The organism is Paraburkholderia tuberum STM678 (assembly GCF_902833905.1).
Lineage (GTDB): Bacteria > Pseudomonadota > Gammaproteobacteria > Burkholderiales > Burkholderiaceae > Paraburkholderia > Paraburkholderia tuberum.
This window is the reverse complement of record NZ_CADFGP010000001.1, coordinates 228,940-340,713: the sequence shown is the minus strand read 5'-3', so window position 1 is coordinate 340,713 and position 111,774 is coordinate 228,940. Positions and strand designations below refer to the sequence as shown.

Below are 111,774 nucleotides of genomic sequence, written 5' to 3'. Positions count from 1 at the left end.
GAACTGAGCGTGGAACGGGTCGAGGTTTGGGCAGCTACCATCGACGATAAACCGGGAGGCCTTGCGAAGGTCTTAAGCGTCTTGCGGGATGCTGGTGTCGACTTGCAGTTCGTCGTGGCACGTCGAACGCCAGAGGCAGCGGGTAAGGGAGTCGTGTTTGTCGCTCCGCTACAGGGAGAAAGTGCGATCCGTGCCGCCACACAGGCGGGGTTCAGCGTCACCCCGAGCCTTCACTCCGTCCGTGTAATGGGTCTGGACCAGTTGGGCATCATCGCGCAATTGACCCAGATGTTGGCGGAGGGGGGGATCAACCTTCGCGGCGTCTCGGCCGCTGTACTTGGCACGCAGTTCATTGCGTATCTCGCGGTCGACTCGTTGGACGATGCCGAAAAGGCGATTGACCTTCTACAAAGGGCCTGAAGTACCCGTACCGGACTGCAAACCGGCTTGGCTCTTGCTGACGAGGCAAGCGGGCCACTCTGTCTGACACGACTGCCGTCGACCATCTCAAATCCGTTGCGACAAAGCCGAGCGGCCATTTGAATGGCGAACGAAGCGCCGGGCATGGCGGCGAATCCCGATGCCGGTAGGAGGTCGACAGTGATGAAGACACCGACGACCCGAAGGCGGGTGCTTTGGGCGCTCTCGCTTTGCATTGTCGCGACTTGCATGGCAGTTGGCGGGGCATTGCTGTTCGAGCTGTTGGTGGTCGGCCGTGCCGTGAGCGATTTCCGCCGGGAAGCGGCCCTGGCGCAAGCGCGCATCGCACGTGGCGAGCCGGCTACGCCCGAGGAGCGCATCAACCCGCCCTATCTGAAGCGATACGGGTTGGACCGTAACCTGTACAAGGACATTCACGGAAACTTTTCGCCAACGGGTGCTGACTGGCGCCAATGGGGGCTGCGAACCAAGGTCGCAGCCACTGTGTTGTGGCTGGGTCACGATCCACCGGGAACGTGGTGGACCTACGTTCAGATCAAGTGCGTTGACCGGTTTCCTCAAGCTCACGCCGACAGCGAGCCGATCGTCGATGTTGCCGACGCTTGCCTCGGCGAGCCGCATTGATCGTCCCGTTGGTCACTTCCGGTCATCGGAACGGCCAGCGCCGAGTGCCTCGAGCAACGGCCGGAGGGCATCCAGTTCCGCGCCGAAGCCGCTCCAGTCTCCCGCCTTCAGTCGCTCGATGGCGCGGTCATAGTGGACAAGTGCCTCTCTCGCGCGAGCGTCCACGGTGCCTCGGGCTGGCGATGCCGCTTGCGCGGTCTCACTGAAAAGCGCCGCCAGCGCCTCATCCAGAGTGTTCTCCATCACCACACGGTCCCCATATGCGGCAATCACCCGCTTCAACTCCGGCAACTGACCGGACGCCGCGCGCAAATAGAGCGGCGAAACGTAGAGGATCGAGTTCTCGATCGGCACGACCACGAGATGACCGCGAATGACGCGTGAGCCCATCTGGTTCCACAACGAGATCTGCTGCGAGATCTCGGTATTCTGCTGAATCCGCGCTTCGATCTGAAACGGCCCATAGATCAGCTTGTCCTTGGGAAAGGTGTACACGACGAGCTTGCCGTACCCGGGCGCATCGCATCGCGCCGCCAGCCAGGCAATCATGTTCTCGCGCTTGCTCGGCACCATCGGCAGCATGAGGATGAACTCGGCGCGTGCGTCGCCGGGGAGTCGCATGATCGTGTAATACGGCGGCATCGTGCTGGCGGTGCTTCCGCCATCCATTCCGACCAGCTCCTGGGGAAACTGCCACAGATCCTCGCGGTTGTAGAAGATCTCCGGCGCATCCATATGATAGGCGCGGTAGAGCTGCGCCTGGATCAGGAACAGATCTTCGGGATAGCGGATATGCTTTCGCAGCTCCGGTGGCATCACGTCCAAAGGCTTGAACAAACCCGGGAAGATGCGCTCGTATGTGCGCAGGAGCGGATCGGCGGGATCGCTGACGTAGAAATCGACCGTGCCGTTATATGCATCGACCACGACCTTGACGGCGTTTCGGATGTAATTGGCGCCGTCGCCGAAACCCGGCCGGGAGTAAGGAAACCACCGGCTGACGGTGTAGGCGTCCTGGATCCAGAACAGGCGCCCATTGCTTGCGACGACATAGGGGTCATGATCGAGAGTCAGGAATGGCGCGATCGTACGCACGCGGTCCTGAATGTTGCGATGAAGCAGGATCCGGCTCTTGTCTGTGATATAGCCGCTCAGCAGGATGTTCGGATCGTCGAGCTGCCAGGCGAACAAACTGCGGCGTGCCACACTGCCGATGCTGACGCCATCGCGCCCGCTATACGTCGTGTAGGCATTAGTCGGCCGTTGGGGAAAGTCGAACTCCGCTACGTTGCCGTCCACGATGACGTAGTCCTGGCGGCCTTCGCCGAAATAAAGACGTGGTTCGCGAATGGCCGGGCCGCCGCTGGAGACTGGCGGAATATCGTGCAGATAGAAAAACGGTAAGCCTTCGGTGGATTTCTCGGTGACTGGCGACATCACGACGCCGATGCCGTGAGTAAAGATAAGGTGCAGGTTCACCCAGGTTTGGGCGTTGGTCGGAAGCATCGCCGGTTCCAGTTCACGCGCCGACAGCATTACCTGTCTGTATCCGGCGTCAAGCTGATAGCGGTCGATGTCCACTGAAATAAATTTGTAGTAAGTCCTGATCTCCTGCAACTGTGCATAGGTATCCATCAGCGGTTGCACATCCCATAGCCGGATGTTGTCGATGGTCGCCCGATTGGCCTGCAGCGAATCGAGAGTCAGTCCCCGCTCGGCCTCAAACGGTTTAACTTCGATCTTTGCCAGGCCGTAAGCCTGTCGCGTTAGCGCGATAGCGTGCTCGATATAGGGTGTTTCCAGTTTCAGCTCGCTCGGTTTGACATAGAAGCGCTGAAACAGCGATGGATAGATCACAGCGAATACAAACGAACTGCCGAATACGAGCAGCGCGAGAACGACGGGTTGCAGATGGCTCCGCCGGCGCATGTTGATCCAAAGGGCAACGGATGACGCCGCGGCAAGGCCGACAAGCATCCACAGGACCGGCAACTCGACGTGGACATCGGTATAGCTGGCGCCGACCACGACGCCGTTGTCGCCATAGAGCAGCAGAAAGCGGTCGAGCCACCACGACCAGGCCTTCACCGCAAAGAACAAACCGAGCAGTGCCGAACCATGAGTGAGGGGGGCGGCCGAAAGCGTGCGTGGTGGCCGCTCCAGCGCGATGTCACCGCGCACCCCGTAGACAGCACCTGCCACGATCGCGCTCCAGAAGATTAGCTGCAGCAGCCAGTTCTTGAGCGCGACATACGCGGGGAGCGAGAACAGATAAAAGCCGATATCCCTGTCAAAGATCGGATCGCGTTCGCCAACAGGGACCTGATAAATGAAGCGAAGCGCGAGGTCCCAGCTCGAGACTTCGCTAGCGGCAATAACCAACCCCAGGACGACCGCGGCGCAGGCAATACTGGAGCGCCAGGGAACGTGCGGCGCGATCAGTTCAGACAATTCAACGGCAACTTCCGTCGGACCCGATCGATCAACAGATTGCGCTCGCAAGACATCGACGCGCCTCGCGTAACGATGCGCCAAAATCCCAGACAGCCATATCGCGCAAGCCGAGACTGCGAACACCGCGGCAAACAGCAGCGCTCTCGCGCAGAGGATGGTCCAGAAAACGCCACCATAGCCGATCGAAGAGAACCAGAGCCAGTTGACCAGGATGCCCGTGATGCGTCCGACGACAAGCAGGCCAACGATGACGGCCGTCACCGTGATTGCATAACGTCTCAGGCGCACGCCGGACTTCACTTCCGACCGCATGGTCTCTCCTGTGCTGGCCGTCGCCCTGCCCTGCTGCGATTGCGATCCGGGTTCGGATGGCTACATTAATTCAAGCTATCTGAAGCCGCTCCGCGAACCATGACGAAAGACCCTTGTGGACGTGGCGCGAGTCAAAACGGACAGTGCCCGGCGCAGCGATGCGGCAATTATGCCAAAGTTCATCCATCGCAATCGACGCTCGACGTCGAACTCTCGTTGCAGGTGTCGACGGCGGCGGCACGCGCTTTGCTGCGTTGAAACGGTTCAGTTCATCTCACGAAAATGGACCCCTATCATGAAGCTCTACTATTCGCCTGGTGCCTGCAGCCTCGCCGACCATATCGCAATGCATGAGGCCGATCTCACTTTCGAAAGGATTCGCGTCGACTTGAAGTCCAAGGAGACCGAGACTGGGGAGCAGTTCAATCGGATCAATCCAAAGAGTTACGTCCCAACCCTCGAAATGGATGATGGTCAACGGCTTACCGAGAATATCGCGATTCTTTCGTGGGTCGCACAGCGCAAGCCTGCCCTTGCGCCGAATAGCGAACCCGGCAGCCTGCGCCTGCTCGAGATGCTCGCGTTCATTTCGACGGAAATCCACAAGCAGTTCAGCCGTGTTTTCAAGCCCACTTCGGATGCTGAAGCAACGGCAGCGCGCGAGAAGCTCGGTCAACGCTTCCAGTTGATCGCCACCATGTTCAAGGGCGAATACCTGTTCGGCAGCGAAGCGAGTGTGGCGGACGCCTATTTGTTCACGATGCTGCTCTGGGCCAAAAAGGTAGGCATCGAAGTGCCGGAGAAATTGCGAAACTTTGCCGAACTGATGCGCGCGCGTCCGGCCGTCCAGCTTGCCATGAAGCACGAGGGACTCGACTGATGAAACGCAGATCCTCGCCGCGCGCACCTTTAGCTGGATGATTCGTGTGCGTTCGGGCTCGCTCAATGCAGTGTGGCGAGTGCGGCCCGGATACGCATCCCCTGCTCTTCGGAGACGAGCCGATCGAGCACTTCCGCGAAATGGGGGTGATGCATACCGGAATGGAGGTACTGCCACCGGTAGGCATGATGGAAATTCGCTTCGATCGACATGGCTTCTGCCTCGACGACGGCACGCCCGCAGTTCGCGATGAAATACCGCGAGTCCGCTGTCGCCTGCCCGCCCAAAATGCCGTCGATCGCAATCATCAGGTCGATGAACTCGTTGACCGCGTTGTCGCGCGCCGCATCTGTCAGCGTGGCGTCGTGCCGCTTCCATTCCAGCTCATCGAGAATGGCGTGCTGACTTTCTTCCTTCCAGTGGTACAGAAATACATCCTTGAACAGCTCGGATAACTGATCGTCAGGATGAATGCTCTGGCGGTAGTGAATTTGCGAGAACAGTTCAATATGCAGCGTCATGGCCAGCACCGCCCAGGTGCTCTTGCCGAGGACCACGGCGGCAAGCGCATCGGGATCGACGTCGAAGCGGTAACCCGCGGGCAGCGTTTCGCCGATCATTTTTTCGATGCGGCGAAACAGCGCCTGGTGTTTAAGCTCTTCGTCGCTGAAACGCACGAGCGCTTCGAGTGCCACCTGATCGCCTAGCCAGTAGTCTCGGCTCACTTCCAGCACCTTGGCGTTAATGAAGCGCTCGACGAGCCCGAACACGTTCGCGTATGTGCGCCCCTGAATCTGGCTGACGAACCGCTTCTCAGCCTCCGAGAGCATGATGAAATCCGGCACCAGCGACAGCCCGTCCGGCAAATACTTCTGGGACATGTCGAAGGTACGGCCTCCAATCACGTCACGGTCGATGTCCCAACTGACCATCTTCGAAGCGCGAATGCATCGGGCGTAGCGATCGCGATCGGACAGCCGCAATATTGCGTTCATTGAAGTTCTCCCAATATGGACCGCGATGCGGTCTGGCGTTGAGTGTCGATTCACCGGGCAGAGCCAGTCGGATGATCTGGCTTTCCGGCACGCTCAATTTACGATTGGGAGTCTTGAAGTTCTATGATCGAGTCGCCGGACGATATGACTGAAACGCCGTTTCGTCACGTTGGTCGCACAGCTCGACAATTGAGTGGATAGAGACAGCGCGGCGCGTTACGGCAGGCATCACTGATCCCGCAGTGCGGCAACGCCACGCGTAGCTTGCGCGTGCTGCGCTGATGTGGCCACGCCGTTCGTGTTTCCTTTGCTCTTGCGCCAGCCGGCCGGCGGCATGCCGAATTCGCGTCTGAACGCGCGACTGAATGCGGCTTCCGACTCATAGCCAATCTGTTCCGCAACGGCGTTGAGCGGCTTGCTACCGATCAGAAGTTCGTGCGCTGCAATCTGCATGCGCCATCTCGCGAGGTATTGCATGGGCGGCTGCCCCAGAAGATCGGTAAAGCGTTGCGCCAACGCGGAACGCGACAGGCCCACTTTGCGCGCAAGTTCCTCGACGGTCCACGCATGCGCCGCCTGCGCATGAAGCAGCGAGAGCGCGCGTCCAACGTAGCGGTCACGCACGCCGGCGAGCCACCCGGTCTGGTTATCAGGTAGCGCTTCAATACAGCTACGGATTGCTTCGACAAACAGCAGTTCCGATAGCCTGGCAAGCACGATCGTGCCGCCCGCGCGCGAGTCGGCCGCTTCCGCGGCAGCAAGTTTGAGAGACGACTCGAGCCATGCCGCACGCGGATCCTGGCGCATGTCGATCTTGAACAGTCGCGGCAGCGATGAGAGCAGCGGATTGCTCAAAGTATCGTCGCAGGCCAGAAAGCCGCACACGATGCGCGTCACAGCGCCCCCGCCGCCATAGGACAGCGTCATCACTTCACCGGGTGCTGTCGCCATCTGCCCGGCCAGTAGCGAGTCCGACGGCACAGGGGAGATATCGATCGCGCTGCCGATGATGTGCGTTTCACCCTGAGGCACCACGATCAGTTCGCCGGCATGGACGTGAATCGCCGAACCGGGATCGTCGGCCAGCGTCGCCCAGCAACTCCCCTCTATGATCAGATGATAAGAAACGACGCGCTCCGAAGGCGGCAAGTAAGCGCCGCAGAGCGATGCATCGGTGCGACCGATCAGACACCACGGCGCGGTGAGTGTCCCGTTCAGAAACACGGCGCCGCTCAGACGAACAGCGCGCAGAACCTCAGAGACTGCATCCATGGATAGCTCGCGTGAAATGCGATTTCCCGGGCGAGAAACCTTGCCGCCGTTCATTCTTCAGGATGGCCAAGGGCTCCATGTTATACCCGCAACCTCACTTGATGACAATTCCCTTACTGACGTTTTTCGCGAGACTTATGAAGCGCTTTGCGGGTCCGTTGAAGACTCGTGCCTGGCAAAAAGCGCACCACGGAACGTGCGCTTCGCCAGGATGACAGGACGAACTTTGTGGACGCCCGCACTGCGCACGCGATGCATCGGCAAGAAGTGGACGATCGGACAAGAAAGATCGACGCACGGGCAGGACGGCAATGGCTTGCCGCGGGCAGAGTTCATGACAGGAAGGAACATCACGGATCGGCGTCATCCGTACTTCGCCAACAAGCCTTCCTCGGACTCTGGAAACCTGGCGCGTCACCCAACTTGCACGAATCGGTTCAAGCACAGCAACTGACCGCTTCGCGCAAACACAGTAGCGTGAGATACCGATGAAACGCCTGATAAGCCGTGCGATGTACCACCCGATCATTGCGCTATCCGTTTTCTATCTGGCCGACGTTATGCATCACGTCGATTACAGCATCGCTGGTGCATTGCTGGTTCTGACCGCGAAAACGATCTCGCGGGTTTCAAGTCTGTTCGACAAGGGATAGAGCTGCGATGCGAAGCGTTCGTCGATCAACGTCCGAGCGCGGCGCTGCAATTTAGCATTGGCATAAGAGACACTGGGTGCGATCGGCAAATCAACGAACAGAGGCCATAAAAAAGGCCTGTTCGTGATGCAGATGCACGAACATGATCGATAGAATTTCCTCTAGCACGTTACACACGGTCCCGCGTCCGATATCTGTCGGACCGCTTTCTCACATCGGATCTCCGGTTAATTCAGCATGGCACGGCTTGCACGGCACTACGTCCCCGATCAACCGCAGCACGTTATCTTGCAGGGACTCGCGGGGCCCGCTTTCATGGACGAAGGAGACTACCTGTACTTCCTCGCCTGCGTAGCAGACGCAGCGCGCGTCGCCGATCTGGCGGTCCATGCGTGGGTGCTCATGCCTCATTCGGTACAGTTCCTCGTCACGCCTTCGTACGAGTCGAGCGTCGCCATTGCAATGCAGGCGGTTGGCCGTCGCTATGCCGAGACCTTCAACCGCCGCCATGGACGCCGCGGTGCGGTATGGCGTGGCGAGTACCGGGCGACAGTGATTGAGCCCGACCGGTATTTCCTGCTCGCGAGCCAGGTCATCGATCAGGCGCCGGTGCGCAATGGCCTGGCGGCCGAGCCGGGAAACTACCCGTGGTCGAGCTGCGCACACCACATCGGGCTGCGTGTCGATAGGTTCATCAAGGACCATCCACTGTACCGGGCGCTCGGCAATACGCCGTTCGAGCGCCACCAGGCTTATCGCGATCTGGGCGCACAGCCCGTTGACGAACGCGAGATCAATAACCTGATGCAGTCGACGCTCAACGGCTGGGTGCTCGGCAGCCCCGCGTATTGCGAATGGGCGGCGCAGACAGCCAATCGGCGCTTGATGCCACTGCTGCTGCGCGACCGGCCGTCCACGGTTCGCACCACACGCTCGCTCGTACACGTGGGCTGAGCAAAGAACGATCGAGCTTCGCGAGATTACACGACCGCGCCGACACCGCTCGTCGCGCGAGGCCCTGCATTTCACGCACAACACATTGCCGCTCGCGTCTGCGCGAATCCCTCGCGATAGCGAGCGGCGAGGTGCGTGGCCGTGCGCCGCAGCAACGTGCGGTCGATCGTCAGGGCATGGAGCATTGCTTGCGAAAGTGCCTCGATCCCGACACTGCCCGGCACGCACGCTGGCTCCCACGTCGCGGCAAACGCGGACTGTTTGGTCGTGTCGTTCGCGCGCGCCGGATGGAAGAAGTTCACCCGCGGCAAGCCGAACGCCAGCGCGACGATCCGTCCGTGCAGGCTGCTTCCCGCGTAGGCCGTGGCGTCTGCGATCAGTGCGCAGATGTCCCATATCTCCAGCGAACGGAAGAGTTGCGTACGTGAGACCTTCATCCGTGCCGCAATCCGCTCGTAGCAGGCCATATCGTCATGCCAGGGCGCCGCACCCGCTCGAAAGAACACAATACCAAGCCCGCTCTCGTTCGACACGCGATCGAGCTCGCGCGCAAGCACATCGAGCGTTCCTTCGTCGCCGAAATCCGCACTGAACTGCACGGCGACATACCCCTCGGGAAACGCCCTTTGCAAATCCGCCACGCCGCTTCGTTCCTTGCACGCGCGAATGTTCGTGCCGAACAGCTCCGTCACCATCACCGCCGGATCCGGCACGAGCCGCGCGAGAATGCCTGCTGCGGCGAGCCCGTTCTGGGTGTGGATGTCACGCACGCTGACGTCGTCGGCTTGCGCGAGCTTCGACAGGACTTCTGCTCGCATCCCGGGATCGAGTCGCTCCACATCGACGCCGCCGGCCGCTTGATAAGTGACGCTCGACGCACAGGGAAACATCTCGCGAGACGTCATGTAGGGGGCAAGCGCATCGAGACCCGTCAGCGCACGTGCCCACGCGCGTCGCTCGTCGTTGTGCGTTTCCAGTCGCGCGATGACCTTCTGTGCCTGGTCCCACGGCAGCAGCATCACCGCCGCCTCCCAGTCGCCGCAAGTCAGGATCTCGCCGCCTGCGTGCACGATATGCACACGGTCCTTGCCGCGTTCGGAGGCCAGTTGCGCGAGCGCCTGAACAGCGTGGCCGCCGTGGACGCGCAGGTCGCGCTCCGCGAGCCCGGCGAAGATCACGTCGTCGCACGCAAGCAGTTTTGCGACGACGTGAGGGAACAGCAGGTCACCCAGGTTGTGGCGATCGAAGGCGCCGAACACCACGACCGCATCATGTTTTCCTGTGTCTCGCATCATGATTCGGGCCCCGACCTCCCTCGGTACGAAGTCGCCGCTTGTCGCGCCACTCCTCCACCTGCCAGGCGGTCAGTCCAGGCAGAAAGACGATGATGTCACGAATACGGCGCGCACCCGCGAGCGCGAGGCAAAGCTGCGGATGGAAACCAAGCACCGTGCCGATCAGCAGAAATCCACCTTCCTGAACGCCGAGTGCGCCAGGCACAAAGAACACGACGCTACTGAGCGCCTGGATGAGCGACTCGAGTACGACTGCCTGCAGGAAACCTGCTTTTGCCGACAGGAAATAGAGCGCGAGCCATAGCTCGAGCGCCGTTCCGATGCATTGGAGTGATTGCCAGATGAGCAGGTAACGGATGATGACGCCGGGCTGATGCCAGAGCTCACTGATCGATTGATCGATGCGCACCGACTCGCCGACGAGCGAGCGGAACTTGCCGCTCGTGATGCGATTGAAAAGTTTCGTGAGCCGCGCGAACGGACTCGCTCGCTGCACGAACGAAAACGCCAGGAGCAGAACCGCCAGAATGGCGATGCCGCCTCCGAGCCTGGCTGCGAGGTGCAACGCCCTGGAGCCGGCATGGGCGATCAGATAACCGATGGCCGCAATGGCGAACAGCATTTCGCTGATGAGCGTGAGCTGGAGGTCGACGACGAGGCTCGCCATGGCCGGGGCAGGCTCCATGCCCCGTTTGCGCATCATGCGAAACGTCACGACTTCACCGCCCACTCGGGCAACGGGCAACATGCCGTTCACGGACTCCCGAATCCAGACGAGACGCAGTACCGCGAACAGCTTCGGGCGTATCGCGCCGCGCATCAGCATTTGCCAATTCCTTGCGTTGGCGAGCATCGGCAGAACGTGGACCATCCCTGCAAGCGCGAGCCCGGCGCCGGCCGCGCGCATCAAACCAAGCACCTTCTGCGCGTCGGCGTGCCAGACGAGCCAGACCGCGATGGCCAGGCCAGCAAGTGCGGCAGCCCGGGCGAGATATTTCATAAGCTGGCGCGAGCGTAGTGTCAGTCGCTTTGAAGCGGCAACAATAGACTTTTGCGTCCACTTCGGACATCGAGGCGCAGCTGCGACTCTCCCGATAACTTTTCACCGAGAATCCGGCATATCGCACCTCGGGCCCCTATTCGAGCTGTCGCATAACTCGTTCCCCGCGCGGGGAGAATGGTGGTGTGATTAGCGACCGTGACGAAGTCCCCGCTGCGCGCTGCGGTGCTCAGCGACAGTCACTGGCGAAGCTGTTCGTGCACACGATTGCCGAGCGGCGGCGCAGGCGGCCCACCCAACGTATGTAGGTCGTCAGATACGTTGTCTGTGCACCGGTCAGCGGACCCGTGCGAACGCTCGCAGCACGGCGTCGCCGCGCGGCGTCACGCGAGGTAACCGGAAGCCCGGCCCAATTGGCTCATTCGCAATCAACTGCAGTTCGCGGAGCGCGCCAAGCTCTGCCCGATCCGAATCAATTCGTTCAGGCGCATCCTTCAACAGCAGCAACGTGGCCACTTCGTGCGGGCTCAACATGTCGTTTACCTCACGGCGGGAACGAAGGAACGGGCGACCAGATCCGGCCACGGCTGCATCGGCAGCACGCGAATACCGGACCCGGCAGGATTGGTGGAAGCTCGTCGCCTATCGGGTTGACGAGCGACGTGTGCGAGGCGGACCTCGTCGTTGCGCCGTGTCAGGCGTCGCCTTTTCGACGCGCTCGAGAAAGGCGCGGACCATTTCCCCGACCTGTGCCTCGGCGACGGACACGCGGTCCGGCTGCACTTCCGGCGGCACGGCCGCGCGCATCATCGCGTCGACGCCCGTTGCGCAGGCCGGCAGGCCAGCGGGCCTGGTGTCCTCGTGGAGCTCACGCTCGTCGTCGTGATCGCCGCCGGCGTGGCACGGTCTGATTGTTTCAGACGCGATATCCATCCAGCCGCGGGTGTATCCGGCGAACTGCAGGGTGAGCCAAGGCATCACATCCGCTTGACGTCTGAGGAACTGTTCAGGCGTCTGGGCGCGCAATACGCTTTCCCAGTGCAGCGCGGCACCCGTGACCGCGGACCTGTATGTATCCACGTTCAGCCGTATCAGCGCGCAATAACCGGCGAGGAACAGGTTGGGCAGTTGCGACACGTCAGTCGGAACGGATAGGGTAAATGGCATCTGTTTTGGGCTGCTCACGGAATATCTCTCAGGTTCTCGCGGACACGGCGATCGCTGCCACTGCGATTCGTGAAGGTCGTTCCCACACCTGGCCGTTGGCCAGGCAGACGGTCTGAAGCCGTCTTAGAGCCGTCATTCTAACTTTGTTAAGTCGCACTACGATTTTTACGAGCCAGGGAGTTTCCCCAATATGTGGGAAATTGACGCCTGTGATGAGTGGCGGCGACCATGGTCATTGATAGCAAACCCGTCGCGCGCCGCACGACGCGACGGGAATACCGCGCGGCGCGTTGCGAGCCTCGTCATGCAAACGCTACGACGCAGCAAACAGAACCTCAACCGCCGACGTGAAAGCTCCGCTGAAACGTCGCCCGAGGAGCCCACTACAATGGACGCTATCCAACATACGAATGCGACCTGCCGTGCATCTTCCCTCGCGCCGTCGAGCGCAAAAACGAACAGCCCCGTCAGCCTGGATCGCCGCATGCGTCGCGCTTCTTTTGTTGTCGCCGCCCATCCTTGCCCAGGACGAAAAGCCCGGTATCGCCTTTTCCTCGTTCGAGCCCGGCGCATCGCTGCCCGCGGGCTGGAAGAACCTGCCGGTCGTGCGCGGCAAGCCCATCACGCAATACACGCTCGTTCACGACGACCACACCACTGTGCTGCAGGCGGACGCGAACCGCTCTGCGTCCGCGCTGATGCACGACGGTGATATTGACCTCGCTCGCACTCCCGTCGTGGCATGGCGCTGGAAAGCGGATAGACCGATCGAAGGCGCCGATAACCGCGTGGCGTCGAAGGAAGACGCGCCAGCGCGGCTGGTGTTCATGTTTGCCGGAGACAAGAGCAAGCTGTCGCTTTTCGACCGGGCGAAGATGGGGCTGGCCAAGCAACTGAGTGGCGAAGATCTGCCCTATGCCACGTTGATGTACGTGTGGTCGACCACCGCCGCGCCGGGTACCGTCATTGCCAACCCTCACACGAACCGCGTACAGATGATCGTGGTCTCCGGTCTGCCTGGCGATGCGGGTCAGTGGCAAAGCCTGCGCCGCAATATCGTGCAAGACTATGAGCGGGTCTTTCACGAACCGCCAGGACGAATCACAGGCTACGGGCTGCTGACCGATACCGACAATACCGGTGCCACGACACGCGCCTGGTACGGAGACATCCAGTTCCTTCCCGGGCCTTGATCACCGGGTGCCATCGAGTTGATCGCGCCCGTCGGCGCGGCGTGGCCGGCTGTGTGTCCCGCGCGCTTTACCCGTGCCGATGCGCGTCCGCAGGCCAATGCCGTTCATGCGTACCCCATCGTGGTTCCGCCGGCTGCATGCCCTCTTCCACGAACGCGTCGACGGACCACGTATCGACGAACTCGTTTCGCGCCTTGCGGCGTTTGGCGACCTGGAAGTCCTGTTCCGCCACCTGAATCGCCTTGATGTTCAGCCGGTGCGCGAGCGCCGCGTCACGAAGATCGGGGGAATGGCCACGAGCGCAGCCGCGCTGCGGGCCGAGACGATGGTTGCCGCGCGGGAACGCGCGTTGCTCGATGTGCATCGTCAACACGGAATGCATAACGGAGACACCCATGGGCTGCGCGTTTTTCGCGGCCGAACGGCGCGTCCAGCGGGGCGAGCGTCTATGTCCCGGTCGCGGACGAGATCGACTATCCCGCCGATCTGGAGGCCGCGCGCAACCGCCGGCAAAGCAGACGTACGTGGCAAGCGTTCAGTTGTGGGAGAAAAGCGATGTCCATTCAGGAATATGCGCCGTATCGCGGCTGCAATATCGAGGTGAACGTTACGCTATCGAAGACGCATTGGCTCGGTGGCAAATATCGCCGTTATCGCGTGTCATGGACCGTGACGTTGCCCGGCAATCCGGAACAGGAACTGCTGAGTTTTCCGGAACAGTTCGATTTTCTGACCGAGCATGAAGCGTTCAAGTATGGAGAAAATCGGGCGCACACCTTTGTCGATTCGATGTTGTCGACGCCTTCTCAAAGGCGCAGGTTCCGAGACGCGGTCGCTCGGCCCGCAACGCGCCAGGACGTTTTTTAATGGCGCGTCGCCGCGTTTGCCTATGATCCCTTCGAGCTTCGTGCGGCAGACAGAAGCGACCGGAGACACCGGGTCTTCCTGGAAGTCTTGCGACAATCGCAACACCATCTCGCTATCTGGCCTGTTTGCCTTGCCGGTCAACTGCGTAGCGTCGGCAATGCTCCAGATATTCTGGCTTGGTTTGCGACGGTCAATTCAACCAGCGGGTTTCGAACCGCTTGATCGTGCCACCGGGTAGCGACCAGCGCGACGGGCAAGCAGCGTGCGCGCAAGCTCCGTAAAGCCCTCGCTCGCGCGACGTCGCCACCGACAGGCCGGTCCATCGATGTTTGAACACGATGCGCGCAGAGCGACGATGTTGTTCGGGGGACAGAAAGGTAAATACAATGCGACGCATGGCCGGTTTATCGTTGACGTTTTTTCGACGCAGGAGAAACATCGCACGAGATCGGAGCAGCCCCGTCCATTCCGCTGCCCCCAAGTGTCGCGTTGCGCGCGGTAATCAGGAAAACATCGTCGTGGCTGATCATGCGGCGGCATCTTCCATTACTGCCCTCCTGGCGGAGTCTGAATCAAGGCTGGCCGCGTCATCAACTCCTTTGCGGGTGACCCGCGGAAACGAGGTGCGAGTTGTGCCAATCCGAGCGAGCACGCATGCGGGACTCCCATGAGCCGGTAGCCGCCGGGCTTCGAAGCACGTCCTGGACGCCGACGCTCAGCGGCTCGCTGCTCGCGCTCGTGTTCTGGTGGCAGTCACTGACGCCGACACTGATTCCGCGGTCGTGGGGAACGCAAACCGTGGTCGGCGCGTTCTGTCTGGCCATCGGCTATGGGATAGGCACATTGGTCGGCCGCGGCGTGCATCGGCTGCTGGAGCGATGGGGGCGCGTGGCCGGCAGCGAGATCCGACGGCGCAGCTGGATCGTTCTGGCAGCGGCGTGGCTCATTGCACTATTCGTTGGCTCGAAGCTATGGCTCGGCTGGCAGAACGAGCAGCGTAGTTTCATGGGGATGGCGCCGATCGCCTGGTTCGACGCCGTGCTGGTGAGCGTCCTGTCGCCGTTGAGCGCGGTGTTGCTGGTAGTCATCGGGCGATTGACGGCGCGCGGTGTCGCCGCAGTCAAGCAGGTCGTCCAGGGTCACGTGCCCCCGATCGTTTCGGTGCCGGCAACAGCGCTGCTCGTCATCGTGATTGGCATGGCGCTCGCTCGCGCAGTGGCGCTTCCCGCCCTCAACACGGCCGCCAACTTCGTCCACGGGCGGGCGAACGAAGACACCGCTGAAGGAATCGTGGCCCCCACGTCGCCGGCGGTGTCGGGCAGCAGCACGTCGTTCGTCGCATGGGACACCTTGGGCCGCATGGGGCGCGGCTTCGTGGCGACAGCGACAAACAAGCAAGAGCTTGCGAAGTTCCACGGGACTGATGCGAGACTGGTCGATCCGGTGAGGGTCTACGTGGGAGTGCGTTCCGCGGACTCCCTCGAGCACAGTGCGCAGATTGCGGTCCGCGAGCTCGAGCGCGCGGGCGGGTTCGAGCGGAAAGTGCTGGTCGTGTGGATACCCACCGGCACGGGCTGGATAGTCCCCAAAGCCGCGGCTTCGCTGGAGCAACTGCACAGTGGCGACACGGCGATCGTGGCGATCCAATACTCTTTCCTGCCTAGCCGACTCGCCATTTTCATGGATGCTGGTCTCGCGAACGAGGCGGGTATCACGCTCTTCAACGCGGTTCGCGCCCGATGGTCGATGCTCCCGCCGAAACGACGGCCAAAGCTCGTTCTGTTCGGCAAGAGTCTCGGCGCCGCGGGGGTGGAAGCGCCTTTCGTCGGGAAAGACGCCTCTGCCTCGGTGGCCAACATGATGGCCCGAACGGATGGCGTGCTGATCGTCGGCGCCAAACAAAGCAACCCGATCCATTCGCAACTCACTCGCGAGCGCGATAGCGGGTCGCCCTTCTGGCAGCCGATCTTCAATGGGGGGCGTTCGGTACGGTTCTTGAACCGCGATCCGCATCAGGTGGCATTGGACGCCGACTGGCCGGCCCCGCGAATCGTGTACCTTCAGCATCCGGCCGATCCGGCCGTGTTCTGGAGTGCCAGTGCGTTCTGGTGGCCGCCAGAATGGCTGGCTCGGCCACGTGGCTTCGACGTGCCTGACGCCATGCATTGGTTTCCCATCGTTTCGGGCGTTCAGGCGGTGGGCGATCTGATTCACCAACTCGGCGTGCCGGCGGGTTTTGGTCACAACTACTCGTCGGAGGACTACGTCAACGGCTGGGCCAGCGTGGTGCCTCCCGAGGGCTGGACGCACGCCGATACCGAACGACTGGCCCGGTTCCTCGACCAGATTGCCGGCGATGAATCAGAGCCGTGACCGAACTGAAGGCGAACGGATTGGGGCAGTGCCGTTGCAGCTTGCGGCGCGCACCGCAGAACACGGTCTGGCTAACGCCAGGCTCGTGTGAACTCGCCGACCACGCGCGCCAGATGCGCCTGCATCGCCGTGCGCGCGGCGTACGCGACCGGCTCGTCCGAACCTGCGGCTTTTCTGTCCGGCATGCCGATCCGCCGCGCGAAGTTCGCCAGCTATACGCTGGCCGGCCTGCTCACTGCGATCGGCGGCCTATTCCTGACGTTCTTCACCGACACCGTCGAAGCGAGCCTCGGCAGCGCCAACTCGTACACGCTGTTTTCGATCGCCGCAGTGGTGATCGGCGGCGTGTCGCTGCTCGGCGGCAAGGGCAGCGCGATTGGCGCGATCTTCGGCGCATTCGCGTTTCGCTCGATCGGCGACCTGCTGTTCGTGTTCAACGTCGATGCGCTGTGGCAGCCGCTATTCCAGGGTGTGATTCTTCTGCTCGCTGTCGCGATCGGCGCATGCGGGCTGTTCAAGGTACGCAACCGTCTGGAGTGGTTTCAATGAGCCACGTTTCAGCGACCAGTCGGACCACGTTCGTGTCGAGGCTCACGCGCAGAATCGACAAACCGGTCGTGATCGCGTTCGCGTGCATCGTCGCGCTGCTGCTCGTCGGCGGGATGTATTCGCGCAACTTCACGTCGCCGGAGTACATCCTGCTGCAACTGAAGGTCGGCGCGTTCCTCGGCATCATCGCGACCGGCCTGATGATGGTGATCCTGCTCGGCCACATCGACCTGTCGCTGCCGTGGACCATCACCGTCGGCGCAATGCTGGCGTGCGCGGTAGCGGGGCACGGCGAACTCGGACGGATCCTCGCGATACCGGTCGGGATTGGTTGCGGCGTGCTGATCGGCGTCGTCAACGGCATCCTCGTTGCGCTGCTGCGCATTCCGTCGATGATCGCAACGCTCGCGACCAATGCGGTCGCACAGGGCATCATGATCGTCTATACCGGCGGATCGTCGCCGCAGGATTCCGCGCCACAGGTGATGCGATGGCTCGCGGCGGGCTGGCTCGTACCGGGCGTGCCGAATGCCGTCGCGCTATGGCTCGTGATCGGCGGCGCCACGGTGTTCCTGTTGTCGCGTACGACCTTCGGCCGCACGCTGTACGCGATCGGCAATACCGAACGCGCGGCGTATCTGTCCGGCATCAATACGCGGCTCGTGACCGTGGCCGCATTCGCCGTGTGCAGCGCCTTCGCGGCGTTCGGCGGCGTATTGCTCGCCGGTTATGCATCGAAGGCAGCGCAGTCGATGGGCGATGCCTACCTGTTGCCGGCGATCGCGGCAGTCGTGCTCGGCGGCACATCGATTCTGGGTGGACGAGGTTCATACCTCGGCACCGTGGCTGGCGCGATCCTCATCACGCTGCTGCAGTCGATCCTTTCAGTCGCGCAGATGCCCGAGGCGGGACGTCAGATCATCTATGGCGCGGTGATAGCGGCAATGTTGCTGCTGTATGGGCGCAGCAAGCGGGAAGCGTAGGTTTGAGTCGATCCGCTGGCGCGTCCTCCCGGCCCACCAACGGCAACGGCTCCGAGCCTCTCGACTACCCTGCCAAGCGCAAGCTCATCCATGAGCATCCACCCACGCGCGCGCCCAATCCAGGCCTGCATGGTGGGCTTCCTCCTCGCTATCGAATAGTCCCAGAATGCCTGATGCTTCGATCAGCTTTCCGCCTCGCGTAATGGTTCCGCTCGCCGCATAGCGCTCCGGTTGCAGGATGCCTTCGCCTTCCTGCTGAAGGATGGCATGCCCCCACAACGTGTACCCGTCGTAGTCGATCGTCTCCATTAGCGCACGACCCTGACGGATGCGGCGCGAGTCGTCACTCGAAGCATGTTCGCGCGTGCCTCTGGTGGATTCCAGAGCTCAGCGTAGTCCGATGCGTGCGCGCCCGTGCAAGGCGTCATGATCGGAACCGTGAATCCTGTCTTTTTCAAGATTTCTCCTTTCCAGTGATTTTCTTCAGCGGCTCGTCGCAACTGTCACTTTGTCCGGCACATCCAGCCTCCCTGCCGAAGCAGGTCGGGAATTCAGGCAAACAGAGCGAGTCAGCTGCGATGCAGTATGGCCGAGTGTGTCATTCACCGCCTTGAATCCGTTTCGATTGCCGCAGCGCGGAAAAGACGCCTGGGCATTGAGACCTCACTTGCGGGGAGCTATCGCGGAGACTGGTCGTTCGCTCGCCGCGGTCGACGAGCGTTTCGCGCTGGTCGGCGCGCGTTGAAGATGTGACATTGTATCGTCAGCCTGCGGGAGTCCTGATAGTCGCCCCCGATAGCGTCACATCCGCTGAATATGTGTGCCGCGAAACGAGTCGACGAAGGAACGTTTCGTGCGAGCGCTACAGCATCCCTGGTTTCCCGACGGTCAGGCGAATGCACTCTTCCCCCGACAGGGGCACCGCGCCCCGCGCCGCACAAGGTAATACGCACGCTGCCTCGTCGCAGCCCGCCCGCTCGTGGGCCGCCGATCTGCGGCCGGGGCTGGCAAGTCTCGGCTGCGATAACGATCCCAGCGGGATCGCCACATATTCACTCGCGGGCGCGTGGTACGGCTACGACCTGCTGTGGACCTGCGTGCTGTCGTATCCGTCGATGGTCGCGTTGCAGCTGGTCTCGACGCGTGTCGCCGCCGTCACTGGACATGGCCTGACCGCGAACATGCGCGCGCACTATTCGCCGGTGTTCTTCTATTTGGCGGTGGCGCGGTTCGTGATTGCCAATACGCTGAATATCGCCGTCAATGTGATGGCGATGGCCGCGGTCGTGCAACGCTTCACTCATGGGCCGCTTTGGTTGCTTGCCCTCGCATGCGGTTGCACCTCGATTACGTTGCAGTGGTTCATTCCCTATCCGCGCTATGCGCAGATGCTCAAATGGTTGATGCTGCCGATGCTCGCGTATGCCGGCGTGCTGCTGATCGTCGATGTGCCTTGGCACACGGTCGTGCTGCGCTCGCTCGTGCCGCACGTCGAGTGGAAAGAAGATTTCGTCACGATGCTGATGGCCGTGCTCGGTACGACGATGAGTCCCTATCTGCTTTTTTCGCAGGCCGAGCAGGAAGCACAGGAAGAACATCGACAGCACGAACAGCACGCGGCGCGAGGCGATCGACGTTCGTCAGAGCAGCTTCGCCGGGCGCGCATGCAGACCTTGACGCGCACCGCGCTATCGAGCGTGGCCGCATTGTGCATCATGATTGCGGCTGCGGCGACGCTGCATGGTGCACAGACGCGGCCCGGCGAGCCCATGGAGCTTTCCAGGGTGCTCGAACCGCTAGTGGATGGCTACGCCGGCACACTGCTTGGGCTTGCACTGATCGGCTCAGCGCTGCTCGCACTACCTTCGCTTGGGGGTTCCGCTGCGCAAGCGGTCGCGAGTTCGTTCGACTGGCCCCATGGCCAACGGCGTGATCGGCGCATTGCTGTTCTGCTCGTTGCGCTCGCGGGGCTCGGGACGCTGCTTGGCGTTGCGCTCGGCCTATGGCACGTCGACCCTGTCAAGGCGCTGTACTGGAGCGCCATCGTCAACGGTATGACGATTACGCCCGTGCTGGTGCTTCTGGTGCTGCTGAGTGCGAAACGAGAAGCGGTCGGCGAAATCGTCGCGCACTGGTCGTTACGCGCGCTCTGCTGGCTCGCGACCCTGATCACCGGTGTGGTCGTGGTCGCGCACTTCGTGCTCGAAGTGGCGGAGCGCGTGTCCTGATCCACACCTGGATCCGCGAGGTATTGCTGCACGAAGCCGATCAGTTCCAGATTGGAGTCGCGGCTGACAGTCGCAAAACCGATCAGCCGTTCGAGCAGCGCACGGCTCGACAACTCACTCATCGCCGGGCACTCCGTAGCTCGGCGCCGCAGTTGGATTCAACGCGCGTGCGATGTAGTCCCGCATCTGCGGCCGATACGCTTGCCAAAGCGCGGCAAGTTTGCCGATCGGATCGTCGTCGGCCCAATCGACACGCAGATCGACGCTCGGCCAGACGTGTGTATCGACGATCTTCAGAGCCGCCGAATGCACGGGCCCTGCTTCTCCGCCAGCTTCGACGGCCGCATGCATCGCGTGCAGCAGACGATCGGCGAGCACGCCTTGTGCGCTCTCGAACGCTTTCACCATCGCGTCGATCACCGGCTTGCCGGCGAGCAGATTGCCCGCTGCCACACACTGATTTCCCGCGACGGCGTGATGCACGCCGAGTGCTTCCTTGCCGGTGAACATCGCGGTTCGCCCCTCACTGTCGACCACCGTCACCTGCCGGTATTCGCTCCATTCGCTCGCGCCTAGCGCCCGTTCGAGTGCCGTATCCGCCGCGATACGCTCGCTTTCCAGCAGATCGAGAATCTGCGGCCCGAGCGCGGGCAGCGTCACGTTCTGCGTCGCCACCGCACCGACGCCCGCGCGCGCCCACGGACACCTCGCACCCACCGCAATGCTCGACGAACTGATCGCGATACCGAGCTGACCGGTCTTGCCACAACGTCCGACGATCGAGAATGTCATGGCTAGCTCCTCATGCCTGAGATGGCTTCCAGTTGTCCGGAATCACGGCGATCACGTCGATTTCCATCAGCCATTGCGGCTGGCCGAGCGCGCTGACGCACAGCCCCGTCGAAATCGGATACACGCCCTTCAGCCACTTGCCGACTTCCTGGTACACCGGCTCGCGATAACGAGGATCAGTGATGTAAGTCGTCGTCTTGACGATATGCGACAGGTCGCTGCCCGCTTCCTCGAGAAGTTGCTTGACGTTCTTCATCGCCTGCTCGGCCTGCGCGCTCGGATCGCCGAGACCGACGAGGTTGCCGTCGAAATCCGTACCGACCTGGCCGCGCACATAGACCGTATTGCCCGCGCGAACCGCCTGGCAAAGATCGTTATCGAGCGACTGGTTCGGGTACGTATCCTTCGTATTGAACATGCGGATGCGGGTATGCGTAGGCATCAGTTCACTCCCACTTCTTTGGTGTTCGGCGCGTGCGATTCGTCGCACGCGGTATCGGTTGGATTCGCGCCATGCACGCCGCGTGCGTCCTGCCGACGCTGCGACGTGTCGCGATACGCGAGGTATTTGCGCTGGGTGACGATGTGATCGGCGATGTGCTTTGCGTCGTGCCAGACGCCCCAGATAAACGACGACGCGCGCCGCGACAACCACGGCAAGCCGAGGAAATACACGCCCGGTTCCTTCGATACACCGCGCTGATGCTGCGGCTTGCCCTTATCGTCGAACGCGTTCACGTGCAGCCAGCTGAAATCGACGGCATAGCCGGTCGCCCAAATGATCGTGCTCACACCCGCCTTCTTCAGATCCAGTTCCGGGAGCGGATGCGTCACGCACTCCGGGTCGGGTGGAATCAGGCGTGCGTCGGGGTCTTCCGGCAGGTCCACGCCGTTGCGCTCGACGTAGTCGTCGGCTGCGTCCAGTAGCGACCTCAGGTTTTCGTCGCCACGCGTCAGATTGGCGGCGAGGTCCTGTTCGAAGATCGCGACGCCATTCGCGAACGATTTCGTCGTGCCGACCAGCATCATGCCCTGATGAGCGAGCCTGCGAAAATCGATGGTCTGGCCGCCATACGCGCCGCTGACGGCAATGGTCACATGCTCGCGTCCCGGCACGGCGACTTCCTTGTCCCATTCGCCGAGTACACCCAGCCACCAGCAGAAATCGCGACCGCGATAGGCGCGCGGCGGACGGTCATGCGCACCGACGGACAGATAAACCTTGCGGCCCGCGCGTTGCAGTTCGTCCGCGATCTGCACGCCGGACGACCCCGCGCCAACCACGAGCACCGCGCCTTCGGGCAGCTGCGCCGGGTTCCGATAGTGGGCCGAATGAAGCTGCGTGAGCTCGACGTCCTGTGGCGCGATGGGGGGAATGACGGGCCGCTGGAACGGCCCCGTCGCAACGACCACGCGACGGGCTTCGATCGTGCCATCGGACGTTGCGACCGTAAATCCTGCCCGGCCCTTCAGACGCTCGACGCTCGTGACTTCGACGCCCGTGCGGATCGGCGCATCGAACTTGCGCGCATAGGCCTCGAAGTAATCGGCGACCTGATCCTTGGCGGCGAACCCATCAGGATCGAGTCCTTCGAACTCCATGTTAGGGAAGCGGTCGTGCCAGGCGGGACCATTGGCGACCAGTGAATCCCAGCGGCAGGTACGCCAGCGTTCGGCAATGCGGTCGCGCTCCAGCACGAGATGGGGTACGCCGAGTTTGCTCAGGTGTTCGCTCATTGCCACGCCCGCCTGACCCGCGCCTATGACCAGCGTGTCGATCGACAATTTTTCAGCCGACATGGCCTTCTCCTTCTGAAAAGCGCTCTGGATTCAGGTCACACTCTCTCTTCGGTCGGACAGAATGTACGCCGCGCGGCGGGCAACAAAAACTATATTTTAAAAATGCTTTGCATCGTTTTTCGCTATGCAATCGACAATTGGCAAGCGACAATCGGTTCGACCGAACACGGAGCAACTGATGGACGGCAACTCGATACGCTACTCGTTGCGTCAGCTCAGGTATTTTGTCGTCACGGCCGAGACGCTTTCGTTCACCGCCGCGGCAAAGCGCCTGCACATTTCGCAGCCGTCTATCTCGACGTCGCTCGCGGATCTGGAGGAATCGTTCGGCGTCCAACTGTTCATCCGCCATCACGCCAGCGGGCTGTCGCTCACGCAACCGGGCCGCGATCTGCTCGGCCACGCTCGCAATCTGCTTCAGAACGCCGAAGAATTGCAGCTGACCGCGAAGGAAATCGACGGCGGCATGTCGGGCTCCATCTCGCTGGGCTGCATGGTGTCGCTGGCCCCGCCGCTGATGCCAGGCATCATCAGCCGCTTCGTGCGGGACTATCCGGCGGTCACCTTCCGTACGACGGAAGCGCATCAGGACACGCTTTTGAGCGGCCTGCGCGACGGCTCGCTCGATATCGCGCTGACCTACAGCCTCGATATCGCCGATGGAATCGCGTTTACCCCGCTGCTTTCGCTGCCACCGTATGTCATCCTGCCTAAAACACACAGGCTTGCACGGGCCCGCAAAGTGTCGCTGGCCGATCTGCTGCCCGAGCCCTATGTGATGCTGGACCTTCCGCATAGCCGCGAGTACTTCTCCGCGCTGTTCGACGCAGTCGGCAGCCGCCCTACCGCGGCTTTCCGGTCGTCACAGCCTGAAGTGGTGCGTGGCATGGTTGCCAACGGCTTGGGTTACAGCATACTCAACTTCCCGCTGAAGTCGACCCGAACAGTGGACGGCGAAGACTTCGTGATTAAACATTTCAAGGAAAGCGTCAATGCGACGACGCTTGGCATCGCACTATCGGGCGCCGTCAAGCCGCGCGAGGTTGTGAAGCGCTTCTCGGCATTCTGTGAAACGTATATTCGGCGCCTCCATATCGGTTAGCGGCCCGGAAAGCCTCTCGGCATAGGCTTGAGCTATGCACTGCGTGCAAAAACAATATTTTACCTAGCAATTTGGATTGTTAGATTGGTGCTCATCGGATGCACACACTGATGGGGGGCCCCCTATGTCAGCCATTCTTCAGTCGACGGACACTGAGCTCGACATCGTTCGCGCCCTGCGCGAGAACTGCGAGCGTCCGTTCGGGGATGCACACGCAATGCCGCCGGCCGTCTACACGTCGGAGGCGTTTCTCGCGCTCGAACGGCGCGACGTGTTTCGCAACGAGTGGTTGTGCGTGGGCCGCGCGAGCGCGCTCGCACAGAGCGGCGACTATCTGACCGCGCAAATCGACGACCAGCCGGTGTTCGTGCTGCGCGATGCGAGCGGTGCGTTGCGCGCATTCTCGAATGTTTGCCTGCACCGGATGTCGGTATTGCTTGAAGGGCGCGGCAACGTGCGCCGGATCGTGTGCCCCTATCACGCATGGAACTACACGCTCGATGGTTCGCTCGCGGGCGCGCCGTTGATGGATCGGCAGCCGGGCTTTTGCATGGAACAATACAAGCTGCCTGCCGTGCGCTGCGAGACGTGGCAAGGCTGGATCTACGTAACGCTCAACGCGCATGCGCCTTCGGTGGAATCACATTTGTTCGGGCTGACGAAGCTGATCGAGCCGTACGGCATGAGCAACTACGTCGAGACCTTCCACGAAGAGCACGTGTGGGACACCAACTGGAAGATCCTCGCGGAAAATTTCATGGAGAGCTACCACTTGCCGATGCTGCATCGCGCAACGGTCGGGCCGCACTCGAAGCTCGAAGAAATGGAATGTCCGCCGGGCTTGCCCGCGTTCAACTATCACTGGATCACGAAGGAAGCGTCGCTGCCGATCGGCAACGCGCATCCCAGCAATACACGTCTGCAAGGGCACTGGCGCCGTACCACCGCGCTGCTGGCGATCTACCCGACACACCTGATCACGCTGACGCCCGGCTACTTCTGGTATCTGATCCTGCAGCCGCGGGGCGTCGGCCGCGTGCATATCCGCTTCGGCGGCGGCCTCGCACCGGATTTCGTCGACGATCCGCGGGCCGCCGATTACATGGCTACGCTGAAGACGCTGCTCGACGAAGTCAACGCCGAGGACCGGCGCGGCGTCGAGGCCGTATTTCGCGGCGTGCACGCGCCACTCGCGAAGCCTGGCCATCTGAGCCCTCTGGAACGGCCGAATTACGACTTCGCCCGCTATCTGGCGGGACGCCTGGGCGCGAAGTGATTTGCCGCCCCACGTGGACCGCCAACACTCTGCCGAGTTACTCATGTCAAGCCAACCATTTATTTCGTTCGACGGCGTCAGCAAGTCATACGACGGCGTGCATAGCGTCGTCGAGGGACTCGATCTCGATGTCGCGCACGGTGAATTCGTTTCGCTGCTCGGTCCGTCCGGTTCCGGCAAGACCACGACACTGATGATGCTCGCGGGATTCGAAGCGCCGACGCGCGGCGAAATCCGCCTCGGCGGCAAGCGTCTGGACGACAAGCCGCCGCATCGGCGCGATATCGGCATGGTGTTTCAGAACTATGCGCTGTTCCCGCACATGACGATTGCCGAGAACGTCGCGTTTCCGCTGTCGGTGCGCAAGATAAGCCGTAGCGAACAGAAAACGCGCGTGACGCGCGTGCTGGACATGGTGGAGTTATCGCATCTGGCGGGCCGGCGTCCGTCGCAACTGTCGGGTGGTCAGCAGCAGCGCGTTGCGCTTGCCCGCGCGCTGGTTTTCGAGCCGAGCGTGGTGCTGATGGACGAGCCGCTTGGCGCGCTCGACAAACGCCTGCGTGAAACCATGCAATACGAAATCATGCGGCTGCATCGCGAACTGTCGCTGACGATCGTCTACGTGACCCACGACCAGAACGAAGCGTTGACGATGTCGGACCGCGTCGCCGTGTTTTCCGATGGACGCATCCAGCAGGCCGCCGCGCCGACCGAACTCTACGAAAACGCGGCGAATGCGTTCGTTGCCAATTTCGTCGGCGAGAACAATGGACTGACCGGTCGCGTCGATTCCGACGGCGGGGAATGGGCTGCGATGCAACTGGCCGACGGCAGCACTGTGCGCGGACGCCCAGGCGCGGGGCTCGCGTCGGGCGACACGGCGGTGCTGGCGCTGCGTCCCGAGCGCGCGCACATCGCGGCGACGCCGGACGCCGTGCAGGAAGCGACCCGGCAGAACATGAACGTCGTGCACGCGCTCGTCGAGGAACTCGTCTATTGCGGCGATCATCATCGCGTGCATTTGAAGCTCGGTCATGGCGAAAGCATGGTGGTCAAGCTGCCGAACACACAGCACCATGACCTGCCCGCGCTCGGCCGTCAGACCGCCGTGACCTGGCGGCGCGACGACTGCAAGGTGCTGCCCGTCATGGCGCCCGCGCCGCATTCCGCCGCCGCGTCCGGCGGCGCCGACTATTCCACTGTTGCCGTTCCCTCGTCCGCCTCGCCACTTATCGCAGGAGCCAACTAGAAATGAAGACCACACTCTCGTCCTTCCGGACCACCATCGCGGCGTGCGCGCTCGGGGTGTTTGCCACGGCCACGGTTCACGCGGCCGAAACGATTTCCGTCGTCACCTTTGGCGGTGCGTATGAAGCTGCCGCGAAAAAGGCATGGTTCGAACCGTTCACTGCGAAAACCGGCGACCAGTTCTCCACCGAGTCCTACGATGGCGGCCTCGCCAAGCTGCAAGCGATGGAACAGTCGAAGAACCCGACCTGGGATCTGATCGACCTGGAAACCAACGACGAGATCACCGCGTGCGACGAAGGCCTCATCGCCAAGTTCGACAAGAAGTTGCTCGGCAACACCAGTGACTTCCTGCCGGGCTCGATTAGTGATTGCGCCGTCGCGGCGATGGTATGGTCCACCGTCTATGCGTATGACACCAGCAAGCTGAAATCTGCGCCGACCACCATCAACGATTTCTTCGACCTCAGCAAGTACCCCGGCAAGCGCGGCATGCGCAAGTCGCCGAAGGTCGCGATGGAATGGGCCTTAATCGCCGATGGCGTGGCACCCAAGGACGTGTACAAGACCCTCTCCACGCCTGCTGGCGTCGACCGCGCGTTCAAGAAGCTCGACACCATCAAGCCGAGCATCGTCTGGTGGGAGGCGGGTGCGCAGGCGCCGCAACTGCTCGCCGACGGCGCGGTCGTCATGACGCAGGCGTACAACGGCCGCATCGACGACGCCGTGCACAAGGACAAGAAGCCCTTCAAGATCGTCTGGGATGCACAGGTGTACGACTACGAATGGTGGGCCGTGGTCAACGGCGCGAAGCATGCCGACGCGGCGCGGAAGTTCATCGTCGCATCCTCGACACCGCAGGCCTATGCGGACCTGACGAAGTACATCGCGTACGCTCCGCCGCGCAAGGACGCCATTCCGCTGATCGACAAGGCGCGTCTGAACGATCTGCCGACGGCGCCGGAGAACTTCAAACGCCCGCTGCAAATCAACGCGACGTTCTGGGCCGACAACGCGGATGCGATCAACAAGCGGTTCCAGAACTGGCTGACGCAGTAGCGCCAGATCGAACGAACGTCACCCGGGAGATCGAGCACGATGAATACGCCGCTGCCATCCACTGCCTCTTTTGGCCGCGATCCGCAGGCCGCGAACCGCGAGTCGTTCCGCGCCGCGCGCCGCAAGGCCGCGATGCGCGCGTTGCTGCTGGCTTTGCCGTTGCTCATCTTTCTGCTGGTGACGTTCGTCGCGCCGATCGCGAGCCTGCTCGCGCGCAGCGTGCGAAACCCTGAAGTGCGCGCCGGCATGCCGCAATTGAGCACGGCGCTGGCCGGATGGGACGGTGCGGGCGTACCCGGCGAACCGGCCTTTGCCGCACTCGCGCACGACCTGAAGGACGCCAGCGAATCCGGCCAGCTCGGCAATATCGCGCGACGCATGAACTTCTCTCAACCAGAGTTCCGCAGCCTGCTGTTCAAGACGGCGCGTGCCACACGTTCGCAAACGCCCGCGCAATGGAAGCCCGCCCTGATCGAGCTGGATGAACGCTGGAACACACCGGAAACCTGGCGACTCCTCAAGCGTGCGTCGATCTCGCCCACGCCCGACTATTTGCTGAACGCCGTCGACGCGCAAGTCGCGCCCGATGGCTCGGTGACGTCCGTCGCGGCGGACAGCGCCATCTTCCGCGCGGCCTTCGGACGCACGGTCACGATCAGTGCGACGGTCACGCTGCTGTGCCTGGTGCTGGGTTATCCCGTGGCGTATCTGCTCGCGACATTGCCGGAGGACCAGAGCAACCGGCTGATCCTCTTCGTGATCGTACCGTTCTGGACATCGCTGCTGGTGCGGACCACCGCGTGGTATGTGCTGCTGCAACCAGGTGGTGTGATCAACGGCGCGTTGCTCCGCTTTGGGCTCATCAATCATCCGTTGTCGCTGATTTTCAATCGTACGGGTGTGTTGATCGGCATGACGCACATCCTGCTGCCATACATGATCCTCGCGATCTTTTCGGTGATGAAAGGTGTCCCGCCCGTGTACATGCGCGCGGCGAAATCCCTCGGCGCGCATCCGGCTGTGGCCTTCGTGCGAGTGTATATTCCGCAAACGCTGCCGGGTGTCGGCGCGGGATGTTTTCTCGTGTTCGTGCTCGCGCTCGGTTATTACATCACCCCCGCCCTGCTAGGCGGCGCCGGCGACGAAATGATCAGCCAGCTGATCGCGTCGCAGACCAACGATCAGCTCAACTGGGGACTCGCGGGTGCGTTGTCGTGCTATCTGATCGCATTCACGGCGGTGTTCTATTTCATCTTCAACCGGCTGGTCGGTATCGACCGCTTGCGCTTCGGCTAACGCGCCGCGCAACCGACGCTAATGGGTTGTCGCTCCTTCGTATGGTTGATCAACAGGCAGACTCAGATGAAAGACGGACGAACCCGGCTACTCTCGGAACGCATCGCGGGCGCGGGACTGCGCGTGCATTGCGCGCTCATTTTCTTTTTCCTCGTCGCGCCGATCCTCGCGATCGTGCCGCTGTCGTTCAACTCCGGCTCATTCTTCTCGTACCCGATGCAGGGCTTCTCGCTGCGCTGGTACGCGCAGGCGCTGAGTTCGCCGGACTGGCAACGCGCGTTGGCGAACAGCATCGGCATCGGCGCGGCGTCGACGCTGATCGCGACGGTGCTCGGCACGCTCGCCGCGCTCGGCTTGAGCCGCACGCAGTTTCCTTACCGCTCGATCATCATGCCGATCATCGTGTCGCCGATGATCGTGCCTATCGTTGTCGTCGCGGCAGGGTTTTATCTGGTCTTTTCGCCGCTCGGCCTGGTCAATTCGTATCTCGGCGTCGTGCTTGCGCATGCCGCGCTCGGTACGCCCTTCGTGGTGATCACCGTGACGGCTTCGCTGCTGTCGTTCGATCAAAGCCTGCTTCGCGCTGCGTCGGGGCTGGGCGCGCAACCGTGGGTCGCGTTTCGTCGCGTCACGCTCCCACTGATCACGCCCGCCGTCGCAACGGGCAGTGTGTTCGCATTCGCGACGTCGTTCGACGAAGTGATCGTCATTCTGTTCATTGGCGGCCCCGAGCAGCGCACCGTGCCGCGGCAGATGTGGAGTGGCATCCGTGACCAGATCGACCCGTCGATCCTTGCCGTGGCCACACTGCTGATGGCGTTCGCCATCGCCCTGTTCGCCTGCATGAACTGGTTGCGCAAGCGCGCAGCGGCGGCCAGCCGCTCGTTTGGCTGAGCCGACCGTTGTGCCGGCATGATGCCGTGGACATGCAACTTGACGACCTCCCTGTAACCGTCGACCGTTGCCAGCCTCGTTGCGGCAAAGCCGGAACCCTTGGCGCGGTCCGTCCTTGGCTGTTAGTTGCGCTTTTAAAAAGAAAAATATTGAGCGCCTGACTGTGTGGCGATATGCTTCGCATCGCTGCTCAACCACATGCAACGACCGAGGGTCGCGAAGGAAACGACAAAATGCGATTGCGACGCATCACCGCACGACGCTCACCAGTGCATGGCATGGGACTGTTTGCCCTGCAGCCGATCGCCCCGGGCGAACGGGTGATCGAGTACAAGGGGGAAGTGACCAGTTGGCGGCGCGCCGCCGCCCGTCAGCGAGCCGACGCGGGCCACACCTTCGTGTTTGGGCTGTCCAGCGGACGAGTGATCGACGGCAGCCGCGGCGGCAACAGCGCCCGCTTTCTGAACCATGCGTGCGCCCCCAACTGCGAGGCCATCGAGACGGGCGACCGGGTGTTCATTCATGCGCTCGCCACGATCGCACCCGGGGAGGAGCTTTTCATCAATTACGGTCTGTCAGTGGACGGCGCGGTCACCGACGACATTCGCGCCCAGTACGCGTGTCATTGCGGCGCGCCGGCATGTCGTCGAACCATGCTGGGAAATGACGGACAGTCGTCGTAGTCCTGCCGCCGCGCAGACGCTTCGATGAGCGATTCCTGCGGCGGTTCATCCGACGCGCCTGCCGCGTCTGTGGTGCGCGTCGATGTCTGGAACATGGCCTCGGCGTCGATCGCCGCATGGTCGCCCCGTCGCGCTGCGTCGCGTTTCAAGGTACAACGTCACAGCGCAAACAGCCGCCCAAGCTGAGGCTCGCAATCTCCCACGCCGGCGAGCCGCAACGCGTGCCACGCCATCGCGTAGTTGCTCGATATCACGGGCTTGCCGATCGCCGCCTCCAGCTCCGGAATCAACCCGGCGATGCGCAAGCTCGTGCACGATACGAAAATCGCGTCCACGTCACGATTGCGCGCAAGTCGCTCAACACCAGTTCGCAATGACACCGCGTCGATCCGCGCCACTTCGTTATCGTTCGCATGCTCGAACGACGCCATGCGCGTAATGCCGTGACCACGCGACTCGATATAGTCGCGCATGTATTCGTTGATCGAACGCACATAGGGAGTAAGCAGGGCCGTACGTTGGACGCCAAGTGCGCGAAGCGCCGCCAGCGCCGCGGTGATCGGCGTAGTGCACGCGGCGTCCGCACGCGCTTCGCGAATCCGCGCGAACACCTTTTCCTCCCCAATCACCATCGACGCGGACGTGCAGCCAAACGCCACCACATCGATACGCTCGGCCGGACGGATCAGCGCGACCGCCGGTGCAATACGGTCCTCCATTTCCGCTAGCCGTTCGGGCGTGATGTCCGCCGAGTTATACACCCGGCTTTCGTAGAACGCGACGCCGTCCTGCGTCAGCAAGCCCCGCCACTCATGCTCGATCGTATGATCGGTGGCGAGCACCACGAGCCCAATCGCGGCACGACGGCAGACGCCGTCGTCCAGCGTGAAATCGAGCTTCGTGTACACGTCGTCATGCGGTGCAATCGCACTCATTTCGGAGTCATCCTGTCATGTCGGGTTCGGGCTCGCGAGTCTCTGGCGTCACTGCCTCTTAAAGGTAGGGGATTGCCGGCGCCTTTGTGTAATGGTTTATACGCAAATACCCTATACCGTCCAACGCACACCGGCTTCTATCATGAAAGAAGCGCTTTAGTGTCAGCGCTCCGGTGAAACCAGCAGTCACGCCGTTGACCTGGTGGGTATGAATCACACACGCAATTGCCCCATTTCCGTCCGCTTTCCGATGTCACCGGTATACCCGTGTGGCGGATCGTCCGATCCCTCTCACAATAAGGAGTCTCTAACATGTTTGCTCAGACGATTGGCTGGTCCGGTGCAAAGCGGGGCTCGCGGCAAACGGCCTTTGCGGGCATGGCGGCCGCCGTGGCCCTGCTTGTCGGCATGGCTCCCGGTTCGGCGCTAAGCCAGGGCGCCACCATCAAGATCGGCGTGCCCGTTCCGCTGTCGGGCAGCAGTGCCAATGCCGGCACGGATATTGTCAATGGCGCGAAGCTCGCCGCCGCCAGAATCAACGCGGCCGGTGGCGTGCTCGGCAAGCAGATCGAGCTGGTGCCCGAGGACGACGCCTGTGATGCGCAGACCGCGGTGCAGGCGGCACAGAAACTCGTCGATGCGGGCGTTGTCGCGGTAGCGGGCGGATATTGCTCAAGCGCGGCGCTGCCGGAATCGACAACTTTTCATCGCGCCGGGATTCCCTACGTGCTGGATGCGTCGACGAATCCGCAACTGACCGAGATGGGGTACGACAACGTGTTCCGCACGATCGGCCGTGACGACCAGCAGGGCCCATTCGCGGCAAGCTTCATGAAAGACGTTCTGCACGCGAAGCGCGTGGCGGTGATCGACGACAACACGACCTATTCCAAAGGCCTCGCCCAGAACACCGTGCAAGCCCTGAAGAAGGACGGTGTCGATGTCGTGTACGCCAATTCGATCACCCCCGGACAGATGGACTATTCACCGACGCTCACGCGGGTCTCCTCACTGAAGCCTGACGTGATCTACTACACAGGCTATTTCTCCGAAGCCGGCCTGCTGGTCAAGGAGGCGCGGCAACTGGGTCTGAAAATGACCTTCATGGGCGGCGACGCCACCAATGACCCCACCCTGATGAAGACGGCCGGTCCCGCCGCCGACGGCATGATCATCACGACGGCACCGCTTGCGCAGTTCCTGAGCGGCGCGCACGCGTACGTCGACGACTATATGAAGGCTTACGGGCAAGCGCCGGGACCGTACTCGGTCTATGAATACGACGCTGTCGGAGTCACGGCCAAAGCCATCGCGGACGCAAAATCGGCCCAGCCTGCCGCGATCACCGCGGCTCTGCACAAGATCTCGAACTACCCGGGCGCGACCGGAACGATTTCCTTCAATGCGAAGGGGGACCGCAGTAAAGCGGTGTACATCACCATCATCGTGCACAACGACAAGTTCGAGCCCTACCAGCGGCAGGAAGCGAACGGGCATTGGGTGGCGATGAAGTAGGCGTCATTGCACGCGCCGCCCCGTCATGAGCGACTTCTTCCAGTTCGTCATCGAAGGGCTGACGACCGGCTCGTTCTATGCCCTCGTCGCCCTCGGCTACACGATGGTCTACGGCATCATCCGGCTGATCAACTTCGCTCATGGCGACCTGTTCATGGTCGGCGCGTTCATCGGCTGGACCGGTCTGATGGTTCTTGCATCCGCGCATCTGCCGCTCGCGCTGGCGCTGCTGATCGCCCTTGTGGCCGCCATGACGGTCACAGGCGCGCTCGGCCTGCTGATCGAGCGGCTCGCGTATCAGCCGTTGCTGCGCGCGCCGCGGCTGTCGATTCTGATTACGGCGCTGGGCGTCTCGCTGGCGCTGCAAAATGGGGTGCTGCTGATCTACGGCGCGGGCTTTCGCACCTATCCGCACGTGCTGAGCCAGGCCGGCTTCGAACTCCACGGCGTGCAGATCACCTTCGCGCAGATCGGCATCATCGTGACGAGCCTGGCCCTGATGCTGGCACTGTATTTCTTCGTTCACCACACTTTCCTCGGCACCGCGATGCGCGCGCTGGCAATCGATCAGGACGCCGCGCGTCTGATGGGCATCGACGTCGAACGCCTGATCCAGCTCACCTTTCTGCTCGGGTCGGTGCTGGCCGCCGTGGCGGGCGTCATGGAAGGTCTTTACTACACGCAGATCAATTTCTTCATGGGCTTCGTGCTAGGCCTGCGCGCGTTCACCGCCGCCGTGCTCGGCGGCATCGGCAACATCCCGGGCGCAATGGCGGGCGGCATCCTGATTGGCCTGCTCGAAGCCTTCGGCGCGGGCTATGTCTCTTCGCAATGGACCGACGTGTTCGTCTTCGGCGTGCTGATCGCCGTGCTCGTGATCAAGCCGACCGGGCTGTTCGGCGAACGCGTTGTCGAGAGAATGTAGTCCATGAGCGCCAGTCAGGCTTCCGCGCGTTGGGCCAGACCTCTCGGCGGTGCGCTGCTGGCCGCCGCCGTGGCGCTGCCCGCTGTCGTCAGCAACTATGTCGTCGATGTCGGCCTGACCATCGTCACCTATTCGATCCTGGGTCTTGGGCTGAACATCGTAGTCGGTTATGCCGGGTTGCTCGATCTGGGCTACGCGGCCTTCTTCGCGATCGGCGCATACACGACGGCATTGCTGGAAACCCTGCTGCACTTCTCGTTCTGGGAGACGCTGCCGTTCAGTCTGGCGTTCGCCGGGGTATCGGGCATCGTCATCGGCTATCCCACCCTGCGCCTGCGCAGCGACTATCTGGCGATCGTCACGCTGGGGTTCGGCGAAATCACGCGTATCGTCGCCACCAACCTCGACATCACGGGCGGCCCGAACGGCATCTTCGGCATCGCGAGCCCGAGCCTGTTCGGTTTCGAGATCAGTTCGCCGCTAGCGCTCTACGAACTGGGCATGGCGTTCCTCGTGCTGGTGCTCGGGTTCGCCATCCGGCTCGGCCAGTCGCGGCTGGGCCGCGCCTGGACCAGCATCCGCGAGGACGAGGCAGCTGCCGAGGCCGTCGGCGTGCCGACGCTGCGCGTCAAGCTGCTCGCCTATGTGATGGGCGCGCTGATCGGCGGGCTGGGCGGCAGCCTGTTCGCCGCCCGCTTCGGCACCATCGATCCGACCGGCTTCACCTATCTGCAGTCCGTCACGATCCTGATTGTCGTCGTGCTCGGCGGCCGGGGCAGCATTCCCGGTGTGCTCCTCGGCGCCATCATCGTCGCCGGCCTGCCGGAGATTCTGCGTTTTCTCAATCTCTGGCGCATCTTCGCTTTCGCGATCGGGCTCGTGATCCTGATGCTGCTAAGGCCACAGGGGTTGTGGCCAGCGCCGTTGCGCCGCGTCGCGCCGGCGCGCAAGGGCGCTGACGCCGATCGCGTCGCTGTGCCCGATCACGCCGTCACCGATGAGGTCCTGCTGGAGGTGCGCGACATGCAGCGCCGCTTCGGTGGCGTGCTGGCGGTCGGCGGTGTCAGCTTCATGGTGCGAAGCGGCGAGATCGTGAGCCTGATCGGTCCGAACGGCGCCGGCAAGACCACCGTGTTCAACTGCCTGACCGGCGTCATCCGCCCGACTGGCGGCCAGATCGTCTGGTGCGGGGAACGGCTTGCCGGCGGCGCGCCTCATCGCATCGTCCATCAAGGTATGGCGCGCACCTTCCAGGGCATCCGCCTGTTCGGCCACATGACGGCCTTCGAAAACGTCCTGACCGGCATGGACCATCGGCTTCGGACACCGCTCGCAGCCGAGCTTCTGGCGTTGCCGTCCTCGCGCGCCGAGGCGGCGGACCATTCCACCGAAGGCCTGCGCTGGCTCGCCTTCGTCGGTCTTGCCGGCAGGGCGGGCGAGCGCGCCGCCGATCTGCCCTACGGCGACCAACGCAGGCTGGAGATCGCCCGTGCGCTCGCCAGCAGCCCTCGCCTGCTGCTGCTCGATGAGCCGGCTGCAGGCATGAACCCGACCGAGAAACGCGCGCTGATGGAACTGATCCGGCGGATCCGGGATCATGGCGTGACGGTGCTGCTGATCGAGCACGACATGATGCTGGTGATGGGCGTGTCGGACCGGATCATCGTGATGGACCACGGCGTCATCATCGCCGAGGGCCAGCCCGCCGCGATCCAGGCGGACCCGCGGGTGATCGATGCCTATCTCGGCACAGCCGGAAAGGACGAGGCGAGCGACGATACTGCCGGGGAGAAATCGCTGTGGGACTCCTAGAAATCCGCGATCTGCGTGTGAGCTATGGGACTGTCGAAGTGCTGCACGGCATCTCGCTGGACGTCGCGGAGGGCGAGATCGTCGCGTTGCTCGGCAGCAACGGCGCGGGAAAAACGACCACGCTGCGGGCGATTTCCGGATTGATCCGGCCGCGCGCGGGCGACATTGCGATGGCTGGCCAGCGCCTGACGGGCTTGCGCGCACACCAGATCGTGGCGCTGGGTCTCGGTCATGTGCCAGAGGGGCGGCGCATTTTCGGCGCGCTGACGGTGGAGGAAAATCTGCATCTCGGCGGCTATCTGATCCGGCGCGACAGTGCAGCATTGCAACAGCGAAGGGATCAGCTCTATGCGACTTTCCCCCGGCTCGGCGAGCGACGCAGCCAGCTGGCGGGCACGCTCAGCGGCGGCGAACAGCAGATGCTGGCGATTGCCCGAGCCTTGATGCTGCGCCCGCGTATCGTGGTGCTGGACGAACCGTCGATGGGACTCGCGCCGAAGCTGGTCCGCGCGATCTTCGGCATGATCGCCGACATCTGCCGCGAAGGCACCTCGATTCTCCTCGTCGAGCAGAACGCCCGCCAGGCGCTGCGGATCGCTCATCGGGCTTACGTGCTGGAAAGCGGGCACATTGCGCTCGCGGGGTCCGCCCGCGAGCTGGCTCAGGATAGCCGGGTCCGCGCTGCCTATCTGGGCGGCAGTGCCAGCTCGGCAGAGTAACCCGCCAACTGGGCAATCGACCTTGGCTGAAACGGGTCAGACGTCATGGAGGCAAAACATGTCAGAGATCGATAAGGAAAAGGTCGTTGCAGTGCTGCGTCGCCCGAGCGATGACGACGCCGCCTCGTCGCGGCACGGCGCCGGCCTGAGTTCGACGGAGAATGCATCATGCTGAATTATCCTGCTGCCTATCAGTCCACCAAAGGCTCAGCGCTCGACGTCGACAAGACGTTCTATCAGCGCATCGCCTCACAGCACGACACCCGCACACTGGTCGAATCGATCGTCGTGCCGATCCGCTCGGGGCAAGCGTGGACCGTGCCGGCCGGACACGTGTTTCGCATTGTCACGATCGAAGGCCCGCAGGTTGCCGACCTGAACATGTGGAACCGGCACAACCCGCGCGAGCGCATGTGGGCGTCGCGCACGCGCCAGTTGCAGCAGGCGCACGTGAGCACGTTCGACCGTCTGTGGTCGACGCTGCCATTCCTGCGTCCGATGGTGACCATCACGGACGACAGTCTCGCAGGCTACGGTGTCGACGAGCACGGCGGCCGTGTCCACGATCTGCTCGGCACGCGCTGCGACCCCTACGTGAACCGCATGCTGACCGGCGAGGATTTTCATTTTCACTGCCACTCCAACCTGACGCGCGCCATCGCCCCGTATGGATTGACTGAGTACGACGTCCACGACGTGCTCAACGTGTTCCAGTGCACCGGCCTGAATCTCGAAGACAAATACTTCATGAAGGCGTGTCCGGCAAAGAAAGGCGATTACCTCGAATTCTTCGCGGAGATCGACTTGCTGTGCGCGCTGTCGACCTGTCCGGGCGGCGATCTGTCAGTGCCGATGTGGGGACCCGACGCGCGCGATCCGCTGGAAGTGTGCCGGCCGCTTGGCGTCGAGGTCTGGCAACTCGCGCCACAGATGCTGGATGGGTGGACGTCGCCGGCCGTGGCTGCCTACAAAGGGCAGCACGGAATGGTGCTGAATCAGCCGCAATGGAAGTGAGACTGGTGCCTCCTGTCCAGCAGGAATCGATGGTGGCGCAGCACAAAAGCCGGAGCGAGACCGCGCCGCCTTGAATGCCCGCCGGCCCCCTTGTATCTGAGGACATCATGAAAGTTGTCGTGCTCGGTGGCGGGGTAGTCGGTGTGACAACCGCGTACCAGTTGCAGAAGGACGGCCATGAGGTCGTGATCGTCGAGCGGCAGCCTTTAGTCGCATCGGAAACCAGTTGGGGTAACGCGGGCATGATCGCGCCCGGGCATTCCTTTGTCTGGTCCTCGCCCAAAGCGCCGATGATTCTGCTCAAATCGCTGGTGCTCAAAGATCAGGCGTTGCGCTTCAAGTTCTCGGCGGATCCCAGGCTTTACAGCTGGTCGTGGCGTTTCCTGATGGAATGCACATCGGAGAAGGCACGCCGCAATACCCTGCTCAAGCATCGGCTTGCCGCGTACTCGCAACGCGTGCTACAGAATGTGATCGCCGAGGACGCCATTGAATACGATCGAAATGACCGCGGAATTCTGTATTTTCATCGGACGCAGGAAGCGCAGGATCGCGGAGTCGAACACATGAAGCTGCTGGAATCCGATGGGCAAGTCATCAGGGTTCTCAGCCGCGATCAGGTCGTTGCACTCGACCCGTCGCTGGCTTCGGCAAAAGACAGGATAGCGGGTGCCATTTACTGCCCAACCGATGAGACTGGAGACCCTGCGAAGTTCACCCGCGCCCTTGCGGAAAAGATTGTCGCGCGTGGCGGTACGCTTCTGACGGACACCACCATCGACGGCTTCGAAACCGCTGGGCAGGACGTGGTGGGCATAAGAACGAGTCGAGGCCTTGTAAAAGCCGACGCGTATGTGCTCGCCCTTGGCCCCTATAGTCCGGTTCTTGGCCGACAGATCGGCATCGATCTTCCGATCTATCCGATCAAGGGATACTCCCTCACGATTCCGATCGATGGCCGGCCCATGCCACCCTCGGTCGCAGTGGTCGACGAGCACAACCTGGTCGCAATCTCGCGCTTCGGCGACCGGATCCGGGTCACCGCAACGGCGGAGTTTGCCGGCTACGACACGAGCCATAAGCCTTCTGATTTTGCGTTTATGAAGAGCGTGACACGAGAACTCTACCCGGCCGGCGCCAACTACGATCGCGCCGAAATGTGGGCCGGTCTCAGGCCGATGACGCCGACGAACCTGCCGTTTCTTGGGCGCAGGAAGTATCGCAATCTTTATCTGAATACCGGTCACGGTCATATCGGCTGGACCATGTCACACGGATCGGCTCGAATCACGGCCGACCTGATCGCGGGACGAACCCCGGCGATTCCGATGGTGGGGCTGCTTTGCGACTGATGGCGACGCGTTTTGCAGCCAAAACATGGGGCCCAGCCGAACGATGCCAGCAAACTATTGCATCGACCGGTCGAATCCGCCGCGCATGACCCGTCGGTACACGTCGCGCTCAAAGAATTGCGACTTCGAGACGCGTTATCGCGCGTCGGTCGCGATGTGTGACGGCATTGAAGTATCGGGAGACATTCCACCCTGATCTGTCAGACCGTTCGGCTCAGTATGGCATCATGAAGACGGAATTAAGCGCAGGCGGAAACGCGGCAGCATGAAAACGCTGGCACGGCGAATGCCATCGGCAACGTAAACGCCGATTTCCTGATTGACGCAAAAAAAACCTATATAGAATCGCAAGATGAACTCGAAGAATAGAACGGATGCAATGAAAATATTCGCATCCACCGTATGTTTAGTTTTGTTTTCTATATGGATAGTTTCTCTTAGAAAGGAAATAAACGCCGACGATGTCGTGTCATTCTCCCAAGCGAAAGATCTTATTGAGTTTGGCAGCCTGAGAGGATGGACTTACCCCGGTGCGCCATCGTTTTTTCCAGATATATTGCTATCAATACCATTTGAAATCCTCGCTCGAACTCCGTATTTTTTTCATCTGGTGACGGCGCCCGTTCAAGTACTGATATTTGTATTTGCATGCAGCCTTCTAACATCGAAGGAACGCCCTTTCGCCCAAACATACACAAATCTAACGATATCGTTAATCGCTATCGCGGTGAGCGGCCTGCTGGTGATCGGAAAAGACTTTTATTTTCTGATTGAAACGGCCTTTAGCTTCGAACATCACGGCTTCGCAGCGGTGCTAGCCGTAATTCTATATTTCTACGTAAAAAGCCATTTCAAGATCACCGTCCTGAACAGTGCCGCCTTGGTAATCGTGGTTTTTTTGCTGGGCATATCAGATCTTTATTTCGTTCTCTGGTTTGGAGCACTGTTGGCATCAGAGGCCATATTCGGCGAGAGAAAAAAATTTCTCGCCTTTACTGTGGCCTTCTCCGCTTTGGCAATATTTATCTTTCTTGTCTCGCTTGAAATTAATTCCTCGCTGGCCATTCAGGCTAAAAATTCCGCGACCGAGGATTATGCGGATAAACTTAGAAATGTATTTCATATTGCCATAATTTTGTTTTTCATGATTTCTATTTTTATAAAAACAAAATCGTTCAAATATAGCAAATCACTGTGCGCAGCCGCCATTTTTTCGATCGCCGTGGTCTGTGCCGCCGGATTGATTCATAACACATATGAATTTCGCTATCTATCAATAACCTACGTAATTTCTGCCTGGATGTTTCATGATCTGATAGATCGCTCAATTAAGATTAAAAATATCGTTGCCCTGACGTCGACAATATTGCTGGTCGCGCTCGTGGCAGCGCCGAAGATCCCGCAAAACGAAAACTTTCAGCGAGAAATTGATTGCCTGTCTCGCCAGGGGATAAGTGGCAGCACGGTTTATGCAGAGTATTGGCCGGCGAAGATCGTATTCGAAGGAACAAATAGAGTTTTTAACTTGATACAGATCGATCGAGATTTAAACGAGACGAGCTGGAATTACAACTCAAGATGGAAATCACTGCACAACGACAATGGGGTCTCTTATTACCTGACCGACCATTTAAGTCATAATGCCACACAACATTTGATCGACATTAAAGGCTCTGAACTGCTTTGTGACGGAAAGATCGTTACCGTAAAAGCGCAACAGTAGGATCTGACGGTGACCGTCACACCAGGTCTCGACTTTTGCATCTTAGCCAAGCTTCCTCAAGCGCATCTGCAATTGCGGCCGAGTTGAGCGCCGCGTCAAGAGAATCGAATCTTCGGCTTGACCACACGGGTCAATTGTCGCCGCGAACGTCCTTCATCAAGGCCTTTTTGATTTGATCGGGGCGCCATGGGTTGCCGGGCAGTCTGTCAGGATCGCTCTCTCCCTACGTAAGCTCATATTACAATGCCGGGCCAAAAACGCTGCCCGGTACGGCGGCACACAGACCCAAAAGTTCAATGTCGACCCAGCTTTCGAATCCCACGTCGCTCGCCTCAGCCTCCGATAAACCTGCCGCCGCGCGCATCGCATCACTCGACTGACTGCTCCCCTTCCACGCGCTGGTCTGGACGCTGGCCGCCTGGCTCGCGCGCGGCAATCTCGACATCCAGGGCGACATGGTCGAGACCTATGTCTGGGGCATCGAGTGGCAGGCCGGTTACGCGAAGCACCCGCCGCTTTCGTCGTGGGTCGCAGCGGCCTGGTTCAGCGTGTTCCCGCACACCGATCTCGCCTATTTCGCGCTGTCGGCGGTGAACGTGCTGGTCGGCCTGGCCGGGATCGTCGCGCTCGCCGGGCGCTTCGTGCCGCGCCAGATCGCGATCATCGCCGGGCTTGCGATGGCGGTCTCGCCGCTTTACTCGAATCTCGCCATCAAATTCAATCCGAACTCGATCCTGCTGTCGGTCTGGCCGTGGACCGCCTACTTTTTCGTCCGCTACGCGCAGCCGGGCAGCCGCCTCGCGCGCAGCGGCGCGGCGCTCGGTCTCGGGGCGTGCGCGGCGCTTGCCGTGCTGGGCAAGTACTTCACGATCGTGCTGCTGCTCGGGCTGTTGCTGGCATTGCTCGCGCGTCCCGCATGGCGTGCGCGCCTCGTCAGCGTCGATTCGCTGCTCGCGGTGGCGGCGGGAGTCGCCGTGCTGGCCCCGCACGTACACTGGATGATGGTTAATCATTTCCCGACGCTCGAGTATGCCGCGCAACGCACCGGCGGCACGCTTCTCGCCGCGGTCGGGCGCTTTGGCATCTACACGCTCGCGCAGATCGGCTATCTCGCGCTCAGTTTCGTTTTCGTGCTGTTGATGGTGCGCACGCGCGGGGCTGCGCGGCTCATGGCGCTGAGCGTTGTTCGGAGCGCGTCGTACCCGGATCTCTGGTGGCTCGCGCTGGGGCCACTGTTCGCGGTGGGCCTGCTGTCCGTGATCGGCAAGACGCAGATGGCCTCGGTCTGGGGCATGGCGCAGTGGTTCGCAATGGTGCCGCTCTGGCTTGCAGTGCTCGTGCAAGCCCGCTTCGAGTTCGCGCCGCAGCGTGCCATACGCGTCATGGCGGTGTACTGGGCGCTGGTGCTCGCGGTATCGGCAGTGGTCGGCTACACAGGGGCGCGGCGCAATTCCGACGACGCGGCCGAGCCGCGCGCGGAACTCGCGGCAGCCGCGCAGGCGGTGTGGCACGAACGCACCAGCCAGCCGCTGTCGATCGTGGCGGGCTCGACGCATGAGGCCGCTTCGATGGTGTTCTATGACGGCGACCGCGCCCGCTTCTGGGATCTCGACTGGCCGGCGGCAACGCCCTGGCTCACATCCGCCGATTTCGCGCGCCAGGGCTCGCTGATTGTGTGCCGTGGCGACGACTCGGGCTGCATCGCGACGGCATCGTCGCTAAGCCATGCAGCGCCGATTGCGCTCGAGGTGAGCAAGACCGCATGGGGACGGGAGCTGCCTGCGCGTCCCTACCAACTGTTCGTGATCGTGCCGCAGTCGTGAGCCACGCGCCCATCATGCCGTACCGCGGCCGGCCGCTCGTCGTCGATCTCGACGGCACGCTGGTGCGCTCCGACGTTCTGATCGAGTGCGTGTAGGCCTATCTGAAAGCCTCGCCGCTGCGCTGCTGGCAACTGCTGGTCTGGCTGCTGCATGGTGGCAAAGCGGGCCTGAAGGCGCGGCTCGCGGCCGGCCGTGCGCTCGTGCTTGCAACCGCCACGCACCAGCGTTATGCGCAGGCCATCGCGGATCATCTGGGCTGCTTCGACGAGGTCCATGCGATCGAGGGTGAGATCAACCTGTCGGCAAGGCGCAAGCGTGATGGCCTCGACTGCCTCTCAGGGGAAGATCGGCTCGTAACCTAACCGAGCGAATGGAAAGAGGTACCATGAGTACGCCGTCGAACGCCAGGCTCATCCGTGCCTGAGCGTGTAACGTCTCTCTGGCTAGAGATCCTGCCATGATCCTGTATCACACCGTCCCCGATTCGTCGGTCATCGAAATATCCGTCGAAGGCAAAATCACCGACCACGAACTGCGCGAAGCCATCGAGCGCATGCGTGGTGATCTTGAACTGAACGGTAAGACCCGCGTGCTCGAACGCATCGAGCATTTCAGCGGCATCGAGCCGAAGGCGCTATGGACCGACCTGACGCTCGGCGTCTCTGTCGCCCGCAAGGTCACGCGCGCCGCCGTGGTGGCCGACGCGGGCTGGATTCGCGCCTCGATGCATTTGGTGCGGTTCTTCACAAAGGCTGAAATCAAGGCGTTCCACGTCAACGAGCTGGAACAGGCGCGAGCCTGGATCAACGCCTGAACGTCGTCTCCAGCCGGGCGCATCGGGCGGAGGCCGGCCAGTTGGAGCCGCACGACTCAACATCAGAACTGTTACTGCCGAATCAAGGACACGGAGCGCAACGATCCTATGATGGAATGAGGCCGCGCGACACGCGCGGAAAAGCGCTAAAACATGTAGGAAAACAGGAGAAGAGGAGCACATGACGAAGCGAGTGATCGTGACCGGCGGCAGCGGCCTGGCCGGAAAATGGGTAGTCCAGAACCTGGTCGAGCACGGCTACGAGGTGATGAATCTTGACCGCGTGCCGATGGCGGCGCGCACGGCGCGCACGTTGATTACGGACATCACCGATGCGGGCCAGGTATTCAATGCGCTGGCATCGAGCACCGCGCCGGGAGAATTCGCCGACGACCTCGAACCAAAGCCGATCGACGCGATTGTGCATTTTGCGGCGATCCCTCGCATCATGATCACGCCCGACAACGAGGTCTACCGGATCAACGTGATGGGCACGTACAACATCCTCGACACAGCGTCGAAGCTTGGCATCCGCAAGGTGATCGTGGCATCGAGCGAAACCACATACGGTATGGTGTTCGCGCACCGGGATCGCAGTCCAGAGTACTTCCCGCTCGACGAGGAATACCCGGTGAACCCGATGGACAGCTACGCGACGTCGAAGGTGATCAACGAAGTGACGGCGAAGGCGTTCCACGCGCGCACCGGCTCTGACATTTACTGCTTTCGTATTGGCAACGTGCTCGAACCCAACGACTACGCGAAGTTTCCGGCGTGGCTCAAGGATCCAGCACTGCGCAAGAGGATTGCGTGGAGCTATATCGACGGGCGCGATCTCGCGAACGCGTGCCGGCTTGCCATCGAAAAGGACGGCCTCGGCTTTCAGGTCATGAATGTCGCGGCCGACGACGTGTCGTCCGACGTACCTACCGCGGAACTGCTCCGACGCTACTACCCCGGCGTGCCGCTCAAAAAGCAACTCGGCGAGTTCGAGACCCTGCTCAGCAACGAGAAGCTCAAGCGCCTTCTTGGGTGGAACCAGCAACACTACTGGCGCGACGAAGCGAAACAGGTCGTCCAGTAAGCATGGCGGGCCGGCCCCCGGCCGGCCAATCACGCCGTGCGAGTCTTCATGGACTGCTTTGAGGCGTGCCGCCACCCCGAACGCGGACCGACAATGAAGCCAATGGCTCGCCTTCACGGCTGTCAGCGCTGGCGCCTGCGTCGCTTATCCGCCGTCGGTGTTGCTACGTTCAGCCGCCGGTCAGCGGGTAGTCGTTTGCAGCAGGTCGCGCGCGGTGCTTAGCATGCCGTCGGCGATCTTTCCGGAATCGACCTTGTAGCTGCCGTCACGCAGGGCGCCCTTGATCGACTCGACCTCCGCCGTGTCGCTATCCGAATCGCTGGACGTGTGCATCGCGGACACTGATGAGAGATTAACCGTCGAATGCTGCGCGCCGGCAGCGCTGACCTGGTGCGCGGACTCGACGGCATACTTCGCATCGCTGTTGATCGTTGCGCGTTGCGGACCGTTCTGCGAAGCCGCGAGCGGAAAATTGCTGGATTCAATCTTCATGGTGTGTGTTCCCCACTGGTTGAGTCCTTTAACGGTTCAGCGTTTGAAATCTTCACCCTGGCGTGGGAAGCGGAACCGTATCCACGTTTCGCCGCGAGCCGCTAAGCCTTGCCGGGCGGGCACTCTAGCCGCCTGCAGCAAATTGCAACAAAGTGTGAGCAATACCACACAACGGCAATAAACTGATCGAAGCGTCGACCCGCGCCGAATCAAAGGCGCAGGTATGCTTGAGAACGCGACGCCGCACCCCATTTTGCTTGCTGTGAACAAACGTACCCGCCGCCCCTTGCAGCCTCGATGGCCCTTTCCGCCAAGTCGCGATGTCGCTGGTCGCGCCTTTGGCGATCTCGTCGCGCTTCAATATTGCGGCGCAGACGTGTGGCTCTGGCGATGCCGATGCGGCGGCCATGTGACTTCCGCCCTGAAGACGGTAGAGAGCGGTGCAGTGCGTGATTGCGGCTGCCGTGAGCAGCGTAGCGTGTGGCGGTCGCGACCGGGCTCACCTGCACTGAAGAGCGGCGAGGTTTTCGGCCAGCTGACGACCGAGCGGTACGCTGGCGATGGATTGTGGGTTTGCCGGTGCGACTGCGGTGGTGAGGCGACAGTTAGCGCCGGACGCTTGCGAATGGGCAAGGCGCGCTCGTGCGGCAGGTGCCTCGTCGCTTCGACTCACCGAGTGGCGTAGCGCCGGAACGGAAAATGTTCGTTCGACTCAGGTCAAGCGATCTACACTGCAATTCAACGAATGAGAAAAGATCGCCAGCCTTGGCTGGGTCTGGACGATCGTATTCCGATTTCGCTTTGATTTCGCTTTGATCAAGCGTAGTCCGTACATGCTCCCCTTTCTGTCTGGAGGCGGTCATGAAAAAGGAGAGAAAGACAGCACGGCAAATTCTGTCCGGGAACCCTCGGGAGGTTATCTCAGTGGGCCCCGACGACACGGTGCTGAACGCGTTGCAGTTGATGGCCGACAAGGACGTGACGACGGTGCTGGTGCTGCAGGACAGCAATCTGGTTGGCGTGCTGTCTCAGCGCGACTACGCCCGCAAGGTCGAGGTGCTTGGCCGCAACGCCGCGAACACCAGGGTTGGCGACATCATGACCACCCAGGTGCTTTATGTGACGCCCGAGCATACCTGCGATCAATGCCTCGCGTCGATGCATACCCGGCGGATCCGGCACCTGCCTGTGATCGAATCCGGGCGCGTCATCGGCGTGCTTTCCGACAGTGACGTGCTGGAGGAACTCCTGCAGGAGGACGAGCATTTCATCAGGATTCTCGAGGACGACATGCTCCATCTGACCATTGATACCGGTGGCGCCTATTAGCCAGTCGCGCTCGAATCAGGCGAGGTGAAACGTGAGCACGCAATCAACCGCGGGGGCGCTTTCACCGGCCATCCTTTCCCGTTCGTCCGGCAAAGTGGCGGCGGCGCGCGATGCCGTGCGCCTGATCCGCGACGGCGATACGGTCGCGACGGGCGGCTTCGTCGGCATCGGCTTCGCCGAAGACATCGCCATTGCCATCGAGCAACTCTGTACGGCGCATGACGAGGATACGTTAGTCACCCTCCCAAAGCCCGCCAACCTCACGCTAGTCTATGCGGCCGGCCAGGGAGACGGCAAGGAACGCGGACTGAACCACCTGGCGACGCCGGGACTCGTCAAGCGCGTCATCGGCGGACACTGGGGCCTCGTGCCGAAGCTACAGCAGCTTGCGGTGGATAACCAGATCGAGGCGTATAACCTGCCGCAGGGCGTGATCAGCCACCTGTTTCGCGACATTGCGGCCGGAAAGCCGGGCCATCTCTCCCGGGTCGGCCTCGGCACCTTCGTCGATCCGCGCTTCGGTGGTGGCAAACTGAACGAGCGCACCACCGAGAATCTGGTCGAGTTGATGCGGATCGGCGACGAGGAATATCTGTTCTACAAGGCCTTCCCGATCAACGTCGCGATCGTGCGCGGCACCACTGCCGACCCGGAAGGCAATGTGACGATGGAGCGCGAAGCCCTGACACTGGAGGCTCTCGCGATCGCCATGGCCGCGCACAACTGCCGCGGCCTCGTGATCGTCCAGGTGGAGCGCATCGCCGAAAGCGGCTCGCTCAATCCGCGCCAGGTCAAGATCCCCGGCGTGCTGGTCGATTGCGTCGTGCTGGCGCCGCCCGAGAACCACCAGCAGACCTTTGCCACACCATACAGTCCGGCGTACGCCGGCGAAATCCGGGTCCCCGCGAGCAGTGTGGCGCCGATGCCGATGAGTGAGCGCAAGGTGGTCGCGCGACGCGCGGCAATGGAACTCCAGCCAAACAGCGTGGTGAATCTCGGGATCGGCATGCCCGAAGGCATCGCCAGCGTCGCCAACGAGGAAAGGATCCTCGACCTGATGACGCTGACCACCGAGCCCGGCGTCATCGGCGGCATTCCTGCGGGAGGCTTGAACTTCGGCGCGGCGACCAATGCGCAGGCGATCATCGATCAGCCCGCCCAGTTCGATTTCTATGACGGCGGCGGGCTCGACGTCGCCTTTCTTGGCCTCGCCCAGGCCGATCGCATGGGAAACCTCAATGTGTCGAGATTCGGGCCGCGCCTGCCCGGCGCCGGAGGCTTCATCAACATTAGCCAGAATGCCAGGAAAGTCGTGTTCGTCGGCACTTTCATGGCGGGCCACAGCCAGATTTCGGTCGTCGACGGCAAGCTGCATATCCACCGTGACGGCACGGCCAGGAAATTCATCGAGGAAGTCGAGCATCGCACGTTCTCTGGCCCGTATGCGGCGGCAATGGGCAAGCCGGTCCTCTACATCACCGAGCGTTGCGTGTTCGAGCTGGGCGCCGAGGGCATGGAACTCATCGAGATTGCACCGGGCGTCGATCTGGAGCGCGATATTCTGGCCAGGATGGACTTCGCACCGATCCTGCGTTCGCCGACGCAGATGGACGAGCGGATTTTCCTGCCTGAACCGATGGGCCTGCGCTCGAATGTTTTGCGACTGCCGCTGGAAGCGCGCTTCATCTACGACGACGACAAGAACATCATGTTTCTCAATTTCGCGCGCCTCGAGGTGAAGCGTCCCGACGACATCGCGGCGATCCGGGCTCAGGTATGCCGCGTCTGCGAACCACTGGACCACAAGGTTTATGCAGTGGTGAACTACGAGGGTTTCGTGTTGGACCCCGCGCTGGAGGACGCGTACGTCGAAATGGTCGAGGATATGGTGCAGCGCTACTATGTCGGCGTAACGCGCTTCACTACCAGCGCTTTCATGCGCGCCAAGCTGGGTGGCGCCCTTACGCGGCGCGGGCTGTCACCTTATGTCTATGAGACGGAGGCGGAAGCGCAGGCCTACCTGCGCGAACAGTCGTCAAACCGCTGAATCCGGCTTGCATCGTGATCGCGGCACCGAAGGCCGAGTGCGCCCGCGCCGGGTTCTGTCGGACCCTCGATGTCAGTGCCCTGCCAGCCAGCGCAACTGAGGCCCCGGATATCCCGCGACCCACGTGCCGTTCGCGCTGAAATCCCACGTCGGACCGAAGCTCGCCGGCTCGAGCAACTGGATGTCCGTGAGTCCGCTCGAACTGGCCACCGCCGTGCCCGAACCGACACCCGCCGCCGCCCCCGACGATTGGCTGTTCCAGAACACGTTCGCCGCGATCCGGCCGCTGTTGGTGCCCGCGATACCGCCCTCCGTCGAGTTCGCGCCCGCCGTGAGCCTGGACGCGGCATACGACTGGCGGATGAAGCCCGTATTGCTGCCGACGAGTCCGCCGACAGTCGCGCCGCCGTTCAGGAATTCGTAGGCATACGATCGGGTGATGGCGCCATGGTTCGTGCCGACGAGTCCGCCGACCGTGCTTTGCGCACCGCCCGATGCGGGGGCGATCGCGAAAGACTGATCGATGCGGCCATCGTTGAGCCCGACCAGCCCACCGATCTGACCCACGCCGATGATGTTTACGCCCGCCCACGAGCGCTCGATGCGCCCAAAGTTCTCGCCGACCAGACCGCCGGCCACTGTGCTCGTGTTGCCCGGGGCACCGATGGCGCCCGTTGCGCCGACGTTCACCATGTATCCGTAGTTGATGCCGGCCAGCAAGCCGACCGTTTCTCCCGAGGACGTCGCGGTGCCTTCCGCGAGCGTGAAATTGCGCACGACGCCGCTCTTGCCGATCACGCCGAAGAGTCCGGTATCGGCCGTGCTTGAGAGACGCAGATCCGCGGGGAGATGCCCCATGCCGTCGAACTGACCGGTGAACGGATTCGCGGCGGTGCCGATGCCTCCGAACTCCGGCGCACCCGCGAATTCCAGCCCCCTGCTGCCCAACGCATAGTTGCCGGAGAGGTTGTTATTCACCGCGCTCAGGTCCGTCATGGAGTTGACGAGCTGATAGGCCGTGAACTGCGTGACGAGCCCAGTAAACGGCGCGGGGTGCCACGATACGTTGGTGTACACCGTGCCGGGCGTGTAGCTGCCGTTCATGTCGTACAGGCCGGTGACGATGCCCATGCTTCGCGACCAGTCGATCGTGCCCTGGTTGGTCAGACTGCCGCCGTTGTCGAAACCATAGGTGTCGGCGGACAGCGTGAGCGAGCCTGTGCCCCTATTGGCGATGGTCGCCTGCGGTGCGATCGTCAGCGAGTGCGCCGCGTCGAGCGTCAGGGAGGAGGCTCCGTGCCAGCGCACGCTCGCTTCGATCGCGATGTCTCCCTCGCCGGTCGCCCCGAGCTTGCCGTCCGCGCCGTTCGCGAGCACGGAGATGGACGCGCCGTTGCTCAGACTTGCGCCGAGCGTGTTGGCGGTCGGGACGTCCGCGGTGAAGTCCCCCGTGGTGATGTTCCATGCTTTCGCCCGCACCTCCGCGCCGCCGACCTTGACGTCCTTGCCGGACATGTCGAGCGTGCCGCCGCTGCCGTCCGCGTTACGCGCGCTGATCTGCGCCCCGCGCGCATCGACGTTGCCGGAGTTGACGACGACCCCGTTGACGGTGGTGTTCGCGACGAGCCAGACGTGGCCGTCGCGCGTCGCGGTGCCGGTGGCGCGCAGGGCGCCCGAATGACCCGCGAGCGCGAAGATATTGCCGTCGGCCGCCTGCACGTTGATGATCGCCGCCTGTACCGTGCCTGAGTTCGTCACCGTGCCGCCGCTTCCCACCTCCACGAAGACTTGTTGAAAGTTGCCGTCGAAGAGCCGGACCTGACGGCCTGCGACGAGTTCGGCATTGCCGTTCGGCGCATCGATCGTCCCTGCGTTCGTGACCTTGCTGGCCGATATCAGGAACACGTCCCCACCCGACGAACTGATCTTGCCGAGATTGACTACATCCGCCGTGGAACTGCCTGTGTAAGCCGAGCCACCGAACCCGGGCGGGTTGAGAAAGACATCGTTGGGGACGTCGAGCGTCGACGCGACGAAACGCCCTCCCGTCGACACCACGCCGCCTGGCCCGATGAGCACGCCATGCGGATTGACGAGGTAGATGCTGCCGGTGCCCTTCAGCGTGCCGTAGATCGCCGACACATCGTTACCCGTCACGCGATTGAGTGTCGCGCCCGTGCCGTTGTTGATCGACACCGTGCGGCACGATCCGATCGAAAAACTGTTCCATTCGATGATGCCGCGCGAGCCCGCTTGCGTGATGCTCATGCCGGCATCGTTCTGAGTGATGCTTCCCGAGCCGGCGACGAAATGCCCGCCTTGCGGCAGGGTACCCGCCGCGTACGCGACGTGCGTCATGGAAAGTCCGGTCAGCGAAATGGCGATGGCAAATGAAATTCGCACGCTTGCATGACGGCGTTGCGATGGACGTCGCCGCAGCAGAGATGGCCTTCGAGTGCTCATACATCCCCCTTCCACGCTCGCGCGAAACGGCTGCCAACGACCCGTGGAGCCGACCGGAAACGCGTGAGTCGCCGCGTATGAAGATTAGCAGTTCGTCGCGTCGCCACTTAACGACCGTGGCTGATTTGGTCGATATTTCGGCCCGAAACGTTGTTGCGCGACCGGGACGGGATTACCGTCGCCTTCCATCTTGATAACGATTTCAATGCAAGTTTGAAATACCGTTATTACGGGAGGTTATTAAGTCACTGGTTTCAAGCGCGGTCGACCATCGTCAAGCGCCCGTGCGGCGGGCCTTGCAGCCTGGCGGCACCGGGCGCGCCCGGATTTGCGATCGAGCAGCGCGAACGTTGCTGGGCAACAGCCGCAACGCGACATTTCGGTATACTCGCGAGCTTTCCCAAAAACGATTATTCGCGGCCCTCCGCCCGAGCAGCGACCGCCGTTTCATAGGCGTGCCGCCCTCGCGCGACAAGCGTGCCCGCCCCGCTCTCCATGTCCGATCTCTCCACGCCGTTCGGCGCGCCCCGCCGTCTCGTCAACATCAATCCGAAGCCGCTTTCCGTCGCGTTCGCGCTGGTCGTGCTCGGCGCGATCTATCTCGCGCAGACCGTCAGCGTGAAACAGGCCGCGCTGTACGTCCTCGGCGCGCTGCTCGGCGTCACGCTCTATCACGCCGCGTTCGGCTTCACGTCCGCATGGCGCGTGTTCATCGCCGACGGCCGCGGCGCCGGCCTGCGCGCGCAGATGCTGATGCTCGCGATCGGCGTGCTGCTGTTCTTCCCGGCGCTTTCCGCCGGCACGCTATTCGGTCATCCGGTCGTCGGTGAAGTGTCGCCCGTCGGCACGTCGGTCCTGATCGGCGCGTTCATGTTCGGCATCGGCATGCAGCTCGGCGGCGGCTGCGCCTCCGGCACGCTGTATACGGTCGGCGGCGGCAGCACACGGATGGTGGTCACGCTGATCGCGTTCATCATCGGCTCGGTGATCGGCACCGCGCACATGCCGTTCTGGTCCGCGCTGCCGCATCTGCCGCCGATCTCGCTCGTGCAGACGCTCGGCGTCGGCCCGGCGATCGCGCTGAACCTCGTGGTGTTCGCGGCCATCGCCGCGCTGACCGTGCTGATCGAAAAGCGCCGTCACGGCCGTCTCGTCAGCGGCGTGGAGCGCGCCCCGAACGCATCGCCGTGGCTGCATGGACCGTGGCCGCTCCTCACCGGCGGCGTCGTGCTCGCGATCCTCAACTTCGTGACGCTCGCGCTGTCGGGCCATCCGTGGGGCATCACGTCGGCGTTCGCGCTGTGGGGCGCGAAGGCGTTCTCCGCGATGGGCGTCGACGTCGCGAGCTGGCATGTGTGGAGCAGCGGCCCGAACGCGGCCGCCCTTGCCGCACCGATCAGCCACGACGCGAAGTCGGTCATGGACATCGGCATCGTGATCGGCGCGATGGTTGCCGCTTCGCTGGCCGGCCGCTATGCGCCGGTGTGGCGTCTGCCGCTGCGCTCGCTGATCGCGGCGATCGTCGGCGGACTGATTCTCGGCTACGGCGCGCGCCTCGCGTACGGCTGCAATATCGGCGCGTACTTCAGCGGCATCGTGTCGGGCAGCCTGCACGGCTGGCTGTGGCTCGTCTCGGCATTTTTCGGCAACGTGGTCGGCACGAAGCTGCGTCCGGTGTTCGGCCTCGCGGTCGAGCGCGTCAAGCGGACGGGCTGCTGAGCGGGCGGCTTCGGCCGCCTATCGGGCGGGGGCTGCGCTGCCGGCCTCCCTTGCACCCGTCTGAAGCCGTCGCGCGAGTTCGTCAGCGATCTGCTCCGCGCTTTTCCTGACCGCCGTCTTTTCATCGCGGCCCGACAGCACGACCTTCGCGGCGATCACGTACGGGTTGAGCTTGATCACGGCGCCCGGCATATCCCTGCTCGCCCCCTCTTCAACAGTTTCATAGAGCGGCGGTAACTCCGGCGTAGCCAGGTTATCGCAGGAAACCGCGACCTGAAACTGGCTTTGGCCCGCGCCCATACCCACCATCGCGCGACGCAGCCGATTACCCTCATCGACACTGAGAAAAACGCCGCGCACCTGCCAGCCGTCGTGGGGCAGCGGTTCACCCGGCGTGACGCGGCGCGCGTCTACTCCGGCCTTCTTCAGATCGTCCGTCAGAGATTGCGCCATCAGCGCAACCATGTCTCGCGCACGCGCCTGCGGATCCTGCTGCTGACGCACCGGGCCCTCAGGCACCAGATTGCCCAGGATGCCTCGCGCGCGGTGGCCTGGCCCGCTGTCAGGGGCGATGTTCGCGGCGTCGAGATCGAAATCGGAGACATAGACGACCGGCGGCGCGACAGGAGCCGCGAGCGCTGCCGACGAATCCGCGGCCAGACATCCTTGCGCGCTGGCACACACGTACGTCGCCAGACATATCATTCGCACCCATCGCAACACCATTGCGCACCTCCACGCTGATCGACCGGTACTGGTTGCATGGCAGCGACGAAATACGGCATTCATATCGCGGCCGTTCATCCAGCTTAGGTCTTTCAGAAGCGCACCCATGGCTCGATCGTCTGCATCGCGATCTGAAAATCCTATACTGGGTCGGTGCGGTTGCCGACTTCGCGCTTTGTCTGCGCATCCGTTTGCGCGAGTCCAATCGTCCGACATGACGCCTCTGAAACCCGGTGCACCGCGCGTTGCGTCATCTGCCTGACAGAACGGGAAATCAAGCCATGCTGACGATCGACGACATCCGCGCCGTGCCGCTGTTCTCGACCCTCCCCGACAGCGAACTGGAAATCCTCGTGCACGCGTGCGCCGACCTGCATCTATGCGCGGGCGAGTTCGCGGTCCATGAAGGCGGCGAGCGCGCGTTATACGCCGTGCTGTCGGGCAAGATGGAAGTCATCAAGACGTTCGACGGCATCGAGCGAACCTTGGGCTGGCGTCTGCCCGGCACGATCTTCGGCGAAGTGCCGCTCGCGCTGAGCTCACCGTTTCCGGGCGCGTATCGAGCGGCCGAGCCTTCGCGCGTGATGCGGGTCGACGCGCCGCAATACTATGCGCTCGCGGCGGCGTCGCCCGACGTGGCGTTCAAGATGGGCGCGCTCGCGCGCGAACGCATCGGCGGGCTGCAAAGCCTTTCCGCCGAGCCGCCGAAGGCGCGTGTGACGATCGTCGGCAACCGTTGGGACAATGCGTGCACGCTGCTGCGTCAGTTCCTCGCGCGCAATCAGATCAGCGTCGACTGGCTGGCGCCGGATGCGCCCGAATTGGCCGCGCGCTGGCCTGGCACGTGTCCGACGCAAGGCGAGTGCCCCGCGTTGCGCCTCATCGACGGCACGGTGCTGAGGCGGCCCGCGACCCGCGAGCTTGCGGGACTGCTCGGCCTCCAGACGCAGCCGCGTCTGGCCGCATACGACACGGCGATCATCGGCGGCGGCCCTGCTGGGCTGGCTGCCGCGGTATACGGCGCGTCGGAAGGTCTGCGCACGCTGGTGCTGGAGCGCGAGGCGCCGGGCGGACAGGCGGGCACGTCCTCGCGCATCGAAAATTATCTCGGCTTTCCCAATGGCGTTTCCGGCGACGAACTCGCGAACCGCGCGCTGCAACAGGCACGGCGGCTCGGCGCGGAGATCCTCGTGACGCGCTCGGTCGAGCGCATCGATGTGCAGGCGCGGCGGATTCATCTCGATGGCGGCGACGCCGTGCACGCTCGAACCATCATTCTCGCGACGGGCGTCACGTGGCGGCGGCTGGCGATCGACGGCTTCGACCGCTTGATCGGCAAGGGGATTTACTACGGCGCGGCGCGCAGCGAAGCGAGCGCGACGCACGGCCTCGATGTCCATCTGATCGGCGGCGGCAATTCGGCCGGCCAGGCGGCGTTGTACTTCGCCAATCATGCGCGCAGCGTGACGCTCGTCGTGCGCGGCGATTCGCTCGAAAAGGGCATGTCGCGCTATCTCGTCGAACAGCTAGCGGGCAAATCGAATGTCGCGGTGCGGCTGCGCTCGGAAGTCGTCGGCGCGCATGGCGATACGCATCTGACGGCCATCACCGTTCGCGATTCGACGAGCGACGCAGTGAGCCGGCACGACTGCGGCGGTCTGTTCGTCTTCATCGGAGCGGATGCGCAGACGGAGTGGCTGCCGCCCGAAATCGCGCGCGATGTGCGCGGCTACGTTCTGACCGGCGATGACGTCGTCAAGGCCGGACGCTGGTCGCATCAGCGCGATCCTTACCTGCTCGAATCGAGCGTGGCTGGCGTGTTCGCGTGCGGAGACGTGAGACTGAGTCCTGTGAAGCGTGTCGCTTCGGCCGTCGGCGAGGGCAGCATGGCGATTGCTTTCGCGCACAGGTATTTGCAGTCGGACGGAGCTTGAGTTCGTCGCGTGAGTCTGCTGCGCGATCGGGTTGCGCGGCCGCTATGGATTCGCAGGCAGCGCGACGCGTTCCAATACCGTCATCGGGCCGAGCCTTTCGATCACATCCAGTTGAGCCGCATCGCGCACGAACAGCGAACCCGCAAAGCCGAGCGCGTTGACCGACACGCCTTCGACTCGCTCTTGCGATCTCGGCACGAGCAACATCCAGCGCCGCGTGACCAGCAGGTTGTAGGGCGTCGCATGACAGCAGGCACGGTCGATTTCGAGCGCGCCGATATCCGCCGCGTCGAGCAGCGTGCGATAGCGGGAAAGCGCCAGCTTCGGCGCATCCGCGCGAGCCAGATCATCGGCGTGAAAGCGTGCGAACGCATGCCGGAACGGCAGATCCGCCATGCCGTCCTCCGCACCGAGCAAGGGCTCGACCGGCACGGACGGATCGGCTTCCCCGAGCGGCAGCGGCACGATCTGCAGGTGCTTGTGCGGCTGGCTCGCGCCCGCCTGCGTGCCGGCGTTGTAAAAGCCGATGCCGTCGAATTCGGCCATGCACGCGAGCAGCGCTTCGAAATCGGCAAGATCGAGCAGCGCTTCCTGCGGTTCGAATTCGCGCGTGACGATCAGCAGATGATGATCGATCACGTTGAACTTGTTCAGCAACGCGAGGTGAGTATCGGAGATGTCGGCGACGAACAGATCCGGCTCATAGGGAAGAAATGGGTTCGCCTGAGGGTGCTTTGCCGTCTGCAGCTTGCGCGCTTGCTCGCGTTGCTGTTCCTTGCGCGTCAGGCTCGACACCCGACGCACGAGAAAACGGATGCCGCCGCTGTCGATCACGGACTGTTGCGTGTCGATCGGTCGCAGCGCGCCGCAGCTCAGCGCATGTCCGGTCCGTCGCACAATGGCGGGCCACAGCGTGCCCGGAATCAGGCGTCGTTGTCGTTCCATAGGATGTCGGCAGGCGTGGCGGCGCGCGTGAAGGGGGTGAACGCGCAGCCGCTACAGCTTGTAGCCTATCGTGCGCAAAAGATCCTTGCGCCATTGAATGTCCTCCGCGCTTTCCGTGCCGACAGGCGAAAAACCATCGACCACGCCGACGATGCCTCGCCCCTGATCTGTTTCAGCGATCAGCACTTCGACGGGATTCGCCGTTGCGCAGAAGATGCGGCAGACCTCCGGCACGGCCTTGATCGTGTTCAGCACGTTGACGGGGAAAAAGCCGTCGCCCAGAAACACGAAGAAGCTATGGCCCGCGCCGACGTTGGTTGCGTTCTGGCATGCCATCTCGACGAGGCTTTCGTCGGTGCCGGAGCGCCGCACGAGGCGCTTGCCGGAAGCCTCGCAAAACGCGAGACCGAACTTGATGCCGGGCACCGTGCCGACCATCGCTTCGTGAATATCCTCGACAGATTTGATGAAGTGGCTTTGCCCGAGAATGAAGTTGGTCGCTTCGGGCTTGACGACCTTGACGGCGGACAATTGCATGGTGGACCTCGCTCCATTGCGGCAACACGCCGATGAAAACACGTCGAACACGGGCCAACGCGACCGGGGATGGTTCGCGCGTCAGCCGGTCTTCGTCGATCCGGCTTCTAGCCTAGTACTAACCGCGCGTGAGCGAAACCTCGACCGACCACGAGCCGCGGGATTCGAACGCGCCCGGACACCGCTTCCGGGTCGCGCGAGTCCAGGATCGAGCAGGCAGAGAAAGCCTGACTTATGGCGGCACTGATCGACCAAAAGCCGATTCAACCTCATAGCGTTTTGACCCGCTTTAAACCCCCATCGCACCGCGGCAACCTCTCCGGGTCAACAAGGTCAACCGCCGGTTTACGCCCCCGACCGAGTGTGCAAGTATCTTCACCAAGCCGCATCCCGCACACTCTTGCGAGGTTCACGATGGCCTGGAAACTTTGGAAGACCGAGAAGCGGTACGACGAGACGCGAAGCTGGCCGAGCGGCACGCATGAGTCGTTGAAGCAGCTTCTGGATATGTACCTGGGCAGCGACTCGCCACCGTTTGCGAACTGGGCCGCGCCTGGAATTACTTTTGCGCCCGAAGTCGAAACGCTCGCGCGAAACGGCGTCCGGGGGTATCAGCTTGCCCTCTGGTTGTGGCTTTTCGCCGAGAAGCACGGCACGATCGCGGCAAAAATGGTGCGTGAGTCTTTGTGCCTGCTCGCCGACGCGATGCAACCGTCGTCCGGCGACAAGATCGACTCGCTCCTCGACCTCGAAAACCGCCTCGCGCATTCTGTCGAGGACCTTTCCGCTCAACAGCGCACCTTCCGACTGGAGGGTCTGTCCGTCGAGCTACCCATGGAGTTTTTCCTCGCTACTGCCTTCCTCAGGCTCGCACCGGACTCGCCTTATGCCGGGAACGAAGGCACCGACCTGCAAGGCAACGACTTCAAACTGGCCGACTGTTTTCAGCATGCAACCGAAGAGGGGCTGGCAGTATTCCGGCCCATGATAGACGCGGTCGACTTCGACGCGAAATCGCTGCCCAACTGGAGATGGAGCGCTCATCCCGGCGCCGCCGAGCGACACCTGCAACGCCGCCACAAGAATCCCCTGTTCGCCCTTCATCGCCAGATGGTGACGGCTCACGAGGTCTATGAGGCGCGGCTTGCCGACGCTCGGGCCATCGAGGACATCAGGACCGAGCTCAATGAGACTAGCCGGTCGTTCTCCGAGACGACCGAATTGCCCTTGAACTGGCAGCCCTTCCTCGAAGGATACCGGGACCACGTCGACAGGCTTGACGAACGCCGGCTCGTCGTTGGCGGACAGAGCACGCCGCTCGGCAACGCAATTGCAGCGTTGCGCGCCGACATACTTGCGACCTGGCGCGCTTCGATTCACAAGAACCGGCACAGTCTCGCGACTCTGGAGCAGGAAGAAGCGAAACGGGCTGAGCGACGGACGCTGCTGTATGGATGCGAATGGACGGCCCAGCTTTTGAGCCACGGGTCGCTGATCCCGGCGGAAGAGGTGGTTCCCGCCCTGCTAAGCGAGCCCCCCTCCGAGCTGGAAAAGGTGGTGACCGGTTTGCGGGGCGAACCGCGACTGCATGAGACGCTTGCGCAGTGTTGCGCAACTGCGCATCGGCTTGTGAACGAGCTTCGCGCGGCTGGCCATCAGCTTCCCGACATCGACGATAAGCTTCGCATTCTGGATGGTGCGCCCGGCCAGTTGCGGGTCTGATCGTCTTCGAGGTGTGCCATGTCTTGTTACCTATTTGGATGCCACGCCCGACCCACAAAAGGCCACTTATGAACTCTTCCTCTCGTGACCCGCTCGATGTAGCGACCGAGGCAGTATCTACGCTTTCAGAGTACCTGGAGCTTTCGCTAGACAAAGGAAAGAGCCTGATTTTTGTGCTCTCTCAAGGCGAAAATTGCGAAGTCTACCTTGGTGATCCTGGCGAGCCAGACGCGGACTGGACAAGCTGCGCGGCCATTCCGAACAAGCTGGTCCACGCGCTTCTGGAGACCACGCGGTCAGGATTCAACCAATTGGTCATTGAAGGACAGGCCTACCGCTTCGCTCGGACCTTCGCGCAAGTTGCCGAGCAGGGCGCTGTCGTCTTCACACCTGCGTAGACGTTGTAGCCAATCAAGTTGATGCATTTGATCATGGATGATCGTGACGATTTCCTTGTGCGCAACATGGCGTTCCGCGAGGTCGATCTGGCGGTCGAATGGGCTGCGGCAGAGGGGTGGAATCCGGGCCTCGACGACGCGAGGTGCTTCTGGAATGCAGACCCCAACGGCTTTTTCGTCGGTACCTGGCGCGGGGAGCCGGTGGCATGTATCTCGGCGGTCGCCTACGATGAGCGCTTCGGTTTCATTGGCCTCTACATCGTCAAGCCGGCGTTTCGCGCCAGGGGTTTCGGTCTGCGCACCTGGCAGCACGCGATGCGCTATCTGGGAGATCGTACGATCGGCCTCGATGGTGTCGTTGCCCAGCAGCAGAACTATAAAAAATCCGGCTTCCAGCTCGCCTATCGCAACATCCGCTTCCAGGGCGTCGTGCAAGCTGCGTCGACGCCAAACCTGACGAACGCGCGGGAGGTACCCTTCGCGCAACTGGTTGCCTACGACAGCGCATGTTTTTCGACCGCCCGTCCCCGCTTCCTGGCGGACTGGATCGCGCAACCACAGGCGCTGGCCCTGGCGGCTGTGCGCAATGCTCAGATAAGGGGGTACGGCGTGCTGCGCCGTTGCGGGACCGGCTACAAGATCGGTCCGCTCTTTGCCGACGACGCACGGATCGCCAACGATCTGTTCGACGGACTGGTCGCGAGCGTCGCAGGCGAAGTCATCGCGTTCGACGTGCCGGAGGTCAACACGGCAGCCGTAGCGCTCGCTGAACGCTACGGCATGGTTAGCGCGTTCGAAACGGCGCGAATGTACACTCGCGCCCCGCCAGCCATTCCCGTGCAACGCGTGTTCGGGGTGAGTTCGTTCGAACTAGGTTGACTGCAAAGATCGAGCCGCTGGAAACAAATCCGTCGGTGATGCGCCAGATCTCCACTACGATCCGTAGCGGTCCGCCCCGAAAGGGAACGATCATCGAGCGACCGTAAGCGACGACTCACGCTTCAATCTTCACTTCGTCGCGCGAAGGCTTGGTACGAACGCTCAGATAGCCGACGGTCTTGCCGCTTTCAATCACCGGTGTGACGTTCGCGCATACCCAGTAATGGTCGCCATTCTTGCGGCGGTTTTTCACGAGCGCTGTCCTCGCGACATGAACGTCACTTTCGCGAGACCCACTTCTTCCTTTCCGGAACTTCGACGGTGGCGCCGACCGGTGTGAACGGTGCGTGAAAATGATCAACGAGGAAGTCGATGAAGGCGCGCGCCCGCGCGGTCTGATTGCGCTGCCTGGGGTAATAGACGAACAGGTCCGCGGACGGCAGCACGGTATTCGGCAGCACCAGCTTAAGGCGCCCGCTCTGTACATACTTGGCCAGATCCCATTCAGAGCGAATCAGAATCCCATGACCGTCGAGCGCCCACCGAAGGACAATGTCGCCGTCATTGCTCGATAGCGCGCCTTTCACCTTGATCGCCTCGATGTGGTCGTTCACGATGTAGCGCCACACGCCATAAGCGTCATCGTTCTGCCGATGAATGATGCAGCGATGCTGGTGCAGGTCCTCCACCCGCTCGGGCGTTCCAGAACGTTCCAGATATTTCGGGGACGCGCAAAGAAAACGGCGATTGCTCATGATGCGCCTCGCGCTCAGACGACTGTCGGGTAGCTCGCCGAACCGTATCGCCATGTCGAAGGCCCCTTCGACGAGATCGACCGGCCGGTCTGTCACCTCGAACTGAACTTCGACATTCGGAAAACGCTTTGCGAAGTCGGAGACGAGCGGCGCGATGGTGGTCCTGCCAAAACCGAGCGTCGCGTTGATGCGCAACGGCCCATGCGGATCGCGTCTGGCGCCGGATATGGCCTCCTCCATCTCTCGGACCTGCCCGACGATCTGGGACGCGTAGCGCAGATAGGTCTCGCCCTCGGGTGTCAGGCTGACGCTGCGCGTGGTCCGGTTGACCAGACGCGCGCCGAGCCGCTGCTCGATGATCCCCAGCCGCTTGGTCGCCGCTGGCGGACTCAGATCGAGCGCCCGGGCGGCGCCGGACATGCTCCTGAGTTTCGCCAGGAGAATGAAGAACTCAAAGTCGGATGCGGGAGCAGTACTCACTTTTGGTGAAATATGTAGTGAACGTAAGTGAATTCTAGCAAGCTCTTTCGCGGCTAAGCTAAGCACCACATTGAAGCCGGTGTGGCTCAATAACTGTTCAACTCTCTGGAGACAGTGGCGTGAGAATCGTTGAAATCCGCGAAAAAACCGTTCCGATCAGTTCCCCGATCCGGAACGCCTACATCGACTTCAGCAAAATGACCTTGAGTCTCGTCGCGGTCGTCACGGACGTCATTCGCGACGGCAAGCCGGTGATCGGCTACGGCTTCAACTCGAACGGCCGTTACGGTCAGGGCAAGCTGATGCGCGAGCGCTTCATCCCGCGCCTGCTCGAGGCCGCCCCTGCCTCGCTGGTCGACGACTCCGGCGACAACCTCGATCCCCACAAGATCTGGGCGACGATGTTCATCAACGAGAAGCCCGGTGGCCACGGTGAGCGGTCCGTCGCCATCGGCACGATCGACATGGCCGTCTGGGACGCGGTGGCGAAAATCGCGGGCAAACCGCTGTTTCAGCTCCTCGCGCAACGGTACGGCAATGGCGAGGCCAACCGCAAGATCTTCGTCTACGCGGCGGGCGGCTACTACTATCCGGGCCAGGACCACGAAAAGCTCAAGGATGAGATGCGCAGCTACATCGACCGGGGCTACACGGTCGTGAAGAAAAAAATCGGCGGTGCCTCGCTCGACGAAGACCTGCGACGCATCGACTCGATCCTCAGCGTGCTGCAGGACGGCCAGAAGCTCGCGGTCGATGCCAATGGCCGCTTCGACCTCGATACGGCGATCAGGTATGCGAAGGCCCTGTCGCAGTACGACCTGTTCTGGTACGAAGAGGCGGGCGACCCGCTCGACTTCGAGTTGCAGGCGACGCTGCGCAACTACTATGACAAGCCGATGGCAACTGGCGAAAACCTGTTCTCGATGCAGGATGCTCGCAACCTGATCCGCTACGGCGGCATGCGCCCCGATCGCGACTGGCTGCAATTCGATTGCGCGTTGAGCTACGGCCTCGTTGAATATCTGCGAACGCTCGACATGCTGCACCAGCATGGCTGGTCGCGCAGCCGTTGTATTCCCCACGGCGGGCACCAGATGTCGCTGAACATCGCGGCGGGCCTCGGACTTGGCGGCAACGAATCGTACCCGGACCTGTTCCAGCCATACGGCGGCTTCCCCGACGGCGTTCGCGTCGAGAACGGATATATCACGATGCCGGAGCTGCCCGGCATCGGCTTCGAAGGCAAATCCGACCTCATCGCCGAGATGCGCAAGTTGGCTGAATAACGCGCGCGCGCAACGGCACCGACCAGTATTCCCGGTTGAATGGCTCATATAAAGACGGAACGAAGCCGGCTCAATGCGGCCTTTCCATGCTGCTGCGTGGGAGGGCCGCATTTTCCCTTTGAAGACGCCACGCACAGGAGACAGACATGCCAGTATCGAAAGTAAGAAGAGCACTTTCCAAGCTGTACGTTCAGGTCCTCATCGGCATCGTGGCCGGTGTCCTGCTCGGCCACTTCTACCCCGAGCTCGCCTCGCAGATGAAACCGCTGGGCGACCTGTTCATCAAGCTGATCCGGATGCTGCTTGCACCGATCATCTTTGCATCGGTCGTGGTCGGGATTGCGCGCATGAACGACCTTCATCAAGCGGGCCGGGTAGGCGTGAAAGCCCTCCTGTATTTCGAACTGGCCTCGACCATTGCGCTCATAGCGGGAATGGTGGTCGTCAATGTCATCAAACCCGGCAGCGGAATGAACATCGATCCCTCGCAGATCGATGCCGCTGCGATTTCGACCTACACGCACGCGGCGCAGCAACACGGCATGCTCGACTTCTTCATGAGCATCGTTCCGAATAGCATCGTCGGGGCATTCGCCAAAGGCGAGATGCTTCCCATCATTTTCTTTTCAGTCCTGCTCGCCATCTCGCTGGCAAAGCTCGGACCTCGTGCCGCGCCATTCGTCGACATGCTCGACATGTTCCTTCAAGGAATGTTCGGCGTCGTGCGAATCGTCATGTACGTTGCTCCGATCGGCGCGTTCGGGGGCATGGCCTTCACCATCGGCAAATACGGCATCGGCACCTTGGCATCGTTCGGCGAGTTGATGCTTTGTCTGTATCTGACTTCGTTCTTTTTCGTGTTCGTCGTGCTCGGCCTCGTCATGAAAATGTGCGGGCTATCGCTGTGGAAGTTTCTCCGCTACATCAGGGACGAGATTCTGATTACGCTCGGCACGGCGTCGACGGAAGCGGTGTTGCCGCAGATGCTGATCAAGATGGAGGCACTGGGCTGCCCTCGCCCAGTGGTCGGCATGGTCTTGCCCACCGGCTACACGTTCAATGCCGATGGAACGGCGATTTATCTGACGATGGCGGCCTTGTTCATCGCCCAGGCGATGAACGTCCACCTGAGCATCTGGGACCAGTTGCTCGTGCTCGGCGTCCTGCTGCTCACGTCGAAGGGCTCTGCGGGTGTGGCCGGGGCGGGATTCGTCGCACTGGCCGCGACGCTCGCCTCGATGCACAAGATTCCCGTGGAAGGCCTCGTGCTGCTGCTCGGCGTGGACCGCTTTCTCAACGAGGCGCGCGCAGTCACGAACCTGATCGGTAATGGCGTTGCCACCGTCGTCGTCGCTCGCTGGGAGGGGCAACTCGACAGGAACCTGGCGCGCGCGGTGCTGGATCGCGACAATACGCCTCACTTCCGCACACCTGGTCCTGCCGCGCAACCGGTGATCCCGCCGGCACCGACGACCGAAGCCGCCGCGGTTCTCGACGGCTCGCCGAATCATCAATAGAACTGAACTTTTCCGGGTGGGTGCCGTTAATGCAGAGACACCTCACTCCACCGCATTCAGCATGAAACTGACCATCAAGTTCCGTCTTCTCGCCACACTCACCTTGCTCGGGTTCCTGCTGACCGTGACCGGCGTGCTGGGGATCGCCGGCATGCGTGGTTCAAACCATGCCGTTGCGCAGGCGTACACGAACGACGTGGCTGCCGCAACCGCGCTCGGCAAGTCCAACCTGAACCTGACGGTAGTGCGTACCACGCTCGACCGCGTGCTGCTGCACCCGGAAGCAGCGGACAGAGCCGCGCTCATCGATAAGGCCCGCAACTATCTTGCGGTCTCCGACAAGGCCTGGCAAGAGTACCGCGCACTGCCCGTTTCCGAGGCCGAGGCGGCCTTGTCGAAGGCCGTGGCCGACGCCCGGGAAGCGATGCTGCATGGCGCACTCGAGCCGATGATGGACGCGATGAGCCGTGGCGATCATGAAGCCGCCGACCACGATGCGATGGTCGTGATGCCACCGCTGTCGGCGGCTCTCACGCAGAAAACCGCGGATCTGGACAAGTTTCGCAACGAGCAGGGCAATGTGCGTTACAAGACGGCACAGGACCGCTATGACACCCTCGTGACAATTACCGGAATCGCGATCGCCGTCGGTCTTCTGACCTGCGTCAGCTGCGGTTTCACGCTGCTTCGCGCAATCGCGCGCCCGATCGATATGACGGTGCGCCATGTCGAGCGACTCGCTCAGGGTGACATGTCGCAGCAATTGCGCTTCGACAGTGATGACGAAATGGGTCGCCTCGTCAGAAGCGTCGGGCAGATGCAGAAGGACATCGGCACGATGATCGAACAGATCGCGCGCGGCAGCGAGTCGATCGCATCCGCGACCCAGCAGATCTCTGCCGGCAACGCGGACCTGTCGGCGCGCACCGAGACGCAGGCGGCGTCCATCGAGGAAACGGCGGCGAGCATGGAGCAACTCACCAATGCCGTCACGGAGAACGCCGCGCACGCGCGTGAAGCGCGCGAGCTGGCCGACGCGACGAAGACGACGGCCGGTGCGGGTGCGGACGTGGTGCGTCAGATCATCGCCGCGATGAGCGACATTCACGACGGTGCGAAGAGGATGGGCGAGATCATTGGCGTGATCGAAGGCATCGCCTTTCAAACCAACATCCTTGCCTTGAATGCGGCTGTCGAGGCTGCTCGCGCCGGAGAGGAAGGACGTGGCTTTGCCGTCGTCGCTGGCGAGGTGCGCAATCTCGCCCAGCGCTCAGCGACAGCGGCGAAGGAAATCAAGGAGCTTATCGACGCCTCGACGGCCCGCGTCGCGGACGGTTCGCGCCTGGTCGGTCGGGCCGGTGAGACCATGGGCGAAGTACAGACGGCCGTCAGCCGCGTCACGTCGATCATGAGCGACATCGCGACGGCCTCGGCCGAACAGAGCGATGGCATCGAGGAAGTCAATCGGGCGATTACGCAGATGGACCAGATGTCGCAGCAAAATGCCGCGCTGGTCGAGCAGGCAGCCGCCGCGGCCGCGTCGCTGACCGAGCAGACCGGTCTGCTGACGAAGACGGCGGGTCGATTTCGCTTTGCGTCCCTGTCCTGATGCCGCGCTATGGGCTCGCCTGCCGCTGCCGGCCTTAGCTGCGCGCGTCGCCGGAGGTCGTGGCGTCGGGCTCGCCGGTAGGCACCGCCTCGAGAAAGCCGCGCCCCATCTCAGCCTCGAAGCGCGAAGCGCTGCCCTCCCAGATGATGCGTGCATGTTCGAGCACGTAGACACGGTCCGCCTGCGGCAGCGCAAACCTGACGTTCTGCTCGCCCAGCAGTACGGTAATGGGCGTGGACTTTTGCAGCGAATCCAGCGCTTTCGACAATTGCTCGAGAATCACGGGCGCGAGCCCCAGTGTCGGTTCGTCGAGAATCAGCAGCTTCGGCTGGGTCATCAGCGCGCGCGCGATCGCGAGCATTTGCTGCTCGCCGCCGGAAAGCGTGCGCGCGGTCTGGCCCTGGCGCGATTTCAGGATCGGAAAGAGATCGAACAGCCACGACAGCTGTTTGGCGCGCACCGTATCGGCGAGATGATATCCGCCGAGTTCGAGATTCTCGCGTACCGTCATATCGCCGAATAGCTCGCGCGTTTCCGGGCATTGCACGAGGCCGGCGCGCGCGATCGCGGCTCCGCTGCTGCCGCGCAGATCGCGCCCGTCGAAGCGAATCGTCCCTTTGTACGGCACGAGGCCCGAGAGCGCGTTGAAAAGCGTCGTCTTGCCCGCGCCGTTCAGACCGACAACCGATACGAACTCGCCCTCGCGCACCTGCAGACTGACGTCGTCGAGTGCGCACGCCTTGTCGTAAAGCACACGCACACCGGTCACCTCGAGGATCGTGGGTCTGGCAATGCCCGCGGCTCCGGTGCGCTGGCGCAACTCCAGCTTGCTGCCCAGATAGACCCGGCGCACCGTCTCGTTCTGCATCACTTGTTCGGCGGTGCCCTCGGCGACATGCTCGCCAAGGTACATCGCGAGCACGCGGTCGGCGAGCGCGGACAGACTTTTGACGTTGTGATCGACCAGCAGCACCGCGCGGCCTTCGGCGCGAAAGCCGCGAATCAGCTCGGAAAACGCCTCCGATTCCGCCACCGTCAGTCCCGCGAACGGCTCGTCCACCAGCACGACCTGCGGGTCGCGCGCAATCGCTTTGGCCATCTCCATGCGGCGCAGATCCGCAAATGGCAGTGTCGCGGGATGCCGATGCATGACGGCGGCAAGGCCCACACGCGAGGCAATTTCCTGCGCGCGCCGGTGCACGTGCGGTTCGGCGGCCAGCTTGACGAGCGAATCAGGAAGCAGCGCGAGCTTGATGTGTTCCAGCACCGTCTGCCGATGGAGCGGCCGCGAATGCTGAAACACGATGCCCACGCCCGCGCGCGCGATCCGGTGCGGCGCCCAGCCGGCCATCTCCACGCCATTCACCTTGACCGACCCCGCGTTGGGCCGCTCGATGCCCATGATCAGCTTCATGACGGTGGACTTGCCCGAGCCGTTTGGTCCGATCAGGCCAAGAATCTCGCCGGGCCGGATGTCGAAGCCGATATCCTTCACGGCGACGAGACCGCCGAAGCGCTTGGTCAGTCCGCGTACGCAGAGCAGCGGCGTGTCGCTCATTGGCGCTCCTTCGCACGCAGCAGATTGCCGAGCAGACCGTCTGGAAAGAACAGCAGCGCCGCCAGTGCGACCGCCGCGACCACGAATGTGTTGAGCTGGCCGAGCGGGCGCAGAAACTCGCCGGCGACGATCAGGAAGATCGAGCCGAGCACCGCGCCGAGTATCGTGCGGCGTCCGCCGAGCACGGCCGCGATGATGATCTGTACTCCCACGCTGAGATCCACCACCGTGCTCACGGAGGCCGTGCCCTGGTAGAACACCAGCATCGCGCCGGCCACGCCGGAGAAAACGGCGCTGATGCAAAAGGCCACGAGCTTGTGTCGCGTGACATTGAAACCCAGCGCCTGCGCGCCGGTCGCGTCCTGGCCGCTTGCCTGCAGGATCAGACCGACTGCCGAACGCGACAGGCCGAACAGCAGGACGGCGCAAACGATCAGGAACGCGAGCGCGATCCAGTAGTTATGGTTCGCATCGACCGACATCACGTCCGGCACCATCATGCCGATCTCGCCACCAGTTATGCCCGCAAAGATCACGATGGCGTTTTGCAGCAGCAGCACGGCCACGAGCGTAACCAGCCCGAAGTAAGGACCGCGCAACCGCAGCGCGGGCACCGCCAGCAGCAGACCGCCCACCAGCGCGACGCCGCCGCCAGCGAGCACGCAAACGGGTATGGGCAGACCCCATCTGGCGTCGAGGATCGCGGCCGAATAGGCGCCGAGTCCGATCAGGAACGTCGGCCCGAAGTTGACCTCGCCGGCAAAGCCGAACAACAGGTCCCACGACATGGCGAACACGCCGAAGTAATACGCAACCGTGAGCACGCCGAGGATGTAGCCCGAAAGCCACCACGGCAACGTCGCCGCCATCGCGACGAGCGCAACGGCGATCCATGCGCCACGCGAACGGAGAAGAACGGACATGGGGGTACGCTCCATTCGCACTGTTAACGGCGTCCCAGGAAGCCCTGGGGTCTTACATACACCACGAGCACCAGCAGCAGCAACGCGGGCAGCGGCCGCAGGGTCGGCGCGATCAGATAGGCCGTAATGGTTTCCAGATAACCGACGACATACGCGGCCATTAGCGAACCGGACACGCTGCCGAGCCCGCCCAGCACCACAATGGAGAATGCGCTGGCCGTGAGCTGCCCCGCATTGTTGGTGCTCACGCCGAGGAACGAAGCGAGCAGCACGCCCGCGATACCGGCCAGCACCCCATAGATGCTCCACGCGAGAAGATAGATTCGGGAGAGTTCGAAACCGAGCAGCGTGAGACCACGAGGGTTCATCGAAGCCGCGAGCAGCGCCTTGCCCGCGCGCGTGCGGTTCACGAACAGCCACAACATGGCGATCACGGCCCAGCAGACCGCCGCGATCATGATTTCGTTGAACGGCACGCGCACGCTGCCGACCATCGCCACACCGCTGATCAGCGGGCGCATCGTCACCGGGTTGTCGGTGAATAGCCACGCCATGCCCTGCTGGATCATGATGCCCCACAGCAGCGTGCCGGTGAGCACGAAGATTTCCTTCTCTTCGGCGGGAATCGCGGCCGAGCGTTGAATGGGCCGCACCACCATCAGGTAGGTGACGAAGGCCGTCACGAGACCCGCCAACACGCCGAGCAGCGTGCCGAGATAGGTGCCAAGTCCCGCCTCGCCCGCGAGCATCCAGCCCATCAGCGCCGCGACCAGCATCACGCCGCCGTGCGCGAGATTCAAGATGCCGGAGACGCCGAAGATCAACGTGAAACCGATCGCGCCCAGCGCGTAGAGCGAACTGATCGCAAAGCCGTCGACGAGAATCTGCAGTAGCAACATGCCCGGCCTTTCATGTTGGTTAAGGTGTCGATGCGTGCGCTGTCCGGGCCTTCGCTACGCGCGGGTCCGGACAGTCGCGATCGTCGCGCTGCTAGTTCGCGCTTGCCTGCTGCACCTTCATGAAGGTCGGGAATTTGACCACGCCGTTGGCAATCGACTTGGGCCAGATCGCAACCTGCTTGCCGTTTTGCCATTGCAGGTCGATGCCCGTGATATAGCCGGGCCCGTACTTCAGCGCGTGCGTGAACTGATCGCTCTTGCCGTAGAACTGCCAGCGTCCGATCGTGCCCACGTAGTCGGTTTTCTCGAGTGCGTCGACCATCCGGTCCGGATCGGTCGAGCCCTTGTTGCGCTTGATCGCGTCCGCGAGGATGTAGACGAGGTCGTAGCTCGTGAAGCCGCAATACGCCGGAGAAACGCCGAACTTCTTCTGATACTCATCCGTAAAAGGGATCGTTTTCGGCGTGATCGCCACGCCCGGCGCCGCGGCCGAGGCCGTGATCACGCCTTCCGTCGCGCCGTTCGTGTCCTTCCAGAAGCTCGTGGTCGTGGCCTGCGAGCTTTGGCCCGACATCGGGATCGGCACCTGCTGGTCGTGCCATTGCACGGTCGGCTGCACGCCAACGTGGCTGATGCCGGTGGTGATCGTATCGGGGTGCTTCGCCTCGATCTGGTTGAAGATCGGCGTGAAGTCGGAAGTGTCAGGATTGAAGCGGATGTGATCGAGCACCTGAAGCCCCGCTTTGGGCAGGCATTCGAGGTAGCGTTCGTCGAGCGGCTTGGTCCACGCCGCGTCCTCGCTCATGACGACCGTCGTTTTCATCTTGAACTGGCCGACCAGAACGTCGTGTGAGAAGTCGCAGATGGACTGTGCGATGAACGCCGACGTCATCCAGCCGTGGAACGTGTACTTGTAGTGGTCGTAGTCGTCGTGAACGTGCTTCGAGATGTCGTTGCTAGCCGCGCCGGGCGTAATGAAGGGCATCTTCAGGCGTCCCGACCACGGCTCCATCGCGAGCGCCACTTCGCTGATGTAGCTGCCGATCACAGCGACCACCTTGTCCTGGGTCGCCGCGCGCTGGAAGGCGCGCACGCCGTCCGAAGCCGATGAATGGTCGTCGTACGCGACGATCTGGATGGGCCGGCCATCGACGCCACCGCTGGCGTTGATCTGGTCCGCGGCGAGTTGCGCCGCCTTGCTGATCGAAGCGCCCGCCACCGAGGATTCTTCGCTGATCACGCCGATCTTGATCGGCTCTGCCGCCGCATGGGCGCCTGCCGGCAGACCCAGGCCCGCCGCTACCATCCCCGTCGCGATGACGCAATGAAAGTTTCGCCACACACTGTTACTGGACATCATGCATCTCCGATTCGAAAGGATCGTTGAGCAACATTTGCCCGCCACATCGCAGCATTTGAAGAATGCGCACACAACAATATTCACGGGACTCGCAGCGCTCAATCGGTACAAACGATGACCGGGTCCCTACGGATTTCATGGTGCAGAGCGGAAAAAATTTTGCCGCCCGCGCCGCCGGACGCGGTTTGTCGTTTGTCCATAGTGAGAGCGAATGGCTATGGACCGCGAGATTAGCGGCCTTCGTCCTCTCGCTCATTCGTGATCCGAAGCATTGTGGCCGCATCGCTTTGCGGGGTTGGTGCGGCGGTTCAATGGACCAATCCGCGCCATGATCAGCCGAGGGCGGTCGCGGCGCGGAAACGGACCACGCGGCAAGCGTGCCTGCGTGCGGGTCCGAACACTGCGCGGCAACCCTGCTTGCTGACACATGTACGTCATGCTAGGTTGCTGCAATTCACGCTGCCGCATCTGGCATCTATTTTTCGCAACGCTGCGCGCGATCAAAGAAAACGGGGTGGGTTGCTCTGGACTCATCGTACGCATACGCCTTTCCCCTGGAGGAATTCAAGAGCCATGGCTTCAATGATCCAGCGGACGACCCTGTTCGCCTGCCTGCGCGCGACTTCCGTCGCGGCTTGCCTGTCCATCGCCGCCCTTGGTGCCCATGCCGCGGATCTCGTGATCGCAGGCCGGGACGACATCTACGGCCGCGGACTCGCGCAGGCGGTGGACGGCTACAAGAAACAGCACCCGGGCGTCGATATCGAGTTGCTGAAGCTGCCGAACAACGACCTGTATCAGAAACTGAAGCTGTCATTACGCGAAAACACGCGCGCCTATGACCTGGTGATGATGGACGACACCTGGTCCCCCGAATTCATCGCCAACGGATGGCTTCAGCCGCTGCCCGCCACGCTCGCGGATGCCGATATGGTGACGTCCACGATCTCCCTCGGACGCACGTCGACGGGAACCTTGTACGCGATGCCGATCGTCGGCAATGTCGAGATGTTCGCCTATCGCAAGGATCTGCTCGCGAGTCGCGGCCTGCAGCCGCCGCGCAGTTGGGACGACGTGCTGAAGATCGCGCAGACCATCGGCACTGCCGACAAGGACGTCTCGGGTGTCGTGTTTCGCGGCGTGAAGGGTAACCCCATCGTCACCGGTTTTCTGCCGATCCTGTGGGCCTATGGCGGAGATGTCGTCGACACCAACGGCAAGGTCACGATCGATTCGCCCGAAGCGCTGGCCGCGCTGAAGATGCTGCTCGCCCTGAAGAAGTGGGCGCCGAAGGACGTCGACGTATATGGCGCCGGTGAAGTGCGAGACGCCCTGCAAGACGGCACGGCCGCGCAGGCCATCGAAGTGTGGCCCGCATGGCTGCCCGCGCTCGACGATCCGGCGAAGTCGCGCGTCGTCGGCCAGGTCGCGCTGCAACCGCCGCCCGGTCAGGTCAAGGGGCCGGCGCCGATGCTCGGCATCTGGCAAATGGGTATTGCGAAAGATGCGGCACATGCGAAAGTGGCGGCGGATTTCCTCGCCTATCTGACTTCGTCGGCCACGCAAACACAACTGGCCGTGCTCGGCATTCCGCCGACGCGCAAGAGCGTCTTCGTCAATCCGACGCTCGTCAAGCAGTATCGCTGGTACCCGGACCAGCTGAAGGCGCTCGAAGCGGGCCGTGCGCGGCCTCGCGTGAAAGACTGGCAGCAGATCGAGGCGATTCTCGGCGACGCGTTGCAACTCGCGCTGACGGGGCAGGCCGCGCCCGACGCAGCCTTGCATCAGGCGGCGCAGAAGATCGCCCAGGCCAACGCCGCATTGCAGTGAAAGCGGCGGTGACAGCGCAGACAAGCGTGGGAAAGAGTCGATGAGCGGATTGCGACGTTATCTGCCGCTGATCGTCCTGATGAGCCCAGCCGCGCTCGTGCTCGGCGTGCTGGCGCTCTACCCGATGGCGCGCGTGCTGATCGATTCGTTTTTCTCGGTGAATTACGCGTCGGGGCATCGCTCGTTCATCGGGCTCGCCAACTATCGATCGGTCATTGCGGACGGCGAGTTCGGCACGAGTTTCGTCAATACGATCCAGTTCATGAGCGTGGCCTCGCTCGCTGAAGTCCTGTTCGGCCTCGCGCTCGCGCTGCTGTTCGTGCGCGCGTTTCCGGGCCGGCGCATCGCCTTGCCGCTCGCCGTGCTGCCGATGATGCTCTCCACGCTCGTGTGCTCCGCCATCTGGCGCAATTGGCTCAATTACCGCGGCTTCCTGAATGCGCTGCTCACGGCGGCAGGTCTGCCGGCGGTGCCCTGGTTATCCGATCCGCACCTCGCGCTCTGGTCGCTGATGTTGGTCGATGTCTGGCAATGGACGCCGATGGCATTCCTGATCATTCTCGCGGGGCTGCAGTCGATTCCGCCGGAAATCGCCGAGGCGGCCCGCATCGACGGCGCGAACGAATGGCAGTGCCTGCGATACATCACGCTGCCGCTCGTTGCACCCCACGTCGCCCTCGCGATGCTGCTGCGCTCGATCGACACCTTCAAGCTGTTCGACAAGGTGTACGCATTGACGGGCGGCGGTCCGGGCAATGCCACGCAAACGCTGTCGACGTACATCTACGACACGGGTTTCCGGTTCTTCAACGTAGGACCCGCCAGCGCGGCTTCGGTACTGATGCTGCTCACGTGCGCGGTGCTGGTCTCGGGATACATATGGAAATCGGCCGTCAAGCGCGACCGTTGATGCCTCTCGCACGCTTGCAGGGTTTCGCGCGACGCTCGTCCGCTGCCGCGGTGCGAGGGCTGTTGCGGATCGCTGCGCTGGCGGTGTTGCTGCTGCCGTGCATATGGATGGCTGGCGCGGCCTTCACGCCGACGCTGGAACGCCTCGCCCATCCGCTCGCGTTGTGGCCTTCGGCGCCCACGTTCGAGCATTTCGCGGCGGTGTGGGAAAGCGGCATGGCCCAGTCGGTGCTGAACTCCGTGTGGGTCGCGCCAGGCGCCACGTTGCTCGCGCTCGCGCTGGCTTTTCCGGCCGCTTATGGCCTCGCGCGGCTTGCATTTCCCGCGCGCCTCGATCTGCTGTTCCTGCTGCTCGTGCTGGCACTGAAGCTGATGCCGCCGATTACGGTGGCCGTACCGCTGTTTTCGCTGGCCAAGTGGCTCCATCTGCTCGATTCGCTGTTTGGGCTGATACTCGCCTATCAGCTGTACGCGCTGCCGATGGCGATCTGGATGTTGCTGCCGTTCGTGCGCGACGTGCCGATCGAATTCGAGGAGGCCGCGGCGCTCGACGGCGCGAACCTCGCGCAGCGCATCGTCTTCATCGTCGTGCCGCTGTGCGCGCCAGGTCTCGTTGCCACCGCCATCTTCGTGTTCATCATCGCGTGGAACGAGTTTCTGCTGGCGCTGTTGTTCGTCTCGTCGCCGAGTCATTTCACGCTGCCGCTCGCCATGGCGGGTTATGTGACCGAGAACGGCATCGACTGGGGTGAACTGATGAGCGCGGGGCTGATTTCGTCGGTGCCGACGCTTCTGCTCGCGGGCTATGTGCAGCGCTATCTGCTGCAGGGCTTTTCGGGCGGGTTGAAGTAGGGGCTCCGACTTCACGCCGCCGCTGCAGCAGACGCTTTGCTTATCCAGAGGTTCTCTTGCGCCCTGCCCTGACTGATCACACCGTTTCGCCGGCTGACTGGATGTCGGCCATCGATGGCAGCCGCTTGCTGTCCGCACTGACCTTGCCGGGCAGCCATGACACCTGCGCCTACACGGTCGATGACCGGCTCGCGCGCACGCAGCATGCCACGCTCGACGATCAGTTGCACCATGGCGTGCGGGTCCTCGACATCCGCTGCCGCCATGTGCGTGATCGCTTCGCGATTCATCATGGCGGCATCTCGCTGGATCTGACTTTCGACGATGTGGTGCGGACATGCGCGCAGTTTCTCGCGCTTCACTGCGGCGAATGTATCGTCATGTCCGTCAAGGACGAATGGCCGGCGCGCGACTGCGCCCGCGCATTTGCCGCGACCTTCGAATGGTATGTGGAAAGACATGCGGATGTGCGCTGGCACCTTGCTTCCGGGCGGCCGCGGCTGGAGGCAGCACGCGGGAGCATCGTGCTACTGCGGCGCTTCGCGAGTGAAGCGCCGCTCGGCATCGACCTGACAGTTTGGCCCGAGAACGCGACGTTCGATATCGACGTCGCGCCGGCGCCATTCACCATTCAGGACGAGTTTCGCGTGCCGGTGCCGACATCGATCGCTTACAAATGGCGCGCCATCGATTCACTGTTGAACCTCGCCCCCGCTCTGTGTGACGAGCGGTGGGTCATCAACTTTTGCAGCGGCACGGGGATGGCGGCGGCGCCGGTCGTCGTGGCGTGTGGCGATACACGGCATCGCGGCATTCACGAGCAACTTGCGGAGCGACTCGCGGCTCGTCCGGAACCACGCGGCACGCTGATGCTCGATTTTTGCGACTGGCAGGACTGGCGCCTCGTTGATGCGTTGATCGACTGCAACTGGAGCCGATAAGGTTTTGCTGCGGGTATGACGTTGCCCGCGAACGTCAGCGTGGTTCCTTGTTTGCCTGAGGCTGCCGCGGTGGCGGCTTCGATTCTTGTCCGCGTTGCGCCGGTTCACGCGTACAGGCGTCCGGCGGCGTGACATAAGGAACGTCGTCGCGACAACACGCATAGATCGGAAACCCATACGCGTTCGTGCCGACGATGGTCGTTGGCCCGTGCAGCGGGCACACCGGCTTCATGGCGCCCCCTTGAAACTCATCGATCAATCGCTTCCATCTTACGCTCGCGTGCGAACGGTGTTCTATGTGCGCCTGCGTTGCCCTTCGAAACCCGGTCCCGTTCACCGCTGCCGACACGCATTCGCTATGCGTGCCGCGCCGCAGCGTTCGTCATTCTCTACAGCACGCGCCGCGGACGAGCGACGCTCCCTGGGCAGCCGCCCCCTCGTGCAGCGAGCCGGCCGGGCCCAGGCAGGAGTGTCTGACAGGGTCGGCTGAATTGTCATTTTGTTGCATAACATGCAATGATGCATCCGGGTGGTGCTTTCTGCAGTGTCCCTGTCATTTCGGCCATTTTCGTGACATTGTTGGGGTGCTCTGCGAAGCAATCGGAGAGCGCACTCATCATCGCTGGCCATTCGCGTCCTTCGTTCGGACGTTCAAACGTCGACTTAGCGCGACTACGCCCCTGACAGCCGACCTTTTGGATAGGGTATTCACCTAGCCTTTCTTCTCAAAAATTTAACATTTCGAAGTTAGAATTAACCTTCTAAAATCGATTGTTATGTCATTTCATGACAGTTGAAGTAGAGGGCGAAGCATCCGGTCAGTGGCACGGCAGGATTGACGAGGGTTATGGCCAACCGATCGGCCGCGACCCGATTATGGACACCGTGTCGTCATTCGACTGTTGAATACCGACGATCAGAAGTGCGATCCGGGCCGAACTGGTTTTGTGGTGTTTATTTAGTCTTACTTATAACACTTTTGCTCCGGAATCCTCTCCGACCGACATTCAGCACATTCATTGCGCATGTCGTCTCCGGGGCAAGCGGGTTCGAAATCAATTCAGGGAGAAGCAATGAAAGACCTTTCGTCCGAAGTTTTGCTGAAATTCTGCCGAACGAATGCGTCGATTTTTCTTTCGCTCGCCAGCGAAGCGTTTGAAGGGCACAGAAACTCGCCGCCCTGAACCGGCAGGCGAGAAACACCATTCGGGGCATCTGGAATCTTTGAGCAGTGCGCCGGCGCGGCATATCGCCGCGAGCTGACGCACCCGGCTCCATTCGCGCAATACCACAAGCCTATAAAAACCCGCGCAGTTCAATCAATGCCGCAGCCGTTCCTCCCTCGACGCTGGAGGCGCCAGCGCATTGTGGCAAAGCGATGGCGGGTATGCGAGACGGCCATTGGGTATTCACGATCCTCGCAGACATTACGATCACGGATGGAAAGGATGACGAAACGAATCGTAGTAGTAACGGGCGGCATGGGCGGCCTGGGAGAAGCGATCAGTACGAAACTGCACGACGCAGGGTATGCGGTGGTAGTCACGCACTCGCCGAACAACACCGGTGCGGACAAATGGCTGGCTGACATGGAAACTCAGGGCCGGAGCTTCCGCGCTTACCCGGTCGATGTGGCCGACTACGACTCATGCCAGCGTTGCGCGGACAAGGTTCGGGCGGAGGTCGGCCCGGTCGACATCCTGATCAACAACGCGGGGATCACCCAGGACATGACCCTCAGGAAGATGGACAAGGTGAACTGGGATGCGGTCATTCGCACGAACCTCGATTCGGTCTTCAACATGACCAAGCCGCTGTGCGAAGAGATGGTCGCACGAGGCTGGGGGCGCATCGTCAATATTTCGTCCGTCAACGGTTCAAAAGGCTCGGTCGGCCAGACCAACTACGCCGCGGCCAAGGCCGGCATGCACGGCTTCACCAAGTCGCTGGCACTGGAAGTGGCGCGCAAAGGGGTCACCGTCAACACGATTTCGCCGGGCTACCTGGCCACCAGGATGGTCACCGCGATTCCGCAGGAGATTCTCGATACGAAGGTCCTGCCGCATATCCCGATGGGCCGTCTCGGCAAGCCCGAGGAAGTCGCGGCGCTCGTGCTCTATCTCTGCTCGGATGATGCCGGCTTCGTGACCGGCTCCAACATCGCGATCAACGGTGGCCAGCACATGCAGTAACGCGACACACCGCGCCGGTATGCGCCGGAACATCGGACGAAGCGGCGTGAACCATTCACGCAACACCCCTGTGCTTCCATGAGAGGAACGTGTCATGAGTGAGACCTGGATGGGCCTGATCATTGGGGGCTCGGCCCTCAGCATCGCAATGCTGATGGTGATTGATCACTATCGCCGTGAGCGCAGACGGGCACGACTGCTACGACATCTGGATCATCATGAGTGGTGGCATCAACCGCGCGGGCGAATGTAGATGCATCGTCCGTGCCAATAACAAATCAGATACATCGAGAGGGCTGAAGAATGACACCGGAAACCCCCGGACAACTAAAGGCCACAGGCCATCAGATTACGGTTCGTGCGAGGCGCGGCTGCATGCGGGTCGCCGCAGTGTGGCAGGTATTGATGCCGGTCGCGGATGCCATCGAGGACGTACGGATTACGAGCAACCGTAAACGTGACGTCGAAGACATGACGATCGCGTTTGCCGACAGGCTCTCCGGATCGCTGCACACCGTTCTCAGGCAGTTCGAGACGATGCCGTGGGTGGCCGCCGCGGAGCTTTGCTGAACACCGGGGCCGTGCCGCTAGCAATGGGTCGCGTCGCCACGCGACCCCGCGCGCGTCATGCTACCTGGCCCGTCAGGTAGCTGGCGGGCGCGCGCCCCGCATGGGTTGTTTGGCACGAACCGGCCAATTGAAGCCGGACGTATACGACCGGACCCGGCCGGTCACCACCTGAGAGAAGTGGATGAAAACAACAATCAAGAAAGGGCCCCCGGACAGGGAGAGCCCCTATACACCCCTGACCGCTGGAGATGCGATTTCCCATCTCGAACGGATCCTGTCCTCCGATGGCGCGGATTCGTTGTTCAGCCGGACCTACTGGCGCGCGCGTGTTCAGCAGGTGAGCGCTACTCAAGGACTGACTCCGCAGCAGCAGGCAAGGCTCGTGAAGTTGCTCGAGTCGCTCCCGCCCCCGGTCCCGAGCGAAGAATCGTGCTAGTCACTTTTCGACCTCGCTACATCGTGGAGATTCGGGCGCAACTCGATTGGCAGGCGGCTGCCGGCTCGGACAGCCAATCGCCAGGCCGCGGTCGCACGCCGTCCGCGATGGATCAGAGCTGATCGTCGACATCCAGCAGCCGATCCTCCACCTGCAGGTCTTCGGCGCACTCTCCTCGCAAGGGCAACTCACCGCCTTCCGGTCGGGGTCGATCGCGGACCATTTGGCAGAGGCGTTCGCGCACGAGGATACGTTGTGCCGTGTCCATCTGCGCGTAACGCTGAATCTGCGAATCCGAAAAGTGGAGTGTGAGCACGCATCGCGCATCCAGCGTCGTGTCGCCATGTGACTCGACGACCCAGGAGGCCTGGATGAAGAACGTCCGGCCGTCGTCGTAGCTGCTGATCGCGGGCGCCTTCGGCGACTCGAATAGCGTGGAAAGAGCCAGTTCGATTTCTTCGACGCGCTGGTTCAGATCGATGTCTTTCATTGAAAGTCCTCCTTGTGGTCGAGGGCCCGGTTGCGTGGCCTCGGGCATTGTCGTGACCGCGGGTTCGCTCGACGCTGCGCCCGAGTCGCCCGCTGGCACGACGGCGCTCGCGTGTCAGCACTATGCGTGCCGGCTTTGCGCCTGGCCCCGCCGAATTGATGAATCGATGAATACGCGAGCAAGAACTGTGTCCGGCTGCCGCTGGCCGCCCAATGAAGAGGCAGCGCGCTTCGGCTGAAGCCGTCGAAATCGCTGGCGCGTCCCGAAGTGGGTGCGCGGCTCGTGAAGCAAAGCGCGGACTACGACCGTGCCAGCGCGCGCTGGCCGGCATCGGCTGGGTGCCGCAGGAACGCAAGTCGCTGACGGTCGAAGAGAACCTGACGGCGATCGCCGTGTCCGGTCCGTGGGATCTGGCTCGCATCTACCGGATGTTCCCGCGCCTGCAGGAGCGCCGCGCCGATATGGGCAACCAGCTCTCCGGCGGCGAGCAGCAGATGTTGGCCATCGGCCGCGCGCTGATGCTCAATCCCAAGGTGCTGCTGCTCGACGAACTGCTCGAGGGCCTCGCGCCGATTATCGTGCAGGACTTGATGCGCATCCTCTCGGAGATCATCCGCGAAGGCCTCTCAGTGATTCTGGTCGAGCAGAACGCGCGCAAGGCGCTGGGCATCACGCACAACGCCGTGGTGCTCGAGCGCGAATCGGTCGTTCATTCGAGTACGGCGGCCGAGTTGCTGGCCCAGGATCACAAGATCGATACCTTGCTGGCCGGGAAAACCAGCGTGCACGCCGGAGCACTCTCCCGTCAACCGGGCTACGCCGCGAAAGTCGCAACCGCCCTGTTGAACGCATCCGGTCTCGCGACATTCATCCCATGCGACGCACCGTCGATCGTTTCGCGTTCGGCAAACTCGATCCACTGTTCGAGCTTGTCGACAGTATTGCGGAACATACGGGGACTTTTCTGGCCGTCGATCAACAACGTACGGCACTTGATATCGCGCGCGGCTTCCGGCGTATAGGCGGGAAGCGGATCGAGCAACTGCTTTGGCAGCGTGAGCGCGTTGTCGAGCGCCATGCGACGAAAGCTCTCCGGGCTTTTGTTCCAGAACCCCGGCATGCTCACCGAGTCGACGAACATCGACAAGCCGGCGTCGAACTCGCCCCGCTCGATCAGTTCCGCGACCCGTGCGCGCAACACGTTGGTCGCCGGCGGCATGAACGCGGGCTGCCCCCTCGGTTCGGTTTGCAGCGGGCCGCCGGGATCGGCTAGCGTCAGCGTTTTCACGAGGCGCGGAAATTCGCGCGCGAGATGGAAAGCCACGCACCCACCCCGCGAGTGACCGACCAGATGAACGGGAGCAAGGTCGAGCGCCGTGATGAATCCGGCAATTTCCTCGACGTGCGCCTCCCAACTGAAGTCGCTGTGTCCAAATGCATCGATCTCGGGCCAGTAATGGCTCAAGCTCGGCGCGAAGCAGCGAAACCCGCCCGACAGGGAGGCCATCTGGGCGTCCCAATAGCGATAGTCGCAAAGCGAGCCGTGCACGAACACCATCGGCTCGCCGCGCCCGGACTCGACATACGGTATCGCAAGACTCGATGCGGTGGTCACAAACGATGGCGCGGACGCGCCAACGGCCGAGGCCAGAATCGATGGGCTGATACGTGCATTCATCACAGGGCTCCTTTGTCGCCACTATCGAGGGTGTGCTCGCAAAAGAAAATCGCATAATATTGATGGAATCGATCTACTTTTCTGATATCAACCATCATGGCAACGGAAATGAAAGCGCTCGATCTGGACGTGCTGTCCATGATCATCGCGGTCGCGGACGCCGGCACGATCAGTCGCGCGGCGCAGGTCGTGCATCGTTCGCAATCGGCGGTGAGCATGCAGATCAAGACGCTCGAGACGGCGCTCGGCAAGGCGCTTTTCATGCGCAAGCCTCGCAGCGTGGTGCCGACGCAGGACGGCGAAATGCTGTTGACCTACGCGCGGCGGATGATCGCCCTGCGCGACGAAGCGTGGGCAGCGGTGGTACGGCCCGACGTGACCGGACGCGTGGTGATCGGCGTGCCTGACGACTATGCGACGTCACTGTTCCCGCCGATCCTCAAGAAATTTTCGGCGACCTATCCGAAGGTGGAGATTCAGGTAGTGGGCCTGCCAAGCGTCGCTCTCGAGCCCATGTTGAAAGACGGCACGGTCGATCTCGTCTGCGCCACGCGCGTGAAAGGATTGCACGGCGAGTTCCTGCGTCACGAACCGATGGTCTGGGCCGCCGCGCCAGGCGCGACCGAGATCTGGCGTGAAAGGCCCTTGCCGATCGCCGTGTTTTTGCCCGGCAGCGTCGCGCGGGAGAAAGCCATCCGGAGCCTGGAGCGCGCGCGCATCACGTATCGAACCTCGTATGAAAGTCCGAGTCTGCTGGGTCTGCTGACGATGGCCGAGGCCGGACTCGCGGTGACTCCTTTGGCCAAGTGCGCGGTACCGGCTCACTTCTCGCTGCTGGGAACCGCGAATGGCCTGCCGGAAATCGGCACGCTTGAAGTCGTGCTGGCGCGAAGTGCCGCTTCGAAACGGCCCGTGTGCGATTTTCTCGCGGAACGCATTCTCGCCGACCTGAAGAATTAACCCGCAGATCGACCGTTGCGTATCACGCCGCGACGGACAGTTCCGACGGAGCGTACTTCGAGGTCGCGAGCGCCTCGGCGGGAACGGCAACGTGCGCGCGCCGCACCAGCGCGCCGCCGCGAAACAGTCCGCTCGGGCGCTCTCGTGCGCCGCAAAGACGTGGCGGTGCCAACGACCTCAGGACGACTCCCCCTCCTGGACCCCGCGCGACGCGCACATCCGCCACGAAGCCTTCGGCACGGCAGCGGTTTGCGCAACGTCGCGCCACCAGCGTTCGCCGCGATGCACCGCGGTCAGATCGAGCCGCTCGCCCATGCGCGGTGTCGACAGCGCGACGCCGCGCGCGAGCGCCAGCCCCGTCACCCTTTCGAACGGCTCCTGCCAGCGATGCATCGCGAGGTCGAAGGTGCCGTTATGGATCGGCACGAGCCAGCGGCCGCGCAGGTCGATATGCGCCTGCACGGTTTCTTCGGGCTGCATATGGACGTATGGCCACATCGCGTCGTACGCGCCGGTTTCGATCAACGTGACGTCGAATGGTCCGAGGCGCTCGCCGATCGCGCTGAAACCCTTGAAGTAACCGGTGTCGCCGCTGAAAAACACGCGCACATCGTGATCGACGATCACCCACGACGCCCACAACGTCCGGTTGCCGTCGAACAGGCTGCGCCCGGAGAAGTGCTGCGCGGGCGTCGCGGTGAACTCGATACCCTCGACCTCCGTGCCCTGCCACCAGTCGAATTGCCGGACCTTTGCCGCGTCGATACCCCATTCGATGAGCCGGTCGCCGACCCCAAGCGGCGTCAAAAACACCTCGGTACGCTGCGCCAGTATCAGCACGGTTTCGCGGTCGAGATGGTCGTAGTGATCGTGCGACAGGATCACGCCGTGCAGCGGCGGCAAATCGTCGAGTGAGATCGGCGGCGCATGAAAGCGCTTCGGACCGAGATTGCGGAACGGAGACGCCCGCTCGGCGAACACGGGATCGGTCAGCCAGAACTTGCCGCGCAACTTCAGCAGCATCGTCGAATGACCGAGCCGGTACAGGCTGCGGTCGGGCGCCGCGTCGAGTTGCGCGCGCGTCAGCCTTTCGACCGGCAACGCGTCGGCCGGCACGGTGCCGCGCGGCTTGTTGAACAGCACCGTCCACGCGAGGCCGAGCGTTTTGCGCAGGCTTTCCGCCGGACGCGGCTTGACGTTGCGAAAGCGCTCGCCGTCATGCTGCGGCGACAGGCTGAACCTCGCGCGGCTGCGCTGTGCGGCGTTCACGCCGAGCATTCGGCGGACAAAGGCGGGAAGCGACGTCATGAAGTTGACCTTCCGAAGAAAATGTACACTCGGCAGTGTAGATTATCTTAAAGAAAAGTAAACTGCTCAGTGTAAAATCGTTGGATGGAATCCTGTGCCCGCCCCCAACGTCTGACTGACCGAAAGCGCGTCGCGATCGTCGCTGCCGCCATCAAGGAATTCCTCGCGGCCGGCTACGACGCTACCAGCATGGACCGTATCGCCGCCCGCGCGAATGTCTCGAAGCGCACGGTCTATAACCATTTCCCGAGCAAGGAAGCACTTTTCGCGGCGATTCTCCATCAACTGTGGGATGCGAGCCATGACGGCGATGCACCCTCTTATCGTGCTGACCAACCGTTGCGCGCGCAGTTGCTCGATCTGCTGGAGCGCAAGCTGCGGCTGCTTCACGACGAGTCCTTTTTGTCGCTTGCACGGGTGGCGATCGCGGCTGGCATCCATTCGCCGGAGCGCGCGCGGGACATGGTCGCTCGCATGGGCGAACGCGAGGAAGATCTGACGGCGTGGGTCCGGGCGGCCGCCGCGGACGGCCGCATCAAGACCGATGACCCCGTCTTCGCGGCACTGCAGTTGCAGGGGCTCGTGAAGGCTTTTGCCTTCTGGCCGCAAGTGGCGATGGGGCAAGTGCCGCTCGATGCCAAGGAGCAGAAGCGCATCGCGGAAGCGGCGGCGGATATGTTTCTCGCGCGGTATGCGTGAGTCGGTTCGTCGGGTTGGGGCGTCAGGTCGATCGCGTCCCGACGAGCGTACGCGTAGCAATCGCTGTGGCTTTACCCGACAGGGCAAGAAGTTCTCTGCTCGAAGGCGGAGGTGCACGCAGCAACCTTCCGGGAAGCGGCGCCGCAAGAGCGAACTCTTTCTTTTTTCGCAAACGTTTGCCCCCAGGTATCAAGTCTCGGCATCCCAAGCCGAAAACGCGTACATCGCTACGAAACTTTGGAGACCCCGACGTGACGCGCGCTGTGCTCTTACTTGCCGTAATGTTTGTAACAGGCTGCGCACAACTGCAGCAGCCCAATACGGCTCAAGCCGAGAAACCTGCGGTGTCGGACGTGATCATGAAGTTCGACATTCCCGCCGATGCACTCGGCGCGCGCGATCCGCAACTGACTACGGTGCTCGCCAAGGCAGGTGCGCTCGCCGCCGCGCAGAAGCAGCCCACTGTGATCCGCGTAACGGCGCTGGGCCAGGACTTCAAGTACATCAACCAGGCGATCTGGCGGGGCGTGCCGCAGCAGGGGCTCAAACCCACGCTCGAAAACCTGACGAGCGGCACGAACCAGACGTACAGCGTCTCGATCCAGCCGCTACGTGCGGGGAGCTGACACGATGCGCCTGATTGCTTTCGCCGCGGCATCGCTATGCTTAAGTCCGGCCGCATGGGCGGGCCAGCCCGCTGCCAGCGCGCCTGCGACTGCGGCCGGCACTGCCACCGCTGCCACCACAGCCTCTGCGGACAAGGTCTACCCGCCGCTGCCCACGCTCTCCATGCTGCCGCCCTCCACCGGCGACGACGACGATCTTCCCGCGCCGCGCTCGACGTCGCACAACAAGAAAAAGACGCACCAGCACGATTGCCGCTGCGCGATGCCCACGCCGCGCCTCGTCGTCTCCGATGCGTCGCGCACCTATCTCAAGGACATCGAGCGGCAGCTCGATTCCGCGCTGGCGCAGTAAAGCAGGACCTGGAGCCCCGACTCATGGACCAGCACAAGACCAACGCCTTCCGCCCTTTGCGGTCGTGGGCCCTATGCACCTGGGCGGCGCTGCTGGCGCTCGGCAGTTCGACCGCGCAAGCCGCCCCGTCCGCCGACGATTGCTTCGACAAGGCCGGCGCTTACCAGGGCGTCAATCCGCACGTGCTGCGCGCCGTGGCATGGCGCGAATCGAAAGGCGACGCGAGCGCCATCAACCGCAACGCCAACGGTTCGATCGACGTGGGGCAATTGCAGATCAATTCGATCCACTTTCCTGAACTCGAGAGCCGGGGCATTCCGCACCGCGCGCTCACGGACCCGTGCGTGAATATCTTCGTGGCCGCGTGGCTGCTCAAGCAGAAGATGGTGCGATACGGCAACACATGGCGCGCAATCGGAGCGTATCACTCGGAATCGCCGCACGAGCGCGACGCCTACGCGCGCAGCATCCAGGCGATTCTCGTGAGCTGGGGGCTGTTGCAGCCGGAGCGGTAAGGTTCAGGCGCAGGCCTGTCGGGGCAAAGCCGCCACGCCCGACCTGACGAAGCAGGCAAACGCAACCCACTCCGCTAACTGCTCGTCGATGCAAGCTCCATTCGCTTGCGCTGCAGGAACCGGCGCACGGCCGGATCACGCTCAAGGCCGATTGCCAGATCGTACGCGTCGAGTGCTTGCGCAGTCGCGCCGGCACGCGCGAGCAGATTGGCGCGTGCGGCCCAGTAGGGCTGGTAGTCGGCCAGCCGCGGGTCGTCCGCATACGGCGCAAGCGCGTCGAGCGCCGCCTGCGGGCCGTCGCGTTCGGCCACGGCAAGCGCACGGTTCACGGCGACCACCGGCGACGCTGCAATGGCGAAGAGCCCATCGTAGAGCTGCACGATTTCGTCCCAGTTCGGGCGACGCGTCCGGCAGCGATCCACATGCGCCGACTGCAGCGCGGCCTCGAGCTGAAAGCGCCCGATTGCGTTGAGCGCGTTCGCGCGCCGGAGCAGTGCGTTCGCCGCGTCGATCATCGGCGCGTTCCACGTTGCAGGGTCCTGGGCCGACAGCGGCACGTAGTCGCCAGCCGCATCGCGTCGCGCATCACGCCGCGCCTGTGCAAACAGCATCAGCGCGAGCAGGCCCAACGTCTCGGGTTCGTCAGGGAGCAACTCGACAAGCAGTTGCGCGAGATACAGCGCCTCGTCCGCGAGGTCGCGCCGCTCGGTATCGCCGCCGACCGGGTCCGTCCAACCTTCCGCATACGCCGCATAGACCGCTTCGAGCACCGCGTCGAGCCGGCCGGGCAGCTCCTCGCGCTCGGGCACGCTGAACGGAATGCCCGCTTCGCGGATCTTGGTCTTCGCCCGCACGAGACGTTTGCTCATCGCGGCGGGCGACATCAGGAACGCCGACGCAATCGTCTTCGCTTCCAGCCCCAACACCACTTGCAGCATCAGCGGCGTCCGAATCGCGGCCTCGAGCGCAGGGTGCGTGCACGCGAACAGCAGCGCAAGCCGCCGGTCGGGCAACGCGCCTGCCTCACTCTCGTCGATCTCGTCGGCGAGGATCATCAACTGGTTCGCCACGTCGTCGCCAACCTGGCGATGACGCGCGCCGTCGATCGCCCGGCGGCGCGCGACCGTCATCAGCCACGCTTCAGGACTCGCGGGACAGCCTTGCTCCGGCCAGTCCGCGAGCGCGGCCGCGAATGCGTCGGCGAGCGCGTCCTCGGCTGCGGCGACGTCGCGCGTGCGCATCGCCAGCAGCGCGACGAGCTTGCCGTAGCTGCGGCGAGCGACCGCCTCGGCAATCGAACGCGCGGCGCCGTCATCGCCCAGGGCGCCGCCGGACGCACTCATGCAGTGGGTGCCTCGTAAGGGGCGGTCCAGACCGGGCGCACCTCCATGACGCCGTGCGCCGCGCCGGGACAACGCGACGCCCACGACATCGCCGCGTCGAGGTTCGGCACGTCGATCAGGTAGTAGCCGGCGAGTTGCTCCTTCGAATCGGAATACGGTCCATCGAGCACCTGCGGCTTGCCGTCGACGAGCCGCACCGTGGTGGCCGTGTTCGTGTGCTGCAGCCGGTTGGCCCCCACCAGAGCCCCCGCTTTCTTCAACGATTCGGTGTACGCGTGATAGGCGGCAACGCCTTGCTGCCGCTCGCTGTCGGTCATCTTGTTCCAGCCGTTTTCTTCCGAGTAGATCATCAACAGGTATTCCATTTGAGCCTCCGTCATGGGGTTGAGGCGGATGAATTGCATCGGCCGCCATCACAATGACGCGCGGGCCGCATGCTGACGGACAGGGGCGTCAAAAAAATCGCGGACGACCACCTGGGACCCACGCCGCGTTGGAAACAGACGCCTGGATCGCAGCCCGTTCGACCGTGTTTCGCCAAGCATTGTCGGACGGGTCAAGTGCCTTGTCGACCGGGGATTGGCTGCGGCGCGGTAAGGCCGGACCGCGATCCCTGTTCGGCATGATCCGGTGTCGGCGGAACACTCGCTAGGTCCTGACCGGGACAAAGGCCGGACCGGGATCAGACGTCAAAATTTCCGAAACGAAATCGATAAATACGCGAGTCTTGGTCGGCAATCGTCGGCCGGCAGGATGAACGGCGTGGATGGGCATCGGCGCCGGCGCGAAATCCGGCAACAGGCTGACGACCGCACCGCTCGCGATCTCCGGCGCAAAGAGCCACGCCGGCGCTTGAACCAGTCCCATATGGGCGAAGGTCGAAGCCCTCCTCGACCAGATTGATGGTTCGCTCCGTGGCCGACAGGTCCACGGACACGTTCGGATACCTGGCGAAAAATGCCGGCAGGCGCGGCACCACATACAGCCGGCCAAAAACCGGCGCCACGGTGACCCGGACCATCCCCGCCAGCGAAACCTGACCGCACCCGACGGACGATTCGAGCTCCGTGAAATCTCCAATGATGCGCAAACCCGCTTCATAGACCGATTGTCCCGTCTCGGTCGCTACGCGGCTGCCGCTGCCCAGCGGGGAAACACGGTGCAGTTGGAAATCTACGAGGGACTCCATCACGCGTTCCAGCGCTCGACCGACGAGCTTGCAAGCGCCCGATACGCGTTGGACCAGGTCGCGGGGTTTGTCTTGCGATGCGGATCGGCTATCGCCAGGCCCTGAGATTCCGCTGCGATCCCGGCGAGGCTGCCGCGCGCGGACCTCGACTCGAACGCCGCAAAAAAAAGGCGCCGCAGGCATTCAGCCCACGGCGCCATTTCGTGGCGCTACGACGCGAACCACACGCCGTAGTCCGACAGCACACTTACATCGTCACGGCGTCGGCGACTTCCTTGAAGTCCTCGATCTGGTCGAAGTTCATGTATTGATAGATCTTGTCGCCGTTGGCGTTGAGCACGCTCATGTCGGCCATGTACTCTTCCTTGGTCGGGATCTTGCCGAGGCGCGAGCAGATCGCCGCCAGTTCCGCCGAGCCGAGGTACACGTTCGTGTTCTTGCCGAGACGGTTCGGGAAGTTACGGGTCGACGTCGACATGACCGTCGCGCCTTCGCGCACCTGTGCCTGATTGCCCATGCACAGCGAGCAGCCCGGCATTTCGGTACGCGCACCAGCCGTGCCGAAGACGCCGTAATGGCCTTCCTCGGTCAGTTGCTTCTGGTCCATCTTGGTCGGCGGGGCCACCCACAGCTTGACCGGGATGTCGCGCTTACCTTCCAGCAGCTTCGACGCGGCGCGGAAGTGACCGATGTTGGTCATGCACGAGCCGATGAACACTTCGTCGATCTTCGCGCCGGCTACGTCGGACAGCGTCTTCACGTCGTCCGGATCGTTCGGGCAGGCCACGATCGGCTCGTGGATGTCGGCGAGATCGATCTCGATGACGGCTGCGTATTCGGCGTCGGCATCCGGCGACAGCAGTTGCGGGTCGGCCAGCCACTGCTCCATCGCCTTGATGCGGCGCTGCAGGCTGCGCGGATCCTGGTAGCCCTGGGCGATCATCCACTTCAGCAGCGTGACGTTGCTGTTCAGGTATTCGATGATCGGTGCCTTGTTCAGGTGCACCGTGCAACCGGCGGCCGAGCGCTCGGCGGAAGCATCCGACAGTTCGAACGCTTGCTCGACCTTCAGATCGGGCAGGCCTTCGATTTCGAGAATGCGGCCGGAGAAGATGTTCTTCTTGCCTTGCTTGGCAACCGTCAGCGTGCCTTGCTTGATCGCGTACAGCGGGATTGCGTTGACGAGGTCACGCAGGGTCACGCCCGGCTGCATCTTGCCCTTGAAGCGGACCAGCACCGATTCCGGCATGTCCAGCGGCATCGTGCCGGTGGCGGCCGCGAAGGCGACCAGACCCGAACCGGCCGGGAAGCTGATGCCGATCGGGAAGCGCGTGTGCGAGTCGCCGCCGGTGCCCACGGTGTCGGGCAACAGCATGCGGTTCAGCCACGAGTGGATCACGCCGTCGCCCGGGCGCAGCGCGATGCCGCCACGGTTGCTGATGAAGTTCGGCAGCGTCTGGTGGGTCTTGACGTCCACCGGCTTCGGATAAGCGGCGGTGTGGCAGAACGACTGCATGACGAGATCGGCCGAGAAGCCGAGGCACGCCAGGTCCTTCAGTTCGTCGCGGGTCATCGGGCCCGTGGTGTCCTGCGAGCCGACCGAGGTCATCTTCGGTTCGCAGTACGTGCCCGGACGGACGCCCTGGCCTTCCGGCAAACCGCAAGCGCGGCCGACCATCTTCTGCGCCAGCGAGAAGCCCTTGCCGCTATTGGCGGGCTGCTGCGGCAGGCGGAACAGCGTCGACGGGGCGAGGCCCAGCGCTTCGCGTGCCTTGGCGGTCAGGCCGCGGCCGATGATCAGCGGAATGCGGCCGCCGGCGCGCACTTCATCGAACAGCACGTCGGACTTGACCTGGAACTCGGCGATCACTGCGCCGTTCTTCAGGGCTTTGCCTTCGTACGGGCGCAGTTCGACCACGTCGCCCATTTCCATCTGCGACACGTCGAGTTCGATCGGCAGAGCGCCGGCGTCTTCCATCGTGTTGTAAAAGATCGGGGCGATCTTGCCGCCGAGGCACACGCCGCCGAAGCGCTTGTTCGGGATGAACGGGATGTCTTCGCCCGTGAACCACAGCACCGAGTTGGTGGCCGACTTGCGCGAGGAGCCGGTGCCGACCACGTCGCCCACGTACGCGACCAGGTGGCCCTTTTCCTTCAGCGACTCGATGAACTTGACCGGGCCGCGCTTGCCGTCCTCTTCCGGGGTGATACCGGGACGCGCGTTCTTCAGCATTGCCAGTGCGTGCAGCGGGATGTCCGGACGGGTGGTCGCATCCGGGGCCGGCGACAGGTCGTCGGTATTGGTTTCGCCCGTCACCTTGAAGACGGTGATGGTCAGGCTTTGCGGCACTTCCGGACGGCTCGTGAACCATTCGGCGTCGGCCCAGCTCTGCATCACGGCCTTCGCATTGGCGTTGCCCTTGTCGGCCAGTTCCTTGACGTCGTGGAACTGGTCGAACATCAGCAGGGTTTTCTTCAGCGCGTCGGCGGCCACGGTGCCCACTTCGGCGTCGGACAGCAGTTCGATCAGCGGCTGGATGTTGTAGCCGCCCAGCATCGTGCCGAGCAGTTCCGTCGCACGGGCGCGCGAGATCAGCGCGCAGGCGGTCTGGCCGTTGGCCACGGCGGCGAGGAAGCCTGCCTTCACGCGGGCGGCTTCGTCCACACCGGCGGGCACGCGGTTGGTGATCAGGTCGAGCAGCGTCTGCTCTTCGCCAGCGGGCGGGTTCGTCAGGAGTTCAACCAGCTCGGCGGTCTGCTGAGCCGTCAGCGGCAGGGGAGGAATGCCGAGCGCGGCGCGTGCGGCCACGTGAGCACGAAAATTTTCAAGCATGGGGGACCTGCTGGTATTTGCGTTTCAGGGAAAGGCTTTTAAGGCACTCCAAGCTGTGCCGGGCACTGCTTCGATCGCGATTTTAATTGCAATACCCATGCAAGGTCAAATGTCTTATGTCTTATATAAGAGTTGCGCCCCTCCCGCACCGCAAAAGCACCGACTGTGTAAGCCGCTTCAATCATTCGCAGTGCCCCGAACACTTTGATTCCTGCCCGCTTAACGGCTACAACAGAGGATGTCCGGCGATGTTCTTCCCGGCCGGATCCAACCGGCAGCGGAGGCGTGAATGAGCTATCAACTGATGGGCAGCATCCTCGAAGTGTGTGAATGCAAGGTGCTGTGTCCGTGCTGGATCGGAGAAGATCCCGATAACGGCATTTGCCGCAGCGCGCTTGCATACCACTACGAGCAAGGCATGATCGACGGCGTCGATGTATCGGGCCTGACGATCGCGTTCGCGGCGTTCATTCCCGGCAACGTGCTCAAAGGCGGCTGGCGCGTCGCGATGTTCGTCGACGAGCGCGCGAGCGACGCGCAATTCGACGCCCTGGTTAGCGTGCACCGTGGCGAGCGCGGTGGCCCCATCGCGGATCTCGTGCAGTTGATCGGCGAAGTCGTGTCCGTGGAACGCGCGCCGATCGAATACGCGGTCGTCGACGGCAAGGGCAGGATGAAAGTCGGCGAAGCCATCGAGGCCGAGTTGGAGCCCTATCGCGGCCCGACCGGCGAGCCGACCAAACTGGTCGAAAGCATCTTTTCGACGATACCCGGCTCCCCTGCTTTCGTCGGCAAGGCGAACGCATTCCGCCTGCGGCACGAAAAGCTCGATCTCGACCTCGCCTTGACCGGACATAACGCCATTCAGGGATCGTTCAGCTTCGCGTCGTGAAGATGCTCGCACGCTCGCGGCTGTTCGCGCCGCTCTTCGTCGCATTGACGGGCAGCGCGTGGATCGCGTTATGGATATGGGACGCGGGGCCCTATGCGCGTTTTCTGCATCATGCGAGTTGGACCGAACTGCCGCTCGTCGGCCCGATATGCCGTGAGGTGCCCGGCGCGAGCCTCACGATTGCGGCATTGCTGCACAGCGTCGCATGGCTGCTGATGATCGCGGCGATGATGCTGCCGACCGCCTTCCCGCTCTTCGACACCTTCCGGCGGATGACCGTCGCGCACTCAAACCGGCGCACGCTGATGGCGCTTCTGATCGTCGGTTATGCGACGATGTGGGCGCTGTTCGGCGTGCTCGCGCACGGCTTCGACGCGGCGCTCCATCTGGTCGCGGACCAGTCTGCGAGCTTGCTTGCAAACGGCTGGCTGATCGGCGCCGCGATCGTCGCGCTCGCGGGCCTTTATCAGTTCAGCAGCCTCAAGCACCGATGTCTCGACAAATGCCGCTCGCCGCTGATGTTCATCACCGAGCATTGGCGCGGCAGGAGCGCGCGCCGCGAAAGCTTTGCGCTCGGCATCAGTCACGGCGCTTTCTGCATCGGCTGCTGTTGGGCCCTGATGCTGCTGATGTTCGCGGTCGGCACTGGCAGCGTCGGCTGGATGCTGGCGCTCGGCGCGATCATGTCGGCCGAGAAGAATTTCAGCTGGGGCAGGTCCATCGGCAAGCCGCTCGGCATTGCGTTGCTTGTGTGGTCCGCATGGATCGTCCTACAGCACGCCCGCATCGCCTGAGCCATGCGCGGCATCTTGCGCCCACGTAGCCCCGTTACCCCCTCTGCGCTTCCAAAGAACGCAGTGAGTTCGTCGGCGACCGCGCGCGGTTGTTCTTCTGGAATGAAGTGCCCGCAGTGACTAATGATGCGGCCTATTGGCCGCCTTTCGCCGCAAGAACCAGTCGAGGTATTCACGTTCCTTGCCGGCGAGCAGCACTTCCGGCAGGTCCGGTAGCCCGTGAAATGCGAAATGCCAGGTGCGCCATGCACGCTCGGGCGCGCTCGGCAACGCATCAGGCACGTCACGCCGGGGATCCCCGCATCCAGCAGCGCGAGTCGCCGGACTTCGTCGCCGAACATTACGGCGTAAGGAAAAGCCACCCACGCTCCAATGTCGTGTGCAGCAAGAAAGTACCGGGTCATCCCCAGTTGCTGGAGCAAACCGTGAACATGGCTCGCAGGGGTTTGTGTGTCGTAGCCGTCCATCGGACGATCCGAATCACCTTGTCCGGGAAGGTCCGGTGCGACGACTCGGTAGGTCTTTGCAAGCAGTCCCATCACTTTGCGCCAGGCGAACCAGCTCTCGGGAAAGCCCGCGAGCAACACGACCACGTCGCCCTGTGGGTTTCCACCGGTGACGTAGTGCAGCCTCAGTCCGTCGACTGTCGCGAACTTGTGCTCGAATCCTGCTAGCCCCGCAACGGGCCTTGCTACTGGCAACGTGCTTACGATTCCGGAACTCCCTGATGGCACCGGCGAGTGATGTGTTTTCACGAACGAAACTCCTCTGGGTTGGGGGATGACACCGTTGAGCGGCTTTTCTCATTGGCTGATGATGTTAGGAAATGTACGTTTCCTAATAGGGTGACCGGCACGCGGAGGTCATGCGATGCTATGTCTTGATGTGCTTAGTCCAGCAGACGCATGGCCTGATCCGCCGCCGCCATCATGTGTGCCCGGGATCGCCCGACTTTGCCGACGACTCTCAAACCTTGCGTCAGACTCAGCAGTGCGAGGCCGGTAGCGTCCGGATCCACGGCGGACGCGATCGAACCGTCTGTCTGGCCCGCTCGGATCAAACGACACAACAGACGCTCCGTTCGCTGCAAAGATGCGACCACATGACTCGCGATCTCATCATCGAAGGCCAGCAGGTCGACTGCACTTCCGACTACGAGACAACCTCGCTTGCCCTCATCGCCAATTGCAGACTCAGCATAAAACCGCAGAATGGCCCGTACCTTGTCGCGGCCGGTCTGCTCCGCGTCGAGCAGGCGCTGCAACTGGTCATTTCGTAGATGGATGTAGCGCTCGAGCGCGGCAAGGAATACCGCTCGCTTATCGGCGAACGCCTTGTAGATACTGCCGGCCGTGAGCCCCATCGCGGACCCAAGGTCGCCAAGAGACGTCCCTTGATAACCGCGCTCACGAAAAATCTGGATTGCCCCGTCCAGCGCGACGTCCATGTCGAATTCGCGTGGACGACCTGGAGCACGTGGCTGTCTGGCAGCATGGTTGCGTGTAGTCATACGGCGATTATAGGAAATGATCATTTCCTAATCAAGCTGTCCCAACGTGTACAGGCATTCGCGCCAGGCTCGTCGACCGTCTCATCCACTTTTTCCGTGTACGACTTTTATCTGAGGCCACTGGGGACGATCGGCCCTGACGCGGTCCAACCAATCCGGTGTAGTCTGACGGTCTGGTGCGCATTTTGGAGGCGGCATGGAACGGGAGCTGAAGCTGCGCGTTGCGAAGGAAGATCTCGTCAAATTGCGCAACGCGTCGATGCTTGCGCAATCAGAAGCCACGGCGGGAACGCCTCACCTGCTGACGAGCACCTATTTCGACACGCCCGATTTTTCATTTCACTGGTGCGGGGCTTCGCTGCGCGTGCGCACCGTCGGCAACGACAAAATCCAGACGCTGAAGCGCGAAGGATCGGCCAAGGCGGGGTTGTTCGACCGGGACGAGTTCGAGATGCCCGTGAATAGCGACGCGCCCGATCTGACGCTGCTGTACGACCAGATCCCCGACGACAGCGACTGCGGAAAGCTGATTCGCGACGAGACCGTTGCGGCCCAACTGAAGCCGGTGTTCGTCACGCGGATCAACCGGTCAGCGTTTGTGCTGCGCCAGCCGTCCGGAGACGAACTCGAGCTTGCTCTCGACGAAGGAAGCGTCGAAGCGGATTCGGGATCAGTGCAGATCGCCGCGGTGGAACTGGAACTGAAACAGGGCAATCCGGATGTGCTGTACCGCGTCGCGCTGGAAATGCTCGAAACTGTGCCGCTGCGTATCGATCATCGCAGCAAGGCAGATGTCGGGTATGCACTGCTCATTGACGAGCACAGCGAGGCGGTGAAAGCGCAACCAGTGCGACTGAACAAACGCGATTCGGTCGAGGATGCGTTCTGCGCGATTGTGCGCAACTGTCTGGACCAGGTCCACGCGAATGAACGGGGCGTCGTGTCGGGCCACGCTCCATCGAGCGTCCATCAGATGCGCGTGGGACTTCGTCGCTTGCGTTCGGCTCTCGACCTGTTTGCGAAGGTCATCCCCGCCTCGTCCGGATTCGACGAGGAGTTGCGCTGGATTGCCTCGGAACTCGGCGGCGCGCGCGACTGGGAAGTGCTTGCGGGATCGACGCTCGACCATGCCGGCGCCGACGGCAATGCGGACGAGATCCGGCCCGTCAGACAGGCGTGCGAGCAGATTGCCGTCAACAACCGGCAGCGCGCGGCTGCCGCGGTCGAGTCGGTTCGCTACACGCGGCTCGCGCTCCAGTTCGCGCTCTGGATGAACCGCAAAGGTTGGCGAGATGAGATGTCCGACGAACAGCGCAACGCAATCAGCGGCCCGGTGAAGTCATTCGCCGCCGATGTCCTGCGTCGTCGGCACAAGAAACTGATCAAACGTGGCAAGGGTTTGGCCGATCTGGACGATCACCGTCGTCACCGCGCCCGCATCGCGGCGAAAAAAGTTCGATACGCCACCGAGTTCTTTGCGTCGCTATGCCCGAAGCAGGCCGTTCGCCATTATGTCGACGCGCTCACCGCGCTTCAGGATGATCTCGGCTGGCGCAACGATGCCGTCGTCGCCGATCAGCTTCTGAAGTCGTTGTTGAAAACGTCGCCGGAAGCAGCCTCGGGCGCGGCCTTCGCACGCGGCTTCCTCGCGTCACGCGTCGCTGCCGATCATCAGACATTGAAGAAGCTGTGGAAGCGCTTCAAACTGCTTTCGTCACCGCACTGACGCGAACAATTCACCGCGATGTATCCGGGCACGAACGTGTCACGCGCAACACTCATCGTGAGGTCTCACGATGTTCGAGATCGAAGTCTTATTATCCGAACAAGCGCGACCACGCCGCGCGTATGCGGCGCGCGCGGTCCTCGAACAGGTACGACGCAGCGAGCGCGAACAGGCCTGACATGACCCCCGTCGCGACGTGTTCGAGAACATGAAAGCGGTACTGGCTCAAATGAGAGTAGGCATCGCCGATAGCGGTCAGGCAACCGACGAGCAGTGCGTTGCTATAGCGATTCCCGTACCACTTCGCCGCCGGCGTGAAGGTGAGCAGCAGGGCGAGCACACCGGTGAGCAGCCCGGTTTTGAATGCGATCGCCCAGTGCGTGAGGCTCATGATGTTGCCCCAGCTCCCCGGCATACAGGTCATGCACGCGCTGGTTGGCTGCCAGAAACGCTGGATAAACAGTTTGAAGCGGCGTTTCCATGCGCTTCCCATGATGTACTCCACGATATCCAGCGCGAGATTTCACGCAGACATGGTACATCGCGAGCGTGCCGTGGCGTGTGATGAGCGTGCGGTGATAAAGGACCGTCACACACGTTACCCGCCTCTATGCGTCAGTCAATTGGACCTGCGTCAATTGACTTCGTCCATGATCGATTACAAGCCGTTTGAGGTGGGTGGCATCGAGGCCTTCACTGAAACACCGGTTTTCCCGACGCGTCCTTGACCTTGGTCTTCCATTGCGCGCGGATTTCCGCCACGACCGAATCCGGCAGCGAAATGTAGTCGAGATCGCTGGCAGCCTGGCCGCCGTTCTTGAACGCCCAGTCGAAGAACTTCAACGTTGCCGCGCCTTGCGCCGGCTTGTCCTGCGTCGCATGCAGGAGCACGAAGGTCGCGCCGACGACAGGCCACGCGTCCTTGCCGGGCTCGTTCGTCAGGATCTGGTAGAAGGTCGTCTTCCAGTCCGCGCCCGAGGCGGCCGCCTTGAAGGTTTCGGTCTTCGGCGCAACCACGATACCGGCCGAATTCTTCAGGCTGGTGTAGATCATGTTGTTTTGCTTCGCATATGCCCACTCGACGTAACCGACCGCGCCCGGCAGGCGTTGCACGAACGCGGCAACGCCGTCATTGCCCTTGCCGCCCGTACCGGTCGGCCAGTTCACCGTCGTGCCTTCGCCGACCTTCGACTTCCACTCCGGGTTCACCTTCGACAGAAAGTTCGTCCAGATGAAGCTCGTGCCCGAACCGTCGGCGCGGCGCACCACGGCGATGTCCGTATCTGGCAGCTTCATACCCGGATTCAGCGCGGCGATCGCCGGATCGTTCCATTTCTTGATCTTGTTCAGATAGATGTCGCCAAGCACGGCACCCGACAGAATGAGTTGACCCGGCTTCACGCCGGGCAGGTTCACAACCGGCACGACGCCGCCGACCACGGTCGGGAATTGGAACAGGCCAGTCTTCGCCAGTTCGTCCTCCTTCATCGGCGCATCGGAACCTGCGAAATCAACGGTCTTCGCGATGATCTGCTTGATGCCGCCCGCTGAACCGATGCCTTGGTAGTTGACCTTGCCGCCTCCCGCCTTTTGGTAGGCGTCAGCCCACTTGTTATAGATCGGGGCCGCAAAAGTGCTGCCCGCGCCGGTGATGTTGACGGTTTGCGCTTGCGCGGCCGCGAGCGGTAGAGCAACGGCAAGAACTGCAATTCCTCGTTTGAACAGCATGGTTTGCCTCCACGAGATTGACTGACCGGTTCAATGGTTGCAGCAAGCTACGCGCCGCGATCCCTCTCTTGCGCATTCCGCAGGCCCGGCGTGCCCATCGCCGCGTCGAGCCTTGCCATCGGCTCGAACGTCTAAACTTAGGCGGTTCGAATGACATTTTGTTGACAACTGCGGCGCGGCGTTCAGACGGTCTGATTGCGGCGTCGTTCAGCAATGCGGTTGGCTTTGCCGCGTTGAAGGATGGAATCTCACGGACAGGCTTCGGCTTCTGCATAGTACCGGTTCGGCGCGGGAAAAACTCCGGTGATGACTTCGATCAGAAAGGGGCCGTCATATTGACAAGCTTCACTCAGTACACCATCAAGCTCGTCGATGCGCTCAACCACGCGCGCGGCCACACCGATCGACGATGCAAAAGCCGACCAGCTATGACAGGGCAATTTGGTGAACTGCTCTGAAATCGAACCACTCCTGATAGCGTCGATATGGATTGCGCCATGTGCGGCGTTGTTCAGAACCACATAGATCACCTTGACTCGGTATCGAGCCGCGGTCTGAATCTCCATGCCGTGCATCATCATGCACCCATCGCCGGTCACCACGACACATGGGCGTTCCGGGGCCGCAAGCTTGACGCCGATTCCGGCTGCGATGGCCCAGCCCATCGGGGCGAGCGAGCTCGACGAAAAGTAGTTGCCCTTACCTGACGACAGCCAGTAATGGGCCATGAAGATGCGGTGGGCTCCGGAATCCACCACGACGTTGCTGTCCTTCGGCAGAATCCGGCACAAGTGCTTAACTACGTCTCCAGGATATAGCGCTTCGTCACCGCTGGAAACTCGGTCTCCTAACTGCTCGAACCGGTGGTCGTACAGGGGGGTCTCGTTGATCTCGGCAATCCACCCCTTTCTTCTTTGCAGTGCTTGCGGCAGCCCGGGAGGGTTGTCCGCGGCTTTCTGGGCCAGCAACCGGAAGCTCGCGGAAATTCCGGAGAAGATTCCTTGACGCGAAATGTGCCCCATCGCCGGTGAATCGAAGCTGTCATCAAAGATGAATAGCTCCTTCCCCCCTGTCAGCCTCCTGCTCCAGTTCATGCTGTCTCGCTGGTTCAGGTCGCTACCAAACACGACTAGTACGTCAAGTTCGTCGGAGTTGATCACCCGTGCAGCGCGCGAATGACTTGAAAATCCGTACACACCCAGTGCAAGGGCATGTTGCTCAGGAAATGCGCCTTTTCCCGATAGTGTCGTTGCGACTGGAATGTGAAAGCCTTCGGCAACCTCGAGAAGAAGCTTTGCGGTTTCCGCATCATTGCCGCGACTTCCGACCAGAAACGCGACTCTCTTCGACTGAAACAGATACTGATCGCACAGGGCATCGAGAGCGGCGCGGTTCGCGGGCACTTCGCATGCGTTAAATTCGCCGTGAGCGTAGGGTTGCCGTGCGACCTCCTGACCGGGCAGGACATCCTGCTTTTGAACGTCTACGGGGATACTGATGAATGACTGCGCTCGACGCATCCAGTTCAACCCTTCGATCGCACGACGCATCTCGGCCTGAGTATTTTCCTTGTTCTTTAGCTCGACGATATCCGTCACCAGACTTCTGACCACGCCGCTTTCAAAAATGCCTCCGGGCGTGGCATCCTGGAACGCCCCTTTGCCTTCCGCGTGCGACGAGATCCCCCCGGCAATATAGAGCATCGGAATCCGGTCCGCGTGAGCGGCCGCCATGCCGGGAACGAAATTCATCGTGCCTGGACCGGAAATCCCTGCGCAAACGCCGAATTTCCGGCTGGCGCGGGCATAGCCATCGGCCATGAAAGCACTGCCAGTCTCATGAGCGCCTACGATTCCGCGAATCAAAGGGGAGTTGTCGATTGCGTCCAGCAGCGGATAGATCAGTTTTCCCGGGACCAGGAACACGTGGTCTATTCCGGAGGACTCCAACGAGTTCACAACCATTGCCGAGACATTGAGCGGAGCGTTTGATCCCATAGTTTTGATTACGATCTCACGAGTTACCGTTAATCGAATCTCACCGCTGCGCATCTGCCCGTCACGCGCTGCATGTCGGAGCGGCGCGAGACGAGATCGGCGATGGCCAGTGCGCGGAGACGGCGAGACGACGTTCAAGGCGCTGCACGTCGAGTGCAGTCGCGCATCGCGCTATTTCCTCGAACCCGCTTGACCGGCGGGCCCGGGTGTCTCCGTCCACAATCACACGCCCTGGCTGCACTGTTGATCATCCACGCTGCCTCCCGTGCCTGAGGCAGTCGCCGCGCCGCATTGATAGCCATCCGGCGCACGTGTATCGCGGATCTTCGCCCGCTCGACTCCTGCGGGGCTGGCACGCGCCGACGGTATGAATCGACGTCATCCAGCACCCGGAACCGGTCGGAATCGCTCAGAATTTCTGCCAGTCCGTCTCAGTCGCGGCGGCGACGACTACCGGACCTTCTGAAGAGGGGACTGGTCTCCTCGCAACCTTTGCCGGTGTTACAGCAGAGGACGGGGCGCGGTTCAGGGCCGTGCGTTGCGGTACTGCCGCTTGCGTCGTCGCTCGCGATGAAGCAGCCTTCTCGCCATCGACCTTGAAAAAAGCGACCGTCTTGCGCAGGCTTTCCGCTTGCCGGGCCATTGTCTGGGCTGCCGCCGACGCCTCTTCGACAAGCGCAGCGTTTTGCTGTGTGACCTGGTCCATCTGGTTGACTGCCTGATTGACCTGTTCGATACCGGTGCTTTGCTCGCTCGATGCCGACGAGATTTCGCCCACGATGTCGGTCACGCGCTTCACTGACTGCACGATTTCCTTGATCGCACCGCCCGCTTCTTCGACGAGCATCGAGCCTGCCTCCACCCGGCTGAGAGAGTCCGAGATCAACTCCTTGATTTCCTTCGCGGCAGTCGCACTGCGCTGCGCGAGCGTGCGGACTTCACCCGCAACGACAGCGAAGCCCCGCCCCTGTTCTCCCGCGCGGGCCGCTTCGACCGCTGCGTTCAGCGCGAGGATGTTGGTCTGGAAGGCGATGCCTTCGATGACGCCGATAATCTCGGACATCGTGGCCGAGCTGGTGGAGATGTCACGCATTGTGTCGACCACGCGCCCGACGATCTCGCCGCCATGTTGCGCGACGCTCGAGGCGGTACCCGCGAGCGTGGCAGCCTGGGTTGCATTGTCCGTGTTGTGGCGGACCGCCGCAGTCAGTTCCTCCATGCTGGAAGCCGTTTCTTCGAGCGACGCCGCCTGTTGCTCCGTGCGACTCGACAGATCCAGATTGCCTTGTGCGATCTGCGCACTCGCAGTCGCGACACCTTCGGCGTTCTCGCGCACCTCTGATACGACCTGCACCAGGGCGTCGCACATGGCTTTGAGCGACGCCATCAGGCTGTTCGTGTCGCCGGGCCGCAGGGCGATACTGATGTTCAGGTCGCCGGCCGCCACGCTTCTGGCCACAGCAGCAGCCGTCGCCGGCTCCGTACCCAGTTGCCGCGTTACGCTACGCATCATCCATATGCCGATTCCCACGCCGATCGACACGGACATCGCCACGAAGACCAGCATCAAAGTTCGACCTTCCTCGTACACGGCATCGTTGGCTTCAGCTGTCCGTTGCGCGTCGGCCTGTTTCAGGGCAACCAGATTGCCCATCAGCACGAGGGTCTTGAAGCCTTTGTCGTGGTACTCGCCCAGCATGTATTCGGTCAGGCTGTCCCGGTCCCCTAACGCCGCCGCGTTGATCTTGCCTTTCATTTCATTGAAGGCCTGGATGTAGGCCTGCCAACCTTGATCGAGGTCGGCGAACGTAGCCTTGCCTTTGTCGGTATAGATGAGCGGCTCCGCCTGATTGAGGTGCTCACGTGACGAGGCAAAGGCCTTGTCAGCTTGATCGAGCGAGCCAGCCCGCTGTGCGGCCGTCGTGGCCAGAACCGCGTTGCGCAGATAGGTGCCGACTCTCAGTACGTCGGCGTTAGCCTGCTGTATCAGGTTGAGCCCGACAAGGTCCTGCCGATACGTCTTGTCTGCGTTCGCACTGATCTCCGCCATGTTGTGCAGGCCGATCCCGCTGACAACAGCGCTGATGATCGAAACCAGGATGAACGCACTGATCAGCTTGGCGCCGAGTTTCATATTGCCGAAATTCATAGTTCGCTTTGTTGAGAATGTAAGAACCCGAACGGATAAGCAGGTACATCACCGCTTTGGCGCCCGCTATAACACAAGGCCATACCGACGCGAAACGCAGTACCGGACATAACTGGTTATCGGCAATACGCTCTAATTCTTCAGGTGAATAGCGGGATTATCGCGAAGATTTTTTTACGTCCCTATAAGAGAACAGGAGTGGTCTATTTTGAGCCGATGAAAGTGCCAATCGGTGCACGCGCTGGTGCCGGCCGCACTCGCTTGGTGCAACGCTTTTGGTCGCCCCGAACATGCACGCTCTATCGACGAACAACCGCGCTGAGATTCATTCTATTTCGATATGTTTATATCGATTCAATATTTAAGTTTTGCATCTTCCGGAGCAGCCGCACAGGCATGCAACACGCGACGAAATTTTATCCAGGAGGCCCTATGAGCAATTCGATTGCGCAGCTTTTCCGGCATTTGACTGCGGGTGTGTATGTGATCGGCGTAGCGGACGGCGAGCGCCGCAATGCGTTCACCGCAAGCTCGGTGATGCAGGTTTCGTTTTCACCATTGCTGGTCGCGCTCGGCATCAGTCCCGAGCATGAGTCGTACGAACTACTGCGCAGCGGCGCGGTGTTCGCGATCAGCGTGTTGCGCGCGGATCAACAGAGGCTCGCCGAGCACTTCGGCACGCAGTCGGGCCGAGCCGTCGACAAGCTCGCGGTGGCTCGCTGGCGTACCGGCGTGACCGGCGCGCCGCTGTTACTCGATGCGCTCGCGCATTTCGACTGCCGGGTGACCGGCGACATCGAGGCGGGAGATCATCGGCAGATAGTTGGGCGCGTCGTCGATGGCGCGCTAGCCGGCGCGGACGGCGACCCGCTGATCTACGCGCAGACTGGCAATCTCGACATGAGCGAGGATCTTTATCCGGAGACGTTTTCGTAGTTGGCTGGCGTGCTGGCTGCTCAATGCCAGTGCCCGCCATGTCCTCCGTGCCAGTGGCCGTAATAGCCGCCATGGCCATAGCCACCGCCCCAGTAGCCTCCGATCACCACTGACGGTCCCCACCATCCGTAGTAGCCCGGCCATGAATAGCCATAGGGATAGCCGTAATAGCCGGGATAACCGTAACCGTAATACCCGGGATAGCCGTAATAAGCAGGCGCAGGTACCGCGACGTACGTGCAATTCTGTCCCGACAACGGCAAGTCGTTTGGCGCCGGATTCGCGGCCGCCGTACCGCTCGCCGGCACAGGCGCGTTGCCAGACGATGCTTGCGCGGGGCCGGTGGCAGTGGCGCTGGTGCAGGCGTAATAGCCACCGGCTCCCGGATAGTACGAATAAGGACCGTAATAGACGCAGCCAGACAACACACATACGCCCGCCACGCCAGTGCATAGACCAATGATTCCACAACGCATGATCGCTCCCCCTATCCGGGCGCAGCGCAGCCGTCTCGACACGGCGTGTTTTTATTCTAGTCTTCGAATCCGGTCTCGGGTACGGGTCTTGCGAACCGCAGATATTCCGTGGAAATCAGGAGTTTCGACATGAACCCGCTCGATCCTCTCGACCCGAACGCCTCCGCGACTCCCATACAGCCCAGCGCCGGCGCACGTATCGCCGGCAGCGGCGTCGGCGACGGTCCCGGACCCGCGGTCATGGCCGCCGCGACGCTCGACGGCAACAAGGTGATCTCTTCCGATGGCCAGGACCTCGGCAAAATCTCCGACATCATGCTCGATGTGCGCAGCGGCCGCATCGCGTATGCGGTGCTGACGGAGGGCGCTTTCCTCGGCATCGGCGGGACCTTGCACGCGATCCCGTGGCGTTCGCTGACGCTCGACACGGACCGCAAGTGCTTCCAGCTGGACGCCACGGCCGAGCAGGTGAAAAGCTCGCCGGGCTTCGACAAGGACCATTGGCCGGCAATGGCCGATCGCGCATGGGGGACGTCGGTCCATCAGTTCTATCATCGCGAACCGTACTGGGAAGCGACGCGCAGTGTCGTCGAAAGCGATCCCGCGACACGTGTCGATCCGACGAGCGGAATCTGAAGACACGCATCGCGACGCTCGAGCACCGCTACCTCGCACGCGTTGCCTGTTGCGGCGAGCACGCGAGGCGCGGTGCGCTGTTACACCCCGATGGTCCGCGTCGTCTTCAGCGCGATCCACGTCATGCCTTCGCGCAAGCCTTCGAGTACCGCTTCTCTTTCCACGGCGAACACCTGCGACTGATGAAAGGTGCGTTCGAAGTCACCCTCGGGCGACACATGTTTGACATGGATCGTCGACAGGAACCCGCCTTCCTGCGCCTCCCGCGTCTCGACGCTCACGGACCAGGTTCCTTCCTGCGCGTTTGCTGATATGGCCATTGGATGCTCCTCGGGGTTGTCGCGAGCGACTGCCATCGTCAGCGTAATGGCCCGCAACGCCTCTCTCGTTGATCCACGTCAACCGTCAACACGAACCATGAGTCACGCTCGACGTCGTTCGCTTTCCCCGATACTTTCAGCTCCGTTTCAGACGCACGCCATCGCGTGAAAACCCTGCCGGGAAAACGCGCAATGCCTCTTGCACGCGGCGTGCTTGGCGCGCCGCGCGCACCGATTTCGCGCCCCTCGCCGCGACGTTTCGCGGTAAGCTTTGCGACGGTATCCGCGTCACGAGTTCGTGCCGGTGCGGCCACGCTGCCCTCATGATCGACGAACGTCGGAGTTCATCATGTGGTACGCCTTCATCGATGCACAGCAACGCCTCGCGCGCGCGATGGTCGGGGGAGTTCTGTCCGAACCGGAGTCGGGGCCGCGCCCGCAAGCGGGCTGGCTCGGCCCGGAGCAGGCGGCCGACGCGTTCAGCTACTGGCTGCTGAGATCCGCCTGCGCTTTCGAACGAACGCCGACATTCGCGATCCACTCCGTTGCCGGCAACGGTAGCCGCGTTACCGTCGACGAAAGCGTCGTCGCCTCCTTGCCGCTCGGCGCGCTGCTCAGGTTCAAGCGCAACCCCTCTACACCCCCTACCGACGCAAAACTGCCGGTGCTGTTGTGCGCGCCCCTCGCCGGACATCACTCAGTCATGCTGCGCGAGACCGTCGAAACGCTGCTCGAGGAACGTGACGTGTTCGTGACCGATTGGGCCGACGCGCGCGACGTGCCGCGCGAAGCGGGCCCGCTATCGCTCGACGACTACGTGCAGGCGCTCGAAAGCTTCGTCGGCGCCGCCCGCGCGTTCGGTTCGCCGGTTCATGTGATCGCGATCTGTCAGGCGAGCGTGCCTGCGCTCGGCGCCGCGGCGCTGCTCGCCATGGACGAGGCGGCGCCGATCGCGAGCCTCTCGCTACTCGGCGGCCCGATCGATACCCGTTTGAACCCGACCATCACCGACCGCTTCGCCAGTTCCCATTCGCTCGAGTGGTTTCACGACCATGCGATCGATATCGTTCCACCGCCCTATTGCGGCGCGGGGCGTCTCGTGTACCCGGGCTTCATCCAGCAGACCGCGATTTTTGCCGCGCATCCGGAGCGGCAGTTGCGACTCGAAGCGGATTACTGGTCCCGATGGCTCGCCGGCGACATGCCCGGTGCGCAGCGGGCGCTGCGCTCGGCAAACGAATATGCCGCGGTGCTCGACATGGCGGAGTGCTACTTCTTCGACATGCTTCGTGTGGTGTTTCACGAACATCTGTTGCCGCGCGATCTGTGGTCGGTCGCCGGGCGCCGGGTACGAATCGCCGCGCTGCGCGATACCCCGCTGTGCTCGATCGAGGGTGACAGCGACGAGATCACGGGCGCGGGGCAAACGCATTGCGCGCATGCGCTGTGCGATGCATCGCCGATGCGAGCCGCGCGGCAGCTCACCATCGAGCAGTGCAATCACTACGACCTCTTCATCGGGCCGCGTTGGCGCGATGCGGTTCATCCGGGGCTCCGCGAATTCTGGCGCGATGTCGAGCACGCCGCGTTGAAGGTTTGCCGGCCGCGCCGCGCGGCCAGGGGTTCGGCAAACCGCAAATCGGCGTGAGGTGGCCGGGAAAACGTCAGCAGTCCGCATCTGACGAACGCCGAGCGTCACGTCACGGCGCAAGTTCGTCAGTTCCCACGCTCGGTGCCGATCGCTGTTTCGAGGGTCATTTCCGCCGCATCGAACGCGCGACGGATCGCCGCTTTGGCGTCGTCGTCAGTGCAGTGCGCGACGGGCTTGAGCTCGTGCGCGGGCGTGACCAGATCCAGCCTCACGTCATACAGCGGATGCGCCGATCCCGGACGCAACGCCTCGATGGCGAGATGGCAGTGCGACACGAGCGCGCCAAACCGCGCGAGACGCACCAGTTGCGCACCTGCTTCCGCTTCGAGCGGAGCGGCACCCGCAAAGCCAAGGTAGACGATCTGCATGTCGATGCCCATCTTCGCCTCCCCTTGCGAGTGTCGATCGAACCTGTTCCGCGCAGACTCAGGGTCCAGGCGCCTGCTATGGGGCTTATCTTGTTCTTGCCAGAAAGACGGTCATTGACGTGGGTCAAGCGCGGTGAAGGCGAGCACCCTCACTGCATATGCATACCCCCGTTAATCGCAATGTCCGCACCGGTGATAAAAGCCGCCTCCTCCGAGCATAGAAACGCGATCAACGCCGCCACCTCGTCCGGACGTCCCAGCCGGCCGAGCGGAATCTGCGGCAGGATCTTCGTGTCGAGGATCTCGCGCGGCACCGCTTCGACCATCGCGGTCGCGAGATAACCGGGCGACACCGTGTTCACCGTGACGCCGTGCTTCGCGGTTTCGAGCGCAAGTGCCTTCGTGAAGCCGTGCACGCCCGCTTTGGCCGCTGAATAATTGGTTTGCCCGTAGGCGCCGCGCGAACCGTTGACCGACCCCACGTTGACGATGCGGCCGTGGCGCCGCTCGAGCATGCCGGGCAACAGCGGCTTGCTCATGTTGAACAGGCCATCGAGATCGGTGCGCAGCACGGCGTCCCAGTGCTCCTTGCTCATCTTCGCGAAGCTCGTGTCGTGCGTGATGCCCGCGTTGTTGATCAGCACGTCGACCCCGCCCAGTTCGGTCAGCACGCGTTGCGCGCAGCGCGCGCATGAATCGAAGTCGGCGATGTCGGCTTCGTAAGCGTGAAAGTCGCGCCCCGTGTCGCGCTCGTGCTGCAGCCATGTCGACACGTGATCGTTGTGCGTCGAGTGCGTCACCGCGACCGTCATGCCCGCGTCATGAAGCGCCCGGCTGACCGCCGTGCCCAAACCGCCCATCCCGCCTGTGACCAATGCCACGCGATCCGTTCCCATCTGAACTCCTCCTTGCCGTGTCTGCCATTGACGGTGCGCGCGCCGGCCTTGCCGGCTCGCGCGGCTAAACGACGCCCGCGAACGGCAGCGCGTTCTGCGAGCTCCACCACCATGCGCTCAGGCCGCCCGCGAGCGGCGCGACGCCTGGCGCGATGCCGTACCCCGCCTGCCACCACGCATACCAGGCGGCGCAAGCGCGGTTGGCCTCGCCGAACCAGTCCGCCTCGCGCTGCGCGACGAAAGCGATCGACTTGCTCCAGTCGGCGAAGCACCGCTCGGCGTACTCGTGTGCCGCGCCCTGTGCGGTCTGATACGCCGCCGCGTAGTCGAGCCAGCCTTCGGGCGGTCCGGATGCCGTCGAGGTCCATGGTGAAGCGGGGCGCCCGAGCGGCGCATCGGATTCGGAAATCATGATCGCTGCCCTCCAGAGCACAGCATAGGATTGCCAGGCGCGGTTGCAAACCGTCGAGCGTGCCCGTCACTGTACTGAGCGCGCGGCGGCCCGCGCTTGATCTGCATCAACAGCCGCGGCCGCCGGGCCCTTAGACTCCATTTGACGACGGGCTCGAGCCTGCTTGCGCCCGTTTCCCCACGTTTCTGTCACGGAGCTTTGGCGATGAGCTACAAAAGCATTCTCGTTCACCTCGATACGAGCGTTCGTGCACATCCGCGCCTCGAAATCGCATTGCAGCTCGCACACCGCTTTCATGCGACGCTGACCGGCCTGTTTTCGACGTACGTGCCACCGCGGCACGCGTTCTTCGTGATGGCCGGCACCGCCGACTACTACGCGGAGCACGAGCGTCTGCGGCACGAGCGTGCCAGCGCGCTCGAGCGGCTGTTTCGTGCGGAACTCGCGCGCGCGAACGTCGACGGTCATTGGATCGCCGCGAACGGCTACGCGAACGACGTCGTGCCGCCCTATGCGCGTCTCGCCGATCTGATCGTGCTCGGGCAGACCGATCCGACCGATCCCGAGGCGTTCGTCGCCGAACAGTTGGTCGAGCACGTCGTGCTGTCGGCCGGGCGGCCGGTGCTGCTGGTGCCGTCGGGCGGCACCTTCGCGGCGCCCGGCCGCCACGTGCTGATCGCGTGGGACGGCAGCCGCGAAGCCACCCGCGCGATCCACGACGCGCTGCCGTTCCTCGCGCACGCGTCCAAAGTGACGCTGCTGACGGTTCATTCATCGGGCGATCGTCCGCCGCGCGACACGGTTCCGGGCGACGACATCGCACTCACCGTCGCACGTCACGGCGTCAAGATCGACGTGCGCGAACTGAGCGTCGCGGACGGCACGCCGGTCGGCGACGCGCTGCTGTCGCAGGCGGCCGACCTCGGCTGCGACATGATCGTGATGGGCGCCTACGCGCATTCGCGTCTGCACGAAGTCGTACTGGGCGGCGCGACGCGCACGATGCTCGAGTCGATGACCGTGCCGGTGCTGTTGTCGCACTGAAGTGACCGCTTAAGGAGTCCGCCATGTTTCACCGCCTACTCGTCGCGCTCGATGGCAGCGACACCGCCTCCCGTGCGTTCGACGCCGCGCTGACCCTTGCCGCCGAATCGGGCGCCGAGCTGCAGCCGCTGTACGTGATCGACGTGCCCGTCATCGCCTACGACGCGCCCGGCTTCGACCCTTGCGTGATCCAGGACGCCTTCATCGAGGAAGGCAAGCGGATCGCGGCCGATGCCCAGAGCCGGATGACCGCGCGCGGGATCAAGGGCACGGCCCGCACCGTCGAAGCCGCGATCACCGGCGAAGACGTCGCGCATCGTATCGTCGAGGCGGCGCTCGAATGGCACGCCGACGCGATCGTGATGGGCACGCACGGCCGCCGTGGTGTTCAACGACTGATGCTCGGCAGCGTCGCCGAGCGCGTACTGCGCAGCGCCAGCTGCCCGGTGCTGATGGTTCCCGCGCACGCGAACGGCGCGACGCGCGATCGGTCAGTCCCGGCCTGCGCCGAAAACGAACTCACCTGAGCTGAGCCGCGAAAACCAGGCTGCTGCGCGGCCGCTCCCGCGCGATCGCGCCACGGCTGCGCGACGCGGCGCTTCAGGGCCGCGCGTGCCCGGGTTCGTCATGCCGCACGATCAGCACCGGCTTGTCGGTCGCACGCACGAGCGACTCCGCGCCGCTGCCGAGCAGAAAGCGCTGCACGCCGTGGCGGCCGTGCGTGCCCATCACGATCAGATCGGCTTCGATTTCGTCGGCGACGCGCGCGAGCACCGCGGACACGCTTTCGGCGTACGCGTCGATCACCCGCACGCCGCCGGGCACCTGCGCCTCGCGCATCAGCTCGCGCGGCGCATCGAGCGCGCGGCTGGCGAATTCTTGCGCCGCGGCCGCCGGTTCCGGCTCGAAAGCCACATCGGCATTGTCCGACCACTTGCCGTGCCCTACCACGCAGCAGGCTTCGAGTGTGGCGCCCGTCAGCTTCGCGAGCTTCAGCGCCTCGGCAAAGGCGCGCTGCGCGCTGGGACTGTCGTCGAGCGCAACCAGAATTCGTGCATACATGTTGGACTCCCTGTGAAAGCGCTGGCATGAACCGAAGCGGTGCCGTCGCGTGTCCGCGCCGACAGTGTGAAGCGCGCGCCGCCGCGCGGCTTGACGCAGGTCAATGGGTCTTTATCGGCTTGTTCCGTGATTACTTAATCAACTGCATGCCTGCGACTTTCGAAGCCGTCACGTCGAAAGTAGCCGTGTACTCGCACTCGGCTACATACCCCATCGCCAGCCATGCACTAGGAATATTCCTACAACACTACCCGAACTCCTAGCGCCGCTTAAATCCCCGCCGATATATTTTCTGAGATGAGGTCGCCAATACTGGTCGGTATGGACACCGCCCCGCCAGCCACCTTATCGAGAGTCTTCCTCGTCGACGATGCGACCGAGGTCCGGCGCCGGCTTGCTTGCCTGATCGCGCTGATTCCCGGCATCGAAATCGCCGGCGAGTCCGCCGGCGTCGAGCACACGTTCGACGACATCGTCGCGAGTCGCGCCGATGTCGCGGTGCTGGACCCGTGCTTCTCGGGCAAGACCAATCTGCTGCTGCTCGCGGCGCTGTCGCGGGTGCGGCCGTCCATCGTCAGCATCGTGTTGACCAATCATTGCACGACGGCGTTTCGCCGAGCGTGCGAAGCGGCGGGCGCCGACTTCTGCTTCGACAAGACCTCGGAGTTCGAACTCGCCTGCCGTGCCATCGAAGCGATTGCCTATGCGCGTCGTGCGCATCCGGCCTGACCGCCAGGAGCAGATCATGCAAGTTGCCGCAGTCTGTGAACCCCGCCACGACGCGCCCCGCAGTTCGCACGTCGTACCGATCCACGTCGTGCCACGCACCGCGGCCACACGCTACGCCGTGCCGCGCTGCTCCACCTGCGCGATGCGCGCGATCTGCATGCCGCCCGAGCTGACATCCGACGAACTGAGCCGACTCGACACGTTGATCTGCTCGACGCGCTCGATCAAACGCGGTGATGCGCTGTATCGCGCGGGCGACGCGTTTCAAAGCATCTACGCGATCCGTGCCGGATCGTTCAAGACCGTGGTCATGCATCGCGACGGCCGCGAGCACGTGACTGGCTTCCAGATCGCCGGCGACTCGCTCGGCTTCGACGGCATCGGCGAGGGCAAGCAGAATTGCGATGCGATCGCGCTCGAAGACAGCGTCGTGTGCATCATTCCGTTCGCGCAGCTCGAGGCGATCTGTCGCGAGATGAAGCCGATGCAGCATCACATCTACCAGATGATGAGCAGCGAGATCGTGCGCGAATCGAGCCAGATGATGCTGCTCGGCACGATGAGCGCCGAACAGCGCGTCGCGACGTTTCTGCTGAATCTGTCGAAGCGCTTCAAGGCGCGCGGCTTTTCCGCGGCGGAGTTTCATTTGCGCATGACCCGCGAGGAAATCGGCTGCTTTCTGGGCATGAAGCTCGAAACGGTGAGCCGGATGTTCTCGAAGTTCCAGCGCGAGCGCCTCGTCAAGGCGAACGGCAAAACGATCCGCATCGAAGACGCGGAAGGACTGGCTCGGGTTTGAACGCCGACGCGACGCTCGCCTCACGTTCGTTCGCGGGACATGCGGGGTGGAACAAGCGCTCCCGAACTGATATAACTCGGTGCGTTGCGGTGCGCGACCTTGCGTGACCACCCGGAGGAGCGATGGGTCTGTCGAGCGGCGAGTCTTCCTGCTTCACCAGTGCGGCGTCCGTGTCGGACGTGCCCGTCGAGGATCGCTTTTTCATGTTGATCGATGCGGTTCAGGACTATGCGATCTTCATGCTCGACGTGTCCGGCCGCGTGACCAGCTGGAATCCCGGCGCACAGCGCATCAAGGGCTACACGCCCGAAGAAATCATCGGCCAGCATTTCTCGAAGTTCTATACCCCGGAAGACATCGCGGCCGGCAAGCCCGCCCGCGAACTGGAAATCGCCGCAGCCGTAGGCCGCACCGAGGACGAAGGCTGGCGCGTACGTCGCGACGGCTCGCGTTTCTGGGCCAACGTGGTCGTTTCCGCCGTGCACGACGCGTCGGGCGCGCTGCTCGGCTTCGCCAAGATCACGCGCGACCTGACCGAACGTATGCGCCTCGCGGAACTCGAACGCGCGGATCAGGTATCCACCCACGTGCAGATCGCCCGCGAAAACGAGCAGAAACGTATGGCGCGCGAACTGCACGACGATCTCGGCCAACGGCTGACCGCGCTGAAAATGAGCGTCGCGCTGCTCGAAGCGAAGCTGAAAAGCCAGGCCGACACCGAGCCGCTGGCCGCGCAGACGCATGAACTGCAAAAGCAGATCGACTGGATGGCCGCTTCGCTGCGGCGTATCGCCGCCGATCTGCGGCCCCCGCTGCTCGACGACCTCGGGCTCGCCGCCGCGCTCGACTGGCTGGCCGAAGACTTCACGAAACGCTACGACGTGCGCTCGAGCGTGCATCTCGAACCGGCCGAGCCGGTGTGCGGCGAATTCGCGGCGACGGCGCTGTTTCGCATCGTTCAGGAGGCGTTGACGAACGTCGCGCGGCACGCCAAGGCCAGCCGCGTACGCATCGACATGACCTGCGCGGACCCCATCGTATCGCTCGATATCGAGGATGACGGCGTGGGTGTCGCGCTGGATCGGTCGCAGGGAACAGATTCATTCGGTTTGCTCGGCATTCGCGAACGCGTGCGGCAGTTGCGCGGCAACGTGTCGTTCACCAGCTCGCCGGGCCATGGCTTCAGGATCTCGATCCAGATACCGGCCGACGCGCTCGCGTAATGCTCACGCGCTGCCGCGCCCCGCTGTCGCGGGTTACTCTGCAGCCGCATCTTCGGTGCTTGGCTCGCGCATGAGCAGCACCGGACAGGTCGAGAAACGCAGCACCCGCTCCGCCACGCTGCCGATCACGAGGCGCCGCACGCCGCGTCGCCCATGCGTGCCCAGCACAAGCAGATCGGCGTGGATCTGCTCGCCGTGGCGCAGCACGATCGCGGCGACGTCGTCGGACAGGCTCTCCGACTCGATCATTTCAGGGCGGCAAGGCACATCGGCGGCGGCGCAGGCCTGTTCGGCCTCCTCCAGCACCAATTGGCCGTCCTGGCGCAAGGCTTCGACGAGCGTGAGCGGGTCGTAATAGCCGGCATAGGAAAAGAGCGGCGTCTTGTCGACCACATAAACCGGATGCACGACGCCCTTCGTCAACGCGGCGAGATTCACCGCTTCTTTCAGCGCGCGTTTCGAGAAAGTACTGCCGTCTAGCGCGACGAGGATATGTTGGTACATGCCGATTCTCCACTGAGGTTGGATTTGTCAACGCGCGTGGCGCGCCCCTGCTACAGATAAAAGGGCCCGCCCGGACTGCCCAGATACGGCTCCCGCCACTCGCCGTGCGGCACGTCGTCCGCCCGCAACGACGACGCGCCGCGCGGACACACGAGCACGGGACACGCCGCGTCGCGCAGCGTGCGCGACGTCACGTGCCCCGGCAAAGGGTGCGGCGCGCCGCGCATGCCGTGCGAACCCATCACGATCAGGTCCGCGTGCCAGCGTTGCGCTTCGTCGAGAATCGCGCTCGACGCATCGCCGCAATCATCGTCGAACTCGAGCAACGCGGTTTCGGCCGCGCGCCGGCTTTGTTCGAGCATCGCCGCGCCGCGCCGCAAGACATCGATTCGATGCTGCGACACGACTTCGAACGGCAGCCATTCGCACCACGCGAAGCGGTCGTCGGCCGCGTAGACGACCTTGATGCGCGCGTCGGGCGGCGCTACCGCGAGCGCGGTGCGCAGCGCGTCGAG

General features: G+C 62.6%; 107 protein-coding genes and 5 pseudogenes (2 of these 112 cut by a window edge). 62 read left to right on the top strand and 50 right to left on the bottom strand.

Features of this window, described 5'->3' with window-relative positions; genetic code table 11:
• Both HWY30_RS01580 and HWY30_RS01575 read left to right on the top strand, forming a co-directional pair.
• On the top strand, positions 1-420 hold the 3' portion of the coding sequence (locus tag HWY30_RS01580) for an ACT domain-containing protein (protein WP_090811870.1). The gene continues 3 nt to the left of window position 1, outside the view; the window shows 420 of its 423 coding nt (coding positions 4-423); its start codon lies off the left edge, out of view; the stop codon is at positions 418-420.
• Positions 421-543: 123 nt separating this feature from the next.
• Positions 544-1,065 carry a hypothetical protein gene (locus HWY30_RS01575; RefSeq protein ID WP_244144738.1) on the top strand — a complete coding sequence of 174 codons (522 nt, stop codon included), beginning with the start codon at positions 544-546 and terminating at the stop codon, positions 1,063-1,065.
• A gap of 12 nt (positions 1,066-1,077) precedes the next feature.
• Here the strand turns inward: HWY30_RS01575 and HWY30_RS01570 are convergent, their stop codons facing one another.
• Positions 1,078-3,831: a UPF0182 family membrane protein gene (locus tag HWY30_RS01570; protein ID WP_090811027.1), complete on the bottom strand. Its 2,754-nt coding sequence runs from the start codon at positions 3,829-3,831 to the stop codon at positions 1,078-1,080.
• 295 nt (positions 3,832-4,126) lie between these two features.
• Here HWY30_RS01570 and HWY30_RS01565 point away from each other — a divergent pair, with 295 nt between their 5' ends.
• On the top strand, positions 4,127-4,711 hold the full coding sequence (locus tag HWY30_RS01565; protein ID WP_090811025.1) for a glutathione binding-like protein: 585 nt from the start codon (positions 4,127-4,129) through the stop codon (positions 4,709-4,711).
• A 62-nt stretch (positions 4,712-4,773) separates the two neighbouring features.
• On the opposite strand, the gene HWY30_RS01560 is transcribed toward HWY30_RS01565, so the two are convergent.
• Both HWY30_RS01560 and HWY30_RS01555 read right to left on the bottom strand, forming a co-directional pair.
• Positions 4,774-5,706 carry a hypothetical protein gene (locus HWY30_RS01560; protein WP_090811023.1) on the bottom strand — a complete coding sequence of 311 codons (933 nt, stop codon included), beginning with the start codon at positions 5,704-5,706 and terminating at the stop codon, positions 4,774-4,776.
• A gap of 228 nt (positions 5,707-5,934) precedes the next feature.
• On the bottom strand, positions 5,935-6,978 hold the full coding sequence (locus HWY30_RS01555; RefSeq protein ID WP_090811021.1) for an AraC family transcriptional regulator: 1,044 nt from the start codon (positions 6,976-6,978) through the stop codon (positions 5,935-5,937).
• 488 nt (positions 6,979-7,466) lie between these two features.
• Between HWY30_RS01555 and HWY30_RS01550 the strand changes: the two genes are divergently transcribed.
• The gene (locus tag HWY30_RS01550; protein ID WP_167368794.1) at positions 7,467-7,631 is read left to right on the top strand and encodes a hypothetical protein; all 165 of its coding nucleotides are present in this window, start codon (positions 7,467-7,469) and stop codon (positions 7,629-7,631) included.
• A 237-nt stretch (positions 7,632-7,868) separates the two neighbouring features.
• Entirely contained in the window at positions 7,869-8,585 is a 717-nt protein-coding gene (locus HWY30_RS01545; RefSeq protein WP_090811019.1) for a transposase, read from the top strand.
• 71 nt (positions 8,586-8,656) lie between these two features.
• On the opposite strand, the gene HWY30_RS01540 is transcribed toward HWY30_RS01545, so the two are convergent.
• From HWY30_RS01540 to HWY30_RS01525, 4 genes are all read right to left on the bottom strand, one after another.
• Positions 8,657-9,880, bottom strand: a complete 1,224-nt coding sequence (locus tag HWY30_RS01540) for a polysaccharide pyruvyl transferase family protein (protein WP_167368793.1) — start codon at positions 9,878-9,880, stop codon at positions 8,657-8,659.
• A complete protein-coding gene (locus HWY30_RS01535) occupies positions 9,855-10,880 on the bottom strand; it encodes a lysylphosphatidylglycerol synthase domain-containing protein (RefSeq protein WP_090811015.1) in 1,026 nt (341 codons plus the stop codon). The genes HWY30_RS01540 and HWY30_RS01535 overlap by 26 nt, the downstream gene beginning before the upstream one ends.
• Positions 10,881-11,216: 336 nt before the next feature.
• Positions 11,217-11,414, bottom strand: a complete 198-nt coding sequence (locus HWY30_RS01530; RefSeq protein WP_090811013.1) for a hypothetical protein — start codon at positions 11,412-11,414, stop codon at positions 11,217-11,219.
• A gap of 108 nt (positions 11,415-11,522) precedes the next feature.
• On the bottom strand, positions 11,523-12,017 hold the full coding sequence (locus HWY30_RS01525) for a phasin family protein (RefSeq protein WP_244144737.1): 495 nt from the start codon (positions 12,015-12,017) through the stop codon (positions 11,523-11,525).
• A 452-nt stretch (positions 12,018-12,469) separates the two neighbouring features.
• Between HWY30_RS01525 and HWY30_RS01520 the strand changes: the two genes are divergently transcribed.
• Positions 12,470-13,240 (top strand): DUF3047 domain-containing protein, encoded by a 771-nt coding sequence (locus HWY30_RS01520; protein WP_244144736.1) that lies wholly within the window; start codon positions 12,470-12,472, stop codon positions 13,238-13,240.
• A 67-nt stretch (positions 13,241-13,307) separates the two neighbouring features.
• Here the strand turns inward: HWY30_RS01520 and HWY30_RS41365 are convergent, their stop codons facing one another.
• From HWY30_RS41365 to HWY30_RS01505, 3 genes are all read right to left on the bottom strand, one after another.
• Positions 13,308-13,637, bottom strand: a complete 330-nt coding sequence (locus HWY30_RS41365; RefSeq protein ID WP_244144735.1) for a hypothetical protein — start codon at positions 13,635-13,637, stop codon at positions 13,308-13,310.
• Positions 13,638-13,900: 263 nt separating this feature from the next.
• A complete protein-coding gene (locus HWY30_RS01510; RefSeq protein WP_167368792.1) occupies positions 13,901-14,248 on the bottom strand; it encodes a hypothetical protein in 348 nt (115 codons plus the stop codon).
• A 49-nt stretch (positions 14,249-14,297) separates the two neighbouring features.
• Positions 14,298-14,546, bottom strand: a complete 249-nt coding sequence (locus tag HWY30_RS01505) for a hypothetical protein (RefSeq protein WP_143037295.1) — start codon at positions 14,544-14,546, stop codon at positions 14,298-14,300.
• 215 nt (positions 14,547-14,761) lie between these two features.
• Between HWY30_RS01505 and HWY30_RS01500 the strand changes: the two genes are divergently transcribed.
• The 3 genes from HWY30_RS01500 to HWY30_RS01490 all read left to right on the top strand — a co-directional run bounded on the left by HWY30_RS01500 (position 14,762) and on the right by HWY30_RS01490 (position 18,012).
• Complete coding sequence (locus tag HWY30_RS01500; protein ID WP_244144734.1) at positions 14,762-16,480, top strand: alpha/beta-hydrolase family protein; 1,719 nt, start codon at positions 14,762-14,764, stop codon at positions 16,478-16,480.
• 87 nt (positions 16,481-16,567) lie between these two features.
• Positions 16,568-17,029: an ABC transporter permease gene (locus HWY30_RS01495; RefSeq protein WP_244144733.1), complete on the top strand. Its 462-nt coding sequence runs from the start codon at positions 16,568-16,570 to the stop codon at positions 17,027-17,029.
• Positions 17,026-18,012 (top strand): ABC transporter permease, encoded by a 987-nt coding sequence (locus HWY30_RS01490; RefSeq protein ID WP_090811005.1) that lies wholly within the window; start codon positions 17,026-17,028, stop codon positions 18,010-18,012. Before HWY30_RS01495 ends, HWY30_RS01490 begins: the two co-directional genes overlap by 4 nt.
• A gap of 84 nt (positions 18,013-18,096) precedes the next feature.
• Here the strand turns inward: HWY30_RS01490 and HWY30_RS01485 are convergent, their stop codons facing one another.
• Positions 18,097-18,321, bottom strand: a complete 225-nt coding sequence (locus tag HWY30_RS01485) for a hypothetical protein (protein WP_018422453.1) — start codon at positions 18,319-18,321, stop codon at positions 18,097-18,099.
• A gap of 587 nt (positions 18,322-18,908) precedes the next feature.
• Here HWY30_RS01485 and HWY30_RS01480 point away from each other — a divergent pair.
• Positions 18,909-20,240 (top strand): NRAMP family divalent metal transporter, encoded by a 1,332-nt coding sequence (locus tag HWY30_RS01480; RefSeq protein WP_090811003.1) that lies wholly within the window; start codon positions 18,909-18,911, stop codon positions 20,238-20,240.
• Here the strand turns inward: HWY30_RS01480 and HWY30_RS41360 are convergent.
• From HWY30_RS41360 to HWY30_RS01465, 4 genes and pseudogenes are all read right to left on the bottom strand, one after another.
• Positions 20,207-20,362: pseudogene (locus HWY30_RS41360) on the bottom strand (acetylornithine deacetylase); the annotation flags it as partial. The gene HWY30_RS01480 and the pseudogene HWY30_RS41360 overlap by 34 nt on opposite strands.
• Positions 20,355-21,032, bottom strand: a complete 678-nt coding sequence (locus HWY30_RS01475) for a DUF1028 domain-containing protein (protein WP_090811001.1) — start codon at positions 21,030-21,032, stop codon at positions 20,355-20,357. The gene HWY30_RS01475 and the pseudogene HWY30_RS41360, both read right to left, overlap by 8 nt.
• A gap of 10 nt (positions 21,033-21,042) precedes the next feature.
• Positions 21,043-21,474, bottom strand: a complete 432-nt coding sequence (locus tag HWY30_RS01470) for a RidA family protein (RefSeq protein ID WP_090811000.1) — start codon at positions 21,472-21,474, stop codon at positions 21,043-21,045.
• Positions 21,474-22,832, bottom strand: a complete 1,359-nt coding sequence (locus HWY30_RS01465; RefSeq protein WP_090810999.1) for a flavin-containing monooxygenase — start codon at positions 22,830-22,832, stop codon at positions 21,474-21,476. Before HWY30_RS01465 ends, HWY30_RS01470 begins: the two co-directional genes overlap by 1 nt.
• Before the next feature lie 178 nt (positions 22,833-23,010).
• Here HWY30_RS01465 and HWY30_RS01460 point away from each other — a divergent pair, with 178 nt between their 5' ends.
• The 7 genes from HWY30_RS01460 (at position 23,011) to HWY30_RS01430 (ending at position 30,390) form a co-directional block, all read left to right on the top strand.
• Positions 23,011-23,934 (top strand): LysR family transcriptional regulator, encoded by a 924-nt coding sequence (locus HWY30_RS01460; RefSeq protein WP_090811864.1) that lies wholly within the window; start codon positions 23,011-23,013, stop codon positions 23,932-23,934.
• Between the two features lie 124 nt (positions 23,935-24,058).
• Positions 24,059-25,210, top strand: coding sequence for an SRPBCC family protein (locus HWY30_RS01455; RefSeq protein WP_090810997.1), 1,152 nt, complete (start codon positions 24,059-24,061; stop codon positions 25,208-25,210).
• Positions 25,211-25,253: 43 nt separating this feature from the next.
• Positions 25,254-26,459 (top strand): ABC transporter ATP-binding protein, encoded by a 1,206-nt coding sequence (locus HWY30_RS01450; protein WP_090810995.1) that lies wholly within the window; start codon positions 25,254-25,256, stop codon positions 26,457-26,459.
• Positions 26,460-26,461: 2 nt separating this feature from the next.
• The gene (locus HWY30_RS01445; RefSeq protein WP_090810993.1) at positions 26,462-27,517 is read left to right on the top strand and encodes an ABC transporter substrate-binding protein; all 1,056 of its coding nucleotides are present in this window, start codon (positions 26,462-26,464) and stop codon (positions 27,515-27,517) included.
• Between the two features lie 39 nt (positions 27,518-27,556).
• Positions 27,557-28,813, top strand: a complete 1,257-nt coding sequence (locus tag HWY30_RS01440; RefSeq protein WP_090810991.1) for an ABC transporter permease — start codon at positions 27,557-27,559, stop codon at positions 28,811-28,813.
• 66 nt (positions 28,814-28,879) lie between these two features.
• Positions 28,880-29,707: an ABC transporter permease gene (locus HWY30_RS01435; RefSeq protein WP_090810989.1), complete on the top strand. Its 828-nt coding sequence runs from the start codon at positions 28,880-28,882 to the stop codon at positions 29,705-29,707.
• Between the two features lie 233 nt (positions 29,708-29,940).
• Positions 29,941-30,390, top strand: coding sequence for an SET domain-containing protein (locus HWY30_RS01430; RefSeq protein ID WP_090811862.1), 450 nt, complete (start codon positions 29,941-29,943; stop codon positions 30,388-30,390).
• Between the two features lie 158 nt (positions 30,391-30,548).
• On the opposite strand, the gene HWY30_RS01425 is transcribed toward HWY30_RS01430, so the two are convergent.
• Positions 30,549-31,325: a maleate cis-trans isomerase family protein gene (locus HWY30_RS01425; protein ID WP_090810987.1), complete on the bottom strand. Its 777-nt coding sequence runs from the start codon at positions 31,323-31,325 to the stop codon at positions 30,549-30,551.
• 378 nt (positions 31,326-31,703) lie between these two features.
• Between HWY30_RS01425 and HWY30_RS01420 the strand changes: the two genes are divergently transcribed.
• The 11 genes and pseudogenes from HWY30_RS01420 to HWY30_RS01370 all read left to right on the top strand — a co-directional run bounded on the left by HWY30_RS01420 (position 31,704) and on the right by HWY30_RS01370 (position 44,106).
• Positions 31,704-32,840 carry a branched-chain amino acid ABC transporter substrate-binding protein gene (locus tag HWY30_RS01420; protein WP_244144732.1) on the top strand — a complete coding sequence of 379 codons (1,137 nt, stop codon included), beginning with the start codon at positions 31,704-31,706 and terminating at the stop codon, positions 32,838-32,840.
• Between the two features lie 25 nt (positions 32,841-32,865).
• The gene (locus HWY30_RS01415) at positions 32,866-33,765 is read left to right on the top strand and encodes a branched-chain amino acid ABC transporter permease (RefSeq protein WP_018422469.1); all 900 of its coding nucleotides are present in this window, start codon (positions 32,866-32,868) and stop codon (positions 33,763-33,765) included.
• A gap of 3 nt (positions 33,766-33,768) precedes the next feature.
• Positions 33,769-35,577, top strand: a complete 1,809-nt coding sequence (locus HWY30_RS01410; RefSeq protein WP_090810983.1) for a branched-chain amino acid ABC transporter ATP-binding protein/permease — start codon at positions 33,769-33,771, stop codon at positions 35,575-35,577.
• Complete coding sequence (locus tag HWY30_RS01405; RefSeq protein WP_090810981.1) at positions 35,565-36,296, top strand: ABC transporter ATP-binding protein; 732 nt, start codon at positions 35,565-35,567, stop codon at positions 36,294-36,296. Before HWY30_RS01410 ends, HWY30_RS01405 begins: the two co-directional genes overlap by 13 nt.
• A gap of 168 nt (positions 36,297-36,464) precedes the next feature.
• Positions 36,465-37,310 (top strand): urea carboxylase-associated family protein, encoded by an 846-nt coding sequence (locus tag HWY30_RS01400; protein ID WP_090810979.1) that lies wholly within the window; start codon positions 36,465-36,467, stop codon positions 37,308-37,310.
• Between the two features lie 107 nt (positions 37,311-37,417).
• Positions 37,418-38,662: a D-amino acid dehydrogenase gene (locus HWY30_RS01395; protein ID WP_090810977.1), complete on the top strand. Its 1,245-nt coding sequence runs from the start codon at positions 37,418-37,420 to the stop codon at positions 38,660-38,662.
• A gap of 352 nt (positions 38,663-39,014) precedes the next feature.
• A complete protein-coding gene (locus HWY30_RS01390) occupies positions 39,015-40,385 on the top strand; it encodes a hypothetical protein (protein ID WP_143037294.1) in 1,371 nt (456 codons plus the stop codon).
• A 455-nt stretch (positions 40,386-40,840) separates the two neighbouring features.
• Complete coding sequence (locus HWY30_RS01385) at positions 40,841-42,208, top strand: glycosyltransferase family 39 protein (RefSeq protein ID WP_244144731.1); 1,368 nt, start codon at positions 40,841-40,843, stop codon at positions 42,206-42,208.
• 14 nt (positions 42,209-42,222) lie between these two features.
• Positions 42,223-42,552, top strand: a pseudogene (locus tag HWY30_RS41355) (UbiA family prenyltransferase); the annotation flags it as partial.
• Positions 42,553-42,665: 113 nt separating this feature from the next.
• The gene (locus HWY30_RS01375; RefSeq protein WP_090810972.1) at positions 42,666-43,022 is read left to right on the top strand and encodes a SpoIIAA family protein; all 357 of its coding nucleotides are present in this window, start codon (positions 42,666-42,668) and stop codon (positions 43,020-43,022) included.
• A 181-nt stretch (positions 43,023-43,203) separates the two neighbouring features.
• Positions 43,204-44,106 (top strand): NAD-dependent epimerase/dehydratase family protein, encoded by a 903-nt coding sequence (locus tag HWY30_RS01370; protein ID WP_090810970.1) that lies wholly within the window; start codon positions 43,204-43,206, stop codon positions 44,104-44,106.
• 180 nt (positions 44,107-44,286) lie between these two features.
• Here HWY30_RS01370 and flgM read toward each other — a convergent pair whose 3' ends face one another.
• A complete protein-coding gene (flgM, locus tag HWY30_RS01365; protein WP_090810968.1) occupies positions 44,287-44,598 on the bottom strand; it encodes a flagellar biosynthesis anti-sigma factor FlgM in 312 nt (103 codons plus the stop codon).
• A 124-nt stretch (positions 44,599-44,722) separates the two neighbouring features.
• Positions 44,723-45,007, bottom strand: coding sequence for a hypothetical protein (locus HWY30_RS01360; protein ID WP_143037293.1), 285 nt, complete (start codon positions 45,005-45,007; stop codon positions 44,723-44,725).
• A 452-nt stretch (positions 45,008-45,459) separates the two neighbouring features.
• Between HWY30_RS01360 and HWY30_RS01355 the strand changes: the two genes are divergently transcribed.
• Together HWY30_RS01355 and HWY30_RS01350 are read left to right on the top strand one after the other, a co-directional pair.
• Positions 45,460-45,927, top strand: a complete 468-nt coding sequence (locus tag HWY30_RS01355; protein WP_090810966.1) for a CBS domain-containing protein — start codon at positions 45,460-45,462, stop codon at positions 45,925-45,927.
• A gap of 31 nt (positions 45,928-45,958) precedes the next feature.
• A complete protein-coding gene (locus HWY30_RS01350; protein WP_090810963.1) occupies positions 45,959-47,974 on the top strand; it encodes an acyl CoA:acetate/3-ketoacid CoA transferase in 2,016 nt (671 codons plus the stop codon).
• A gap of 72 nt (positions 47,975-48,046) precedes the next feature.
• On the opposite strand, the gene HWY30_RS01345 is transcribed toward HWY30_RS01350, so the two are convergent.
• On the bottom strand, positions 48,047-50,332 hold the full coding sequence (locus HWY30_RS01345; protein ID WP_244144730.1) for a two-partner secretion domain-containing protein: 2,286 nt from the start codon (positions 50,330-50,332) through the stop codon (positions 48,047-48,049).
• A gap of 600 nt (positions 50,333-50,932) precedes the next feature.
• On the opposite strand from HWY30_RS01345, the gene HWY30_RS01340 reads away from it, so the two are divergent.
• Positions 50,933-52,156 carry a YeeE/YedE family protein gene (locus HWY30_RS01340; RefSeq protein ID WP_090810959.1) on the top strand — a complete coding sequence of 408 codons (1,224 nt, stop codon included), beginning with the start codon at positions 50,933-50,935 and terminating at the stop codon, positions 52,154-52,156.
• A gap of 18 nt (positions 52,157-52,174) precedes the next feature.
• Here HWY30_RS01340 and HWY30_RS01335 read toward each other — a convergent pair whose 3' ends face one another.
• Positions 52,175-52,882, bottom strand: coding sequence for a DUF4410 domain-containing protein (locus tag HWY30_RS01335; RefSeq protein WP_090810957.1), 708 nt, complete (start codon positions 52,880-52,882; stop codon positions 52,175-52,177).
• A gap of 281 nt (positions 52,883-53,163) precedes the next feature.
• Here HWY30_RS01335 and HWY30_RS01330 point away from each other — a divergent pair, with 281 nt between their 5' ends.
• Positions 53,164-54,816, top strand: a complete 1,653-nt coding sequence (locus tag HWY30_RS01330; RefSeq protein WP_090810953.1) for an FAD-dependent oxidoreductase — start codon at positions 53,164-53,166, stop codon at positions 54,814-54,816.
• Between the two features lie 42 nt (positions 54,817-54,858).
• On the opposite strand, the gene HWY30_RS01325 is transcribed toward HWY30_RS01330, so the two are convergent.
• Positions 54,859-55,761, bottom strand: coding sequence for an ATP adenylyltransferase family protein (locus HWY30_RS01325; protein WP_090810951.1), 903 nt, complete (start codon positions 55,759-55,761; stop codon positions 54,859-54,861).
• A gap of 51 nt (positions 55,762-55,812) precedes the next feature.
• Positions 55,813-56,298 carry an adenosine-specific kinase gene (locus tag HWY30_RS01320; RefSeq protein WP_018422486.1) on the bottom strand — a complete coding sequence of 162 codons (486 nt, stop codon included), beginning with the start codon at positions 56,296-56,298 and terminating at the stop codon, positions 55,813-55,815.
• Positions 56,299-56,712: 414 nt separating this feature from the next.
• On the opposite strand from HWY30_RS01320, the gene HWY30_RS01315 reads away from it, so the two are divergent.
• The 3 genes from HWY30_RS01315 (at position 56,713) to HWY30_RS01305 (ending at position 59,297) form a co-directional block, all read left to right on the top strand.
• The gene (locus HWY30_RS01315) at positions 56,713-58,020 is read left to right on the top strand and encodes a tryptophan leader peptide (protein WP_090810949.1); all 1,308 of its coding nucleotides are present in this window, start codon (positions 56,713-56,715) and stop codon (positions 58,018-58,020) included.
• Between the two features lie 68 nt (positions 58,021-58,088).
• Positions 58,089-58,418: a hypothetical protein gene (locus HWY30_RS01310; RefSeq protein WP_090811860.1), complete on the top strand. Its 330-nt coding sequence runs from the start codon at positions 58,089-58,091 to the stop codon at positions 58,416-58,418.
• Between the two features lie 33 nt (positions 58,419-58,451).
• Positions 58,452-59,297, top strand: a complete 846-nt coding sequence (locus tag HWY30_RS01305) for a GNAT family N-acetyltransferase (protein WP_090811858.1) — start codon at positions 58,452-58,454, stop codon at positions 59,295-59,297.
• A gap of 115 nt (positions 59,298-59,412) precedes the next feature.
• Here HWY30_RS01305 and HWY30_RS01300 read toward each other — a convergent pair whose 3' ends face one another.
• Together HWY30_RS01300 and HWY30_RS01295 are read right to left on the bottom strand one after the other, a co-directional pair.
• The gene (locus HWY30_RS01300; RefSeq protein ID WP_167368780.1) at positions 59,413-59,550 is read right to left on the bottom strand and encodes a hypothetical protein; all 138 of its coding nucleotides are present in this window, start codon (positions 59,548-59,550) and stop codon (positions 59,413-59,415) included.
• Positions 59,551-59,575: 25 nt separating this feature from the next.
• On the bottom strand, positions 59,576-60,472 hold the full coding sequence (locus HWY30_RS01295) for a LysR substrate-binding domain-containing protein (protein ID WP_244144729.1): 897 nt from the start codon (positions 60,470-60,472) through the stop codon (positions 59,576-59,578).
• Positions 60,473-60,651: 179 nt separating this feature from the next.
• Here HWY30_RS01295 and HWY30_RS01290 point away from each other — a divergent pair, with 179 nt between their 5' ends.
• The 3 genes from HWY30_RS01290 (at position 60,652) to HWY30_RS01280 (ending at position 64,944) form a co-directional block, all read left to right on the top strand.
• Positions 60,652-61,818 carry a mandelate racemase/muconate lactonizing enzyme family protein gene (locus HWY30_RS01290; RefSeq protein ID WP_090810943.1) on the top strand — a complete coding sequence of 389 codons (1,167 nt, stop codon included), beginning with the start codon at positions 60,652-60,654 and terminating at the stop codon, positions 61,816-61,818.
• A 146-nt stretch (positions 61,819-61,964) separates the two neighbouring features.
• Positions 61,965-63,335 (top strand): dicarboxylate/amino acid:cation symporter, encoded by a 1,371-nt coding sequence (locus tag HWY30_RS01285; protein WP_090810941.1) that lies wholly within the window; start codon positions 61,965-61,967, stop codon positions 63,333-63,335.
• Positions 63,336-63,396: 61 nt separating this feature from the next.
• Entirely contained in the window at positions 63,397-64,944 is a 1,548-nt protein-coding gene (locus HWY30_RS01280; RefSeq protein WP_090810939.1) for a methyl-accepting chemotaxis protein, read from the top strand.
• 34 nt (positions 64,945-64,978) lie between these two features.
• Here the strand turns inward: HWY30_RS01280 and HWY30_RS01275 are convergent, their stop codons facing one another.
• From HWY30_RS01275 to HWY30_RS01260, 4 genes are all read right to left on the bottom strand, one after another.
• Positions 64,979-66,502 carry an ATP-binding cassette domain-containing protein gene (locus HWY30_RS01275; protein WP_090810937.1) on the bottom strand — a complete coding sequence of 508 codons (1,524 nt, stop codon included), beginning with the start codon at positions 66,500-66,502 and terminating at the stop codon, positions 64,979-64,981.
• Positions 66,499-67,425, bottom strand: a complete 927-nt coding sequence (locus HWY30_RS01270) for a branched-chain amino acid ABC transporter permease (protein WP_090810935.1) — start codon at positions 67,423-67,425, stop codon at positions 66,499-66,501. Before HWY30_RS01270 ends, HWY30_RS01275 begins: the two co-directional genes overlap by 4 nt.
• Before the next feature lie 23 nt (positions 67,426-67,448).
• The gene (locus HWY30_RS01265) at positions 67,449-68,324 is read right to left on the bottom strand and encodes a branched-chain amino acid ABC transporter permease (RefSeq protein WP_090810933.1); all 876 of its coding nucleotides are present in this window, start codon (positions 68,322-68,324) and stop codon (positions 67,449-67,451) included.
• A gap of 91 nt (positions 68,325-68,415) precedes the next feature.
• Positions 68,416-69,681, bottom strand: coding sequence for an ABC transporter substrate-binding protein (locus tag HWY30_RS01260; RefSeq protein ID WP_090811856.1), 1,266 nt, complete (start codon positions 69,679-69,681; stop codon positions 68,416-68,418).
• Positions 69,682-70,257: 576 nt separating this feature from the next.
• Here HWY30_RS01260 and HWY30_RS01255 point away from each other — a divergent pair.
• From HWY30_RS01255 to HWY30_RS41350, 7 genes are all read left to right on the top strand, one after another.
• Positions 70,258-71,514: an ABC transporter substrate-binding protein gene (locus HWY30_RS01255; protein WP_090810931.1), complete on the top strand. Its 1,257-nt coding sequence runs from the start codon at positions 70,258-70,260 to the stop codon at positions 71,512-71,514.
• Between the two features lie 40 nt (positions 71,515-71,554).
• Positions 71,555-72,424, top strand: coding sequence for a carbohydrate ABC transporter permease (locus tag HWY30_RS01250; protein WP_090810929.1), 870 nt, complete (start codon positions 71,555-71,557; stop codon positions 72,422-72,424).
• Positions 72,424-73,275 (top strand): carbohydrate ABC transporter permease, encoded by an 852-nt coding sequence (locus HWY30_RS01245; protein ID WP_090810927.1) that lies wholly within the window; start codon positions 72,424-72,426, stop codon positions 73,273-73,275. Before HWY30_RS01250 ends, HWY30_RS01245 begins: the two co-directional genes overlap by 1 nt.
• Positions 73,276-73,331: 56 nt before the next feature.
• Entirely contained in the window at positions 73,332-74,216 is an 885-nt protein-coding gene (locus HWY30_RS01240) for a phosphatidylinositol-specific phospholipase C (protein ID WP_425199348.1), read from the top strand.
• Positions 74,217-75,664: 1,448 nt separating this feature from the next.
• Positions 75,665-76,408, top strand: coding sequence for an acetoacetyl-CoA reductase (gene phbB / locus HWY30_RS01235; protein ID WP_090811854.1), 744 nt, complete (start codon positions 75,665-75,667; stop codon positions 76,406-76,408).
• A 375-nt stretch (positions 76,409-76,783) separates the two neighbouring features.
• Complete coding sequence (locus HWY30_RS01230; RefSeq protein WP_244144728.1) at positions 76,784-76,978, top strand: hypothetical protein; 195 nt, start codon at positions 76,784-76,786, stop codon at positions 76,976-76,978.
• 181 nt (positions 76,979-77,159) lie between these two features.
• Positions 77,160-77,414, top strand: coding sequence for a hypothetical protein (locus HWY30_RS41350; protein ID WP_090810919.1), 255 nt, complete (start codon positions 77,160-77,162; stop codon positions 77,412-77,414).
• 112 nt (positions 77,415-77,526) lie between these two features.
• On the opposite strand, the gene HWY30_RS01225 is transcribed toward HWY30_RS41350, so the two are convergent.
• Positions 77,527-77,904 (bottom strand): DUF3022 domain-containing protein, encoded by a 378-nt coding sequence (locus tag HWY30_RS01225; protein WP_090810917.1) that lies wholly within the window; start codon positions 77,902-77,904, stop codon positions 77,527-77,529.
• Between the two features lie 302 nt (positions 77,905-78,206).
• Between HWY30_RS01225 and HWY30_RS01220 the strand changes: the two are divergent.
• Positions 78,207-78,674, top strand: a pseudogene (locus HWY30_RS01220) (ATP-binding cassette domain-containing protein); the annotation flags it as partial.
• A 44-nt stretch (positions 78,675-78,718) separates the two neighbouring features.
• Here the strand turns inward: HWY30_RS01220 and HWY30_RS01215 are convergent.
• Entirely contained in the window at positions 78,719-79,582 is an 864-nt protein-coding gene (locus HWY30_RS01215) for an alpha/beta fold hydrolase (protein WP_090810915.1), read from the bottom strand.
• Between the two features lie 108 nt (positions 79,583-79,690).
• Here HWY30_RS01215 and HWY30_RS01210 point away from each other — a divergent pair, with 108 nt between their 5' ends.
• Positions 79,691-80,542, top strand: a complete 852-nt coding sequence (locus HWY30_RS01210) for a LysR substrate-binding domain-containing protein (protein ID WP_176078828.1) — start codon at positions 79,691-79,693, stop codon at positions 80,540-80,542.
• A gap of 177 nt (positions 80,543-80,719) precedes the next feature.
• Here the strand turns inward: HWY30_RS01210 and HWY30_RS01205 are convergent, their stop codons facing one another.
• On the bottom strand, positions 80,720-81,850 hold the full coding sequence (locus tag HWY30_RS01205; RefSeq protein ID WP_090810911.1) for an MBL fold metallo-hydrolase: 1,131 nt from the start codon (positions 81,848-81,850) through the stop codon (positions 80,720-80,722).
• 84 nt (positions 81,851-81,934) lie between these two features.
• On the opposite strand from HWY30_RS01205, the gene HWY30_RS01200 reads away from it, so the two are divergent.
• The 4 genes from HWY30_RS01200 (at position 81,935) to HWY30_RS01185 (ending at position 84,042) form a co-directional block, all read left to right on the top strand.
• Positions 81,935-82,549, top strand: coding sequence for a TetR/AcrR family transcriptional regulator (locus tag HWY30_RS01200; RefSeq protein ID WP_090810909.1), 615 nt, complete (start codon positions 81,935-81,937; stop codon positions 82,547-82,549).
• A 251-nt stretch (positions 82,550-82,800) separates the two neighbouring features.
• The gene (locus tag HWY30_RS01195) at positions 82,801-83,175 is read left to right on the top strand and encodes a hypothetical protein (RefSeq protein WP_090810907.1); all 375 of its coding nucleotides are present in this window, start codon (positions 82,801-82,803) and stop codon (positions 83,173-83,175) included.
• Between the two features lie 4 nt (positions 83,176-83,179).
• Entirely contained in the window at positions 83,180-83,527 is a 348-nt protein-coding gene (locus tag HWY30_RS01190; protein WP_090810905.1) for a hypothetical protein, read from the top strand.
• A gap of 23 nt (positions 83,528-83,550) precedes the next feature.
• Positions 83,551-84,042, top strand: a complete 492-nt coding sequence (locus tag HWY30_RS01185) for a lytic transglycosylase domain-containing protein (protein ID WP_090810903.1) — start codon at positions 83,551-83,553, stop codon at positions 84,040-84,042.
• A 74-nt stretch (positions 84,043-84,116) separates the two neighbouring features.
• Here HWY30_RS01185 and HWY30_RS01180 read toward each other — a convergent pair whose 3' ends face one another.
• The 5 genes and pseudogenes from HWY30_RS01180 to acnB form a co-directional block, all read right to left on the bottom strand.
• Entirely contained in the window at positions 84,117-85,385 is a 1,269-nt protein-coding gene (locus HWY30_RS01180; protein ID WP_090810901.1) for an RNA polymerase sigma factor, read from the bottom strand.
• Positions 85,382-85,750: a YciI family protein gene (locus HWY30_RS01175; protein WP_018422516.1), complete on the bottom strand. Its 369-nt coding sequence runs from the start codon at positions 85,748-85,750 to the stop codon at positions 85,382-85,384. Before HWY30_RS01175 ends, HWY30_RS01180 begins: the two co-directional genes overlap by 4 nt.
• Before the next feature lie 283 nt (positions 85,751-86,033).
• A complete protein-coding gene (locus HWY30_RS41345) occupies positions 86,034-86,252 on the bottom strand; it encodes a LysR substrate-binding domain-containing protein (RefSeq protein ID WP_244144727.1) in 219 nt (72 codons plus the stop codon).
• Between the two features lie 67 nt (positions 86,253-86,319).
• A pseudogene (locus tag HWY30_RS41340) lies at positions 86,320-86,406 on the bottom strand (LysR family transcriptional regulator); the annotation flags it as partial.
• Between the two features lie 415 nt (positions 86,407-86,821).
• Positions 86,822-89,407 (bottom strand): bifunctional aconitate hydratase 2/2-methylisocitrate dehydratase, encoded by a 2,586-nt coding sequence (gene acnB, locus HWY30_RS01165; protein WP_090810900.1) that lies wholly within the window; start codon positions 89,405-89,407, stop codon positions 86,822-86,824.
• Between the two features lie 289 nt (positions 89,408-89,696).
• On the opposite strand from acnB, the gene HWY30_RS01160 reads away from it, so the two are divergent.
• Together HWY30_RS01160 and HWY30_RS01155 are read left to right on the top strand one after the other, a co-directional pair.
• Positions 89,697-90,299, top strand: a complete 603-nt coding sequence (locus HWY30_RS01160) for a DUF1326 domain-containing protein (RefSeq protein WP_090810898.1) — start codon at positions 89,697-89,699, stop codon at positions 90,297-90,299.
• Positions 90,300-90,301: 2 nt separating this feature from the next.
• A complete protein-coding gene (locus HWY30_RS01155) occupies positions 90,302-91,093 on the top strand; it encodes a DUF2182 domain-containing protein (RefSeq protein WP_090810896.1) in 792 nt (263 codons plus the stop codon).
• 290 nt (positions 91,094-91,383) lie between these two features.
• Here the strand turns inward: HWY30_RS01155 and HWY30_RS41335 are convergent.
• Both HWY30_RS41335 and HWY30_RS01145 read right to left on the bottom strand, forming a co-directional pair.
• Positions 91,384-91,632 (bottom strand): annotated as a pseudogene (locus tag HWY30_RS41335) (alpha/beta fold hydrolase); the annotation flags it as partial.
• A gap of 350 nt (positions 91,633-91,982) precedes the next feature.
• Positions 91,983-92,540, bottom strand: coding sequence for a TetR/AcrR family transcriptional regulator (locus HWY30_RS01145; RefSeq protein ID WP_090810894.1), 558 nt, complete (start codon positions 92,538-92,540; stop codon positions 91,983-91,985).
• Between the two features lie 259 nt (positions 92,541-92,799).
• Here HWY30_RS01145 and HWY30_RS01140 point away from each other — a divergent pair, with 259 nt between their 5' ends.
• A complete protein-coding gene (locus HWY30_RS01140; RefSeq protein ID WP_090810892.1) occupies positions 92,800-94,329 on the top strand; it encodes a CYTH and CHAD domain-containing protein in 1,530 nt (509 codons plus the stop codon).
• A gap of 91 nt (positions 94,330-94,420) precedes the next feature.
• On the opposite strand, the gene HWY30_RS01135 is transcribed toward HWY30_RS01140, so the two are convergent.
• The 4 genes from HWY30_RS01135 to HWY30_RS01120 form a co-directional block, all read right to left on the bottom strand.
• On the bottom strand, positions 94,421-94,822 hold the full coding sequence (locus tag HWY30_RS01135) for a hypothetical protein (protein ID WP_090810890.1): 402 nt from the start codon (positions 94,820-94,822) through the stop codon (positions 94,421-94,423).
• A gap of 200 nt (positions 94,823-95,022) precedes the next feature.
• The gene (gene pstS / locus HWY30_RS01130; protein WP_090810888.1) at positions 95,023-96,057 is read right to left on the bottom strand and encodes a phosphate ABC transporter substrate-binding protein PstS; all 1,035 of its coding nucleotides are present in this window, start codon (positions 96,055-96,057) and stop codon (positions 95,023-95,025) included.
• 248 nt (positions 96,058-96,305) lie between these two features.
• Entirely contained in the window at positions 96,306-98,021 is a 1,716-nt protein-coding gene (locus HWY30_RS01125) for a thiamine pyrophosphate-binding protein (RefSeq protein WP_090810886.1), read from the bottom strand.
• Between the two features lie 442 nt (positions 98,022-98,463).
• Positions 98,464-100,203 carry a methyl-accepting chemotaxis protein gene (locus HWY30_RS01120; RefSeq protein WP_090810884.1) on the bottom strand — a complete coding sequence of 580 codons (1,740 nt, stop codon included), beginning with the start codon at positions 100,201-100,203 and terminating at the stop codon, positions 98,464-98,466.
• Between the two features lie 432 nt (positions 100,204-100,635).
• Here HWY30_RS01120 and HWY30_RS01115 point away from each other — a divergent pair, with 432 nt between their 5' ends.
• A complete protein-coding gene (locus HWY30_RS01115; RefSeq protein ID WP_090810882.1) occupies positions 100,636-101,139 on the top strand; it encodes a flavin reductase family protein in 504 nt (167 codons plus the stop codon).
• Positions 101,140-101,159: 20 nt separating this feature from the next.
• Here HWY30_RS01115 and HWY30_RS01110 read toward each other — a convergent pair whose 3' ends face one another.
• A complete protein-coding gene (locus tag HWY30_RS01110; RefSeq protein ID WP_090810880.1) occupies positions 101,160-101,615 on the bottom strand; it encodes a hypothetical protein in 456 nt (151 codons plus the stop codon).
• A 129-nt stretch (positions 101,616-101,744) separates the two neighbouring features.
• Between HWY30_RS01110 and HWY30_RS01105 the strand changes: the two genes are divergently transcribed.
• A complete protein-coding gene (locus tag HWY30_RS01105; protein ID WP_090810879.1) occupies positions 101,745-102,251 on the top strand; it encodes a PRC-barrel domain-containing protein in 507 nt (168 codons plus the stop codon).
• A gap of 80 nt (positions 102,252-102,331) precedes the next feature.
• Here HWY30_RS01105 and HWY30_RS01100 read toward each other — a convergent pair whose 3' ends face one another.
• The gene (locus tag HWY30_RS01100; RefSeq protein ID WP_090811852.1) at positions 102,332-102,571 is read right to left on the bottom strand and encodes a hypothetical protein; all 240 of its coding nucleotides are present in this window, start codon (positions 102,569-102,571) and stop codon (positions 102,332-102,334) included.
• 349 nt (positions 102,572-102,920) lie between these two features.
• On the opposite strand from HWY30_RS01100, the gene phaZ reads away from it, so the two are divergent.
• The gene (gene phaZ, locus HWY30_RS01095; protein WP_090810877.1) at positions 102,921-104,219 is read left to right on the top strand and encodes a polyhydroxyalkanoate depolymerase; all 1,299 of its coding nucleotides are present in this window, start codon (positions 102,921-102,923) and stop codon (positions 104,217-104,219) included.
• 68 nt (positions 104,220-104,287) lie between these two features.
• On the opposite strand, the gene HWY30_RS01090 is transcribed toward phaZ, so the two are convergent.
• From HWY30_RS01090 to HWY30_RS01080, 3 genes are all read right to left on the bottom strand, one after another.
• On the bottom strand, positions 104,288-104,602 hold the full coding sequence (locus tag HWY30_RS01090; protein WP_090810875.1) for a hypothetical protein: 315 nt from the start codon (positions 104,600-104,602) through the stop codon (positions 104,288-104,290).
• 137 nt (positions 104,603-104,739) lie between these two features.
• Entirely contained in the window at positions 104,740-105,486 is a 747-nt protein-coding gene (gene phbB / locus HWY30_RS01085; protein ID WP_090810873.1) for an acetoacetyl-CoA reductase, read from the bottom strand.
• A 64-nt stretch (positions 105,487-105,550) separates the two neighbouring features.
• The gene (locus HWY30_RS01080; RefSeq protein WP_244144725.1) at positions 105,551-105,898 is read right to left on the bottom strand and encodes a polyketide synthase; all 348 of its coding nucleotides are present in this window, start codon (positions 105,896-105,898) and stop codon (positions 105,551-105,553) included.
• A 204-nt stretch (positions 105,899-106,102) separates the two neighbouring features.
• Between HWY30_RS01080 and HWY30_RS01075 the strand changes: the two genes are divergently transcribed.
• Together HWY30_RS01075 and HWY30_RS01070 are read left to right on the top strand one after the other, a co-directional pair.
• Positions 106,103-106,942, top strand: a complete 840-nt coding sequence (locus tag HWY30_RS01075; RefSeq protein ID WP_090810871.1) for a universal stress protein — start codon at positions 106,103-106,105, stop codon at positions 106,940-106,942.
• A 23-nt stretch (positions 106,943-106,965) separates the two neighbouring features.
• Positions 106,966-107,469: a universal stress protein gene (locus tag HWY30_RS01070; protein ID WP_090810869.1), complete on the top strand. Its 504-nt coding sequence runs from the start codon at positions 106,966-106,968 to the stop codon at positions 107,467-107,469.
• A gap of 73 nt (positions 107,470-107,542) precedes the next feature.
• Here the strand turns inward: HWY30_RS01070 and HWY30_RS01065 are convergent, their stop codons facing one another.
• Positions 107,543-108,004 carry a universal stress protein gene (locus tag HWY30_RS01065; protein WP_090810867.1) on the bottom strand — a complete coding sequence of 154 codons (462 nt, stop codon included), beginning with the start codon at positions 108,002-108,004 and terminating at the stop codon, positions 107,543-107,545.
• A gap of 321 nt (positions 108,005-108,325) precedes the next feature.
• Between HWY30_RS01065 and HWY30_RS01060 the strand changes: the two genes are divergently transcribed.
• From HWY30_RS01060 to HWY30_RS01050, 3 genes are all read left to right on the top strand, one after another.
• Positions 108,326-108,733 carry a response regulator gene (locus HWY30_RS01060; RefSeq protein WP_090810865.1) on the top strand — a complete coding sequence of 136 codons (408 nt, stop codon included), beginning with the start codon at positions 108,326-108,328 and terminating at the stop codon, positions 108,731-108,733.
• A gap of 16 nt (positions 108,734-108,749) precedes the next feature.
• A complete protein-coding gene (fnr, locus tag HWY30_RS01055; RefSeq protein WP_167368790.1) occupies positions 108,750-109,532 on the top strand; it encodes a fumarate/nitrate reduction transcriptional regulator Fnr in 783 nt (260 codons plus the stop codon).
• A gap of 122 nt (positions 109,533-109,654) precedes the next feature.
• Entirely contained in the window at positions 109,655-110,755 is a 1,101-nt protein-coding gene (locus HWY30_RS01050) for a PAS domain-containing sensor histidine kinase (protein WP_090810861.1), read from the top strand.
• Positions 110,756-110,788: 33 nt separating this feature from the next.
• Here the strand turns inward: HWY30_RS01050 and HWY30_RS01045 are convergent, their stop codons facing one another.
• Both HWY30_RS01045 and HWY30_RS01040 read right to left on the bottom strand, forming a co-directional pair.
• Entirely contained in the window at positions 110,789-111,259 is a 471-nt protein-coding gene (locus tag HWY30_RS01045; protein ID WP_090810859.1) for a universal stress protein, read from the bottom strand.
• Between the two features lie 50 nt (positions 111,260-111,309).
• Positions 111,310-111,774, bottom strand: partial view of a universal stress protein gene (locus HWY30_RS01040; protein ID WP_090810857.1) — the end only. The gene runs 537 nt beyond the window's last position; only the last 465 of its 1,002 coding nucleotides appear in the window; its start codon lies beyond the right edge, outside the window — the gene reads right to left on this strand; it ends in the stop codon at positions 111,310-111,312.

Excerpts from the sequence above, each read along its gene's own strand:
- HWY30_RS01410 (WP_090810983.1), top strand. The coding sequence starts at position 33,769 with ATGAGCGCCAGTCAGGCTTCCGCGCGTTGGGCCAGACCTCTCGGCGGT.
- HWY30_RS01180 (WP_090810901.1), bottom strand. The coding sequence starts at position 85,385 with ATGAGTGCGTCCGGCGGCGCCCTGGGCGATGACGGCGCCGCGCGTTCG.
- HWY30_RS01295 (WP_244144729.1), bottom strand. The coding sequence starts at position 60,472 with ATGTCCGGCGCCGCCCGGGCGCTCGATCTGAGTCCGCCAGCGGCGACC.
- HWY30_RS01470 (WP_090811000.1), bottom strand. The coding sequence starts at position 21,474 with ATGCCTACGCATACCCGCATCCGCATGTTCAATACGAAGGATACGTAC.
- HWY30_RS01320 (WP_018422486.1), bottom strand. The coding sequence starts at position 56,298 with ATGCAATTGTCCGCCGTCAAGGTCGTCAAGCCCGAAGCGACCAACTTC.
- HWY30_RS01355 (WP_090810966.1), top strand. The coding sequence starts at position 45,460 with ATGAAAAAGGAGAGAAAGACAGCACGGCAAATTCTGTCCGGGAACCCT.
- HWY30_RS01535 (WP_090811015.1), bottom strand. The coding sequence starts at position 10,880 with ATGAAATATCTCGCCCGGGCTGCCGCACTTGCTGGCCTGGCCATCGCG.
- pstS (WP_090810888.1), bottom strand. The coding sequence starts at position 96,057 with ATGCTGTTCAAACGAGGAATTGCAGTTCTTGCCGTTGCTCTACCGCTC.
- flgM (WP_090810968.1), bottom strand. The coding sequence starts at position 44,598 with ATGAAGATTGAATCCAGCAATTTTCCGCTCGCGGCTTCGCAGAACGGT.
- HWY30_RS01135 (WP_090810890.1), bottom strand. The coding sequence starts at position 94,822 with ATGGGAAGCGCATGGAAACGCCGCTTCAAACTGTTTATCCAGCGTTTC.
- fnr (WP_167368790.1), top strand. The coding sequence starts at position 108,750 with ATGCAAGTTGCCGCAGTCTGTGAACCCCGCCACGACGCGCCCCGCAGT.
- HWY30_RS01080 (WP_244144725.1), bottom strand. The coding sequence starts at position 105,898 with ATGATTTCCGAATCCGATGCGCCGCTCGGGCGCCCCGCTTCACCATGG.
- HWY30_RS01280 (WP_090810939.1), top strand. The coding sequence starts at position 63,397 with ATGAAACTGACCATCAAGTTCCGTCTTCTCGCCACACTCACCTTGCTC.
- HWY30_RS01440 (WP_090810991.1), top strand. The coding sequence starts at position 27,557 with ATGAATACGCCGCTGCCATCCACTGCCTCTTTTGGCCGCGATCCGCAG.
- HWY30_RS01075 (WP_090810871.1), top strand. The coding sequence starts at position 106,103 with ATGAGCTACAAAAGCATTCTCGTTCACCTCGATACGAGCGTTCGTGCA.
- HWY30_RS01505 (WP_143037295.1), bottom strand. The coding sequence starts at position 14,546 with ATGTTTCTCCTGCGTCGAAAAAACGTCAACGATAAACCGGCCATGCGT.
- HWY30_RS01215 (WP_090810915.1), bottom strand. The coding sequence starts at position 79,582 with ATGAATGCACGTATCAGCCCATCGATTCTGGCCTCGGCCGTTGGCGCG.
- HWY30_RS01270 (WP_090810935.1), bottom strand. The coding sequence starts at position 67,425 with ATGTCCGTTCTTCTCCGTTCGCGTGGCGCATGGATCGCCGTTGCGCTC.
- HWY30_RS01400 (WP_090810979.1), top strand. The coding sequence starts at position 36,465 with ATGCTGAATTATCCTGCTGCCTATCAGTCCACCAAAGGCTCAGCGCTC.
- HWY30_RS01565 (WP_090811025.1), top strand. The coding sequence starts at position 4,127 with ATGAAGCTCTACTATTCGCCTGGTGCCTGCAGCCTCGCCGACCATATC.
- HWY30_RS01560 (WP_090811023.1), bottom strand. The coding sequence starts at position 5,706 with ATGAACGCAATATTGCGGCTGTCCGATCGCGATCGCTACGCCCGATGC.
- HWY30_RS01420 (WP_244144732.1), top strand. The coding sequence starts at position 31,704 with ATGGCGGCCGCCGTGGCCCTGCTTGTCGGCATGGCTCCCGGTTCGGCG.
- HWY30_RS01120 (WP_090810884.1), bottom strand. The coding sequence starts at position 100,203 with ATGAATTTCGGCAATATGAAACTCGGCGCCAAGCTGATCAGTGCGTTC.
- HWY30_RS01175 (WP_018422516.1), bottom strand. The coding sequence starts at position 85,750 with ATGGAATACCTGTTGATGATCTACTCGGAAGAAAACGGCTGGAACAAG.
- HWY30_RS01555 (WP_090811021.1), bottom strand. The coding sequence starts at position 6,978 with ATGGATGCAGTCTCTGAGGTTCTGCGCGCTGTTCGTCTGAGCGGCGCC.
- HWY30_RS01265 (WP_090810933.1), bottom strand. The coding sequence starts at position 68,324 with ATGTTGCTACTGCAGATTCTCGTCGACGGCTTTGCGATCAGTTCGCTC.
- HWY30_RS01110 (WP_090810880.1), bottom strand. The coding sequence starts at position 101,615 with ATGCGTTGTGGAATCATTGGTCTATGCACTGGCGTGGCGGGCGTATGT.
- HWY30_RS41345 (WP_244144727.1), bottom strand. The coding sequence starts at position 86,252 with ATGGGACTGGTTCAAGCGCCGGCGTGGCTCTTTGCGCCGGAGATCGCG.
- HWY30_RS01210 (WP_176078828.1), top strand. The coding sequence starts at position 79,691 with ATGAAAGCGCTCGATCTGGACGTGCTGTCCATGATCATCGCGGTCGCG.
- HWY30_RS01050 (WP_090810861.1), top strand. The coding sequence starts at position 109,655 with ATGGGTCTGTCGAGCGGCGAGTCTTCCTGCTTCACCAGTGCGGCGTCC.
- HWY30_RS01370 (WP_090810970.1), top strand. The coding sequence starts at position 43,204 with ATGACGAAGCGAGTGATCGTGACCGGCGGCAGCGGCCTGGCCGGAAAA.
- HWY30_RS01230 (WP_244144728.1), top strand. The coding sequence starts at position 76,784 with ATGCGGGTCGCCGCAGTGTGGCAGGTATTGATGCCGGTCGCGGATGCC.
- HWY30_RS01225 (WP_090810917.1), bottom strand. The coding sequence starts at position 77,904 with ATGAAAGACATCGATCTGAACCAGCGCGTCGAAGAAATCGAACTGGCT.
- HWY30_RS01415 (WP_018422469.1), top strand. The coding sequence starts at position 32,866 with ATGAGCGACTTCTTCCAGTTCGTCATCGAAGGGCTGACGACCGGCTCG.
- HWY30_RS01190 (WP_090810905.1), top strand. The coding sequence starts at position 83,180 with ATGCGCCTGATTGCTTTCGCCGCGGCATCGCTATGCTTAAGTCCGGCC.
- HWY30_RS01305 (WP_090811858.1), top strand. The coding sequence starts at position 58,452 with ATGGATGATCGTGACGATTTCCTTGTGCGCAACATGGCGTTCCGCGAG.
- HWY30_RS01060 (WP_090810865.1), top strand. The coding sequence starts at position 108,326 with ATGGACACCGCCCCGCCAGCCACCTTATCGAGAGTCTTCCTCGTCGAC.
- HWY30_RS01145 (WP_090810894.1), bottom strand. The coding sequence starts at position 92,540 with ATGGACGTCGCGCTGGACGGGGCAATCCAGATTTTTCGTGAGCGCGGT.
- HWY30_RS41365 (WP_244144735.1), bottom strand. The coding sequence starts at position 13,637 with ATGGGTGTCTCCGTTATGCATTCCGTGTTGACGATGCACATCGAGCAA.
- HWY30_RS01250 (WP_090810929.1), top strand. The coding sequence starts at position 71,555 with ATGAGCGGATTGCGACGTTATCTGCCGCTGATCGTCCTGATGAGCCCA.
- HWY30_RS01575 (WP_244144738.1), top strand. The coding sequence starts at position 544 with ATGGCGAACGAAGCGCCGGGCATGGCGGCGAATCCCGATGCCGGTAGG.
- phaZ (WP_090810877.1), top strand. The coding sequence starts at position 102,921 with ATGTGGTACGCCTTCATCGATGCACAGCAACGCCTCGCGCGCGCGATG.
- HWY30_RS01480 (WP_090811003.1), top strand. The coding sequence starts at position 18,909 with ATGCACTCTTCCCCCGACAGGGGCACCGCGCCCCGCGCCGCACAAGGT.
- HWY30_RS01330 (WP_090810953.1), top strand. The coding sequence starts at position 53,164 with ATGCTGACGATCGACGACATCCGCGCCGTGCCGCTGTTCTCGACCCTC.
- HWY30_RS01435 (WP_090810989.1), top strand. The coding sequence starts at position 28,880 with ATGAAAGACGGACGAACCCGGCTACTCTCGGAACGCATCGCGGGCGCG.
- HWY30_RS01460 (WP_090811864.1), top strand. The coding sequence starts at position 23,011 with ATGGACGGCAACTCGATACGCTACTCGTTGCGTCAGCTCAGGTATTTT.
- HWY30_RS01385 (WP_244144731.1), top strand. The coding sequence starts at position 40,841 with ATGGTCGAGACCTATGTCTGGGGCATCGAGTGGCAGGCCGGTTACGCG.
- HWY30_RS01445 (WP_090810993.1), top strand. The coding sequence starts at position 26,462 with ATGAAGACCACACTCTCGTCCTTCCGGACCACCATCGCGGCGTGCGCG.
- HWY30_RS01140 (WP_090810892.1), top strand. The coding sequence starts at position 92,800 with ATGGAACGGGAGCTGAAGCTGCGCGTTGCGAAGGAAGATCTCGTCAAA.
- HWY30_RS01205 (WP_090810911.1), bottom strand. The coding sequence starts at position 81,850 with ATGACGTCGCTTCCCGCCTTTGTCCGCCGAATGCTCGGCGTGAACGCC.
- HWY30_RS01490 (WP_090811005.1), top strand. The coding sequence starts at position 17,026 with ATGAGCCACGTTTCAGCGACCAGTCGGACCACGTTCGTGTCGAGGCTC.
- HWY30_RS01540 (WP_167368793.1), bottom strand. The coding sequence starts at position 9,880 with ATGATGCGAGACACAGGAAAACATGATGCGGTCGTGGTGTTCGGCGCC.
- HWY30_RS01275 (WP_090810937.1), bottom strand. The coding sequence starts at position 66,502 with ATGAGCGACACGCCGCTGCTCTGCGTACGCGGACTGACCAAGCGCTTC.
- HWY30_RS01065 (WP_090810867.1), bottom strand. The coding sequence starts at position 108,004 with ATGTATGCACGAATTCTGGTTGCGCTCGACGACAGTCCCAGCGCGCAG.
- HWY30_RS01155 (WP_090810896.1), top strand. The coding sequence starts at position 90,302 with ATGCTCGCACGCTCGCGGCTGTTCGCGCCGCTCTTCGTCGCATTGACG.
- HWY30_RS01375 (WP_090810972.1), top strand. The coding sequence starts at position 42,666 with ATGATCCTGTATCACACCGTCCCCGATTCGTCGGTCATCGAAATATCC.
- HWY30_RS01200 (WP_090810909.1), top strand. The coding sequence starts at position 81,935 with ATGGAATCCTGTGCCCGCCCCCAACGTCTGACTGACCGAAAGCGCGTC.
- HWY30_RS01315 (WP_090810949.1), top strand. The coding sequence starts at position 56,713 with ATGGCCTGGAAACTTTGGAAGACCGAGAAGCGGTACGACGAGACGCGA.
- HWY30_RS01360 (WP_143037293.1), bottom strand. The coding sequence starts at position 45,007 with ATGGCCGCCGCATCGGCATCGCCAGAGCCACACGTCTGCGCCGCAATA.
- HWY30_RS01500 (WP_244144734.1), top strand. The coding sequence starts at position 14,762 with ATGCGGGACTCCCATGAGCCGGTAGCCGCCGGGCTTCGAAGCACGTCC.
- HWY30_RS01450 (WP_090810995.1), top strand. The coding sequence starts at position 25,254 with ATGTCAAGCCAACCATTTATTTCGTTCGACGGCGTCAGCAAGTCATAC.
- acnB (WP_090810900.1), bottom strand. The coding sequence starts at position 89,407 with ATGCTTGAAAATTTTCGTGCTCACGTGGCCGCACGCGCCGCGCTCGGC.
- HWY30_RS41350 (WP_090810919.1), top strand. The coding sequence starts at position 77,160 with ATGAAAACAACAATCAAGAAAGGGCCCCCGGACAGGGAGAGCCCCTAT.
- HWY30_RS01255 (WP_090810931.1), top strand. The coding sequence starts at position 70,258 with ATGGCTTCAATGATCCAGCGGACGACCCTGTTCGCCTGCCTGCGCGCG.
- HWY30_RS01185 (WP_090810903.1), top strand. The coding sequence starts at position 83,551 with ATGGACCAGCACAAGACCAACGCCTTCCGCCCTTTGCGGTCGTGGGCC.
- HWY30_RS01455 (WP_090810997.1), top strand. The coding sequence starts at position 24,059 with ATGTCAGCCATTCTTCAGTCGACGGACACTGAGCTCGACATCGTTCGC.
- phbB (WP_090811854.1), top strand. The coding sequence starts at position 75,665 with ATGACGAAACGAATCGTAGTAGTAACGGGCGGCATGGGCGGCCTGGGA.
- HWY30_RS01310 (WP_090811860.1), top strand. The coding sequence starts at position 58,089 with ATGAACTCTTCCTCTCGTGACCCGCTCGATGTAGCGACCGAGGCAGTA.
- HWY30_RS01115 (WP_090810882.1), top strand. The coding sequence starts at position 100,636 with ATGAGCAATTCGATTGCGCAGCTTTTCCGGCATTTGACTGCGGGTGTG.
- HWY30_RS01335 (WP_090810957.1), bottom strand. The coding sequence starts at position 52,882 with ATGGTGTTGCGATGGGTGCGAATGATATGTCTGGCGACGTACGTGTGT.
- HWY30_RS01465 (WP_090810999.1), bottom strand. The coding sequence starts at position 22,832 with ATGTCGGCTGAAAAATTGTCGATCGACACGCTGGTCATAGGCGCGGGT.
- HWY30_RS01395 (WP_090810977.1), top strand. The coding sequence starts at position 37,418 with ATGAAAGTTGTCGTGCTCGGTGGCGGGGTAGTCGGTGTGACAACCGCG.
- HWY30_RS01425 (WP_090810987.1), bottom strand. The coding sequence starts at position 31,325 with ATGAGTGCGATTGCACCGCATGACGACGTGTACACGAAGCTCGATTTC.
- phbB (WP_090810873.1), bottom strand. The coding sequence starts at position 105,486 with ATGGGAACGGATCGCGTGGCATTGGTCACAGGCGGGATGGGCGGTTTG.
- HWY30_RS01390 (WP_143037294.1), top strand. The coding sequence starts at position 39,015 with ATGAACTCGAAGAATAGAACGGATGCAATGAAAATATTCGCATCCACC.
- HWY30_RS01325 (WP_090810951.1), bottom strand. The coding sequence starts at position 55,761 with ATGGAACGACAACGACGCCTGATTCCGGGCACGCTGTGGCCCGCCATT.
- HWY30_RS01340 (WP_090810959.1), top strand. The coding sequence starts at position 50,933 with ATGTCCGATCTCTCCACGCCGTTCGGCGCGCCCCGCCGTCTCGTCAAC.
- HWY30_RS01045 (WP_090810859.1), bottom strand. The coding sequence starts at position 111,259 with ATGTACCAACATATCCTCGTCGCGCTAGACGGCAGTACTTTCTCGAAA.
- HWY30_RS01430 (WP_090811862.1), top strand. The coding sequence starts at position 29,941 with ATGCGATTGCGACGCATCACCGCACGACGCTCACCAGTGCATGGCATG.
- HWY30_RS01570 (WP_090811027.1), bottom strand. The coding sequence starts at position 3,831 with ATGCGGTCGGAAGTGAAGTCCGGCGTGCGCCTGAGACGTTATGCAATC.
- HWY30_RS01090 (WP_090810875.1), bottom strand. The coding sequence starts at position 104,602 with ATGGGCATCGACATGCAGATCGTCTACCTTGGCTTTGCGGGTGCCGCT.
- HWY30_RS01160 (WP_090810898.1), top strand. The coding sequence starts at position 89,697 with ATGAGCTATCAACTGATGGGCAGCATCCTCGAAGTGTGTGAATGCAAG.
- HWY30_RS01285 (WP_090810941.1), top strand. The coding sequence starts at position 61,965 with ATGCCAGTATCGAAAGTAAGAAGAGCACTTTCCAAGCTGTACGTTCAG.
- HWY30_RS01345 (WP_244144730.1), bottom strand. The coding sequence starts at position 50,332 with ATGACGCACGTCGCGTACGCGGCGGGTACCCTGCCGCAAGGCGGGCAT.
- HWY30_RS01100 (WP_090811852.1), bottom strand. The coding sequence starts at position 102,571 with ATGGCCATATCAGCAAACGCGCAGGAAGGAACCTGGTCCGTGAGCGTC.
- HWY30_RS01125 (WP_090810886.1), bottom strand. The coding sequence starts at position 98,021 with ATGGTTGTGAACTCGTTGGAGTCCTCCGGAATAGACCACGTGTTCCTG.
- HWY30_RS01260 (WP_090811856.1), bottom strand. The coding sequence starts at position 69,681 with ATGTCCAGTAACAGTGTGTGGCGAAACTTTCATTGCGTCATCGCGACG.
- HWY30_RS01105 (WP_090810879.1), top strand. The coding sequence starts at position 101,745 with ATGAACCCGCTCGATCCTCTCGACCCGAACGCCTCCGCGACTCCCATA.
- HWY30_RS01485 (WP_018422453.1), bottom strand. The coding sequence starts at position 18,321 with ATGGAGACGATCGACTACGACGGGTACACGTTGTGGGGGCATGCCATC.
- HWY30_RS01530 (WP_090811013.1), bottom strand. The coding sequence starts at position 11,414 with ATGTTGAGCCCGCACGAAGTGGCCACGTTGCTGCTGTTGAAGGATGCG.
- HWY30_RS01070 (WP_090810869.1), top strand. The coding sequence starts at position 106,966 with ATGTTTCACCGCCTACTCGTCGCGCTCGATGGCAGCGACACCGCCTCC.
- HWY30_RS01245 (WP_090810927.1), top strand. The coding sequence starts at position 72,424 with ATGCCTCTCGCACGCTTGCAGGGTTTCGCGCGACGCTCGTCCGCTGCC.
- HWY30_RS01475 (WP_090811001.1), bottom strand. The coding sequence starts at position 21,032 with ATGACATTCTCGATCGTCGGACGTTGTGGCAAGACCGGTCAGCTCGGT.
- HWY30_RS01545 (WP_090811019.1), top strand. The coding sequence starts at position 7,869 with ATGGCACGGCTTGCACGGCACTACGTCCCCGATCAACCGCAGCACGTT.
- HWY30_RS01550 (WP_167368794.1), top strand. The coding sequence starts at position 7,467 with ATGAAACGCCTGATAAGCCGTGCGATGTACCACCCGATCATTGCGCTA.